The sequence below is a fragment of the Niallia circulans genome, assembly GCF_007273535.1.
GTDB classification, from domain to species: Bacteria; Bacillota; Bacilli; order Bacillales; family Cytobacillaceae; genus Niallia; species Niallia circulans_B.
In genome coordinates, this window is sequence record NZ_RIBP01000004.1 from 2,296,703 (window position 1) to 2,411,632 (window position 114,930).

Annotated in this window: 122 protein-coding genes, 1 tRNA gene, 1 other RNA gene, 2 pseudogenes and 1 riboswitch; of the genes and pseudogenes, 98 read left to right on the forward strand and 28 right to left on the reverse strand. The window is 39.2% G+C overall.

Annotated elements, in window-relative coordinates:
- Positions 1–79: 79 nt before the first annotated feature.
- Positions 80–2,173 (forward strand): peptidoglycan D,D-transpeptidase FtsI family protein, encoded by a 2,094-nt coding sequence (locus CEQ21_RS19210; protein ID WP_185765894.1) that lies wholly within the window; start codon positions 80–82, stop codon positions 2,171–2,173.
- A gap of 180 nt (positions 2,174–2,353) precedes the next feature.
- Complete coding sequence (locus CEQ21_RS19215) at positions 2,354–4,435, forward strand: peptidoglycan D,D-transpeptidase FtsI family protein (RefSeq protein ID WP_185765895.1); 2,082 nt, start codon at positions 2,354–2,356, stop codon at positions 4,433–4,435.
- Between the two features lie 56 nt (positions 4,436–4,491).
- Here the strand turns inward: CEQ21_RS19215 and CEQ21_RS19220 are convergent, their stop codons facing one another.
- Positions 4,492–4,995, reverse strand: a complete 504-nt coding sequence (locus CEQ21_RS19220) for an endolytic transglycosylase MltG (protein WP_185765896.1) — start codon at positions 4,993–4,995, stop codon at positions 4,492–4,494.
- A complete protein-coding gene (locus tag CEQ21_RS19225) occupies positions 4,992–5,387 on the reverse strand; it encodes a hypothetical protein (protein WP_235907285.1) in 396 nt (131 codons plus the stop codon). The genes CEQ21_RS19220 and CEQ21_RS19225 overlap by 4 nt, the downstream gene beginning before the upstream one ends.
- A gap of 407 nt (positions 5,388–5,794) precedes the next feature.
- On the opposite strand from CEQ21_RS19225, the gene CEQ21_RS19230 reads away from it, so the two are divergent.
- The 7 genes from CEQ21_RS19230 to CEQ21_RS19260 all read left to right on the forward strand — a co-directional run bounded on the left by CEQ21_RS19230 (position 5,795) and on the right by CEQ21_RS19260 (position 11,458).
- Positions 5,795–6,490 (forward strand): DUF4912 domain-containing protein, encoded by a 696-nt coding sequence (locus CEQ21_RS19230; RefSeq protein WP_185765897.1) that lies wholly within the window; start codon positions 5,795–5,797, stop codon positions 6,488–6,490.
- Complete coding sequence (locus tag CEQ21_RS19235; RefSeq protein WP_185765898.1) at positions 6,487–8,898, forward strand: glycosyltransferase; 2,412 nt, start codon at positions 6,487–6,489, stop codon at positions 8,896–8,898. Before CEQ21_RS19230 ends, CEQ21_RS19235 begins: the two co-directional genes overlap by 4 nt.
- Before the next feature lie 27 nt (positions 8,899–8,925).
- Positions 8,926–9,552 carry a hypothetical protein gene (locus tag CEQ21_RS19240; protein ID WP_185765899.1) on the forward strand — a complete coding sequence of 209 codons (627 nt, stop codon included), beginning with the start codon at positions 8,926–8,928 and terminating at the stop codon, positions 9,550–9,552.
- A gap of 68 nt (positions 9,553–9,620) precedes the next feature.
- Positions 9,621–9,770: a 50S ribosomal protein L33 gene (gene rpmG / locus CEQ21_RS19245; RefSeq protein WP_101175018.1), complete on the forward strand. Its 150-nt coding sequence runs from the start codon at positions 9,621–9,623 to the stop codon at positions 9,768–9,770.
- Between the two features lie 89 nt (positions 9,771–9,859).
- On the forward strand, positions 9,860–10,438 hold the full coding sequence (locus tag CEQ21_RS19250; protein ID WP_185765900.1) for a 5-formyltetrahydrofolate cyclo-ligase: 579 nt from the start codon (positions 9,860–9,862) through the stop codon (positions 10,436–10,438).
- On the forward strand, positions 10,431–11,198 hold the full coding sequence (locus CEQ21_RS19255; RefSeq protein ID WP_185765901.1) for a DUF92 domain-containing protein: 768 nt from the start codon (positions 10,431–10,433) through the stop codon (positions 11,196–11,198). The genes CEQ21_RS19250 and CEQ21_RS19255 overlap by 8 nt, the downstream gene beginning before the upstream one ends.
- 65 nt (positions 11,199–11,263) lie before the next feature.
- Entirely contained in the window at positions 11,264–11,458 is a 195-nt protein-coding gene (locus tag CEQ21_RS19260) for a hypothetical protein (RefSeq protein WP_185765902.1), read from the forward strand.
- A gap of 81 nt (positions 11,459–11,539) precedes the next feature.
- On the opposite strand, the gene CEQ21_RS19265 is transcribed toward CEQ21_RS19260, so the two are convergent.
- The gene (locus CEQ21_RS19265) at positions 11,540–12,412 is read right to left on the reverse strand and encodes a hypothetical protein (RefSeq protein ID WP_185765903.1); all 873 of its coding nucleotides are present in this window, start codon (positions 12,410–12,412) and stop codon (positions 11,540–11,542) included.
- Positions 12,413–12,650: 238 nt separating this feature from the next.
- Here CEQ21_RS19265 and CEQ21_RS19270 point away from each other — a divergent pair, with 238 nt between their 5' ends.
- The 6 genes from CEQ21_RS19270 (at position 12,651) to CEQ21_RS19295 (ending at position 17,608) form a co-directional block, all read left to right on the forward strand.
- Entirely contained in the window at positions 12,651–12,854 is a 204-nt protein-coding gene (locus CEQ21_RS19270; protein ID WP_185765904.1) for a YqgQ family protein, read from the forward strand.
- A gap of 24 nt (positions 12,855–12,878) precedes the next feature.
- Complete coding sequence (locus CEQ21_RS19275) at positions 12,879–13,838, forward strand: ROK family glucokinase (RefSeq protein WP_185765905.1); 960 nt, start codon at positions 12,879–12,881, stop codon at positions 13,836–13,838.
- A 298-nt stretch (positions 13,839–14,136) separates the two neighbouring features.
- The gene (locus CEQ21_RS19280) at positions 14,137–15,324 is read left to right on the forward strand and encodes a M14 family metallopeptidase (RefSeq protein WP_185765906.1); all 1,188 of its coding nucleotides are present in this window, start codon (positions 14,137–14,139) and stop codon (positions 15,322–15,324) included.
- 115 nt (positions 15,325–15,439) lie between these two features.
- A complete protein-coding gene (locus CEQ21_RS19285) occupies positions 15,440–16,549 on the forward strand; it encodes a YqgU-like beta propeller domain-containing protein (protein ID WP_185765907.1) in 1,110 nt (369 codons plus the stop codon).
- 83 nt (positions 16,550–16,632) lie between these two features.
- The gene (locus CEQ21_RS19290) at positions 16,633–16,950 is read left to right on the forward strand and encodes an MTH1187 family thiamine-binding protein (RefSeq protein ID WP_185765908.1); all 318 of its coding nucleotides are present in this window, start codon (positions 16,633–16,635) and stop codon (positions 16,948–16,950) included.
- A 22-nt stretch (positions 16,951–16,972) separates the two neighbouring features.
- Complete coding sequence (locus CEQ21_RS19295) at positions 16,973–17,608, forward strand: MBL fold metallo-hydrolase (RefSeq protein WP_185767335.1); 636 nt, start codon at positions 16,973–16,975, stop codon at positions 17,606–17,608.
- A gap of 38 nt (positions 17,609–17,646) precedes the next feature.
- On the opposite strand, the gene CEQ21_RS19300 is transcribed toward CEQ21_RS19295, so the two are convergent.
- The 4 genes from CEQ21_RS19300 to CEQ21_RS27290 form a co-directional block, all read right to left on the reverse strand.
- Positions 17,647–18,366 (reverse strand): helix-turn-helix transcriptional regulator, encoded by a 720-nt coding sequence (locus tag CEQ21_RS19300; RefSeq protein WP_185765909.1) that lies wholly within the window; start codon positions 18,364–18,366, stop codon positions 17,647–17,649.
- Between the two features lie 217 nt (positions 18,367–18,583).
- Positions 18,584–18,655: transfer RNA gene (locus CEQ21_RS19305), tRNA-Gln, on the reverse strand.
- A 60-nt stretch (positions 18,656–18,715) separates the two neighbouring features.
- Positions 18,716–18,811, reverse strand: coding sequence for a YjcZ family sporulation protein (locus CEQ21_RS19310; protein ID WP_185765910.1), 96 nt, complete (start codon positions 18,809–18,811; stop codon positions 18,716–18,718).
- A gap of 145 nt (positions 18,812–18,956) precedes the next feature.
- Complete coding sequence (locus CEQ21_RS27290; RefSeq protein ID WP_268878997.1) at positions 18,957–19,088, reverse strand: hypothetical protein; 132 nt, start codon at positions 19,086–19,088, stop codon at positions 18,957–18,959.
- Between the two features lie 150 nt (positions 19,089–19,238).
- Here CEQ21_RS27290 and comGA point away from each other — a divergent pair, with 150 nt between their 5' ends.
- From comGA to CEQ21_RS19350, 8 genes are read left to right on the forward strand one after another with little or no spacing between them, the layout of a single operon-like run.
- Complete coding sequence (comGA, locus tag CEQ21_RS19315) at positions 19,239–20,300, forward strand: competence type IV pilus ATPase ComGA (protein WP_185767336.1); 1,062 nt, start codon at positions 19,239–19,241, stop codon at positions 20,298–20,300.
- Complete coding sequence (comGB, locus tag CEQ21_RS19320) at positions 20,275–21,327, forward strand: competence type IV pilus assembly protein ComGB (protein ID WP_185765911.1); 1,053 nt, start codon at positions 20,275–20,277, stop codon at positions 21,325–21,327. Before comGA ends, comGB begins: the two co-directional genes overlap by 26 nt.
- Positions 21,328–21,338: 11 nt before the next feature.
- Positions 21,339–21,641, forward strand: a complete 303-nt coding sequence (gene comGC, locus CEQ21_RS19325; protein ID WP_185765912.1) for a competence type IV pilus major pilin ComGC — start codon at positions 21,339–21,341, stop codon at positions 21,639–21,641.
- Positions 21,638–22,084 (forward strand): competence type IV pilus minor pilin ComGD, encoded by a 447-nt coding sequence (gene comGD, locus CEQ21_RS19330; protein WP_185765913.1) that lies wholly within the window; start codon positions 21,638–21,640, stop codon positions 22,082–22,084. Before comGC ends, comGD begins: the two co-directional genes overlap by 4 nt.
- A complete protein-coding gene (locus tag CEQ21_RS19335) occupies positions 22,068–22,385 on the forward strand; it encodes a hypothetical protein (protein WP_185765914.1) in 318 nt (105 codons plus the stop codon). Before comGD ends, CEQ21_RS19335 begins: the two co-directional genes overlap by 17 nt.
- Positions 22,339–22,821 (forward strand): competence type IV pilus minor pilin ComGF, encoded by a 483-nt coding sequence (gene comGF, locus CEQ21_RS19340; RefSeq protein WP_185765915.1) that lies wholly within the window; start codon positions 22,339–22,341, stop codon positions 22,819–22,821. Before CEQ21_RS19335 ends, comGF begins: the two co-directional genes overlap by 47 nt.
- The gene (comGG, locus tag CEQ21_RS19345; RefSeq protein WP_185765916.1) at positions 22,818–23,195 is read left to right on the forward strand and encodes a competence type IV pilus minor pilin ComGG; all 378 of its coding nucleotides are present in this window, start codon (positions 22,818–22,820) and stop codon (positions 23,193–23,195) included. The genes comGF and comGG overlap by 4 nt, the downstream gene beginning before the upstream one ends.
- Before the next feature lie 59 nt (positions 23,196–23,254).
- Entirely contained in the window at positions 23,255–23,434 is a 180-nt protein-coding gene (locus CEQ21_RS19350; RefSeq protein ID WP_185765917.1) for a YqzE family protein, read from the forward strand.
- Positions 23,435–23,473: 39 nt separating this feature from the next.
- On the opposite strand, the gene CEQ21_RS19355 is transcribed toward CEQ21_RS19350, so the two are convergent.
- Complete coding sequence (locus CEQ21_RS19355; RefSeq protein WP_185765918.1) at positions 23,474–24,271, reverse strand: YqhG family protein; 798 nt, start codon at positions 24,269–24,271, stop codon at positions 23,474–23,476.
- Complete coding sequence (locus tag CEQ21_RS19360; protein WP_185765919.1) at positions 24,240–25,952, reverse strand: DEAD/DEAH box helicase; 1,713 nt, start codon at positions 25,950–25,952, stop codon at positions 24,240–24,242. Before CEQ21_RS19360 ends, CEQ21_RS19355 begins: the two co-directional genes overlap by 32 nt.
- Before the next feature lie 376 nt (positions 25,953–26,328).
- Positions 26,329–26,419: riboswitch (glycine riboswitch) on the forward strand.
- Between the two features lie 280 nt (positions 26,420–26,699).
- On the opposite strand from CEQ21_RS19360, the gene gcvT reads away from it, so the two are divergent.
- The 4 genes from gcvT to CEQ21_RS19380 all read left to right on the forward strand — a co-directional run bounded on the left by gcvT (position 26,700) and on the right by CEQ21_RS19380 (position 31,404).
- On the forward strand, positions 26,700–27,800 hold the full coding sequence (gcvT, locus tag CEQ21_RS19365) for a glycine cleavage system aminomethyltransferase GcvT (RefSeq protein ID WP_185765920.1): 1,101 nt from the start codon (positions 26,700–26,702) through the stop codon (positions 27,798–27,800).
- Between the two features lie 20 nt (positions 27,801–27,820).
- Positions 27,821–29,167, forward strand: coding sequence for an aminomethyl-transferring glycine dehydrogenase subunit GcvPA (gcvPA, locus tag CEQ21_RS19370; protein ID WP_185767338.1), 1,347 nt, complete (start codon positions 27,821–27,823; stop codon positions 29,165–29,167).
- A complete protein-coding gene (gcvPB, locus tag CEQ21_RS19375; protein WP_419181601.1) occupies positions 29,160–30,620 on the forward strand; it encodes an aminomethyl-transferring glycine dehydrogenase subunit GcvPB in 1,461 nt (486 codons plus the stop codon). The genes gcvPA and gcvPB overlap by 8 nt, the downstream gene beginning before the upstream one ends.
- Before the next feature lie 103 nt (positions 30,621–30,723).
- The gene (locus CEQ21_RS19380) at positions 30,724–31,404 is read left to right on the forward strand and encodes a DUF2711 family protein (protein ID WP_185765921.1); all 681 of its coding nucleotides are present in this window, start codon (positions 30,724–30,726) and stop codon (positions 31,402–31,404) included.
- 95 nt (positions 31,405–31,499) lie between these two features.
- Here CEQ21_RS19380 and CEQ21_RS19385 read toward each other — a convergent pair whose 3' ends face one another.
- Complete coding sequence (locus CEQ21_RS19385; protein ID WP_185765922.1) at positions 31,500–31,883, reverse strand: rhodanese-like domain-containing protein; 384 nt, start codon at positions 31,881–31,883, stop codon at positions 31,500–31,502.
- Positions 31,884–32,073: 190 nt separating this feature from the next.
- On the opposite strand from CEQ21_RS19385, the gene CEQ21_RS19390 reads away from it, so the two are divergent.
- A complete protein-coding gene (locus CEQ21_RS19390) occupies positions 32,074–32,910 on the forward strand; it encodes a lipoate--protein ligase family protein (protein WP_185767339.1) in 837 nt (278 codons plus the stop codon).
- A 102-nt stretch (positions 32,911–33,012) separates the two neighbouring features.
- Positions 33,013–34,038: a spore photoproduct lyase gene (gene splB / locus CEQ21_RS19395; protein WP_185765923.1), complete on the forward strand. Its 1,026-nt coding sequence runs from the start codon at positions 33,013–33,015 to the stop codon at positions 34,036–34,038.
- Positions 34,039–34,087: 49 nt separating this feature from the next.
- Here the strand turns inward: splB and CEQ21_RS19400 are convergent, their stop codons facing one another.
- Positions 34,088–34,291, reverse strand: a complete 204-nt coding sequence (locus tag CEQ21_RS19400) for a spore coat protein (protein ID WP_225314673.1) — start codon at positions 34,289–34,291, stop codon at positions 34,088–34,090.
- A gap of 200 nt (positions 34,292–34,491) precedes the next feature.
- Between CEQ21_RS19400 and CEQ21_RS19405 the strand changes: the two genes are divergently transcribed.
- Positions 34,492–35,376: a patatin-like phospholipase family protein gene (locus tag CEQ21_RS19405; protein ID WP_185765924.1), complete on the forward strand. Its 885-nt coding sequence runs from the start codon at positions 34,492–34,494 to the stop codon at positions 35,374–35,376.
- A gap of 125 nt (positions 35,377–35,501) precedes the next feature.
- Here CEQ21_RS19405 and CEQ21_RS19410 read toward each other — a convergent pair whose 3' ends face one another.
- Positions 35,502–35,879 carry an SA1362 family protein gene (locus tag CEQ21_RS19410; protein WP_185765925.1) on the reverse strand — a complete coding sequence of 126 codons (378 nt, stop codon included), beginning with the start codon at positions 35,877–35,879 and terminating at the stop codon, positions 35,502–35,504.
- 165 nt (positions 35,880–36,044) lie between these two features.
- Positions 36,045–36,983 (reverse strand): DUF1385 domain-containing protein, encoded by a 939-nt coding sequence (locus tag CEQ21_RS19415; protein ID WP_185765926.1) that lies wholly within the window; start codon positions 36,981–36,983, stop codon positions 36,045–36,047.
- 216 nt (positions 36,984–37,199) lie between these two features.
- Between CEQ21_RS19415 and CEQ21_RS19420 the strand changes: the two genes are divergently transcribed.
- The 4 genes from CEQ21_RS19420 to ssrS all read left to right on the forward strand — a co-directional run bounded on the left by CEQ21_RS19420 (position 37,200) and on the right by ssrS (position 39,767).
- Positions 37,200–37,742: a YqhR family membrane protein gene (locus CEQ21_RS19420; RefSeq protein ID WP_185765927.1), complete on the forward strand. Its 543-nt coding sequence runs from the start codon at positions 37,200–37,202 to the stop codon at positions 37,740–37,742.
- A 135-nt stretch (positions 37,743–37,877) separates the two neighbouring features.
- Positions 37,878–38,939 (forward strand): M24 family metallopeptidase, encoded by a 1,062-nt coding sequence (locus tag CEQ21_RS19425; protein ID WP_185765928.1) that lies wholly within the window; start codon positions 37,878–37,880, stop codon positions 38,937–38,939.
- Positions 38,940–38,959: 20 nt separating this feature from the next.
- Positions 38,960–39,517: an elongation factor P gene (gene efp, locus CEQ21_RS19430; RefSeq protein WP_144452670.1), complete on the forward strand. Its 558-nt coding sequence runs from the start codon at positions 38,960–38,962 to the stop codon at positions 39,515–39,517.
- A 59-nt stretch (positions 39,518–39,576) separates the two neighbouring features.
- Positions 39,577–39,767, forward strand: a non-coding RNA gene (ssrS, locus tag CEQ21_RS19435) — 6S RNA.
- Positions 39,768–39,820: 53 nt separating this feature from the next.
- Here ssrS and CEQ21_RS27195 read toward each other — a convergent pair.
- From CEQ21_RS27195 to CEQ21_RS19445, 3 genes and pseudogenes are all read right to left on the reverse strand, one after another.
- Entirely contained in the window at positions 39,821–39,955 is a 135-nt protein-coding gene (locus CEQ21_RS27195; protein ID WP_235907404.1) for a LysM peptidoglycan-binding domain-containing protein, read from the reverse strand.
- A 30-nt stretch (positions 39,956–39,985) separates the two neighbouring features.
- A pseudogene (locus CEQ21_RS19440) lies at positions 39,986–40,411 on the reverse strand (M23 family metallopeptidase); the annotation flags it as partial.
- 108 nt (positions 40,412–40,519) lie between these two features.
- The gene (locus tag CEQ21_RS19445) at positions 40,520–41,887 is read right to left on the reverse strand and encodes an alkaline phosphatase (protein WP_185765930.1); all 1,368 of its coding nucleotides are present in this window, start codon (positions 41,885–41,887) and stop codon (positions 40,520–40,522) included.
- Positions 41,888–42,083: 196 nt separating this feature from the next.
- Here CEQ21_RS19445 and spoIIIAA point away from each other — a divergent pair, with 196 nt between their 5' ends.
- From spoIIIAA to spoIVB, 20 genes are all read left to right on the forward strand, one after another.
- Positions 42,084–43,007 (forward strand): stage III sporulation protein AA, encoded by a 924-nt coding sequence (spoIIIAA, locus tag CEQ21_RS19450; protein ID WP_185765931.1) that lies wholly within the window; start codon positions 42,084–42,086, stop codon positions 43,005–43,007.
- On the forward strand, positions 43,008–43,523 hold the full coding sequence (gene spoIIIAB, locus CEQ21_RS19455) for a stage III sporulation protein SpoIIIAB (RefSeq protein WP_185765932.1): 516 nt from the start codon (positions 43,008–43,010) through the stop codon (positions 43,521–43,523).
- Between the two features lie 17 nt (positions 43,524–43,540).
- Positions 43,541–43,747: a stage III sporulation protein AC gene (spoIIIAC, locus tag CEQ21_RS19460; protein WP_127737492.1), complete on the forward strand. Its 207-nt coding sequence runs from the start codon at positions 43,541–43,543 to the stop codon at positions 43,745–43,747.
- 11 nt (positions 43,748–43,758) lie between these two features.
- Positions 43,759–44,151 (forward strand): stage III sporulation protein AD, encoded by a 393-nt coding sequence (gene spoIIIAD / locus CEQ21_RS19465; protein WP_185767340.1) that lies wholly within the window; start codon positions 43,759–43,761, stop codon positions 44,149–44,151.
- 30 nt (positions 44,152–44,181) lie between these two features.
- A complete protein-coding gene (gene spoIIIAE, locus CEQ21_RS19470; protein ID WP_185765933.1) occupies positions 44,182–45,399 on the forward strand; it encodes a stage III sporulation protein AE in 1,218 nt (405 codons plus the stop codon).
- A 14-nt stretch (positions 45,400–45,413) separates the two neighbouring features.
- Positions 45,414–46,034, forward strand: a complete 621-nt coding sequence (gene spoIIIAF / locus CEQ21_RS19475; RefSeq protein WP_185765934.1) for a stage III sporulation protein AF — start codon at positions 45,414–45,416, stop codon at positions 46,032–46,034.
- A gap of 7 nt (positions 46,035–46,041) precedes the next feature.
- Positions 46,042–46,728, forward strand: coding sequence for a stage III sporulation protein AG (gene spoIIIAG, locus CEQ21_RS19480; protein WP_185765935.1), 687 nt, complete (start codon positions 46,042–46,044; stop codon positions 46,726–46,728).
- Between the two features lie 13 nt (positions 46,729–46,741).
- Positions 46,742–47,305: a SpoIIIAH-like family protein gene (locus CEQ21_RS19485; RefSeq protein ID WP_185765936.1), complete on the forward strand. Its 564-nt coding sequence runs from the start codon at positions 46,742–46,744 to the stop codon at positions 47,303–47,305.
- Between the two features lie 236 nt (positions 47,306–47,541).
- Positions 47,542–48,024 (forward strand): acetyl-CoA carboxylase biotin carboxyl carrier protein, encoded by a 483-nt coding sequence (gene accB, locus CEQ21_RS19490; protein ID WP_185765937.1) that lies wholly within the window; start codon positions 47,542–47,544, stop codon positions 48,022–48,024.
- A gap of 16 nt (positions 48,025–48,040) precedes the next feature.
- Positions 48,041–49,399: an acetyl-CoA carboxylase biotin carboxylase subunit gene (gene accC / locus CEQ21_RS19495; RefSeq protein ID WP_185765938.1), complete on the forward strand. Its 1,359-nt coding sequence runs from the start codon at positions 48,041–48,043 to the stop codon at positions 49,397–49,399.
- A 14-nt stretch (positions 49,400–49,413) separates the two neighbouring features.
- The gene (locus CEQ21_RS19500; RefSeq protein ID WP_127737500.1) at positions 49,414–49,821 is read left to right on the forward strand and encodes an Asp23/Gls24 family envelope stress response protein; all 408 of its coding nucleotides are present in this window, start codon (positions 49,414–49,416) and stop codon (positions 49,819–49,821) included.
- A 293-nt stretch (positions 49,822–50,114) separates the two neighbouring features.
- Entirely contained in the window at positions 50,115–50,504 is a 390-nt protein-coding gene (nusB, locus tag CEQ21_RS19505) for a transcription antitermination factor NusB (protein WP_185765939.1), read from the forward strand.
- 111 nt (positions 50,505–50,615) lie between these two features.
- Positions 50,616–51,959, forward strand: a complete 1,344-nt coding sequence (gene xseA / locus CEQ21_RS19510; RefSeq protein WP_185765940.1) for an exodeoxyribonuclease VII large subunit — start codon at positions 50,616–50,618, stop codon at positions 51,957–51,959.
- A gap of 7 nt (positions 51,960–51,966) precedes the next feature.
- Complete coding sequence (xseB, locus tag CEQ21_RS19515) at positions 51,967–52,197, forward strand: exodeoxyribonuclease VII small subunit (RefSeq protein WP_185765941.1); 231 nt, start codon at positions 51,967–51,969, stop codon at positions 52,195–52,197.
- A gap of 4 nt (positions 52,198–52,201) precedes the next feature.
- Positions 52,202–53,086, forward strand: a complete 885-nt coding sequence (locus tag CEQ21_RS19520; RefSeq protein WP_235907286.1) for a polyprenyl synthetase family protein — start codon at positions 52,202–52,204, stop codon at positions 53,084–53,086.
- A 411-nt stretch (positions 53,087–53,497) separates the two neighbouring features.
- Entirely contained in the window at positions 53,498–55,390 is a 1,893-nt protein-coding gene (gene dxs, locus CEQ21_RS19525) for a 1-deoxy-D-xylulose-5-phosphate synthase (RefSeq protein WP_185765942.1), read from the forward strand.
- A 7-nt stretch (positions 55,391–55,397) separates the two neighbouring features.
- Positions 55,398–56,216: a TlyA family RNA methyltransferase gene (locus CEQ21_RS19530; protein WP_185765943.1), complete on the forward strand. Its 819-nt coding sequence runs from the start codon at positions 55,398–55,400 to the stop codon at positions 56,214–56,216.
- Between the two features lie 238 nt (positions 56,217–56,454).
- Positions 56,455–56,904 (forward strand): transcriptional regulator AhrC/ArgR, encoded by a 450-nt coding sequence (gene ahrC / locus CEQ21_RS19535; protein ID WP_185765944.1) that lies wholly within the window; start codon positions 56,455–56,457, stop codon positions 56,902–56,904.
- Positions 56,905–56,919: 15 nt separating this feature from the next.
- Complete coding sequence (gene recN, locus CEQ21_RS19540; RefSeq protein ID WP_185765945.1) at positions 56,920–58,608, forward strand: DNA repair protein RecN; 1,689 nt, start codon at positions 56,920–56,922, stop codon at positions 58,606–58,608.
- Between the two features lie 242 nt (positions 58,609–58,850).
- Entirely contained in the window at positions 58,851–60,143 is a 1,293-nt protein-coding gene (spoIVB, locus tag CEQ21_RS19545) for a SpoIVB peptidase (protein WP_185765946.1), read from the forward strand.
- A 37-nt stretch (positions 60,144–60,180) separates the two neighbouring features.
- Here the strand turns inward: spoIVB and CEQ21_RS19550 are convergent, their stop codons facing one another.
- Entirely contained in the window at positions 60,181–61,098 is a 918-nt protein-coding gene (locus tag CEQ21_RS19550; protein WP_185765947.1) for a 1,4-dihydroxy-2-naphthoate polyprenyltransferase, read from the reverse strand.
- Between the two features lie 421 nt (positions 61,099–61,519).
- Between CEQ21_RS19550 and spo0A the strand changes: the two genes are divergently transcribed.
- Positions 61,520–62,314: a sporulation transcription factor Spo0A gene (spo0A, locus tag CEQ21_RS19555; RefSeq protein ID WP_185765948.1), complete on the forward strand. Its 795-nt coding sequence runs from the start codon at positions 61,520–61,522 to the stop codon at positions 62,312–62,314.
- A gap of 346 nt (positions 62,315–62,660) precedes the next feature.
- On the opposite strand, the gene CEQ21_RS19560 is transcribed toward spo0A, so the two are convergent.
- Complete coding sequence (locus CEQ21_RS19560; protein WP_185765949.1) at positions 62,661–62,948, reverse strand: hypothetical protein; 288 nt, start codon at positions 62,946–62,948, stop codon at positions 62,661–62,663.
- Positions 62,949–63,343: 395 nt separating this feature from the next.
- Complete coding sequence (locus tag CEQ21_RS19565) at positions 63,344–63,664, reverse strand: winged helix-turn-helix transcriptional regulator (RefSeq protein WP_127737526.1); 321 nt, start codon at positions 63,662–63,664, stop codon at positions 63,344–63,346.
- Positions 63,665–63,904: 240 nt separating this feature from the next.
- On the opposite strand from CEQ21_RS19565, the gene CEQ21_RS19570 reads away from it, so the two are divergent.
- From CEQ21_RS19570 to CEQ21_RS19640, 15 genes are all read left to right on the forward strand, one after another.
- Complete coding sequence (locus tag CEQ21_RS19570) at positions 63,905–65,602, forward strand: NAD-dependent malic enzyme (protein ID WP_185765950.1); 1,698 nt, start codon at positions 63,905–63,907, stop codon at positions 65,600–65,602.
- A 194-nt stretch (positions 65,603–65,796) separates the two neighbouring features.
- Positions 65,797–66,753 (forward strand): AEC family transporter, encoded by a 957-nt coding sequence (locus CEQ21_RS19575; RefSeq protein WP_185765951.1) that lies wholly within the window; start codon positions 65,797–65,799, stop codon positions 66,751–66,753.
- A 512-nt stretch (positions 66,754–67,265) separates the two neighbouring features.
- Positions 67,266–67,466 carry a cold-shock protein gene (locus tag CEQ21_RS19580; protein WP_127737529.1) on the forward strand — a complete coding sequence of 67 codons (201 nt, stop codon included), beginning with the start codon at positions 67,266–67,268 and terminating at the stop codon, positions 67,464–67,466.
- Positions 67,467–67,556: 90 nt separating this feature from the next.
- Positions 67,557–68,279, forward strand: a complete 723-nt coding sequence (locus tag CEQ21_RS19585) for a glycerophosphodiester phosphodiesterase (RefSeq protein ID WP_185765952.1) — start codon at positions 67,557–67,559, stop codon at positions 68,277–68,279.
- Positions 68,280–68,473: 194 nt separating this feature from the next.
- Positions 68,474–70,111, forward strand: coding sequence for a sigma 54-interacting transcriptional regulator (locus CEQ21_RS19590; protein WP_185765953.1), 1,638 nt, complete (start codon positions 68,474–68,476; stop codon positions 70,109–70,111).
- Between the two features lie 30 nt (positions 70,112–70,141).
- Positions 70,142–71,236, forward strand: coding sequence for a butyrate kinase (gene buk, locus CEQ21_RS19595; RefSeq protein ID WP_185765954.1), 1,095 nt, complete (start codon positions 70,142–70,144; stop codon positions 71,234–71,236).
- A gap of 5 nt (positions 71,237–71,241) precedes the next feature.
- Complete coding sequence (lpdA, locus tag CEQ21_RS19600) at positions 71,242–72,663, forward strand: dihydrolipoyl dehydrogenase (protein WP_185765955.1); 1,422 nt, start codon at positions 71,242–71,244, stop codon at positions 72,661–72,663.
- Positions 72,664–72,716: 53 nt separating this feature from the next.
- Entirely contained in the window at positions 72,717–73,709 is a 993-nt protein-coding gene (locus CEQ21_RS19605; protein ID WP_127737914.1) for a thiamine pyrophosphate-dependent dehydrogenase E1 component subunit alpha, read from the forward strand.
- 14 nt (positions 73,710–73,723) lie between these two features.
- The gene (locus CEQ21_RS19610; protein ID WP_185765956.1) at positions 73,724–74,707 is read left to right on the forward strand and encodes an alpha-ketoacid dehydrogenase subunit beta; all 984 of its coding nucleotides are present in this window, start codon (positions 73,724–73,726) and stop codon (positions 74,705–74,707) included.
- A gap of 26 nt (positions 74,708–74,733) precedes the next feature.
- A complete protein-coding gene (locus CEQ21_RS19615) occupies positions 74,734–76,011 on the forward strand; it encodes a dihydrolipoamide acetyltransferase family protein (protein WP_185765957.1) in 1,278 nt (425 codons plus the stop codon).
- Positions 76,012–76,121: 110 nt separating this feature from the next.
- Positions 76,122–76,559 (forward strand): BrxA/BrxB family bacilliredoxin, encoded by a 438-nt coding sequence (locus CEQ21_RS19620; RefSeq protein ID WP_185765958.1) that lies wholly within the window; start codon positions 76,122–76,124, stop codon positions 76,557–76,559.
- Between the two features lie 240 nt (positions 76,560–76,799).
- Positions 76,800–77,570: a transporter substrate-binding domain-containing protein gene (locus tag CEQ21_RS19625; protein WP_185765959.1), complete on the forward strand. Its 771-nt coding sequence runs from the start codon at positions 76,800–76,802 to the stop codon at positions 77,568–77,570.
- 85 nt (positions 77,571–77,655) lie between these two features.
- Positions 77,656–78,315 (forward strand): amino acid ABC transporter permease, encoded by a 660-nt coding sequence (locus CEQ21_RS19630; RefSeq protein ID WP_127737538.1) that lies wholly within the window; start codon positions 77,656–77,658, stop codon positions 78,313–78,315.
- Positions 78,308–79,030 (forward strand): amino acid ABC transporter ATP-binding protein, encoded by a 723-nt coding sequence (locus tag CEQ21_RS19635; protein WP_185765960.1) that lies wholly within the window; start codon positions 78,308–78,310, stop codon positions 79,028–79,030. The genes CEQ21_RS19630 and CEQ21_RS19635 overlap by 8 nt, the downstream gene beginning before the upstream one ends.
- Positions 79,031–79,134: 104 nt before the next feature.
- On the forward strand, positions 79,135–79,647 hold the full coding sequence (locus tag CEQ21_RS19640) for a L,D-transpeptidase (protein WP_185765961.1): 513 nt from the start codon (positions 79,135–79,137) through the stop codon (positions 79,645–79,647).
- Positions 79,648–79,702: 55 nt separating this feature from the next.
- Here the strand turns inward: CEQ21_RS19640 and prli42 are convergent, their stop codons facing one another.
- Positions 79,703–79,798: a stressosome-associated protein Prli42 gene (gene prli42, locus CEQ21_RS19645; protein WP_185765962.1), complete on the reverse strand. Its 96-nt coding sequence runs from the start codon at positions 79,796–79,798 to the stop codon at positions 79,703–79,705.
- A 161-nt stretch (positions 79,799–79,959) separates the two neighbouring features.
- Between prli42 and CEQ21_RS19650 the strand changes: the two genes are divergently transcribed.
- From CEQ21_RS19650 to gndA, 4 genes are all read left to right on the forward strand, one after another.
- Positions 79,960–81,084, forward strand: a complete 1,125-nt coding sequence (locus tag CEQ21_RS19650; protein ID WP_185765963.1) for a tripeptidase T — start codon at positions 79,960–79,962, stop codon at positions 81,082–81,084.
- A 225-nt stretch (positions 81,085–81,309) separates the two neighbouring features.
- A complete protein-coding gene (locus CEQ21_RS19655; RefSeq protein WP_235907287.1) occupies positions 81,310–81,786 on the forward strand; it encodes a chemotaxis protein CheW in 477 nt (158 codons plus the stop codon).
- 22 nt (positions 81,787–81,808) lie between these two features.
- Positions 81,809–83,068 (forward strand): DNA polymerase IV, encoded by a 1,260-nt coding sequence (locus CEQ21_RS19660; RefSeq protein WP_185765964.1) that lies wholly within the window; start codon positions 81,809–81,811, stop codon positions 83,066–83,068.
- Between the two features lie 161 nt (positions 83,069–83,229).
- Positions 83,230–84,639, forward strand: coding sequence for an NADP-dependent phosphogluconate dehydrogenase (gene gndA, locus CEQ21_RS19665; RefSeq protein ID WP_144452715.1), 1,410 nt, complete (start codon positions 83,230–83,232; stop codon positions 84,637–84,639).
- A gap of 49 nt (positions 84,640–84,688) precedes the next feature.
- On the opposite strand, the gene CEQ21_RS19670 is transcribed toward gndA, so the two are convergent.
- Positions 84,689–85,798, reverse strand: a complete 1,110-nt coding sequence (locus tag CEQ21_RS19670; protein WP_185767343.1) for a metallophosphoesterase — start codon at positions 85,796–85,798, stop codon at positions 84,689–84,691.
- Positions 85,799–85,885: 87 nt separating this feature from the next.
- The gene (gene zwf / locus CEQ21_RS19675; protein WP_185765965.1) at positions 85,886–87,391 is read right to left on the reverse strand and encodes a glucose-6-phosphate dehydrogenase; all 1,506 of its coding nucleotides are present in this window, start codon (positions 87,389–87,391) and stop codon (positions 85,886–85,888) included.
- Positions 87,392–87,780: 389 nt separating this feature from the next.
- On the opposite strand from zwf, the gene rnz reads away from it, so the two are divergent.
- The 3 genes from rnz (at position 87,781) to msrA (ending at position 90,225) form a co-directional block, all read left to right on the forward strand.
- Positions 87,781–88,731: a ribonuclease Z gene (gene rnz, locus CEQ21_RS19680; protein ID WP_185765966.1), complete on the forward strand. Its 951-nt coding sequence runs from the start codon at positions 87,781–87,783 to the stop codon at positions 88,729–88,731.
- Positions 88,728–89,519, forward strand: coding sequence for an SDR family NAD(P)-dependent oxidoreductase (locus CEQ21_RS19685; protein WP_185765967.1), 792 nt, complete (start codon positions 88,728–88,730; stop codon positions 89,517–89,519). Before rnz ends, CEQ21_RS19685 begins: the two co-directional genes overlap by 4 nt.
- A 190-nt stretch (positions 89,520–89,709) precedes the next feature.
- Positions 89,710–90,225 (forward strand): peptide-methionine (S)-S-oxide reductase MsrA, encoded by a 516-nt coding sequence (msrA, locus tag CEQ21_RS19690; RefSeq protein WP_185765968.1) that lies wholly within the window; start codon positions 89,710–89,712, stop codon positions 90,223–90,225.
- 404 nt (positions 90,226–90,629) lie between these two features.
- On the opposite strand, the gene CEQ21_RS19695 is transcribed toward msrA, so the two are convergent.
- On the reverse strand, positions 90,630–91,538 hold the full coding sequence (locus tag CEQ21_RS19695) for an alpha/beta hydrolase (RefSeq protein ID WP_185765969.1): 909 nt from the start codon (positions 91,536–91,538) through the stop codon (positions 90,630–90,632).
- Between the two features lie 352 nt (positions 91,539–91,890).
- On the opposite strand from CEQ21_RS19695, the gene CEQ21_RS19700 reads away from it, so the two are divergent.
- Complete coding sequence (locus CEQ21_RS19700) at positions 91,891–92,340, forward strand: OsmC family protein (protein ID WP_185765970.1); 450 nt, start codon at positions 91,891–91,893, stop codon at positions 92,338–92,340.
- Between the two features lie 18 nt (positions 92,341–92,358).
- Entirely contained in the window at positions 92,359–92,607 is a 249-nt protein-coding gene (locus CEQ21_RS19705; protein WP_185765971.1) for a YqkE family protein, read from the forward strand.
- Between the two features lie 49 nt (positions 92,608–92,656).
- On the opposite strand, the pseudogene CEQ21_RS19710 reads toward CEQ21_RS19705, so the two are convergent.
- The 3 genes and pseudogenes from CEQ21_RS19710 to mciZ form a co-directional block, all read right to left on the reverse strand.
- Positions 92,657–93,968, reverse strand: a pseudogene (locus tag CEQ21_RS19710) (IS3 family transposase).
- A gap of 122 nt (positions 93,969–94,090) precedes the next feature.
- A complete protein-coding gene (locus CEQ21_RS19715) occupies positions 94,091–95,002 on the reverse strand; it encodes an aldo/keto reductase (RefSeq protein ID WP_185767344.1) in 912 nt (303 codons plus the stop codon).
- A 75-nt stretch (positions 95,003–95,077) separates the two neighbouring features.
- The gene (gene mciZ / locus CEQ21_RS19720) at positions 95,078–95,230 is read right to left on the reverse strand and encodes a Z-ring formation inhibitor MciZ (protein WP_185765972.1); all 153 of its coding nucleotides are present in this window, start codon (positions 95,228–95,230) and stop codon (positions 95,078–95,080) included.
- A 95-nt stretch (positions 95,231–95,325) separates the two neighbouring features.
- Here mciZ and CEQ21_RS19725 point away from each other — a divergent pair, with 95 nt between their 5' ends.
- The 10 genes from CEQ21_RS19725 to CEQ21_RS19770 all read left to right on the forward strand — a co-directional run bounded on the left by CEQ21_RS19725 (position 95,326) and on the right by CEQ21_RS19770 (position 105,114).
- The gene (locus CEQ21_RS19725) at positions 95,326–95,868 is read left to right on the forward strand and encodes an NUDIX domain-containing protein (RefSeq protein WP_185765973.1); all 543 of its coding nucleotides are present in this window, start codon (positions 95,326–95,328) and stop codon (positions 95,866–95,868) included.
- Positions 95,869–95,878: 10 nt separating this feature from the next.
- A complete protein-coding gene (locus tag CEQ21_RS19730; protein WP_185765974.1) occupies positions 95,879–97,051 on the forward strand; it encodes an endonuclease Q family protein in 1,173 nt (390 codons plus the stop codon).
- A 441-nt stretch (positions 97,052–97,492) separates the two neighbouring features.
- The gene (spoIIM, locus tag CEQ21_RS19735; RefSeq protein ID WP_185765975.1) at positions 97,493–98,161 is read left to right on the forward strand and encodes a stage II sporulation protein M; all 669 of its coding nucleotides are present in this window, start codon (positions 97,493–97,495) and stop codon (positions 98,159–98,161) included.
- 123 nt (positions 98,162–98,284) lie between these two features.
- The gene (locus CEQ21_RS19740) at positions 98,285–98,734 is read left to right on the forward strand and encodes a ferric iron uptake transcriptional regulator (protein WP_127737555.1); all 450 of its coding nucleotides are present in this window, start codon (positions 98,285–98,287) and stop codon (positions 98,732–98,734) included.
- 132 nt (positions 98,735–98,866) lie between these two features.
- Positions 98,867–99,094 (forward strand): YqzK family protein, encoded by a 228-nt coding sequence (locus CEQ21_RS19745; RefSeq protein ID WP_185765976.1) that lies wholly within the window; start codon positions 98,867–98,869, stop codon positions 99,092–99,094.
- A gap of 6 nt (positions 99,095–99,100) precedes the next feature.
- Positions 99,101–99,991, forward strand: coding sequence for a site-specific tyrosine recombinase XerD (gene xerD / locus CEQ21_RS19750; RefSeq protein ID WP_185765977.1), 891 nt, complete (start codon positions 99,101–99,103; stop codon positions 99,989–99,991).
- Positions 99,992–100,156: 165 nt separating this feature from the next.
- Complete coding sequence (deoB, locus tag CEQ21_RS19755) at positions 100,157–101,341, forward strand: phosphopentomutase (protein WP_185765978.1); 1,185 nt, start codon at positions 100,157–100,159, stop codon at positions 101,339–101,341.
- A 12-nt stretch (positions 101,342–101,353) separates the two neighbouring features.
- Positions 101,354–102,175: a purine-nucleoside phosphorylase gene (locus CEQ21_RS19760; RefSeq protein ID WP_185765979.1), complete on the forward strand. Its 822-nt coding sequence runs from the start codon at positions 101,354–101,356 to the stop codon at positions 102,173–102,175.
- A gap of 25 nt (positions 102,176–102,200) precedes the next feature.
- Positions 102,201–103,505: a pyrimidine-nucleoside phosphorylase gene (locus tag CEQ21_RS19765; RefSeq protein WP_185767345.1), complete on the forward strand. Its 1,305-nt coding sequence runs from the start codon at positions 102,201–102,203 to the stop codon at positions 103,503–103,505.
- Between the two features lie 193 nt (positions 103,506–103,698).
- Positions 103,699–105,114 (forward strand): amidohydrolase, encoded by a 1,416-nt coding sequence (locus tag CEQ21_RS19770; protein WP_185765980.1) that lies wholly within the window; start codon positions 103,699–103,701, stop codon positions 105,112–105,114.
- Positions 105,115–105,162: 48 nt separating this feature from the next.
- On the opposite strand, the gene map is transcribed toward CEQ21_RS19770, so the two are convergent.
- Entirely contained in the window at positions 105,163–105,909 is a 747-nt protein-coding gene (map, locus tag CEQ21_RS19775; protein ID WP_185765981.1) for a type I methionyl aminopeptidase, read from the reverse strand.
- Positions 105,910–106,136: 227 nt separating this feature from the next.
- Between map and CEQ21_RS19780 the strand changes: the two genes are divergently transcribed.
- The 9 genes from CEQ21_RS19780 (at position 106,137) to lysA (ending at position 113,725) form a co-directional block, all read left to right on the forward strand.
- Positions 106,137–107,300 (forward strand): D-alanyl-D-alanine carboxypeptidase family protein, encoded by a 1,164-nt coding sequence (locus tag CEQ21_RS19780; RefSeq protein ID WP_185765982.1) that lies wholly within the window; start codon positions 106,137–106,139, stop codon positions 107,298–107,300.
- Positions 107,301–107,417: 117 nt separating this feature from the next.
- A complete protein-coding gene (spoIIAA, locus tag CEQ21_RS19785) occupies positions 107,418–107,768 on the forward strand; it encodes an anti-sigma F factor antagonist (RefSeq protein WP_127737562.1) in 351 nt (116 codons plus the stop codon).
- Entirely contained in the window at positions 107,769–108,209 is a 441-nt protein-coding gene (gene spoIIAB / locus CEQ21_RS19790; protein WP_144452753.1) for an anti-sigma F factor, read from the forward strand.
- A gap of 12 nt (positions 108,210–108,221) precedes the next feature.
- Positions 108,222–108,977 carry an RNA polymerase sporulation sigma factor SigF gene (gene sigF, locus CEQ21_RS19795; protein ID WP_185765983.1) on the forward strand — a complete coding sequence of 252 codons (756 nt, stop codon included), beginning with the start codon at positions 108,222–108,224 and terminating at the stop codon, positions 108,975–108,977.
- Between the two features lie 117 nt (positions 108,978–109,094).
- Positions 109,095–109,715 (forward strand): stage V sporulation protein AA, encoded by a 621-nt coding sequence (locus CEQ21_RS19800; protein ID WP_144452755.1) that lies wholly within the window; start codon positions 109,095–109,097, stop codon positions 109,713–109,715.
- Positions 109,705–110,124, forward strand: a complete 420-nt coding sequence (locus CEQ21_RS19805) for a stage V sporulation protein AB (RefSeq protein WP_185765984.1) — start codon at positions 109,705–109,707, stop codon at positions 110,122–110,124. The genes CEQ21_RS19800 and CEQ21_RS19805 overlap by 11 nt, the downstream gene beginning before the upstream one ends.
- 35 nt (positions 110,125–110,159) lie before the next feature.
- Positions 110,160–110,732 (forward strand): stage V sporulation protein SpoVABEA, encoded by a 573-nt coding sequence (locus CEQ21_RS19810; RefSeq protein WP_185765985.1) that lies wholly within the window; start codon positions 110,160–110,162, stop codon positions 110,730–110,732.
- A gap of 40 nt (positions 110,733–110,772) precedes the next feature.
- Positions 110,773–112,224, forward strand: coding sequence for a spore germination protein (locus tag CEQ21_RS19815; RefSeq protein WP_235907407.1), 1,452 nt, complete (start codon positions 110,773–110,775; stop codon positions 112,222–112,224).
- Positions 112,225–112,399: 175 nt separating this feature from the next.
- Positions 112,400–113,725 (forward strand): diaminopimelate decarboxylase, encoded by a 1,326-nt coding sequence (gene lysA, locus CEQ21_RS19820; protein WP_185765986.1) that lies wholly within the window; start codon positions 112,400–112,402, stop codon positions 113,723–113,725.
- Between the two features lie 33 nt (positions 113,726–113,758).
- Here the strand turns inward: lysA and CEQ21_RS19825 are convergent, their stop codons facing one another.
- Complete coding sequence (locus tag CEQ21_RS19825; RefSeq protein ID WP_185765987.1) at positions 113,759–114,625, reverse strand: DUF1002 domain-containing protein; 867 nt, start codon at positions 114,623–114,625, stop codon at positions 113,759–113,761.
- Positions 114,626–114,930: the final 305 nt, after the last annotated feature.

The following is a 114,930-nucleotide window of genomic DNA, read 5'->3' on the forward strand; positions in this document are numbered from 1 at the left end:
TATGTTAAATATTGATAGAAAGAACCATAATTTTACTTTAAAATAAAGGAGAGTGACATATAAAAAGAGAGGTATATATATGGGGGAAAAAAAGAGAAAGAGGAAGTTTCAGCTTTCCTTACGGTTAAATCTATTGTTTTTGGTGATTTTCTTGCTTTTTTCGGCGTTGATTTTTCGGTTAGGCTTTGTGCAGATTGTATATGGCGACGAATATAAACGTGTAGTAGATAAAACTGAGGATATTGTGATCAGCACGACTGTTCCTAGAGGTGAAATATATGATCGGAACGGAAACAGCATCGTAAGCAACACAGGCAAAAATGCTATCCTGTTTACGAATTGGAAGTACAAACCTAATCAATTGAAGGAAACAGCTGGAAAGCTTGCAGACATAATTGACATGGATTCAGACAAGGAGTTAAAAAAAATTACAGACATAGACAAACAGGATTTTTGGCTACTTCTGCATCCGAAACAAGCAGCAAAGAAAGTAACTGCAAAGGAAGATGTGGCATTAAAGGAGAAGTACGGCAGCAAGAATTATCAGAAGAAATTTAATGAACTTCTCCGCGACAGGGTTACAAATGAAGAACTCGAAAGTTTAACAGCACATGATTTAGAAACATTGGCCATATACAGACTTATGAGCAGCGGCTATTATTATTCTCCACTTGTAATTAAAAATGACGGAGTAACAAATGAAGAACTTGCAAAAGTCAGTGAAAATCTTTCCTCCATGCCTGGTGTAGATACTGCTAAAGACTGGGACAGAACATATCAATATGGAGATACACTTAAAACGGTGCTTGGTAAAGTCAGCTCCACACAAAAAGGGATACCAGCAGAGCAAAAAGAGGAATATCTTGCAAAAGGCTATAACATGAATGACCGTGTCGGCTTGAGCTATATTGAAAAACAATATGAGGATGTTTTGCGCGGGAAAAAACAAATAGTCGAGTATGTTAGGGATAAAAAAGACCAAATTGTCTCTTCCAATACAGTTTCAGCTGGGAAGGCTGGCAGTGATTTATTCCTTTCCATTGACATGAACCTCCAGCTCCAAGTCGAAAAAATAATTGAGGAAGAATTAAAAAAGACAAAAGCAGGCTATGCAGGTACGCAGTTTCTAGACAGAGCATTTGTCGTGTTAATGGACCCACATACAGGGGAAGTATTGACGATGGCAGGGAAGCAGCTTGTCAGGGATGATAAAACAGGTAAGCAGGAGGTTCAGGACTTCGCATTAGGCAATATTACTACCTCTTATAATGTCGGCTCTGCAGTCAAAGGAGCAATGGTGCTTACAGGGTATAAAGAGGGTGTTATTCGCCCGTATACGACAATGCTTGATGAGGTAATGAGGATAAAGAAATCACCTGATTTCAAATCATGGACTGTGATGAACACCATAAATGATTTACAGGCACTCCAACGTTCTTCCAATGTGTATATGGCTAAAACAGCTATCGCAATAGGAAAAGGTCATTACGTAGCAGGGCAGCCTCTTGATGTCGATCCAAAAGCGTATACAACTATCCGTAATACTTTCGGAGAAATGGGCCTTGGTGTGCGGACGAATATAGATTTACCAAATGAAATGACCGGATTTAAAGGAGAAGTGAATCCTAATCAGCCAGGTAATTTGATGTTTTTATCGATTGGCCAATATGATACGTATACAAATATGCAGCTTGCACAATATGTTTCCACGATCGCCAATGGAGGTTACCGAATTCAACCACATATTGTTAAGGAAATTAGGAGCTCCTCGAATAACACAGAAGAGAAATATGGTGTTCTGGAGCAGGAAATTAAACCAGTTGTGTTAAACAAGCTTGACATGAAAGAAAGTTGGATGAATCAAGTGCAAAAAGGCTTTCGAATGGTGATGCAGCAGGGTGGAACAGGCAGTGTCTTCGCTGGAGCTTCCTATACACCTGCTGGCAAAACAGGAACAGCACAGGCCTTTTACGATGGTCCTGAGCGTGATAACTATAAGGAGCCGCCACAAGTCATGAATGTCAGCCTTGTTTCGTATGCACCATACGAAAACCCAGAAGTCGCAATGGCGGTTATGGTTCCATGGGTGTATACAACAGCAAATGGTCCATCACCTAACTTAACAATTGGAAAAAGGGTCATGGATAAATACTTTGAAATGAAAAAGGATTAACAGGAATTGCTTAGCAATTTCCTGTTTTTTTGTGTAATTATCGCCAAAATTCCACAATATAGAAAGGCGAAGAAAGCATTTTTCGACTTTTGCAGTATATCCCAGCAGGTTATTAATAGAAATATTAACGAAATTCCATTACAATAGATTTAGAATGATTGAAGGAAGTGTGGTATTACATTGGGAAACAAGAAGAAGAAAAGGACGTTGCCGATTCGCCTTAACCTTATCTTTTTTGCAGTCTTTTTGCTCTTTTCCGCCCTGATTTTAAGGCTTGGATTTGTGCAGATTGTTTACGGGGATGAGTATAAAAGGAAATTGGAAAGAACAGAGGATGTTACGGTTGATACATCTGTGCCCCGCGGAAAAATCTATGATTCGACAGGAAAAGTAATTGTCGATAATAGTGCAAAAAATGCGATAACGTATACAAATACTGGCGTCAAATCAGAGGAAATGCTGAAGACTGCCGAAACGCTGGCAAAATATATTAAGAAGGATACAAAAAAAGTTACTGAGCGTGATAAACAGGATTATTGGATTATGAAACATCCTGATGAAGCAGAAGCCTTAGTAACAGATAAAGAAAAAACCGCGCTTGCGGAAAAATATACAGATTCGGATGAGTATAATTCAGAAGTGTATAAATTGCAGCTGGATCGAATTACAGAGGATGAATTGAAATCTATATCAAACGATGACCTTGAAGTCTTGGCTATTTACCGTGAGTTTGCAAGCGGCTATAAAATGACACCGCATATTGTGAAAAATAATGATGTAACAGACAAGGAAATGGCGGTTGTCAGTGAAAATCTAACTTCTTTAAAAGGTGTTGACACCACAACAGATTGGGACAGATCTTATGCATTTGGGAACACACTGCGTTCTGTTCTTGGAAGTGTCAGCTCATCAGAGGAAGGTCTTCCAGCCGAATCGTTATCCTATTACCTGTCAAAAGGCTACAGTCGAAATGACCGGGTCGGAAAAAGTTATCTGGAGCTTGAATATGAGGACGTTCTAAAAGGACAAAAGGAAAAAATCCGCACGCAAACAGATAGTGACGGGAAAGAAACGACGGAAGTGATAACAGAAGGTAAGCGTGGCAATGACCTTGTGCTTGCAATCGATATGGAGCTGCAGCAAAAGGTCGAAGACATTATTGAAAAACAGCTTAAAGCTGCGAAGCAAATGTCTGGAACTAAATTCCTTGACCGTGCTTATGTTGTTCTGATGAATCCGAATACAGGCGACGTACTGTCAATGGCAGGAAAAAGGCTTGTTGCAGAAAATGGAAAAACAGAAGTGCAGGACGATGCGCTTGGAAATATGACGACATCCTACAACGTTGGTTCTGTTGTTAAAGGTGCAACCGTATTAACAGGCTATAAATACGGAGCTATTAGCCCTGGAACCGTTATTAATGATACACCGGTAGTGATTGGTGAAACGAAAAAGGCATCTTGGACAAATATGGGGATGATTAATGACTTAACAGCATTAATGCGTTCCTCAAACGTATATATGTTCCAAACTGTTATGAAAATAGCTGGTGCTCATTATGTATACGGTCAGCCACTGTCTGTTGACGCAGAGGACTTTACAAAAATGAGAAATGCCTATGCTCAATACGGCTTAGGTATTCGGACAGGCATTGATCTTCCAAATGAGCAGACAGGCTTCAAAGGTACAGATACATCTGTTCCTGGTAAGCTTCTCGATATTGCAATCGGTCAGTATGATACGTACACGAATATGCAGCTTGCACAGTACATCTCGACGATCGCCAATGGCGGAAACAGGATGGAGCCACATATCGTGAAGGAAATTCGCAGCCCTGTCTCAGAGGACGGGGAGCTTGGTGCGATTGTTGATTCCATTGAACCGAAGGTGTTAAACACGGTTGATGCGAAGTCAGAATGGATTGATCGTGTCCAAACAGGCTTTAAGATGGTTGCACAAAGTCCGAAGGGAACAGCCTATACGTATTTAAGCGGCAAGTCATACTCTCCTTCTGCTAAAACAGGTACAGCAGAGGCCTTCTATGATGGTCCGCAAAAAAGCAATTACAAAACATTGCAGGAAGTTATGAACTTGAGCTTGGTTAGCTATGCACCTTCAGATAATCCGGAAGTGGCTATGGCAGTCCTTGTCCCATGGGCATATAACGGCTCTATCGATAATAAAGCAAACTTAAAAATAGGTGAACAAGTATTAGATGCTTATTTTGACTTGAAAAAAGAGCGTCAAAAGGATGAGGACTAAACAGTCTCCTTTCATCCAAACGAAAGGGCTGTCCGAATGGACAGCCCTTTTTTTCGTTATTTTGTAATTTTTTCGGCAATTTCTCTGAAGCTCATGTCGCTATAAACGCGAAATGTACCGACTTGTACCTTCGTATGATAGTCGTTATCAATTAAAAATGCTTCAAACTCATCTTTGTCTTTAATGATTTTTTGCTTTGCTAATGTCTCCGCAATTTCAGCAGGATTCATGCCACTTTTGATTTTCAGCTTATAGGATACAGGCTGTGTATCAGCCTTGTCCGTTTCCTTTTGCTCCGCTGCTTTTTTGTCTGCATCTGCTTTTGCCTGTTGTGCAGCCTTATCAGCCTTGTCCTTGGCAGCGATGAGCTCTTTATACTCGTCACTTTTGATAGCAGTATAGCCTGCGGTTGAAAGGACTTTTTCTGCTTGCTCTGTTGTAATCTGTTTGTCTGTTTTCTCTGCAGTGCCAACCCCGCCGCTGTAAACAGTATATGCACCAATGATGCTAGAAGCTGCAAACAGCCCGAATGCAAAGGAACGTAAACTACGTTTATTCATTCCGCAAATCCTTTCTTAACAGCATCAGTAATAATTTGCTGCACTTGAGCTGTCGATAAGGATGATTGGGAAGCGATTTTTTCAATTGAGACACCTTGTGAGGCAAGGGACCAAACTTGATTTTTAATGATGGCATGAATTGGATTGGCAGAATCGTCTGCACGAGGCTGACTGTCGACAACAGGAATGGCAGGACTCATATCCACCTCATCAATAAGGAGCTCTTCTTCAAGTACCTTCAGTTTCTTTTTTATTTTATATATTTCTTGCACTTGTTGGATAGAAAGCTGGTCAATATCCTCTTGCAGCTTTTTATAGGGATCCTTCATAAACAACGACACGATGAAAAGAAGTACAGCTATCCCTAATAGACTATACATTAATATGAACAAAATAAGACACCTCTGCTAAATAGTTTGTAAAATACAAGACTTTTTCATTCTACCACTACCTTTGCACATTTCCTAACAGTAAATATAGAAACAATGCTAGTCTGGACATAGGAGAAGTGTAAATATGGCCAGCAAAAAATGTCGGATACAAACTAATTTTATTAATAGTCATTGTCGAATTGCTGTTTTTTATTCAACATGCAAAAAATTTTATCACCCTTCATCTTAACAGGGAGAATCATTAGCATGATACGACAAATTCCGTTTATTGTAGGTTCTATCATTCGATGATACCATATAGGAAGAAGCAAGAATCAGTAAATTGACTAGTAGCCTCTAAATTCGACCGGTACAATACGTTCAAACATAAACTTTAAAATAGTATGAAATGAAAGGTGCTGATTCCATTGTTAGAACAAATTATTCATTTAAGGAAGGAAGGCATGTCTTTCCGCAAAATTGCGAAAGAACTGGATATGAGTCTTGGGAAGGTTCAATACCAGTGGACAAAATATACGAAAGAAGTGGAGAAGACGGAGGATAAGGAGAGCGCACTTCCTAAAGAGTATGCAGAAGCAAGTCCTGCTATACCACCTTTTTTATGGACAAGCATTCAAACATTAAAAAAGAGTAACGGCATGGAGGCGTGGGTAGCAGGAGAAAATAAAGCATTTATTTTCTGGAGTATCCCTACAGCTAAATGGAAGCTTATTTCCTCATACTGCGGATTCCTTAATGATGATTTGTCATTAAAAATGCGCATCTACGATATTACTAGCATTTATTTCGATGGAAGTAATGCTCATACAACATTGGAAATTCAGTTAGATCATGACAAGAATCAGCTTGTTTTTGAAGGATTACAGCCAAACAGAAGCTATTGCTTTGAAGTTGGCATACAGGATGGAAGTAGAGCTTTCATGCCGTTATTAAAGTCTAATCCCCTTCATACACCAAGGACAAGTATATCCCAGTCAGGCGAAAATACACAGGATGTTAAAGACTGGAGCGAAGGGAAAACACCGCTCCCAAATTGGATTGAACACGTCAGCACTTACAGTTATTATGAGACAGAGGCAAAGGAGAGTGTGAAAAAGCAATGAACGTATCGTATTTTCAATTAATCGTTCATGCAGACCTTCCTGTCATGAATTATTATTCCAACAAAAAAGAAGACAAACAAGCATTTTACAAAGCATCCATCGCCTTGCTTACTTTCATGAAGAGCATGGAAAAGAAGGTATTGCCATACAGCGTTTCCTTTGTCCTACCTCCTGTCTTTATAGAACTAACTGAAACAGAAGGCTACCAAGAAGAGATAACTGAATATTTAGAAAAGAATAAGTGGCAATGGGAAGAGGAGTATTCCTATTGGCTTAGAATAGACCGTAAAATGACAACAGGCTTAAAAAGACTGATTTCTGCCCACAAGTTAGAGATACTTGCAACTACAGCATCCTCTACCTCGATGACAGCACTTTCGACGAAAAACGGTGTGAAGCTTCAAATTGAAACAGGCCTTTCAATCATAGAGGATCATTTAAATATCCGTAATGGCGGATTTTGGCTTCCAAACGGCGCTTATGCACCAGGAATTGATTTGCATCTTAAGAAGTCAGGTATTCTATTTAGCTTCTTACACCATAGTACATTGACGCTGACTGACCCTCTCCCTGTACCTGCAGGCATGCCGGTGAAGTCACCACATGATTTATGTCTGATTCCATTAAGACAATGGGCAGAGCTTGGAGAAACCGTTGCAGATAAGGTTAACTGCCTGAAAGACATAACAAAAACACAAGATACGATGAATGCTATTGCCTTAAGCTTAGCAGAGGTAAATGAGCACAGTGCTGAAATAGGAGAGGTTTTTGGTGAAAGCGAATCTCTGATGCCATTATCACCTGAAACTTATATTCGACAATTTAGCGATAACCTTGAGAAGGTTCACATTAGCTCCACTGGTTTTGACCAAGAAAAGCTTTCAAGTTTACAAAAAGACGGTAAGAACTATGCAAAGCTGTCTTTCCTTGAAAAAGAAATAGAAGCATGGCGAGAGCGGAAGCTTCCAAATGAGGCGGAAAGAGTATGGAAGCAGCTTAAAAAGGAATGGCTGATGGCCCACGCTGTAATATCCCAAAGAGATTATCACGAAATGTTCTTGCAGGGATTTTTCGATGCAGCAGACAAGCTTAGTACTTTCTTGCAAGGCGATATCGATGAAAACTGGTTACAAGAAAGGGAAAGACAACAATCTGTATTTAGCGTATTTCCTTCTGTGTTCCCAGAAACGAGCATACCGGTAATGAAGAAAGGAAATAAGAAAAAGATTCTCCTTCTCTCTTGGGAATATCCGCCTAATATTATTGGAGGACTGGGAACACATGTCGCTGGGTTAGCAGAAACATTAGCAAAACAGTATGAAGTCCATGTTATTACAGCACAGGATATGAATAAAAATCCAGCAGATGAAGCTGTGCATGATTCGCTGTTTGTGTATAGAGTTAAGCCTTTGCATCATAGGGAAAAAAACTTCCTCACTTGGATTGGTGGCTTAAATTTAAGTATTTGGGAAAAGGCAATGGATTTGGCTGCTTCTCATTCCTTTGAATTAATTCAAGGCCATGATTGGTTAGTAGGTGCAGCTGCCGTTTCCTTAAAAGAAGAACTAGGCATACCGTTAGTTACGACAATGCATGCAACAGAGCATGGCAGAAACGGCGGGATCTTTACTGAAATGCAGAGGTTTATTCATGAGAAGGAACGACAGCTATTAACAGAATCTGATACAGTGATTGTATGCAGCGAATATATGAAAACAGAAGTATCCTCGCTATTTGCTATAAGTGGCAGCAAGCTCCATGTCATTCCAAATGGAGTAAAGCTGGATAAAAAGCCACTGCAAAATCCAGCAGAAGAACTAGGGCTGAATCCAAGCAAGAAAACAGTCTTTGCAATCGGGAGAATGGTGAAGGAGAAAGGATTTGAAACATTGCTTGAAGCAGTGACAATGCTTAAAAGAGATGATCTTCAATTTGTCCTTGCCGGCGCTGGTCCGATGTTCAACGAATATAAACAATATGTGTCAACACATGGCTTAGAACATAAGGTTCACTTAATTGGTTATTTACCAGCAGACAAAAAGAACGGCTTCTTTCAAGCAGCAGATATAGTTATTATCCCAAGTTATTATGAGCCTTTCGGAATTGTTGCATTAGAGTCACTACTATTTGAAAAACCAACAATTGTTTCTAATACTGGTGGATTGAAGGGAATTGTAGAGCACGGAAAAACAGGCCTGCTGATGGAGCCAGGAAATACAGGAAGCATGCTAGAGCAATTGCATTGCTTATTGGAAGATTCGCTGTTGGCTGAAGAAATTGGCAGAAATGGCAGGATCCTTGTCGAGAAGCTATTTGGCTGGAGTAGAGTCGGTGATGAAACCTCAAGGGTCTTTGAAGAAACGATGTTAAATATGAGAATGGCAGAAAAGGCCTCTTTAAAGGAATAAAAAATTTATGAAAAAAAGGTGAGTAGGATGAAAACGGAGATTTCTTTACAGTCTGATTTTCAGAATGTCGACAAAGAAATGACAAGAGGCAAGTTGGTCAACACTCCTGGATTATGGATTAACGGCAAAATTTGCTGGCTCCAAAACGGTTATGAAAAAATACTGCCAGAATACTCAGTTTCGGTACATGTTAAAAGTGTTCAAAAGCATTCGAAGGTCCAATATAATGAAATTTATGTGAGAAATCATTCAAAAGAGAATATTGAGGTAAAGGTATTGCTTCTCAGTCATTTCTCCAAGTCAGATCAGAATCATCTCGCCTTTGTATCACCGACAGATAACGTCATTTTCCATTCTGTTGAGGATCAGCTTATACTTGTTAATGGAGAGTTTAATGGGTCAAGCTTAGAACAGAGAACGGTTCAGCCAATATGGAATGTGCATACAGATTTAATATGGAAGAATCAAGATAATGGCAGCCTGAAATATTTGCCGATGGGCAAGGGAGGATATGTCAGTATTTGTTCTCTCCATATGAATCTAGCTCCCCAAACCTCCAATATGGGTAGGACATGGACAATATATGGTAACAATAAAGAAGTGATTATGGACTTAAATCAGATTCTATTGAAAAACAGTACTAGCATTTCATAAAAAATAATGTTATCATATAAAAGTCGTATGCACGAACTAGTATAGCAATAGTTTGGAGGGAAATAACCATGCGTGTCAACATTACGTTAGCTTGCACAGAGTGTGGAGATCGTAACTACATTTCTAAAAAAAATAAACGAAATAATCCAGACCGTCTTGAGCTTAAGAAATATTGCTCAAGAGAAAAACGCACTACAACACACCGCGAAACAAAATAAGACAGAGGGGGTAACCCTTCTGTTTTTTTTGTATATAAAAAAACAATACATATAATAATACAATATTGTAAAAGGAGAGGGAAATTGCTATGAAAGAAAGTAAACATGAAATTAGAAGCAGGGTCCTTGCAGATCTTCGGTCCATCTCTAAGCCAGCATATGAGCAGCTTTCTTATGAAATAGCCCAAAATCTGTACAACCATCCTCTTTTTCAAAAGGCTAGTCATGTTGGGGTGACCATTTCAAGATTTCCAGAAGTGGACACTTATCAAATTATTAGAGCCGCTTGGGCACAAGGCAAAAAGGTAAGTGTTCCGAAATGCCTGCCCAAAACACGCACGATGGAATTTCGTATACTTGAACGCTTTGATCAGCTAGAGTCTGTTTATAGTGGACTCTTTGAACCAGTGGAAGCAGAGACTGAATTAACAGATGTAAATGAAATAGAGTTGCTGCTTGTCCCCGGGGTTGCTTATTCTAATGATGGCTATCGCATTGGGTTCGGAGGCGGATACTATGACCGTTTTCTAAAGAATTTCCCTGGCACGACCATCTCACTTGCATTTGAGCGCCAATTGGAGAAGTCATTACCGATTGAAAACCATGACATTCCTGTTGAGCATATCATAACAAATAATGGCGCAATGGTTGTGGGAGCAAATGATTAGTATCATCATTATCTTGCTTGCTGTCTTTTTTGCCTGGAAAGAGGGATATTTAAGCAAGAGCGGCAGTATTGCAGCCTTTTTTGTCGGGATAGGCATTCAATTCGGCTTCCATTATCAAGGCTTTATTTTACTTGGTGTCTTTTTTCTTACGTCTAGTTTGCTGTCAAAGTTTAAAAAAGACAAAAAAGCCAAGATGGAGGATATGCATGAAAAGGGGTCTACGAGAGACTATATGCAGGTGATAGCAAATGGCGGGGCAGCAGCGCTTGTTAGTTTGCTTTATGGCTGGACTGGTGAACACAGTCTAATCGTTCTGTTTGCCGTGTTGCTTGCTGCAGCCAACTCTGATACTTGGGCGTCAGAAATTGGCCCATTAAGTAGAAATAAACCATTCTCTATTAGAACCTTTAAAAAAGCAGAGGCAGGAACTTCTGGTGCGATGAGTATTACGGGGACATTTGCCGGGATTTTAGGATCGTTGCTGATTGGACTATGTGCATATATGCTTTTTTCCATAAGTATCGGTGAATTTTTATTGATATTTGTCTTTGGCTTTATCGGTAATTTGATTGATACCCTTTTAGGTGCGTTTGTACAAGCTGAATATCAATGTACAGTTTGCGGTGCCAAAGTGGAAAAGCGAATACATCATGGAAGGAAAGCTAAGAAGATAAAAGGATTTACTGTTTTAAACAATGATGCTGTCAATATCCTTTCAGGTGTTATTGCAGCCCTTTTTGCAGCCTTGTTTGTCTTGTAATTATCGGAAAAAAGTTGGATAAAAAAAAGCTGCTTATCCCAAACTAATCAATAGGAGGGATGAAAATGTCTAGAATTTTATCCATTGTATTGATTGGCATCGGTGGTTACATGCTATTAACTAGAAGATACCGCATTTTAAACACTGTATTGAAAAGCCCGATTGTCAGACAATATTTAATAAAAATAGTCATGAATTTTCCAGGCTTGCGCAATAAAATGATGAGCAATGTATTTTCTAAGCCGACTGTGTACCAATAAGTAATAGGATACCCCCATTTTTAAGATTGGGGGTATTTCCTATTAAAACATTATTTTACAATATAAAAATTATATGCTGTATCATCCTGCAGAAATTTGCTGTCTTAAAATAACAGGCTCATTATCGGCTGTTGTAAAGAGGACAAGCAGATGGTCCTTAGCTAATAGAATGACAGGAACCGTGCTGCCAATCGGTTTTGTGACTGTTCCATCCTCTTTTGTAATTCCCAGGAAATAATTTTTGTATAATCCTTCTGTCAATTGTCCGATAATTGTCGCCGTCTGTGCCTGTGTAAATCCTGGAAATGGTTTGTCATTATAGGCTGCAAGGTCTGTTAGTAAAATTTTATAAGGATAATCCTCTGAATGAACAGAAAAATGCTTTAATGCGTTCTTTACATGATAATTAATAACATCCTCTGTTTCTTTATCTAGTAATCCTTTCCATTCCTTTTGCACCTCTGTTTCAGGTGTAGAAAAACTGAATGCACCTTTATCAAACTTAGAGTTAACTACATACATATGGTTAGAGGAGAGCTTCTGAGAGCTAAAGATCCGATCATTTTCATCATGGATTTCGGCATAGTGAAAGGCGATAGCTTGAAACAGTCTACTTTCTCTTTCTACGACTGTTTTATCCTCTGTCAATTCCATCGTGTTTTGCTTCCAAGCCCCCATTGTGTTTAGCAGACGTCCGTTTGCATAGAGCAATCCCATGTTTTGCCTTAAGTAAGCTTTTTTATTAACATTGCTCTTCGTTTCCCACAGAACACTGTATTCGTCATATCTTTGTTTTCCAAGCTCCAAATTAGTTGCTGCTGTTGGAAAGGAAACACTTGCATCAATTGGAAAGTAAGTAATACTTTCTTTAGCAATTTGATTTTGCTGAAAAAAATAAACAGAACTAATGATAATAACTAATGATATGGTTAAAACAATATAATCCTTCTTCACAATAAACACCACTTTTCCCTTTGGATAAACGTAAAGGACAACCTTTTTCATTTGTTACAATATATGAAGAGAAAGGGGCAGAAATTCATTGTTTTTTTTACGTTTATCTATTGGAGAAGTGCTGACTTGAGCAATATCTCGTTCTTGAGTAAAAGCAACTTTTCAATTATACTAAAAAATGAAAACGATTTAATGAGGAAGGAAATTCCCGTAACTAGGGAAGTTTTAAGGGCATACAATGAAGACGATTTACGATGTGCAACAATTTTTGAAAAGGTTCGGAACAATCATATACGTAGGAGACAGATTAGGGGATTTGGAGCTGATGAAGGCTGAATTAAATGATCTCTCTCATACAGAAATAATTGAAAAACAAGAATTTGAGATGGCTGTGCTACTATTGAATCAAGAAATTCAGAAATTAAGAGAGACGCAGAAATAGAAATTAGTTTGGGGGAGAATGCATATGCAGGAAAAATGGGTGGTTGGAATCGACTTAGGCGGTACAACAGTAAAAATCGCCTTCTTAGCAACAGATGGCAGTATGATTGATAATTGGGAAATTCCAACCGATAATTCAAACGAAGGTGCAAATATCACTAGTGATATCGCCAAATCTATTAATGAGAAACTAACGGAATGGAAGCACAACAAGGAAGACGTGCTAGGCGTCGGAATGGGTGCCCCTGGTCCGTTTGATTATGAAACAGGTGTCATTTATAATACCGTTAATTTGGGCTGGCCAGATAATTTCCCTCTTAAGGATAGCCTTGAAAGGGACCTTGGCTTGCCTGTTATCCTTGATAATGATGCCAACTGTGCTGCTCTCGGTGAAATGTGGAAGGGTGCTGGTGAAGGCTATAAGAATCTTGTCTGCGTTACTTTAGGAACAGGAGTTGGCGGCGGTATTATTATTGATGGGAAGATTATACAGGGAGCAAAAGGTGCTGCTGGGGAAATCGGTCATATAACATCAATAGTGGAAAATGGCGCACCTTGCAACTGTGGAAAAACAGGCTGTTTGGAAACTATTTCGTCAGCAACAGGAATTGTTCGAATTGCTAAAGAGAAGCTTGCGGAAAATCCGAACGGCAGTTTGCAGCAAATTCTACTAAACAATGGCACAATTTCTGCCAAGGATGTATTTGATCAAGCAAGTGCTGGAGATGAGCTGGCAAATGATGTTGTTTCCTTCGTTGCACTTCATTTAGGTCTGGTTCTTGCTAATATTGCAAACACATTAAACCCAGAGAAAATAGTGCTTGGCGGCGGTGTTTCAAAAGCAGGAGACGTTTTATTAAAGCCTGTTAACGAGTACTTCCAAAAATACTCCTTCAGTGCTGTCGCACAGTCAACGATAATTGATGTTGCTACATTGGGGAATGCTGCAGGTGTTATTGGAGCAGCATGGCTTGCAAAAAAGTAAAATGATTTAGGGCTTGAATTCTAAAAACTTCAAACTATTAGGCGGTTTAACAAATGATTCGCTTAATGGTTTGGGGTTTTTTGCTGTGTTTGCGATCAAATTGCTTTTTAGTGAATGGAAATAATGATTGTTATTGCCTTATTTTTTGTTGTGTCCTAACCTCTTTTCTTATGCTAAGGAGTTACTGTATGTTATAATTGGAATAAATTAGGTTTTTTAGTGATTAATTAAATTTAAGAAAAAGAATCGTTTTCATTCTCCCATCATAAGTATATACAGATGAAAGGAGTGTATATTTATGGAGGTTGTGGCAAGGAATGGTGACACTCTATCGTATTACAGCAGGCTGTTTATGATACCAATCCAGCTGCTTATTGACAGTAATCCTGCTTGTAATTCAGAAAGCCTAAAAAAAGGAGATTGCATAAAAATCCCAGGGTTCCAAGCAGAACAACTCCAACTACATGATGGAGATGCATTGTGGAAAATAGCAGGAAATAGAAATATTTCAGTAGATAGCTTGCTTTTACTTAATCAAGCTTTATGCATGAAAGATATGGATGCTGAAACAACAGTAATTGCGCCAAAAAGAGTAATACAAAAATCAGTTGATGCAAGAAAGAAGTATGATTCACAAGCATTAAGAACCGATTTAGAAAAGCTTAAGGAGCATTATCCTTTTATTCAAATAAATATCTTAGGTAAAAGTGTACTTGAAAACGATATATATGAAATTAGAATTGGCCGTGGAAGCAGAAAGGTACATATGAATGGAAGCTTCCATGCAAATGAATGGATTACTTCGGCAATTTTGATGTCGTATGTTAATGAGTATCTGTTAGCTGTTACAAATGGTGGCAAAATCAATAAATTAGAAACATTTCCTATCTATCAAAACGTCGACATCTCGATTGTACCAATGGTTAACCCAGATGGAGTCGATTTGGTTCTTAACGGTCCCGATGATCGTGTTCGGGAAAGGGTAGTTAGTATAAATGAAGGCAGCATGGACTTTACGGGATGGAAGGCAAATATAAACGGAGTGGATTTGAATAATCAATTCCCGGCGTTTTGGGAAATAGAGAAGGAAAGAAAAGAACCGAAAAGCCCTGCTCCACGTGATTATCCTGGGGAAGCTCCTCTTTCAGAGCCTGAAGCAAAAATCATGGCAAAGCTTGCAGAAGAACGAAATTTTAGCAGAATGATTGCTTTTCATACACAGGGGAAGGAATTCTATTGGGGTTATGAGAATTTCGAACCGTCTGAATCAGCCCTGCTTGCAACTGAATTTGCCAGACTAAGTGGCTATAAAGCAGTCCAGAATGTTGATAGCCATGCTGGGTATAAGGACTGGTTCATTCAAGAATTTCGGAAACCAGGCTTTACCCTTGAATTGGGGAAGGGGATTAACCCGCTCCCATTATCACAATTTGATGATATTTATAAAGACGTGCTTGGAATATTTTTGGCATCCTTGTATTTGTAAAATCTACTTCATAATTAGCGAAAATTATTAGAAATGGTCGAATATGTTCACAACTTTTATGTTAATATTCAAGATAGTGAACTGCTACAAAACATAATAAAAGGGTGTGAAAAGGATGGTATGCCTTTCAAAGAGAAATGTGCATGGATTATTTCTTCTCTTGCTCATTTTCACACTTGTTTTATCTGGATGCTCCCATAAACAGAAGGAAACAACGAGTAAAGAGGATGAGAAAGACAATCAAAAAAAAGAAAAGATACAAACGTTGGCACTGCCAATGCAAGCAGAAAATGGGGAACTTTTGGAAGTGTCTGGATGGCTTGATGACCATACAATTTGCTATATAAGCAAGGGCGATAGCTATTATGTTTTTAAATATGATATTTATTCAGGCAAGCATACACTTTTGTATACGAGTGAGAATGAGATATCTGCCTTGAAAATTAGTCCTGATTATTCGAAGCTGCTTGTTTTTACAAATGAAGAAAATTATAAAGGAACGATAGCCATTTTAAACAACGAGGGAAAACAGCTTTTTTCTGAACAACTGAAAAGCTATGAAGCAGAATTTGTTTGGAATCCTTTTGACGAAGATAAGCTGTTAGTATCTTCCTTTACAAAGGAATGGGCCAGCAGCTCTTATCTGCTATCGCTTAAGTCAGGAACATTGGAGGAAGTTAGTCTTGATAACCCATTTATTGTTTGGGCAGACAAGGAAACTTTCGCTTACTTAGGCTGGCAGGAGGATACAACGAGTAAATCTTCACCAGTAACAAGTAAAAATATTTATACTGGTGAACAGTCGGAACTAGAAAGCGACGCCTACTCTATCGGTAGTAAAGGCTCTTTTGTCTTCACCATTGCAGATGATCCAGAAAATATGCTTTCAGCTCATTACACCTTTTATAATAAGCTGAAAGCAAAATCAGCGGTTTCTCTGCCGCGGTTGTCTAATTTTTCGGATTGGCTTATTCCGTACTATGATATTGCTGACGATAAGATGTACACCTTTTATCCCGAAGAGTCAGGGGATGCAACGACATATGCGGGAGCGTACACTTTTGTTTCCATTGATATGTCAAGCGGAGAAACAGAGAACGTGTTAAAAAAAGACTTGGAGAACGAGCCAATCAGCATTTCACCTGATGGGAAATGGTCTTTATACGGATTTTATATGGAAAATATCATTAATCTTGAAACAGGGGAAATTATTCCCCTGTTTTAATGTTTACATGTAGATGCTTGAGATTCGCTATAAATTATGACATTATTAAGAATACAAACTAAGTACAAAAGGAGTTTTTTTTTATGGCAATTGTAGATGTAACAGTAATACCTATCGGAACAGAATCGCCAAGTGTCAGTGCGTATGTAGCAGATATACAGAAGGTGTTAAAAGCATACGAGGAAAAAGGGGCGATTAGGTTTCAGCTGACACCAATGAATACTATTATAGAAGGAGAATTGCCTGTCTTGTTTGAAGTAATCCAGGCCATGCACGAAGTACCATTCTCTAAAGGATTGGTTCGTGTTGCAACAAATATCCGCATTGATGACAGACGTGATGTAAAAAGAAAGATGGAAGAAAAAGTCGATAGAGTTTTAAGCCATCTGCAAGATAAATAAAAGGGATACGGTGACAAATATGATTCAATATAAACAGATGCCATTAGGACCAATCCAAACAAATTGCTATGTAATTTGGAATGAACAAAAGGAATGCTTGATTGTCGACCCAGGCGAAAATGGAGCGAAAATCGTAAAAACAATCGGAGAATTGGGTGTGCAGCCAATTGCCATTTTGCTTACACATGCTCATTTCGATCATATTGGTGCTGTTGAAACAGTTCGTAAAGAATTTGGAATACCTGTATTTATACATAGTAAAGAAGATAATTGGCTAACAGATCCGAAGTTCAATGGTAGCTCTGCCTTTAGGCTGCCAAAACCTGTTGTTTGTGAGCCTGCAGATTATTATTTGGATGAAAATCCTGCAATGACAATTGGCAGCTTTACTTTTGCGGTTTTGGAAACGCCTGGTCATTCACCAGGCAGTGTGACGTTTTATTTCGCAGAAGAAGGTGTAGCTTTTTCAGGTGATGCCTTGTTTTTTGAAAGCATTGGCAGAACAGATCTCGCAGGAGGGAATCAGCGTACATTGCTTAACAGTATTCATGACAAGCTGATGACATTGCCAGAAGAAACAGTTATTTTGTCAGGGCATGGTAAAAGCACAACAATTAGTCACGAAATGGATCACAATCCTTATATTAATGGATTTTAAAAAGACAAGCGGTAAGGGCAACCTCTCCGCTTGTCTTTTTATTTACTTATGTGAGCAGGTTCACATACATATGCTTTATACGCACATTGTTGACAGCCTGAAAGCATATTATGCCGTTCTGATAGGCGTACATCTGGGAACACAGCTTCAAACATGCCAATAAAAAACTGTTGATGCATCATGCAGACTTTATCTTTATTCTGCTTTGCTGCTTCCTTGAAGGGGCAGTTAAATACTTCGAAGTAGATGCTAGATTCTTCTTCATCCCATTCAAACTCAGGCTTCAATCCTGCAATGATGGCGGCATGCTTTAATAATTGAATTTTATCGTTGTTGGATAATTCTTCTATTCTGCTTGATATGCGGTGAAGCTCCTGCTCCATCATTTCCTTGCCGAAGGAGTATCCGGTTTCATAAAGTGCTTTGCTGCCCTCTGGACCAAGCTTCTCTAATGATTGCAGCAACATGGTGCTTAAAAGCTGATAGTTGCGAAAAGGAAAGCTTAATTGGATAACCTCTGAGGATAGGCGGTATAATTTGCTTGGCCGGCCACCTCTTCCAGTTTTTTTTGTTTCAGAATACAGCATGCGTACATCTTCGAGCTTGGATAGATGGAGTCTTGCTACATTAGGGTGAATAGAGAATTTGTCGGCTATTTCCTGAACAGTCACATCACGGTGGCAGTTAGTAATATACTGATAAATATAAAATCGAGTTGGATCTGATAATACATTTGTAATTTTTAATGTATGTTCCATAAGTATTTACCTCCTGGAATTTCAGTATTTTTGTTCATTATAATATAGTAAATCACCATATCCACCGTACTAACTATTTGTTTTTAAAAAGTTCACATCTTAGAAAATAATTTTTCACAAAATAGTCACTTTTACAGCATTTGTACAATTTTCATATTGTTAACCTTTTTGCCATGCGCAAAAAAAAGGTACAAAAAGCTACGCTTTTTGTACCAGACTGGGCTAGCTGGATTTGAACCAACGAGTGACGGAGTCAAAGTCCGTTGCCTTACCGCTTGGCTATAGCCCAAAATATTTACTTTGTATTTATATTATGGATATATTGTTATTTCTTTATACCCGTCATTTATTAATAAACATAAGAAGTACCGATGATGATCAAAAGAATGAACAACACAACAAGCAATGCAAAACCTCCGCCAAATCCAAAACCTGTTTCTCCCATTTCTGTGCACCTCCACTTTTTAAAACATAATGTATCGTATGCCCTTAGTGGATGTCCTGTTTTCTAAATAGGCTCTTTCTTGGCAAAATAGACGTATGCCTATATAAAAGAGCTGCTGATTCATTTCAGCAGCCTGTCGTATTATTTATCCTCTTTTTTGTATCTTTACATGCTTTGGTCGTTCAGGGTAGGAAGCTTCATTAGCTTTTGGTGCGGTAAGTGTATTTCTTTTATCCAAGACTTTTCCTGAAAACTCAACTGGATCGCGTCTATCCATTCGAAAACCACCTCCTCTTTATATCATGGTCAATGTGTGCAACCTAATGCATCGGAAAAAGGAAAAAAAGATTGGAAAAATTAAAAGGGAATATAGCAAGTATTGTCGAAATTTACATATAACCCAAAAGGAAAGGATGTGCTATGTTTATTGATTTCCATTGAAGCATTAGCAAACAGACTCATAAGAGAGGCTGTTGAAGCGAATGCCACTGATATTCATATCGTCCCCAAAAAGAAAGAATCCCACTTGCAATTTCGCATCTCTCACTCCTTGCACCACAGAATGACATTGCCTCAAGCTCAATGTGACAGACTTATCTCTCACTTTAAATTTACTGCATCCATGGATATAGGAGAAAGACGACGGCCACAAAGCGGTGCTATCAGCACCAATCTTAATGGTCAGGACATTAGCCTCAGGCTCTCCACATTACCTGCAACCCCGCATGAAAGTCTTGTTATACGCTTGCTGGCTGACAACAGCACCATTCCAATCGACAAAATTTCTTTATTTCCAAACACTTCAAAAAAGCTGCTTTCACTGCTGAAATATGCACATGGTCTTGTGCTATTTACAGGACCGACTGGTTCAGGCAAAACCTCCACTTTATACTCCCTTCTTAAAGGCAATTCCCATCTTTACAAACGAAAGGTCATAAGCCTCGAGGACCCCATAGAAAAACCACAGGATAACGTTCTGCAAGTACAAGTAAATGAAAAAGCTGGAATTACGTATGCTTCTGGCCTGAGGGCGATTTTACGCCATGATCCAGACATAATTATGGTCGGAGAAATAAGGGATGCAGATACTGCACGGATAGCTGTAAGGGCGGCGCTGACAGGGCATCTCGTGCTTGCGACAATGCATACAAGGGATGCAAAGGGAGCTATTTACAGATTGCTGGAATTTGGTGTCAGTAAAGTAGATATCCAGCAAACGCTTATAGCTGTAACAGCACAAAGATTAGTGGAGCTTGTTTGTCCATATTGCAGCACCGATTGTCCGCCTTTTTGCTTCAGCGACCAACATCGCAGCAAAAGGGCAAGTGTATTTGAAATCATGACAGGAAATGTTATACAAACGCTGCTTGCTGAAACATACGTTCAAAATTTGCAGCCCAAACCTGCACTAAAGGAGGCAATCGGCAAGGGGATTGCACTTGGCTATGTAAAGGAGGCTGAGTATGCCCGTTGGATTTATGAAGATTAAGAAGGACAAGTGGAGTTTACGCGAACAATCGCTGTTTTTAAAATGTATTGGCGAGCTGCTGACACAAGGATATTCCCTATCGGAAGGTGTCCGCTCAAGTGTTCATTATCTGCCTGCTAATAAACAGGAGGATATAATGTCTGTTCTTGGATCATTGAAAGGCGGAAACTCCTTTTGTGATAATCTGGCAAGACTAAAATTCAATCAGCAGACAATCAGTTATGTTTACTTCGCTGAAAAACACGGCGGATTTGCGAAGGCTTTTCTTGATGCCAGCACCATTATGCAAAACCGGCTGCGAACGCTGCAACAACTTAAGAAAATTCTTTATTACCCCCTATTTCTAGTCCTTTTCACCATCATTTTGTTCTATTTTGTCCATCAAGTTTTGCTTCCTCAGTTTTCCTCCTTATTTTTATCAATGAGTGTAGAAACAAATCTATTTATGTCCTTCATAATAGGTGCAGGCAAAGCAATGCCTTTTGTTTTGCTGTTAATTGCTGCCTTTCTCCTGTCATTAAGCTTCTATTACCTTCGATTTTTCCGCAAAAAAAATGCTTTGGAAAGGCTGCGGCTTTTGGCGGCTATTCCAATCATTGGCAAGTGTTTTTCCCTTTATTACACCTATATTTTTTCCTTGCAGCTAAGCCATTTGCTGCAAGGTGGATTTTCCATTTTTGAATCTCTTAAGTTCTTTCAGGAAGTCACAGATAATGCTCCCTTGGCACTTGCCGGTGAGAGGGTCATAGAGCATTTGAAAAAAGGAGAGAGGATGGAGCAGGCGTTTTTATGCCTTACTTTTTTAGAAAAGGAATTTTGCAGGATTTTGCAGCATGGACAAGAAAACGGCAAGCTGGAGCAGGAATTGTATTTCCTCAGCCGATTTTGTATGGAAAGCTTGCAGGACATGGTAAATCTCCTCATGAAGAAAATACAGCCGGTTATTTATGCCATTATCGGAATCTTGGTTATATCTATTTATTTGGCCGTTTTGCTCCCAATGTTTCAACTATTGAATGGCTTATGAAAGGAGAAAAAATGAGAAATGAAAGAGGCTTTACTTTAATAGAAATGATGATTGTTTTATTAATAATTTCGATTTTATTAATTATTACATTACCAAATATTACGAAGCATAATTCAAAGATAAATTCGACAGGCTGTGAGGCATTTATCAAGATGGTAGAAGCAGAGGTACAAGCCTATTATATGGACAACAGCAGCTATCCCGACTCTACGGAGGATTTAGTTGCAGACGGCTACTTAAAAGAAGGTCAGACGACATGCCCAAACGGGAAGGAGCTATCGATTAATAATGGCTCGGTGGATGTGCGGCAATGAAACGTAAATTAACACAGTCTGGTTTCACCTTGCTTGAGATGCTAACAGCTTTATCCATTCTCCTTGTTATCCTTGCAGTCATTCCGATGCTGTTAAAACCGCAATACGAGTTGCTGCAGGAAAGAACCTTTTTTACTCAATTGCAGACAGACTTGTTATATGCTCAAAATTATGCTTTATCCCATCAAAAAAGTATCTATGCTCAATTTAATCCGACGGAAAAACGATATTATTTTCGTGCTGATTTAAAAACAGGCATGATTGTGGACAGACATTATCATAAGAGCATAACAATAAATGAAGATTCGGTTCCAATTAATTTTACAATAACGCCAAGCGGGAATGTATCTAAGTTCGCTTCATACCGAATAAGCATTGGAGAAAATAAATACATCTTCACAATCCAAATTGGAAGAGGGAGGTCGTATGTTAAAGAACAGTAAGGGAATTATTTTGCCTGAGTTTTTTCTTGCCTTTAGCATATGGCTGGTTATTGCCCTCTTTTTTATTCCGGCTTATATCCAGCTGCACATGCAAATGAAGGCAAACGAACATGATTTGCTGGCACATCAGCTTTTATATGAAAGCTTATTGAAATGGAAGGCAGAGGATGGATTTATGGAGAGCCATAATATAAAGGAAGGGAATATCATGTTCAGATTCAGGTGGGAGGAAGGGAAGGAGGCTTGTGTAGAGTATGAGGGGGTATCGGAAAAAACAGCCAAGATTTGTGAAAGCATATAAGGGAGAGACAGGCTTTATTTTGGCAGAAATGCTTGTTGCCTTGTCGTTATTTTTAACAATATGCGCCTTTTGTCCTCTAACAATTAAGCTTATTACAGAAGGCAGTACGGTTTCCTACAGTCTCCGCAGTCTTGAATGGGACGTTTTTATTCATCAACTCAAAAAAGAGGTTCGTTTGGCTACATCTGTGCGCGTATCAGAACAAAAGCTGAATTTAACGGTAGAAGGAGAAAATGTTCAGTATGAGAAATATGAAAATAAAATAAGAAGAAGAGTGAACGGAGCGGGACATGAGGTATGTCTTCAGGAGGTAGAGCAGGTAGAGTTTGCACAAATAGAGAGTGGTGTGAGAATACTAGTGACAGATACGTCATTGTATAAAAGAAATGCAGCAGCCCGCTCCTTTATAAGCCTGAATGAGGCTGAACTGAAATGACGAAGTGTCAAAATGGCTTTATCTATCCCATAACCTTAGCTATTTTTCTGCTTGTCCTCAGCTTTTTTTTGGTGATAACCAGTCTGTTTTTAACGGAAAAAAGAATACATCACAATTCGAAGGAGCTTCTTGTTCAGGAATATTATTTTATGAGTTCTGTAAAGGCTGTTGAGAAGGAGCTGCAGCTGGATGAATATGGGCAACAGGGTGCACTTCCATTCGAAAAAGGTTCTGTTGAGTATTCGATTGAACAAACGACAGATACTATATTAAAGGTAGAGTACCGCCTCCGCACAAAAACTGTTGAAACGGTAGGGTACAGTTATTTTGACAGGCACGAAAACAAAATGACAAAGTGGGTCGAGGCGAAGTAATGTATAAAAGAAGTGTTGACCGGATACACTAACATCTAAAAGGACGATGCAGGTGAATTATGAAAACAAATGATTATGTAAAATATTTAACGCAAACATTTGTGCAATACATGGACCAGCCCAAGGAAGAGCGAAAAAAAATAAAGCAAGAAAGAAGGATAAATAAAGAGCCCTTTATGCTGAGATGGTTCGGCATTCTTCCATATGTATTTGCCTACTTCTTTAAGAAGAAATACTGACAAGATAAAGGATGAATCCTAAACTGGATTCATCCTTTTTTACATTGCCTCAGAAGCGAGATAGAATAGCCCGCCATTGATGATGGAAACATTGACTTTCGGCTCATATTGCTCTTTTAAGGCAAGTCTTTCCATTTCAAGGCTTTCTATACGTTCCTCCTCTGCATCCTCATAAAAATGCTCCAGCAGAGTTAAGTCCTTCTGCCATCTTTCCCTTGCATCTGCAGCCCATTGATGATCTTCCTGCAACACTGCTTGTCTAATGGTGTTTTCGATTCGAATCATTCCACTTTTTGGCATGATCAGTGGCGAAAGTGTAAAGCAATAGTCAGGTATTTTGGCAGAAAGATTAAACTTTTGAACTGTTTCATGAAAATTATCAACAAGCTGACCGTTGATAAGCTGTAATCCAATGGACCGGAAAATATCTCGTTTCCGATCACATTGATAAGAAATCTTCACATTCATGGAAAGCCAAGGCTTTAGTGGTACATGTTTACTCATTTGTCCTGGAATATTTTCATATAAACGAATATAACCAGACAGCTTTTTGGCGCAGGCAAATAGTTGATGCAATCTTGGTGAACCAAAATGAATTAACTCGCCCTTTAAATCCTTTGGTGCACTATTAGGATCTGTAATCAATGTTAGCCTGGCAGGATTGGGAACTCCGCCGGTTTTTTCTAAATAATGCCAATAGAAGGGGCGATTCATTAGCTCTTTATCTAAATCAATGGTTAATTGCACAATCATATAGCCATGTTGGATTTCAACAAGCTCACAGTCATTAGCGAGAAAAAAACGTTTAAGAAATTGATGAATTTCCTGCTGCTTCATAACTATCACCATCCTTGAGATTTTGGGCAAATTCAATCATGCTAGTCAGGTTATCCATTTTGATTCTCATTTCACCTTCAGATTGGGAGTTAACAAAGATATCATTCATATAATCATCCATATTGCCGAATTCAAGCTTTGTGAGAATATCGTCTAAGTCTCCAATAACTTTTTCAAACAAGTGGATTTTTTCATAGAGCAATTTAAGAATATGGTCTTCTACCGTGTCTTTAATGGCGAAATTATAAATCATCACATCCTTTTTTTGTCCAAGTCTGTGAATCCGGCCGATTCGCTGTTCAAGCCGCATTGGATTCCACGGAAGATCAAAGTTAATTATATGGTTGCAAAATTGCAGGTTTATTCCTTCACCGCCAGCCTCTGTAGCAATCAGCACTTGAGCATGGTTTTGGAATAAATCGCGCATCCAGTCCTTTTTGCCACGTTTGAACCCGCCTCTGAACGGAACAGAAGTAATACCATGCTGTTTTAAATACCATTGGAGATATAATTGTGTCGCTCTGTACTCTGTAAAGATAATTACTTTATCATCAGCCCTTTTTATGATTTCAAGGGCTTTTTCAGCTTTGGAGTTTTTTGTAATAGCATTAATTTTGCTTGTTAACAAATTTATTCTATCTTGAAATTCCTGAGAAGGATTTTCGGTTTTTTTCATCATGTTTTGTAAAGTATAATAAACGGATTCTCTGCTGCTGCAAGCTTCCCTTTGTAAGGTAATCATAGAAAAAGGACTCCTTGCTCCAGCAACATTGTTGTCATCGGCCTCATATCCTTTAAGCGATTCTATCGTGTCATAAAGAGCTCTTTCCTCCTCTGTAAACTCGATTGTAACCGCCTCAACCACCCGTTTCGTCCACTCGATGCCAGTATCACTTCTTCTGTTTCGAATCATGACTTTATTAACAAGCTCTTTTAAATGCTCATCATCATTAACAGAGCGTGAATCCTTTTTATATTTTTCATAGAAGGCAGTCTCACTCCCTAAGTGGCCTGGCTTTAATAAGGAAACGAGGTTGAAGATTTCACTGACTCTGTTTTGAATAGGTGTTGCTGTTAGTAATAGACAGAATTTCTTTTTGAGATTTTGTACAAATTCATAGTTTTTTGTCTTATTATTTTTTAGTTTATGTGCCTCATCTATGATGACAAGATCGTAGTCGAGGTTATTAATAATTTCCCGGTGTGGAGCTCTTTTAGCTGTATCAATAGAGGATACGACAATATCGCATTGCTCCCAAACATAGCTTTTCCGTTGTGAGACTGCAGGGATAAAAAACTTACTATTCAGCTCTATTGCCCATTGTGTAACAAGGGAAGCTGGAACAAGAATCAATACTTTTTTCACTAAACCACGAATCATATATTCCTTTAAAATAAGCCCTGCTTCAATTGTTTTTCCAAGTCCTACTTCATCAGCCAAGATAGCCTTTCCGTTCATATCCTCAATAACTTTTTTCGCTACTTCAAGCTGATGTGGCAATGGCGTTAAATCAGACAGATGATTAGGTGCCTGCAAGCCTTCGAATTCAGGAATGATTGTATGCTGCTCTACTTCTAATGCTAATTGGTACAGCTCCCAATTTGCCCATGGTCCATCATCATTCATACGTTTTGGCAATTCTTCATTCCATATTTGGTCAAAGTTGATTTGGATTGTCATCTGCTTGCATCCTTTCTTGTTTGTTAAGGAAAAAGATAAAGTCAAGTGAGTTGGCTGAATTATTAAAAAATATTAAAAAATCATAAAAAAGTTATTGCCTTGATATGATTGCAAATGTTAGGATGAAGGTGTAAAAAGTTTTCTGTTTTGTCGTAATTTTTCATTTTTTGCAGGCAAAACATGAACGAAATTTGTAAGAATATATATAATTAATCGTCTTTATTTGACATACAGCCTATAAAGATTTTTTCATAGTTACATATTAGTATGGCCATAATGCAGCAATCTATCCATTTTTCATGAAGAAATGCTTCGAAAAGCCAACGGAAACTGGCGCAATTACCGTATAATTTATAAATACATATAAATATAGCGGATGATAAATAGGGGAGAGACTACGTATGTAGCGCCGAAGGAGCAAGCAAAAATTTTGTGAATCTCTCAGGCAAAAGAACTCTATTTTGACGCAGCTCTGGAGAGTGCTGGGATTTCGATCATAAACTGAAATCAGCTGAAGTAATTTTACGCATACTTCTGCCAGCCACCAAAGGGGACACCCGATTTATTCGGCAAACTTTCAGGTGCAAGGACAGAGACCTTTCTTTATCCAAGGATAAAGGGGAGGTTCTGTCCTTTTTTGCGTACTCTTTTTTTAAGTACGTATCCCTTCCTTGGATAATAAATTAGCGTAGTCATAAATGGTCCATATGCTTTTAACAATATTCATTTGGAAATGGGGATGAAAGAATGAATGAATTAAAACAAACCCCTTTGTATGATTTATACAAGGAGTATGGTGGCAAAACAATAGATTTCGGGGGATGGGCTCTGCCTGTTCAGTTTTCGAGCATAAAGGAAGAGCATGAAGCAGTTCGTACGAAAGCTGGATTATTCGATGTTTCCCATATGGGCGAAATCGAGGTCAAAGGCAAACATAGTTTGGACTTCCTCCAAAAGATGCTGACAAACGACGTTTCTAAAGTACAGGTTGGTAAAGCACAATATTCAGCCATGTGCTATGAAAACGGCGGAACGGTTGATGACCTTCTTACATATAAGCTTGGTGACGATCATTATTTATTGGTTGTAAATGCATCCAATATTGAAAAGGACTTTGCATGGCTTGCAAGCCATGTAGAAGGGGAAGTGGAGCTTGCGAATCTTTCTGGTGACTATGCTCAATTGGCATTGCAAGGGCCGCTCGCTGAAGAGACGCTAACAAAACTAACTGCTGAAAATACAGCGGAAATTGGGTATTTCCAATTTCGACATACAGTAATAGCAGGTAAGGATATCCTGTTATCAAGAACAGGATATACAGGCGAGGATGGCTTTGAGATTTATTGCAGCAGTGATGATGCTGTACATTTATGGAAGGAAATATTACAAGCAGGCAAGGATTCCGGTGTGCTTCCATGCGGTCTTGGCTCAAGAGATACTTTAAGATTTGAAGCAACTCTAGCATTATATGGTCAAGAGCTTACAAAGGATATTTCCCCATTGGAGGCTGGCATTGGGTTTGCTGTTAAATTGACCAAAGAAGCAGACTTTATCGGGAAGTCGGCACTATTAAGCCAAAAGGAAGCTGGTTTGCAAAGGAAGCTCGTTGGAATTGAAATGATCGACAGAGGAATTCCACGCCATGGCTATAAGGTTTATAGCACTGGCCAAGTGATAGGGGAAGTGACAACAGGCACGCAGTCACCAACATTAAACAAAGCAATCGGGTTAGCATTGATTACGAGTTCTTTTGCTGAAGCTGGCAAAGAAATAGAGGTAGAAATTAGAGGGAAGCTTGTAAAAGCGAAAGTAACAGCTACTCCATTTTATAAAAGGAATAAAGCTTGAACATGACAGGAGGAAAAATGATGAAACACCGCTATTTGCCAATGACCGAGGATGACAGAGAAGCCATGCTTAAAGCGATTGGGGCAGCTTCTGTAGAGGAGCTGTTTTCTGATATCCCAGAAAGTGTCCGTTTTAAAGGGGAATACAATATTAAGAACGCAAAAAGCGAATCTGCACTCTTGAAGGAATTAAGCAAGCTTGCTTCAAAAAATGCAGATAGTAAATCCCATGTTTCCTTTTTAGGTGCTGGAGTCTATGATCATTACGCACCAGTCATTGTCGATCATGTCATTTCAAGATCAGAGTTTTACACAGCTTACACTCCATATCAGCCAGAGATCTCTCAAGGAGAACTACAGGCAATTTTTGAATTTCAGACAATGATTTGTGAATTAACAGGCATGGATGTTGCCAATTCCTCCATGTATGATGGCGCAACATCTTTAGCTGAGGCAGGCAGCTTAAGTGCAGGTGTAACGAAAAGAAAAAAAATCCTGATTTCAAGCTGTGTTCACCCTGAGGCAAAGGAAGTTGTGAAAACATACGCAAAGGGTCAGTACATCGAAGTGATCGAGGTGCCGCATAAGGATGGGGTTACTGATACAGAAGCGTTGAAGCAGTATATGGGTGATGACGTGGCTGCTGTTATGGTGCAATATCCTAATTTCTTTGGCAGAATCGAACCGCTTAAGGAGCTAGAGGAAATTATTCATGGCAATAAAGCGATGTTCGTTGTTTCAAGCAATCCTCTTGCTCTAGGTGCCTTAACACCTCCAGGCGTGTTTAAAGCAGATATTGTTGTTGGTGATGCACAGCCTTTTGGTATACCAGCCGCATTTGGCGGACCGCATTGCGGCTATTTTGCTGTTACCTCTAAGTTAATGAGAAAGGTACCAGGCAGACTAGTTGGGCAGACGGTTGATGAAAACGGGGCAGTTGGATTTGTTTTGACCCTTCAGGCACGGGAGCAGCATATCAGACGTGATAAAGCGACTTCTAATATTTGCTCCAACCAAGCATTAAATGCTTTAGCTGCCTCTGTAGCTATGACTGCATTAGGCAAAAATGGTGTGAAGGAAATGGCTTTGGCAAATATTCAAAAGGCATATTATGCTAAAGAGAAATTTAAAGCAGCTGGTTTTGACATTCGCTTTGAAGGTCCATCCTTTAACGAATTTATCGTAGACTGCAAGTCTTCGGTTTCTGCCATTAATAAGACATTGTTGAAAAAAGGGATTGTTGGTGGCTATGATCTCGGCAGGGATTATAAAGGATTTGATCAATTTATGCTCGTTGCAGTGACAGAGCTGCGCACAAAAGAAGAGATAGACGAACTTGTCAAAGAATTGGAGGATTATCATGCATAAACATCAACCGCTCATTTTTGAAAACAGCACACCTGGACGAATCGGCTACAGTCTGCCTGAAATGGATATTCCAGAGCTTGATGTTAGTGAGCTTATTCCTGCTGATTATATCCGCTCAGAACCTGCTAAGCTACCGGAAGTATCAGAATTGGACATTATGCGTCATTACACAGCATTGTCCAAACGAAATCATGGTTTAGATTCAGGTTTCTATCCACTCGGTTCATGTACGATGAAATATAATCCAAAAATAAATGAAAATGTGGCAAGATTCAGCGGATTTGCCCATATTCATCCGTTGCAGGATGAAAGCTCTGTTCAGGGAGCTTTGGAGTTGATGTATGATCTTCAGCAGCATTTAATCGAAATTACAGGAATGGATGAAGTAACGCTGCAGCCTGCAGCAGGAGCGCATGGAGAATGGACTGGATTGATGATGATCCGTGCCTTCCATGAAGCGAATGGGGATGTTAAACGGTCAAAAGTCATAGTGCCAGACTCTGCCCATGGTACAAATCCAGCTTCAGCGACGGTAGCGGGATTTGAAACAATTACAGTCAAATCAGATGAAAAAGGTCTTGTGGATTTAGAAGATTTGCGCAGAGTGGTCGGTGCGGATACGGCAGCACTAATGCTGACAAACCCGAACACACTTGGTCTTTTTGAAGAAAATATTTTGGAAATGGCGAAAATTGTTCATGATGCTGGCGGAAAATTATATTATGATGGTGCAAACTTAAATGCCGTTCTTTCCAAAGCAAGACCTGGCGATATGGGCTTTGATGTTGTCCATTTAAACCTTCATAAAACATTTACTGGCCCGCATGGAGGGGGTGGACCTGGTTCAGGTCCAGTCGGAGTTAAAGCAGATTTAATTCCGTATCTTCCAAAGCCGATTATAACAAAGTCTGGAGAGGAATATGTATTCGATAATGACCGCCCATTATCGATTGGCAGGGTGAAGCCGTATTACGGAAACTTTGGAATTAATGTTCGTGCATATACGTACATTAGGTCAATGGGTCCAGATGGTTTGAAGGCAGTGACGGAAAATGCTGTTCTTAACGCCAATTATATGATGAGAAGTTTAGCTGAATATTATGATTTGCCTTTTGACAGACATTGTAAGCATGAATTTGTATTAAGCGGCAGACGTCAAAAGAAATTAGGTGTGCGCACATTGGATATAGCGAAAAGGCTGCTAGACTTCGGCTACCACCCGCCGACAATCTACTTCCCGCTTAATGTAGAAGAGTGTATCATGATAGAGCCGACAGAAACAGAGTCGAAGGAAACGCTTGACCAATTTATTGATGCAATGATACAAATAGCGAAAGAAGCAGAGGAAACGCCAGAAATCGTGCAAGAGGCTCCACATACTACAGTAATCGGCCGTCTTGACGAAACGCTCGCTGCAAGAAAACCAGTTCTTCGCTATATGAAAGCGGACTAAACAGATGAACCCATTGCCTTAGCATTGGGTTTTTTTAATAATGGCTCCATTATATTTTAATAAGTAATGTTATATTCAAGCTAATGAAAAGAGAGGTTATACTTTGTTAGATTATATTTGGATTGATGACAAGACACCTATACTAAAACAACTTCCGAGCAAATTCAAATCCGCAGCCATATTACTTCACCCTTTTATCCAAATGCCTTCAGGGTGGGAGGGAATGACGAAGCAAAACACTTGCCAACACGTCCATCCAAGTAATGAAGAGGTTTATACTATTGCGAAGCCTCTTTCTTGGGGGGAAATAATGTCTTATAGCGGGCTAGAGTCATACAAAGCTGTTGCCTTAGCCTTGTTAACTACTATCTGTGCGTTAAGAAAAGAATATAAAAGAGAGGACTTGTCTTTTAAGTTAAATTCCAACCTGAAATCAGACATTTTTTATCCAACAGATGATAGTACTTCTGTATTTTTATTAGCCAGTTTACAGAAAGTCCTAAGTTCAAAAGGTGCTAACAAGTTATATTATTTCGACCCAATTTTGGATAACAATGGGGAATTCAATTTAAATGAAACTACGTCTTTAGATATAAGTAATCTATTGTATAAAGAGATAATTGTGACTGATGAAAATAGGGATTTCGCTTTTATGAGTTTGTATGAATCCTTTGCAACCTTATTATTTGCGAAAGACAAAAATATAGAACATATTGTTCAATCAATGAATTGTGAAGCCATTGTATGTGACGAAACAACATTTATTAACTGGTATTCTAAATAAGGAACTTTTAACGTAGCTGTTTTCATTTCTATGAAAAACAACATGGTTTTAACAATAAAAAAGGACACTGTTTCAAGTGTCCTTTCGTTCATTCATTAATTTTTTGTTTTAACTTTTCCAGACCATTTTTTGAAACCGCCTTGAAGCTGTGACATTTGTCTGTAGCCTTTGCGGTGTAAAAATTGAGCTGCTCTTCCACTTCTCATACCATTTTGGCAATATAAGTAGACAGGCTTGTCTGAACGGATTTCCCCTTTTCGCATTTTCAATTGGGAAAGAGGAATGTTTCTAGCTCCGAGAACGTGACCTGCACTGAATTCATTTGGTTCCCTAACGTCAATCAGCTGGGCTTTTCTGTAGCCTTGACGGAACTCCTCTTCTGAAATCGTCTTAACTATCTTGCGTTGATAGAGATATACGATTATAGAATAGATAGCAAAAATTGCTACCGCGATTAATAGAGTATAAACTGCTTGCAATCTTCATTTCTCCTTTCGAATACACGATGCTCTACTTCTATTATATAAGTGAAACCTTATAGTAGTAAAGCAATAGTTTATCGGAATGCTGGCAAGTTTTTTTATATGCTTGTTCCTTTTCAAGCTTGTTCGTTTTTGATAGACTTATTCACGGATATATATACATATTTTAACGTAAAGAGGGTTCATGATGACAAAAGAAACATGGAGATTTATTGATACTGGTAACAGTTCCCCTTCTTTTAACATGGCATTGGATGAGGCGCTTTTAGATTGGCATTCGACAGGGGATTTTCCGCCAGTCATCCGTTTTTATGGCTGGAATCCGGCAACATTATCGATTGGATATTTCCAAAAAGTAGAAAAAGAAATTGACATGGACGCTGTGAAGGAATTGAACTTAGGCTTTGTGAGGAGACCAACAGGAGGAAGAGGAGTGCTGCATGAGCATGAATTGACATATAGTGTCATTGTCTCAGAGGAGCATCCTGATATGCCGAAAACAGTGACGGAAGCTTATCGAGTTATTTCAGAAGGCATTCTGCAAGGTTTTCATTTACTTGGACTTGACGCCTATTTCTCAGTGCCGAAAACGGAGGCGCAAAAAGCTTCACTCAAAAACCCGCGGTCTGCTGTATGCTTTGATGCACCAAGCTGGTATGAGCTAGTTGTTGAAGGCAGAAAAGTAGCTGGAAGCGCTCAAACAAGACAAAAAGGAGTTATATTGCAGCATGGTTCCATCCTGTTGGATTTAGATGAAGACAAGCTGTTTCGTCTTTTCAAATATTCAAATGACAGAATTAAGGAAAAAATGCAGGCTGCTTTCAAGGAAAAAGCAGTTGCAATCAATGCAATAACGGATAAGCAGATTACGATTGACATGGCGAAAAAAGCGTTTAAAGAGGGTTTTGAACGTGGTCTTAATATTGAGCTTCAGGAATATGAGCTAAGCCCGCAGCAGCTTGAATATGTAGAAAAGCTTGCAAAAGATAGATATGAAAGTGATGAATGGAATTTCAGAAGATAATAAAGCGGTTTGGATGGGGGAAATTCCCTGTCCTCTTTTTTATATTTTGGCAAACATTATATATTATAGCCAGAAAAATAAAAGAGAGGGCGATTTGCCGACATGAAGCCATTTGTACCACAACTAGTTTATATAGAGCCGAAAGCATTGGAATATCCGCTAGGACGGGAATTAAAAGAAAAGTTTGAGAAAATGGGTGTGGAAATAAGAGAAACGACCTCACACAATCAGGTCAGAGGAATCCCTGGTGATACAGAATTACAGCAATACAGAGTCGCAAAATCCACTCTTGTGGTCGGCATAAGAAAAACGTTGAAGTTTGAAACCTCTAAACCTTCTGCAGAATATGCAATTCCATTAGCAACTGGCTGTATGGGACATTGCCACTACTGTTATTTACAGACTACGCTTGGAAGCAAGCCGTATATAAGAACGTACGTCAATCTGGAAGAGATCTTCGACCAGGCACAAAAATATATGGATGAAAGAGGCGAACAAATAACAAGATTTGAAGCAGCCTGTACGTCCGATATTGTCGGTCTTGACCATTTGACTCATTCCTTAAAAAAGACAATCGAATATTTCGGAAAATCAGACAAAGGTCGTCTCCGGTTTGTAACAAAATACCATCATGTCGATCATTTGCTTGATGCAGAACATAATGGGCATACTCGATTCCGATTCAGTGTTAATTCCCGTTATGTAATAAAAAATTTCGAGCCAGGAACTTCCACCTTTGATGAACGGCTTGAAGCGGCAAGGAAGGTTGCTAATGCAGGCTATCCGCTCGGGTTTATTGTGGCACCAATCTACTTGCATGAAGATTGGAAGGAAGGATACTTCGAACTATTCCAAAGGCTGTCAGATAGCCTGCAAGGAGTTGATCTTTCCAATCTGACGTTTGAATTGATTCAGCACCGCTTTACAAAACCAGCTAAAAGAGTAATTGCCAAAAGGTACCCGAAGACAAAGCTTGAGATGAATGAGGAAAAACGAAAATATAAATGGGGCAGATACGGTATCGGAAAATACGTGTATCAAGACGACGAGGCAAAAGATTTGGAGAGTACAATCAGAGGATATGTAGCACAGTTCTTCCCAGAAGCAGAGGTTGCTTACTTCACATAAGGTATATATATTTGCGGGCGCATAAACTAAGTTTATGCGCCCCATTTCATTAATAATAATAGCCTCCGTACGGATAACCAAAGCCTCCATATGGAGGATAGCCATATCCACCGTATATTGCAGGACCAAGAAGTGCTCCTGTTGCAAGTCCGCCAAGTACACCAAGCCCAAATCCTGCTCCTCCGAATCCAGGTCTTCCATAACCAAAACCAGGTCTGCCAAATCCAATTGGTCTTCGCACATTATGATTCATGATGCTTACCTCCTGCATTTTCTCTTCTGTTCGTCATAATATATGTACAGCAGTCTACCTGCGATTGGATGAACGTCCCGACTGTAAAAAAATCAATGGTGTGTTGTGGATTTATTAAATAAATGGCTTGCCTGCTGTACTATTTTTCTGATTTGAGGATTAAAGTGTATCAATGCTGCAATAAAAGGGGAGAAGGCATTATGCACATAGATGGCGTGTTTTCAGGAGGAGGCATAAAAGGTCTTGCCTTAATAGGGGCATATGAAGTGTTGGAGGAAAAGGGGTTTAAATTTGAGAGAGTAGCAGGGACAAGTGCTGGTTCCATTGTGGCTGCATTTGTGGCGGCTAAGTATACTGGTAATGAAATAGCCGGGATGCTCGAGCAGCTTGACCTGTCCACTTTATTGGACGAAAGAAAGCTTCTCATCCCTTTTCCTTTTGCGAAGTGGCTGTTTTTGTATTGGCGACTTGGTTTATATAAAGGCATTGCCTTAGAGAAATGGCTGGAGGCAAAGCTGGCAGATAAGGGAATCAGGACATTTTCAGACTTACCGAAAGATTCCTTAAGAGTCATTGCCTCTGATATTACAAATGGAGTCATGTTAGTGCTTCCAGATGATCTGCCTAAATACGGGATAGACCCGGCCAGTTTCTCTGTCGCAAAAGCGATAAGAATGAGCTGCAGTTTGCCGTTCTTTTTTGAACCTGTAGCCCTTGGCACAAAGCAAAATAAAAGCATTATTGTGGATGGAGGAGTTCTCAGTAATTTTCCAATGTGGCTGTTTGACAAAGAAAATGTTAAGAAGATAAGGCCAGTAATTGGCATAAGGCTTAGCCATAAGCAGTCAGAACACCCGAAACATATGATCAAAAATGCCTTTCATTTGTTTGGAGCAATGTTTGAGACAATGAAGGATGCACATGATTCCAGATATATTTCCAGAAAGCACGAAAAAAATATTATCTTTATCCCTTCAGAAGGAGTCATGACGACAGAATTTACTTTAACGAAAGAAAAACAAGAAGAAATCATCCAGTTTGGAAGGGATTATGCGAAGAAATTCCTGCGAACATGGACGTACTAAAAAAAAAAACCGAGCCTGCTCATTGGAGAAGGTCGATTTTTTTTTACGGCACTTGGCTTATTTTGAAATTAGAAGCATTTATATTAGGCAAAAAGGATGCAGGGATTTGCCTTCTTTAAAACAGGTCAAAATGTTGCCCGGTTTTTCTTTTTGCTCTTTTTTCCTTCGATAACAGTCAAGTGTGCACTGCTTGCGCTTCTTTTTTTGCCCTTGAAGGTTGCTGTTTTTACTTGCGCACCTTGTTTAGGCAATATTTTTCCTTTTGTGTGCTGTTGTCTTTTCTTTGATCTTTTTGCCGCTTTAACAAAAGCTTTTTGCTCTTTTCTTTCAGGGCTAGCTTTGGAAAATCGTCTAACAATAAACCAGATGAGCAGTCCAATAACAACTAATGAAAGTATGTTTTGCATAAACCCAACAGGATTGGAAACGACAGATGATACTAATCCTATTAAAGCGAATAAGCAGACAATCCCAATAACAAGAAAAGGAATTCGATTCTTCAAGAAAAGCCACCTCCCTAAAAGCATGATGAGCATTTTTTACAACTTTTAAACTTCTATTAAAAAAAGTTTATTCACATCATTTAATTTTGTTGCTTTAATGAAGCGCTAAACAAAAGATTTTTTTAAAAGCCTTACATTAAGCTATATCCCCGAATTTTAAGGATGTTAATCTGCTGCAAGAATGGCTTTTTCCGATTCTTCTTCTCTGCGCTTTAATTCCTTAAAGGAATAGATGGCTACTTCCACCTGATCGTCAGTCGGCTCTTTTGTTGTTAAAAGCTGCAGCCAAAGACCTGGCAAGCCTAAATATTTCAATACAGGAATATTGCGCAGTTTATTAGTTAATTGAAGTACTTCAAACGAAATACCAAGGACAACAGGAATTAACGCAATCCTGCTTAATATCCGTTCTATAAAGGAGTCTGTTGGGAAAAGTAAATAAAGAAATAAACCAACAAACACTGTAAATAATATAAAGCTGCTTCCACAACGATAATGAAGTCTTGACTGTGCTTGCACATTTTCGACCGTAATTTCTTTGCCGTTTTCAAATGCATTTATGACTTTATGCTCTGCTCCATGGTATTGAAATACGCGTTTAATGAGAGGAGTCAGAGAGACAAAGTAAATATAACCAAGTAAAAGAAGAAGCTTGAAGAAGCTTTCAAGTAATATTTGAGCAACGTGTCCGCTGATAACAGGCTTGAAAAATTCCGCTAAAAAGGCTGGTACTAATGTGAAGATGAATTTACCAAACAGGAAGGAAAGGATTCCAATTGCTGCAACTCCTAAAATCATCGTCATTTTGGAGGGTTCTTTTTCTTCTAACTTTACGTCTTCACTTGGGTCGACATCATAGCGATCTGTTGAGAAGTTTAGATGCTTTGTCCCATTCCCGCTCGATTCAATAATAGCGACAATCCCTCTAATGAAGGGGATTTTTTTTAGTTTGGTCAGCTTCGGGTTATGTTTTCTCGGCAAATGAAAATAATCAATGGATTGATCCTTGCGCCTTATTGCAGTCACGTAATGATTTTTGCCGCCAAACATGACGCCCTCAACTACTGCCTGTCCTCCGAATACTGGTTTTTGCTCATTTGACATGAATATTTACACCAACCTCAGGTTAAATTAGGGTGGAAAAGCAAATGCTTAATTGTTTTCTCTGTTGGATGGATATGTTGTTCCATCACTATAAATTCCCCTATTTACATATTACTAAAAATTTAGAGAAACAACTAGCCTAACGAATTTTAAGTAATTTATAGGTCTTATTACAGAGAAGAAAGCTAAAATATTCATAGCAGGAGGCATATGGAAATGACAAAGGAAAACGAAGCGGAAAATCACAGTGGAATAGCAAAAGAGCCATCCATGCATTTCATTACACTTGTTATATGGACAGGGCTATTTGGGGGAATATTTTGGTCCTTCATGGGATTTCTCGCTTATTATTTTAATATGACGGAAATAAGACCGAATGTCATATTGGAGCCGTGGGCAATCGGAAGCTGGAAAACTGGTTGGCTTGGGACACTTATAAGTATTGGAGCAATCGGGTTCTTTTCTGTAATGGCTGCATTTGGGTATTATCTTTTACTTAGAAAATTCAAGTCCTTTTACATTGGCGTCGGTTTTGGAATAATGGTATTCGGTGTGGTTTTCATCATTTTAAATCCTATTTTTCCGAGCATCAAGCCATTTATGCAGCTTAGTTTAGACACGATAATCACTTCTATATGCCTTTATGTGCTGTGGGGAGTGTTTGTCGGCTATACGATTTCTTATGAAGAAAGTGAAATTAGAACGAAGAAACAAAAAGAAAACAAACGTGAGGCGAACATTTCGGGTAGTGAAGGATAATTAATATATGATAGAATGTTCTACATGAGCATTCTTTTTTTTAGCATTGCCAATGTTCAGAAGCTTTTACATAAATTCTATCATTTTAGTGGAATAAAATTTTAGTAAAAAATTAGTATCGGGGAGAGAACCATAATGGAGAAATTAACGAAATTACGGGAAGCTTTAGCAACTGCTGGTGTGGATGGTATTGTTATTGCCAGCAATTATAACCGCCGCTATATCAGTAACTTTACTGGTTCTGCTGGTGTTGTGTTAATCAGTGGAGAGGGAGCTAAATTCATTACAGACTTCCGCTATACAGAACAGGCTGCTAGTCAATGTGTTGGTTTTGACATTGTTAAGCACAGTGGTCCAATTCAAAAGGAAGTGGCAGAACAGGCGGAAAAATTAGGGATCAAAAAGCTTGGTTTTGAACAGGATTATTTGACTTTTACTGAATACAGACTGTATGAAGCTGTATTTAATGGCGAACTAGTTCCTGTTTCTGGTCTTGTGGAAAAGTTACGCTTGATTAAGACTAGGGAAGAGATTAAGATATTAAAGGAAGCAGCGGAGATCGCAGATGCCGCTTTTGCCCATATCCTTAAGTTTATTAAGGTTGGGAAGACAGAACTGGAAGTATCGAATGAATTAGAGTTTTTTATGAGAAAAGCAGGTGCGGTATCATCGTCCTTTGACACGATTGTCGCTTCTGGAACTAGATCTGCATTGCCACATGGTGTGGCGTCAGAAAAGCTAATCGAAGCAGGCGATTTTGTGACAATGGATTTCGGGGCATATTATAAAGGATATGTGTCTGATATGACGAGAACAGTTGCCGTTGGCAAACCAGACGAAAAGCTAAAGGAAATATATGATATTGTCCTCCAAGCTCAGTTAAAAGGAATGGAAGGTATTAAACCGGGACTTACTGGCATTCAAGCTGATGCATTGACACGTGATTACATAAGTGCGCATGGATATGGTGAGTATTTTGGCCACTCTACAGGTCATGGAATCGGTTTAGAGGTCCATGAAGGACCAGGGCTTTCTTCTAAATCAGAGACAGTTCTTGAGTCAGGCATGGTTGTAACGGTTGAACCAGGCATCTATATTCCAGGTCTGGGCGGGGTTCGCATTGAGGATGATACTATCATAACAGATGATCATAATGAAGCTTTAACCCATTCACCAAAAGAATTGATTATTTTATAGGATTAACAGGAGGATCATTTATGATTTCAGTAAACGATTTTAAAACAGGTTTAACAATTGAAGTGGATAACGGAATTTGGCGTGTATTGGATTTCCAACATGTTAAACCAGGAAAAGGCGCTGCATTCGTACGTTCTAAATTGAAAAACCTTCGTACAGGAGCAGTTCAAGAAAAAACGTTCAGAGCAGGCGAAAAGGTTGCAAAAGCACAAATTGATAACCGTAAAATGCAATACTTGTATGCAAGCGGTGATCAACATGTGTTCATGGACCAAGAATCTTATGACCAAATTGAGCTTTCTGCAGATGCAATCGAATACGAATTGAAGTTCTTGCAAGAGAATATGGAAGTATATATCATGATGTACCAAACAGAAACACTTGGTGTTGAGCTTCCGAATACAGTAGTGCTTGAAGTAACAGAAACAGAGCCTGGTATTAAAGGTGACACTGCTTCTGGTGGAACAAAGCCTGCCATTTTAGAAACTGGCCTTTCTGTGCAAGTTCCTTTCTTCATCAACCAAGGCGACAAATTGATCATCAATACAGCTGAAGCGAGCTATGTATCTCGCGCGTAATTTTAGTTTACGGTTTTTACCATTTGCGTTTCAAGAATGGATGCTGTATTATATAAATATAAACGCTGCGTTGTACGTTATCGTATGAAGTTTCAACCTTTATCGTTAATTAGGGAGTTCTATATTAAAGAAGGATCAGCATGCCTTATGACTAGCTCATTAGGACATATGAAGAAATCTTTTGCGAACACCCACCTGGTGGAGCAGGTTTTGAAACTCCATACACCTAAGCGGCAAAGGCGGCAAAAAAGAAGAGAACATTGTTCTCTTCTTTTTTTTGTGCAAATAAAAGTACTTATGCAGTCAGCCTTCAGGAATGACAAGCTTTTGACCTGCATAAATTTGGTTAACATTTTGAATATTATTCGCTTCAGCAATCGCAGAAACTGAGACACCGTATCGTTGGCTTATTGCTGATAGTGTGTCACCGGCTGCAATCGTATAAGATTTAGCAGGTGTGCTTGGAGCAGAGTTTTGCTGGTTTTGGCTTTCATCTAAATAAGGAAGCGGATTAACTGCATTTGATTTAGCGCTATTCCATCTTCCACGATGAAGTTCAAAATGCAGATGCTGTCCTGTCGATTGGCCAGTGTTGCCCATAACGCCAATAGTTTGTCCAGCTTTGACTCTTTCACCAACAGAAACCCTTCTTGAACCAGAACGCATGTGAGCATAAACAGTTTCCCAAACCTGTCCACCAAACTGATGGACAATCATGATGCACTCCCCGTAGCTTGAGGAAACATAGGAGCGAGAAACAGTCCCATCAGCTGCAGCTGCAATCGGGTTTGTGCCAGATTTCGCAAAGTCAACTCCAAAGTGCTTGTTAGCACCAGTAGTTCGGAAAGGGTTGCTGAGATTGGTAACGGATGTTGGTCGCCTAAACATGGAAATCACCTCCAAGATATGTTATGCACAAAAGAGGAGGGAAGCTTGGACACTTATTCTTTATAAAAAGAAAAAAAGGCACAGCTTAAAGTTGCTGTACCCTTTTGTATATGCTTAATTTCCAAAGTCATAGCCTTTCATATTAGCAATAATCTTTGAAATATCTGTATTATCAATGACTCCATGGAACTTTTCTGCACCTTTTCCATAAGCAAATAAAGCAATCATATTCCCTGTATGGCCTCCTGTTGTGTGGCTGAGCTGCTGTGTAGTGCTATCCAGTATGCCAGCATGATAATGGCTGGCAATAATTCTTCCTATTTCTCTGCCGACCTTTTGCTCTGGATAAATACTGCCATCTTTCTTTTTAATACTTTCCTTAAAATGCACCAATTCTTCGTTTGTTAGCTTCACATTTGCGTATTTTTGAAAAACCCTCATAATACTTTCTGTTGAATAATCTTTTGTGTTCGCATCCTTTGTTAATTTTTGCGCCATTAATTCTGGTGTTATTTGAATGTTCTTTAATGCCTTAATGTCCATCGGTTCTGTTACCGAAATCCCCATTGTTTCATGATCTGCTGCAACGATCACTAAAGTGTCCTGCCGTTTTTGTGCCCATTCCACACAGTATTTGACAGCTTCATCAAACTCAATCGTTTCTTTCCATATACTTGTTATATCAGTCGAGTGAGCAGCATGATCAATTCTTGCGCCTTCTATAACAGCGAAAAATCCCTTATTACCGTTTACAAGGGCTTCAATTGTTTTACCAGCCATCTCTGTCAATGTTGGCTCCGTGCTTTTTAACTCCTTTCGATCTTGTTTAAAGGAAAGGTGTTTGCTCGCAAAAAGACCAAGTAGTTTGTCTCCATTTGCTGAGGCAAGCTCGTTTTTTGATGTGACAAATGTGTAGCCTTGAGCTTTGTATTTTTTTATTAATTCCCTGTTTTTCCCGAAGTACATAGACCCGCCGCCCATAACGACGTCAATGTTGTTTTCTAATTGCTGCCTCGCAATTTCCTCCTGATCTGCCCATCTATCCTTAACGCTAGCTGTAAAGCTTGCCGGAGTGGCATCTGTCACACTGTTAGTCGAAACGATTCCAGTTTTGTTTCCATTTGCCTTAAAAACATCAAGGATGCTTGGAGAGTTTTTCCCATCCTTTGTCATTCCAATCATGCCATTGTTTGTTTTCTTTCCAATAGCGATGGCAGTTCCTCCTGCTGCTGAATCTGTCACATTATTATTTGCAGAGTACGTTTTGACAAGGGCGGTGTTGGGCAGTGTTTGCAAAAATAACCTGCCTTCTTTTCCATGCTCAAATAAACTCGCTATTTCCATTTGGCCAAGACCCATTCCATCCCCAATCAACAGAATGACATTTTTCGGACCGTTTGCTGCTAAAGCATAAGGCGAGCTTCCAAAAGCCATCCAAATAGTGAGAAGCAGACAGATGCAGCGGAATAATTTTGTTTTCATGCTAAAAGACTCCTTTTTAAGTAACTGTTTTTTATAGCTTTTGGAATCTGCCAGCTTTTTAGTCGTAATTATAAAACTGCTTAAGAAAGAGAACAGGCAGTCATATTATTGTTCTTCGTGCATACATTTTAATAAGTCGCATTGTAAGCCAGTGATTTTAGTGAGTTGGACAACCTTAAAAAAGGAGAAAAGCGCTGTGAACACATTCTATTCATTCTTGCCCAAAAAAATAGCTGATCAACTACTCACACTCTCTCCTGCTGAAAGAGAGCGAATAGAAGAAATCAGAATCCGGATTGGGAGGCCATTAGAAATATCTCTTCATGACGGTGTACGATTTATCGATATGGAAATGACGAAGGAGGATGCCTTTCAGTTTCTTAATAAACTCAGTCATTACTCTGTTTATACGATTGATGAAGAGCTGAAGAGGGGCTACATCACCGTCGAAGGCGGCCATCGCATTGGTCTTGCAGGTAAAGTTATCTTAGAGGAAAGTTCAGTCAAGGCGATTAGGGATATAGCTTCCTTTAATGTGCGCATAGCAAAGGAGAAAATTGGCTCTGCAGAACCATTCGCCCCGTTTCTCTATAATGGAGCAAAATGGCTGCATACGATGATTATTGGGCCGCCACAAACAGGGAAGACCACAATTTTACGAGATTTAGCAAGAATTGTCTCAACAGGACATGCGTTGCACAACATCCCAGCCCTTAAGGTCGGTATTGTCGACGAAAGGTCTGAAATAGCAGGCTGTTTGGATGGCATTCCTCAGATGACGTTTGGAACAAGGGTAGATGTTCTTGATTCCTGTCCAAAGGCAGAAGGAATGATGATGATGATTCGTTCCATGAGTCCCAATGTCCTTATTGTCGATGAAGTTGGCCGCAAGGAGGATGGAGAGGCTATTTTAGAAGCTGTTAACGCAGGTATTCAGCTGATGATGACTACACACGGCACTTCCTTTGAGGAAATTAAAAACAGACCAACACTTAAACCGATTATGGAATCGGGAATTTTTGAAAGATATGTAGAGTTGAGCAGGGCAAATGGTCCGGGCACTGTTAGTGCTATCAGAAATGGACATGGACAGATCTTAAGGGAAATGAAGGTGATGTAAATGATGAAGATAATTGGTGCAATCATCATTATAGCCACCACAAGCCTTGGAGGAATGGAAATAGCAAGATCATTTAGTGAAAGACCTAAGCAGCTTAGGCAATTGAAATCGGCTTTGCAGTCTTTAGAAGCAGAAATTATGTACGGTCATACACCACTGCATGAAGCGGCTAGACGTTTAGCTGAGCAGCTCCACCAGCCCTTGAGCACTTTTTTTGATAATTTTTCGCAAAAGCTCATGACAGAAGAGACAACGGTAAGGGATGCTTGGACAACCTGTCTTGATGACATTTGGAAAAGGACGGCAATGAAAAAGCCTGAATTGGAAATCATGAAGCAGTTTGGTGAAACGCTCGGCAGACATGACAGGGCTTCCCAGCAGAAACAAATTATGCTGACACTAACTCATATCGAAAGAGAAGAGCAAGAAGCAAGAGACCATCAATTGAGATATGAAAAAATGTTTAAGAGCTTAGGCGTGCTTTCAGGGCTATTGATTGTCATTTTATTGATGTAGGTTTAGGAGGAGACATAATGGGTTTAGAGGTGGATATTATCTTCAAGATAGCTGGTGTCGGCATCGTTGTTGCTTTTTTGCACACGATACTAGACCAGGTTGGAAAAAAAGAATATGCACAGTGGGTAACATTATTTGGCTTTATCTATATTTTATTTATGGTTGCCAACATCGTAGATGACTTATTCCAAAAAATCAAATCGGTTTTCTTATTTCAGGGATAAAGGGGGATACGATCATTGAGATTCTTCAAATAGTCGGGATTGCCCTTATTTCGACCTTTTTAGCCTTAATCATAAAAGAGCAAAAACCCAATATCGCCTTTTTGCTTGTTGTTTTTGTCGGCTGTGTTATTTTTCTATTTCTCGTTGATCAAATTGCTTCCATCATTGAAATGGTGGAAAGCATCGCTCTTAATGCGAAAGTGAATACCGTTTATGTGGAAACAATCTTAAAGATTATCGGTATTGCTTATATTGCTGAATTTGCTGTCCAAATAACGAAGGATGCTGGACAAGGTGCAATAGCATCCAAAATTGAATTGGCAGGGAAAATTTTAATCTTGGCAATGGCTGTGCCTATCCTCACAGTCCTTGTAGAAACAATCATTAATATGATTCCAAATTAGGTGTAAGATGTTTAATCTTGGGGTGAACTAATGAAAACGAAACTAAAAATTGTACTAGTATTCTTATTCACATTCTTTTTATTCATTAATCCAGTTGTACAAGCAGAATCTCCTCAAGACGATACAGAAGAAGAAGCAACAACGAGTCAGGCATTTAGCCCGGAAGAGGTCGTTCAATCCCAAATTGACAGTCTTGATTTAACAGAGCTGAAAGGTTTTTGGGAAAGCATAACTAATGAGTATGGAGGCTATCTGCCAGAGATTCAGAAGGGAAGTCTCTATGACTTTATTAAGGGCGAGAAGGATTTTGACTTCAGTATGTTTTTCTCTGGCTTGACGAAGTTTATCTTTCATGAGGTTGTCGTCAATGGCAAGCTGCTTGGATCGCTTATTCTATTGACTGTTTTCAGCATGCTGCTTCAGATGCTGCAAAACTCCTTTGAAAACAGCTCCATTAGTAAGGTAGCTTATTCTATTGTGTTTATGGTCTTGATTATTTTAGCACTTAATAGCTTTCACGTCGCGATTACCTATGCCAATGAAGCGATCACCACCATGACAAGCTTTATTTTGGCACTCGTGCCGCTCTTGCTTGCATTAATGGCAGCATCAGGTGGTGCGATATCGGCAGCGTTTTTCCATCCTGTTATTCTGTTTTTAATGAATACAAGCGGCATGCTGATTTCCTACATCGTATTACCGTTATTGTTCTTGTCCACATTGCTGCATATTGTCAGCAGTTTATCAAGTCAGTATAAAGTGACACAGCTAGGTAATTTGCTGCGCAATATCAGTATAGGCATTCTTGGGATATTTTTGACGATCTTCTTAGGCGTCCTATCTGTCCAAGGAATATCAACTGCTGTTACAGATGGAATTACATTGCGGACAGCTAAATTTGTGGCAGGGAATTTTATTCCAGTAATAGGCAGGATGTTCACAGATACCGCTGATACTGTTATAAGTGCTTCTCTGTTGCTGAAAAATACAGTCGGTATTGCCGGTGTTGCCATCCTTTTAATCATTGTTGCTTTTCCGGCATTAAAAATTCTCGTCATCTCGATTATTTATAAATTTGCAGCAGCATTGCTGCAGCCGCTTGGAGGGGGTCCTGTCATCAACTGCCTGGACATTATCAGCAAAAGCGTTCTGTATGTTTTTGCAGCCTTGGCAATTGTTTCTCTCATGTTCTTTTTAAGTCTTACCGTTATCATCGCTGCAAGCAATGTGACGATGATGATGAAATAAGGTAGGTGAATAATATGAGTTTTATAACAGAATGGGTTACTAATATCATTCTATTTGTTTTGCTGGCGACAGTGATTGATATGCTGCTGCCGAATTCTACGTTTCAAAAATACGCAAAGCTCGTTTGTGGTCTTTTGCTGATCACCGTTATCCTGACACCAGTGTTTAAGCTTGTTTCAGGTGATTTTGAAAAAGTGCTTGAGGCAGCTACTATCAATCTTCCAGAAGAAAAAAATATAGAAAATTCGATAGAATCGCAAAAAAAAGAAATACAAGCATCACTTGATGAATATACATTAGAAAAAATGGCTGTCCAACTGAAGGAGGATGCCAACAAGGAGTTGATAGCAGACTACGGAGTCGAAATAGATTCCATTAAACTATCGTTAAATGATCAATCAAAAGAAAGCTTTCCAGACAATTTAGACAGACTTGTCCTAGTCCTGAAGGAGGCGGATGAGGAGTCACAAGGGGCAGTGGAAGCAGTCAGTCCTGTATCCATTGACACACAGCAACCCCTTCCAGAAAGCAGTGGCAAAGAACAAGTGGATACAGCTAATATTGTTTCATTTCTATCAGGTAAATGGGATGTGCCAGAAGGTAACATCGCCATTCTAGCTAAAGGAGGGGAGTAGTGCAGATATGGAAAAAGACAATGACAAGGATAAGGATAAGGCCACGGATAAAGATAAGGCACAAGGTCCGATTACTTTTCTAAAAAAAATGCTGTCTGGCAACAACAACAAAAAGCAAGGGAAGGCCCAGTATTTAATTATTGTTGTATTGTTCGGGGCTGCCATTATGCTGTTAAGCAACATGTTCTTTAAAGATGGGAACGCAGATGTTTCAGCTTTTAATCAAAACGAGGCAGCAAGCACAGACCAGGCAGAAGAGGTATTTGGTCAGAAATCCGGCAATTCAACAGACATTACTGATTACGAAAAACTCTACACAGATCAAATCAAAGACGCGATCAATGCAATGGCTGGTGTGAAGGATGCAGTTGTTTATGTCAATATTGATGGCTCTGAGACGAAGGTGTATGAAAAGAATAAGACCAATTCAAGCCAGACAACACAAGAAGAGGATCCTCAGGGCGGAAAGCGAACTGTCGAAGAAAACTCCTCAGAAGAGAGTTTGGTAACAGTGCCAAATGGAGATAAGCAAGTTCCAATTGTTGTGGAAACGAAGAAGCCGACAATTAGAGGTGTTCTTGTCATTGCAAAAGGAGCTGAAAATATAAAAGTGAAAAGCATGATAGTTGAGGCGGTTACAAGGGCATTGGATGTCCCAAGCCACCGGGTATCTGTTCAAGCAAAACAAAATTAAGGGGGATTCATAAATGTTATTGAAAAAGCAAACGGTATGGTTATTGACAATGTTAAGCTTAGTGGTTGTATTGACAGTGTATTACACAACATCACCAGAACAGACAAATGAATTTGCGACAACAGAAGACGCAGCGAAGGAAAACACAGCAAAAGAAGAAGCAGCTACTGAAAATGCGAAAGGAGATGCTGCGGCAGAGGATGGCAGCTCTGTATCAACGATTGCCTCTGACGAAGTATTTGAAGAAATGAGATTGCAATTGGATGAACAGCGCAGCAAACAAGAAGAGCAGCTGACTGAAACAATGTCAGAAGCAAAAACAGCTGAGGAAAAAAGCGCGGCTCAAGACAAAATTGAGGAGCTGCAAAAGCTGTCTGATAATGAAAAAATGATGGAAACACTGATTAAAGCGGAAAATTATGATGATGTGCTTGTCCGTGCTGTTGACGGAAAAGTAAATGTAACTGTAAAAGCTGGCGAGCTATCTGCTGAAGCAGCCAATGATATCGTCCAATTAGTTAGAGAAAACTTAAACCAGCCAAACGCCTTTGTTGCAGTGAAAATCGATCCTAAATAAGAAAAAAGGCAAAAAGGGAAGACAGCTTTCCTTTTTGCTTTTTTTTATTTTTGTCAGAAGAAAAAATGATGTGAATAGTTATTTTCTGCAGAAAATGGTATGATAATTTAGCAGAAGGAATAAATAACTGCAAGAAAAATGATACTGAATGATAGAAGTGGTTGAACTATTAGAAGGTCTTATCGTATGATATTAGTATCTAGTCATAAAGAATTGTAATGAAGGAGTGCAAAAGCATGTTAAAAATAGAAGAAATCAAGGATCTGATTAACCTTATCAACGATTCAAACATTAGCGACTTCGTATATGAAAATGAAGGAGCGAAAGTAGAAATCAAAAAAAATCGTCCTGAGGTTCAAGCAATCGCAGCTGTAAGTGCACCTGCACCTATACAGCAGATTCAAGCAGTTCAGCCGCAAGCAGCACAAGTAGTCCAAGAAGAAGCGGCTCAAGCTCCTGCGGTAAGCTCAAATGAGAACTTACATAAAGTAACTTCGCCGATGGTAGGAACTTTCTATCAATCTGCAACACCTGATGCACCTGCATATGTGTCTGTTGGAGATAAAGTGTCAAAAGATACAGTAGTATGTATTGTGGAGGCAATGAAGCTATTCAACGAAATCACTGCAGAGGTTGAAGGGGAGATTGTCGAAATTCTTGTTAAAGACGGCGAGCTAGTAGAATACGGTGAACCTTTATTTTTAGTGAAGGCTCTGTAAAGAGAGGGTTTAACATATGATTAAGAAGCTATTAATCGCAAACAGAGGAGAAATAGCGGTACGGATTATCAGAGCGTGCCGTGAAATGAATATTGAAACGGTAGCAGTATTTTCAGAGGCGGACAGAGAAGCCCTTCATGTTCAGCTCGCAGATGAAGCTATTTGCATCGGGCCGACTTCCTCTAAGGAAAGCTACTTGAACTTTACAAATATTATCAGTGCAGCAATGCTGACTGGCAGTGATGCAATCCATCCTGGTTACGGATTCTTGGCAGAAAATGCCGACTTCGCAGAGCTTTGCCGTGATTGCAACATAACTTTTGTGGGACCAAGTCCAGAAGCCATTAATAAAATGGGAACAAAAGACGTTGCGAGAGAAACAATGCGCGAAGCTGGTGTTCCGATTGTGCCAGGATCTCAAGGCATCATAAAGGATGTGGAGGAAGGCATCAGTCTTGCAGAGAAAATTGGCTATCCTGTTATCATTAAAGCAACTGCAGGCGGAGGCGGTAAGGGTATCCGTGTTGCAAGAACAGAAGAAGAGCTTATCAACGGAATTAACATCACTCAACAAGAAGCTTTAACAGCTTTCGGTAATGCTGGTGTTTACTTAGAGAAGTTCATTGAAGACTTCCGTCATGTTGAACTGCAAGTACTTGCTGATAACTACGGCCAAGTAATTCATTTAGGTGAAAGAGACTGTTCTATTCAAAGAAGACTGCAAAAGCTTTTGGAAGAGACTCCTTCACCAGTATTGACAGAGGAAATTCGTGAAAGAATGGGTGCAGCTGCAGTTAAGGCAGCAGAAGCTGTGAAATACAGCGGTGCAGGCACGGTTGAATTTATTTACGATTACCAAAATCAACAGTTCTACTTCATGGAAATGAACACTCGTATTCAAGTAGAGCATCCTGTTACAGAAATGGTAACGGGTATTGATTTGATAAAAGAGCAAATACTAGTAGCATCTGGAAAACCATTGGCTGTAACGCAAAAGGATGTTGAATTTAATGGATGGGCGATAGAATGCCGTATCAATGCTGAAAATCCTGCAAAGAATTTCATGCCGTCAGCTGGAAAAATCAATATGTATCTTCCGCCAGGTGGTTTAGGTGTTCGTGTTGATTCTGCAGCATATCCAGGCTACACAATCCCGCCATACTATGACAGTATGATCGCGAAGGTGATTACATATGGCGCGACAAGAAATGAAGCAATCGCACGTATGAAGCGCGCACTTAGTGAATTTGTTATTGAAGGCGTTCATACAACAATCCCGTTTCACTTGAAACTCCTTAATCATGAAAAATTTGTAGAAGGAAACTTCAACACAAAGTTTTTAGAGATGTATGATTTGATGAAATCCGAAGATTAAAGGGAGGAACCAAAATGAGCGAATCAACTATTTTAGATATGAACCAGGAATACACTGGCTTGGGAAAAGTGGAAATTGCTCCTGAAGTCATCGAAGTAATCGCTGGGATTGCAGCATCTGAAGTGGAGGGTGTAGCCCAGATGAGAGGAAACTTTGCTTCTGGAGTTGTGGAAAAGCTGGGTAAAAAGCTGCACAACAAAGGAGTTAAAGTGGAGCTCGCTGAAGATGGCATAAAGGTGGATGTCTATTGTGTGATGAACTTTGGCATTTCCATCCCGCAAGTCGCACAGCAAATACAAGATAATATTCGCCAAACACTGCTTAATATGACAGCGTTAGTAGCGGAAGAAATTAATATACATGTGGTTGGCGTTCAGTTTGAGAATGCGAAACAAGACACAGAAACACAGCAAGAGATGTAAATAAATAAGCTGCTTTGAGGATATGCTTAACTTTTTCTACATATAGCGTTCCAAGCTATGTGTAGAAAAAGCTGCAATGGCTCTTGGCAGCTTTTTTAGTGCGGAAAGTTTCCAAAAGTTTAATGGTGAATAGAAGTTTCTGTCTATATATGCTATTATCTTTTTAGCATGTTAAGATGGTAATAGGAAAATGGCCGAATGACATAATGATAAAGAGTCCAAGACATGGATTCTTTAAAAGAATAATGGACAAGCATGTTTTACATGCAAGTGTTTAAAGGAGCATAAAAGAAATGAAAAGAAGAACGGCAAGAGAAAAGGCGCTTCAAGCGTTATTTCAAATTGACCTAAGTGAAATAGACAAGAATGAAGCAATCATCCATGCACTTGATGGCGAAAAGCCGGATGTATATCTGTCTGCACTTGTTAATGGAGTACTAGACCACCAAGTGTCAATTGATGAGCAAATAAGCAAGCATTTGGAAAATTGGACAATCGACAGAATTGCCAATGTAGACAGAAATCTTTTAAGAATTTCTGTTTATGAACTTTTATATGGTTCCGAGGAAGTGCCGGCAAATGTTGTCATTGACGAAGCGGTAGAAATTGCAAAAGCATATGGTGACGACAAGTCCAGCAAGTTTGTTAATGGACTGCTTTCCAAAATCAAAAACAGTTTGTAAAGTTTATGAATAGGGAATAGAAAGAATCGTTCACAATAGAGATACGCGAACACATTAAAGGGAAAGCAGATATACTGCCATTCCCTTTTATCCTGTAAGGGAGCGTTTAAAATGGAAAATAGGTATTTGACAATACAAGCTTTAACGAAATACATAAAAAGAAAATTCGACGCCGATCCCCATTTGCAGCATGTCCATGTTAAGGGCGAAATATCAAATTTCAAACAGCATAGCAGTGGACATATGTACTTCACCTTAAAGGACGATAAGGCAAGAATCCTTGCTGTCATGTTTGCGAGAAGTGCCCAAGGGATGAAATTTAAGCCGGAAAACGGGATGAAGGTCCTTGTGAAGGCTTCCGTTACTGTGTATGAGCAAAGCGGCCAATATCAAATGTATGTTCAAGAAATGAGTCCAGACGGTATCGGCGACCTGTATTTGGCTTATGAACAGCTTAAGAAGAAGTTGGAGGCAGATGGACTGTTTTCTGCCGCTCATAAAAAACCTATCCCTAAATATCCTGATACGATTGGGATTATCACTTCTCCAACAGGTGCAGCTATCAGGGACGTACTTATTACCATCAAAAGGCGATATCCAATTGCCAAAATCATCATTTTTCCCGCCCTTGTGCAAGGAGAAGCAGCAGCACCATCTATCGTGAAAGCTATCGGCAAGGCTAACAGCATGGAAGCCCCGCAAATCGACGTATTGATTGTCGGTAGAGGTGGAGGGTCCATTGAAGAGCTTTGGGCATTCAATGAGGAAACGGTAGCAAACGCGATTTTTGCCTCTTCCATCCCTATTATTTCTGCTGTTGGTCATGAAACAGACTTTACAATCGCTGACTTTGTAGCAGACCTAAGAGCACCGACGCCAACAGGAGCAGCCGAAATGGCAGCACCACATATGGAGGAGCTTATGGAAAGGCTGCTAACAAGAAAAGCCAGATTAATTCGGGCAACAAAGGAAAGAGTCGATAAGGAAAAGAACAGGCTTGGAAAAATGGAAAAATCCTATGCTTTTCGTTATCCAAAATTGCTGCTTGACCAAAAAATGGAGCAATTGGACAGGCAAAATGAATTATTACAGCGCAATATAAATAAACTGTTTTTGCTTAAAGAGGAAAAGCACGAGGTAATCACAAGACGTCTTAACAGAAGTCATCCGCAAGAGCTGCTGCATAATGCAGACAAAAACAGAGTTAATTTGGAAAAGAACCTCGTCCGAAACATGAATCTAATACACCAGAAAAAATTACATATGTTCCAATCGGTTATTGGGAAAATGGATGCGTTAAGCCCGTTGAAAATAATGGAAAGAGGCTATAATCTGGCTTATTCTCCTGAGGGGAAATTGATTTCCAGCATCAAGCAGGTAAAAGAGGATGAACAAATTGAACTGCGTCTTTCTGATGGAACAGTGGAGGCACGTGTAACATCTATTAAGGAGTGAAAGAACGATGTCTAAAAATGGATTGTCTTTTGAAGAAGCAATGGAAGAGCTAGAGAAAATTGTAGAAAAGCTTGAAGAGGGAGATGTTCCTCTTGAAGAAGCAATCAATACATACAAAAGAGGCATGGAACTGTCTAAGTTTTGTCATGATAAATTAAAAAATGTGGAAGAGCAGCTTGCAGAAATTGTGTTAGACAATGGGCAAAAAGAAGCTTTCTCCATAAACGAGGAGGAATAAGCGATTGTCTGATCTCTCTTTAACAGCTTTTACAAACAAATATAAGAAACTTGTAGAACAGGAACTGAAACACAGTGTATCACAGCTGGCAGCACCAGAAATTATCTTGGACTCGATGCATTATTCACTTTCTGCTGGAGGAAAAAGAATTCGTCCATTGCTAACCTTTGCGACAATGTCTGCATTCGGAAAAGATCCGGAAACGGGTATGCTTCCTGCAGCAGCAATTGAAATGATACATACGTATTCATTAATTCACGATGATTTACCAAGCATGGATGATGATGATTTGCGAAGAGGCATACCAACAAATCATAAGGTTTACGGAGAAGCAATTGCTATATTAGCTGGTGATGCGCTTTTAACATATGCTTTTCAGCTAGTGACCGCAATGAAATTTGATGCTGAAACAAAAATAAAAGTGCTTGAAATTATCGCTAAAGCTGCAGGTGCAGAAGGCATGGTTGGCGGACAGGTTGGAGATATAGAAGGTGAAGGGAAAAAACTTTCTAAAGAAGACCTTGAATATATTCACGTTCACAAAACCGGGAAAATGCTTGAAGCAAGCATCCTGGTAGGCGCAGTCCTTGCAGGTGCGGATAAGGAGCAGATGGAGCTTTTGACAAGCTTTGCCTACCACTTAGGTCTTGCTTTCCAAATAAGAGATGACATTTTGGATGTGGAAGGTGATGAAGAGCTGATTGGCAAACCGCTTGGTAGTGATGTGCATAATCATAAGAGTACATACCCTGCTCTTTTAACAATGGATGGTGCTAAAAAAGAGCTGACATACCATATAGATGCTGCTAAGGAAAAACTTAAAGAGCTTTCACTTAAAACGGGGCTTTTGGAGGAAATGACTGAACTAGTCGGGAATCGCAACAGCTAAATCGTGTTTAATGCAGGAAGAATAAGGGTATATAGTGAGGAAGAAACCGCTTTATACAAGACGATTTAACCTTATACATGAAGAATATGCTGATATGTGGCCGCTATCACTTTGTGTTAGCGGTTATTTTTAGGAGCTTTATGTTAAAATAATCTTATATGCACTTTTGACCGAGAAACGGTTCAAATGGAGAAATCGCACCAACAGATCCTTTAACCACATAATAAGGCCTATATAGAATTACTTCCTATTAAGGATGGTTGAATGGTATAATACATATTTAACATGTATAGCTAGTAATAACACGAAAGATTATACTTAGCATACATAACAATAAATTAACGTAAAAAGTAAAAATAAGCGCAAATTCATAATATAAGGTTTAAATTGAATGAAAGAGAGTTGTTAACGATGGATTTATTGTCAATAAAGAATCCAGCCTTTCTAAAAGACTTATCAATGGAAGAACTCGAGAAGTTGAGTGAAGATGTTCGTACGTTTTTAATAAATACCTTGTCGACGAAAGGCGGACATATCGGCCCGAATCTTGGAGTTGTCGAATTGACAATTGCTTTGCATAAGTGCTTTGACAGTCCGAAGGATAAATTTATATGGGATGTTGGCCACCAAGCTTATGTCCACAAAATTTTAACTGGTAGAGCGAAGGATTTCGATACATTAAGACAGTATAAAGGAATGTCTGGCTTCCCGAAAATGAATGAGAGTGAGCATGATGTATGGGAAACAGGCCATAGCTCTACTTCATTGTCAGCCGCAATGGGAATGGCTGTCGCAAGAGATTTAAAGAAGGAAGACTCCTTTGTGGTGCCAATCATCGGTGATGGTGCCTTGACTGGCGGAATGGCTTTAGAAGCATTGAACCATATTGGTGACGAAAAAACGAATATGATTGTCATTCTTAATGACAATGAAATGAGTATTGCACCAAATGTAGGTGCATTACATCATGTACTTGGTAGATTAAGAACTGCCGGCAAATACCAATGGGTAAAAGACGAGCTTGAAATGCTGTTGAAGAAAATTCCAGCAGTCGGTGGAAAGATGGCCGCAACAGCAGAAAGAATCAAGGATAGCTTAAAATATCTGCTTGTTTCCGGTGTGTTTTTTGAAGAGCTTGGATTTACTTACTTAGGTCCAGTGGACGGCCATAATTATGAAGATTTAATCGAGCATTTAAATTATGCTAAAAAAACAGAAGGACCAGTTCTTTTGCACGTAATAACGAAAAAAGGCAAAGGATATTCTCCTGCTGAAGAGGATAAGATCGGAACATGGCATGGAACAGGCCCTTATAAAATTGAAACAGGTGCTATTGTGAAGCCTGTCAATACTGCACCTGCTTGGAGTAAGCTTGTTAGCGATACAGTGCTTAAGCTTGCAAGGAAGGATGAAAGAATTGTTGCGATAACACCAGCAATGCCTGTTGGCTCTAAACTGGAAAGCTTTGCAGCAGAGTTTCCAAATAGAATGCTTGATGTGGGGATTGCTGAACAGCATGCTGTTACTTTGGCAGCAGGGCTTGCCACGCAAAATATGAAACCATTTTTAGCGATTTATTCCACATTCCTGCAAAGAGCGTATGATCAAATGCTTCACGATGTGTGCAGGCAAAACCTAAACGTCTTTATCGGGATTGACCGTGCTGGTCTTGTTGGAGCAGATGGTGAAACACATCAAGGTGTTTACGATATTTCTTTCTTGCGTCATATGCCGAACTTAGTACTAATGATGCCAAAGGATGAAAACGAAGGGCAGCATATGGTAAATACGGCCATTTCATATGATGCTGGTCCGATTGCAATGCGTTTCCCTCGTGGTAATGGACTTGGTGTCCCAATGGATGAGGAATTAAATTGTATCCCAATTGGATCATGGGAGGTTCTGAGAGAGGGAAGCGACGTAGCAATCTTGACTTTTGGAACAACAATTGGAATGGCAATGAACGCAGCGGAAATTCTAGAAAAGCAAGGAACATCTGTGAAGGTAATAAACGCAAGATTTATTAAACCATTAGATGAAGCGATGCTTACGGAATTGTTCAAGCAGCAAATGCCAATATTAACGATAGAAGAGGCAGTTCTTCAAGGTGGATTTGGAAGCTATGTGCTTGAATATGCACAAGAAACTGGCTTTGGTTCCACTGTGATTGACAGAATGGGAATTCCTGATCAGTTTGTTGAGCATGGGGATGTAGATTCCTTATTAGCAGAAATTCACTTAACAACAGACGAAGCAGTTAAAAGAATTAACTCGATTGCGAGAAAAAAACAAAAAAGGGCTTAGATAATAAATGAAGAAAGAACGCATTGATGTTTTATTAGTGGAGCAAGGATTATTTGAAACAAGAGAAAAAGCAAAAAGAGCGATTATGGCTGGAATCGTCTATTGCGACGAAGAGAGATTGGATAAACCAGGAGAAAAAATCGCCGTGGAATCCAAGCTCACAGTGAAAGGAAAAACACTTAAATATGTAAGTCGCGGTGGCTTGAAGCTCGAAAAAGCACTTGAGGTGTTTGATTTAACTGCAAAAGATAAAGTATTGCTGGACATTGGCGCGTCAACAGGCGGCTTTACAGATTGTGCTTTGCAAAACGGTGCAAAAATGTCCTATGCATTAGATGTCGGTTATAATCAGCTGGCTTGGAAGTTAAGACAGGATGAAAGAGTTATTGTAATGGAGCGCACGAATTTCCGGTATGTAACTCCTGCAGACTTGCAAGGGGAAATGCCAAACTTTGCATCGATCGATGTGTCGTTTATTTCATTAAAGCTGATTCTTCCTGTTTTAAAAACCTTACTTGCTTCAGGCAGCGATATTATTGCATTAGTAAAGCCGCAATTCGAAGCAGGCAGAGAGCAAGTCGGCAAAAAAGGAATTGTCAGGGATAAGAAGGTGCATGCAGATGTGCTGGAAAGAATCATTGCATTTTCCAAAGAAGAAGGCTATCAAATCAAAAACCTTTCCTTCTCACCGATAACAGGCGGTGATGGCAACATTGAATTTCTGCTTCATCTTCACTGGTCAGAACTTGGTGCAGAAGACAATTTAGTTGATGTAAATGCAGTGGTTGAAAGTGCACATGAGGAATTGAAGAAAGCAAAGCAATAAGTTAATAAGGACTCTTCCAAAGGAATAAGTTCAACTTATTCCTTTTTGGATTGCAAAAGAATACATACAAATTATAGAATAAAGATACAATGAAATTACAAGGATATAGCAGTTTTTTGTCGAAATATAGGAATAGAGCCTAAACGCCATAATTTCAGGCTTAAGGAGTGGACAGCGAGCTTGCTTCACAAATCCAAAAAAACAAGTGGACAAAATGTCCATTAAAGGAATGATAGTAATGAATAAAGGACAAAGGCATATAAAAATTAGGGATATTATCTCCAATAATGAAATAGAAACACAGGACGACCTTGTCGACGAGCTGAAAAATGCTGGATATAATGTAACACAAGCAACGGTTTCCAGAGATATTAAGGAGCTGCATCTTGTAAAGGTACCTCTGCAGGACGGACGATATAAATACAGCCTTCCAGCTGATCAGCGTTTTAACCCACTGCAGAAATTAAAAAGGACATTAATGGATGCATTTGTAAAAATCGATTCTGCCGGCAATTTACTTGTATTAAAATCATTGCCAGGAAATGCCCAAGCGATAGGCGCATTAATTGATAATTTAGATTGGGAGGAAATTCTCGGAACTATTTGCGGTGATGACACATGTCTGATTATCTGTCGCACGGCAGAGGATGGCCAAACAATTACAGATCGTTTTCTTGAAATGCTGTAAAAGAGGTGACAAATTTTGCTTAATGAATTATCTATCAAAAACTTTGCCATTATTGAATCACTTGCCGTCTCCTTCCGTAAGGGATTAACGGTTCTGACAGGGGAAACAGGTGCTGGGAAATCGATGATTATTGATGCGATTAATCTGCTTGTTGGCGGAAGAGGCTCCGCAGAATTTGTTCGTCATGGAGAGGAAAAGGCAGAAATTGAAGGGCTGTTTTACATTGAAAATGGACATCCTTGTTTTCAGAAGATGCAGGAATTTGGTATAGATATTGAAGAAGGTACGATTATCCTTAGAAGGGATATTTCTGTTTCCGGCAAAAGTGTTTGCCGTATTAACGGGAAGCTTATAACAATCTCCACATTAAGAGAGATAGGCTCAAGTCTTATTGATATACATGGCCAGCATGAGCATCAGGAATTGATGGATGAAACAAAGCATCTCATGCTTCTTGATACGTATGCAGCTTCCGAACTTGCACCTGTATTTAAGGAATATGAAGGATTATTCCGTACGTATGCGCAAACACAAAAAAAATTGATGAACTTGACTGAAAACGAACAGCAGATGGCACATCGTCTCGACTTACTAACATTTCAGCACCAAGAAATCATCAATGCAAACTTACAGAAAAATGAAGATGAAGAACTGCTGGAGGAAAAAAAGCGGCTCGGCAACTTTGAAAGAATTTTCGAAAGCATCCAAACAGGCTACACAGCCTTAAAGGGTGAGCAAAAAGGGCTTGATTGGCTTGGCGAAGTGATGGGCCATATGGAGGAAGCTGCAAGTCTTGACCCGGAATATGCAGATATTTCAGAGTCTGTTTCTAACAGCTTTTATATTCTTGAGGATGTTGCAAGCAGGCTGAGAAACAGCCTTGATTATCTCGAATATGATCCTGAACGGCTGAACAGTATTGAAGCAAGGCTGAATGAAATAAATTCACTTAAGCGGAAATATGGGAAATCTGTTGATGAAATACTAGAATATGCAGCTAAAATTGAGGAAGAGCTTGAAACACTCCAAAATAAAGAAACACATATTGATATGCTCGAAAAGGAATTATTGAGCATTAAAAAGGATTTACTTGTCGAAGCAAATGAACTTAGCTCACTTCGCAAAAAAGCAGCTATTCGATTAACAGACGATATTCATCAAGAGCTGAAAGAGCTGTATATGGAGAAAACCGTCTTTGAGGTTAGATTTAACTCAGACGAGGATAATATCTCCAGAGCGGGGATGGATCAAGTGGAATTTTATATTTCTACAAATCCAGGCGAACCGCTTAAGCCTTTGTCTAAAATCGTCTCAGGTGGAGAGCTGTCGAGAATGATGCTCGCGTTAAAGAGTATTTTCTCAAAGCATCAAGGTGTCACATCGATCATTTTTGATGAGGTGGATACAGGCGTAAGCGGCAGAGTCGCACAGGCGATCGCAGAAAAAATCTCAAGCGTCTCCGCTGGCTCTCAAGTGCTTTGTATTTCCCATATGCCTCAAGTAGCGGCAATGTCTGATACGCATCTGTATATTGCGAAAGCTATTCATGATGGAAGGACATCAGCAACGGTTACACCATTGGAAACACAGGATAAAATAAAGGAAATTGCGAGAATGATTTCCGGTACTGAAATAACGGATTTAACAAAAAAACATGCAAAAGAGCTGTTAAAATTGGCCCAAAAGGTCAAGAATAAAAGATAGAACAAGGAAACCCCTGTTTAACAGGGGTTTTTATTTTTAATATGAAAAGAATCTTGTAGGAGATTTTAACTATTAGGTAAAGGGCATTTTGCTTAATCCGTTATTCACGTTTTACAAAATTGCTATTACTAACCAAAGTGTGCAGGTTTTTTATAGTTTTTACAGTAATAAATGACCACCATGCAGGCAAACTTATATATAAGCCAAGAATTTGGTGATTAGAAGCGAGGAGAGTGAATGATATGAAAATGGATTTCCTAAGAAAAATAATTGGTGGAATTCTCCTTGTTTCATTAATTTCTATAAGCTTTAACAAACCCTTTCAAGAATATCTTCATATCCCAAAAAGCGTCACTATCTTTGAAGGCCAGAATACAGTGATAAGCAGTTCATCCATACCCGCATCAAGCATGGTTACGGAGGATAACTCAGTCGTTGCCCTAAGTCAAGATGAAGGGGAGTATTCGCTGCATGGTGAAGAGAATGGTAAAAACGAGATGGTTTTAGAGCTGGCAGGCTTTCCGGTTAAAAAGGTTGATGTGAATGTTTTAAAAGACTTTAAAGTAATCCCCGGCGGACAATCTATCGGGGTGAAGTTAAATTCAGTTGGCGTACTGATTGTTGGACATCATCAGGTGAATACGGTTGAAGGCAAAGCATCACCAGGTGAAAAAGCAGGCATTAAAGTAGGAGATATGATTACAGAAATCAATGGCAAAAAAATTGAAAAGATGGCAGATGTGGCACCATTTGTCCAAAGTGCAGGAGAAACAGGAGATCCGCTTAACTTAACAATATTACGTGACAAAGACACAATCAAAACTAAATTAGAACCTTTAAAGGAAAAAGGTTCCGACACATTTAAATTAGGCTTGTATATTAGAGATTCAGCAGCTGGCATTGGAACGATGACGTTCTATCATCCTGAATCAAAAAAATATGGAGCTTTAGGTCATGTTATTTCTGATATGGATACGAAAAAACCAATTGTCGTGGATGACGGTGAAATTTTACGATCAACGGTCACTAGCATTGAAAAAGGTGAAAATGGCAACCCAGGTGAAAAGCTGGCACGCTTCTCCTCTGACAAGGAAGTAATCGGCAATATAACAACAAACAGCCCATTTGGAATTTTTGGAGAACTAAATAGGGGAATGACAAATGGAATTATGGATAAAGCTATGCCAATCACCTTATCAGATCAGGTGAAAGAAGGACCAGCCCAAATTCTAACTGTTGTTGATAATGATGAAGTGAAGCTATTTGATATTGAAGTGGTCAGCTCTGTACCGCAAAAGTTCCCAGCAACAAAAGGAATGGTCATCAAGGTAACAGACAAAGAGCTTCTCAAGAAAACGGGAGGCATTGTACAAGGAATGAGCGGAAGCCCAATCATTCAAGACGGCAAGCTGATTGGTGCCGTTACCCATGTGTTCGTTAATGACCCGACAAGCGGTTATGGTGTCCATATCGAATGGATGCTGAATGAAGCAGGAATTGACATATATGAAAAAGGAAAGCAAAAAGCTTCCTAAAGAGAGAAAAAGCGCACCCTTTACGGTGCGCTTTTCCTTATAGTTTTGAGAAGATAAAATCAAGCAGGATGCCGATTCCTAAAAACAATCCAAAAAATGTATTCGTTTGTGCCGTTGATTTCATCGCAATTGGAGTTTCACTGCGGCTTCCTTTGAAGCCTTTAATTGCTTGAATCGGTTTTTTAATGCTAAGAAACACAATTAATAACCACGGACTGCTGATACCAAATATTACAAGGCCAAGAATCCAAACATAAGAGATGATAAACAATGCAGCAAGAAGCTGAACAGCTTTTTCAAATCCCATTAAAATGGCAATTGTTTTTCGGCCGCCAAGTGTATCTTCTTCAATATCTCTTATATTGTTAGATAAGTTGATGCATCCGATTAAAATCGCAATTGGTACTGATATTAAAATGCTTTGTTCATTAACAAAACCTGTTTGAATATAGAAGGAAATCAAAATGAAGATTGTTCCCATGCAAATCCCTGAAAATAACTCACCAAATGGCGTATATGCGATAGGAAGCGGCCCGCCTGTATAAAGATAGCCAATAGCCATTCCTAACACCCCAACAAGGGCAATCCACCAGCTCGTGCTCATGCAGATATATACACCAAGCAATAGGGAAGCAGTATATAAGGCAATCGCCAAATTCATTACTGTTTTTGGTTTCATACCATGCCTTACAATAGCTCCACCAATTCCAACTGAATCAGCTGTATCCAATCCCCTTATGAAATCATAGTATTCATTGAACAAATTTGTGGCTATTTGAATGAACAAACAAGCAAATAACATGGCTAAAAACAAGCCAGTATGAATCTGTTCATATTGTAATGCTAAAACTGTCCCAATAAAAACGGGAACAAAAGAAGCAGTTAACGTGTGTGGTCTCGTCAGCTGCCACAATACTTTATGTGTGGGCTGATCGTGCTTTGCAACATTTTCCATGAAAAAAATCCTTTCTTTAAAACCATTTCTAAAAGTACAATATGTGAAAGTCCACCTTATATAATAACTTAAATTTCCTATCAGCAACAAGAGCGTATTCATAAAATCGCCATATTTTTTTAGTTATAAAAATCTAAAATGGTTTGTTTTCTTTGATGATACTTAAAAATATATGGTGTTTATGATTTATTTCTTTATTATTACCATATAAAGGGTGTATAATGAATCTATAAAGATTATTCGACAAATGTTCATCGAGGGAAGTAAAATGGCGAATGAGGTCGAAAATGAGAGAATACATGAGAAAAAACGAGTTTTTCTATATTTTTTTATAAAATCAAAGGAATTTTAGTTACTTTGTCGAAATTGTCATTTAGAATAAATAAATAGAGAGATATGGATATTGAGGAGGAAACTATCATTGAAGAAAATACAAGTATGTGTCGTCGATGACAATAGAGAGCTTGTTGGATTGCTTGAGGAGTACATAAGTTCTCAAGAGGATATGGAAGTTGTCGGTATTGCTCATAACGGACAAGAATGTTTGGAATTATTGGAAGACATTCAGCCTGATGTAATGCTTTTGGATATCATTATGCCTCATTTGGACGGTCTGGCAGTTTTAGAAAGAATGAAGCAGCTGAATATTCCTTCGATACCAAACGTTATTATGCTTACAGCCTTCGGACAAGAGGATGTTACGAAAAAAGCCGTTGATCTTGGCGCATCCTATTTTATTCTTAAACCATTCGATATGGACTATCTAGCAAGCCATATCCGCCAAGTAAGCGGCAAGTCAAACAGTTTTGTTCGCAAAAGCTCAACATCCACTTCCTACAGATCACAGCAAGAGCAAAAACCAAGAAATCTTGATGCAAGCATCACAAGCATTATCCATGAAATTGGCGTACCAGCACATATTAAAGGATACCTTTATTTAAGGGAAGCAATCTCCATGGTTTACAACGATATCGAATTGTTAGGATCCATCACAAAAGTACTTTACCCTGACATCGCTAAAAAATACAATACGACAGCAAGCCGTGTAGAGCGGGCAATTCGCCATGCTATTGAAGTTGCTTGGAGCAGAGGTAACATCGACTCCATCTCCACATTGTTCGGCTACACTGTCAGCATGTCCAAAGCAAAACCAACGAACTCAGAATTTATCGCGATTGTGGCAGATAAGCTGAGATTGGAGCATAAGGCTTCTTAATAGAAGTGGACGTGTTTAAAACAAAGTTTTGATTAGTAAGATGTTGATTATCCACAATGGTGCCTGGAGTGACCAAATAAATAAATATCCATACTAATCAGTTATTATTATTTGTAAAAGCACTTCCTGGTTATTGAGTTTGTAATGAACTTAATAAACAGGAAGTGCTTTTTTCTTTTTAAAATTTATTTTCTTTTTCGAATTACAACTGTTAGCGAACAAACAATCCATTCGCAAAGGATAATTTTCTAGGTGGTGTTTGTATATATGCACATCTTTTCATTCTTTTTTAATCAATAAAAAAAACGGCTTTAATAAGCCGCTAATTGTACTAACCGTATTAATATTAATTACTAGGTAAATATTTTTTATCCATTTTAACGGCAATAATAGCTAAAAACTTCTGTACGGTCATACTTTCCTCTGCTTTTGTGTACCAAGATAACTTAGAGCCATAATCTTGCCCATCATAATTTACGCTGCGGGGCGTATAGCTTTTTAATTTAGATGTTTCGGTGTAATCAAAATCAATAATTAAAAACTTGCCGTCTTGTGTTTCCATTTTAACAACATATCTAGGACGTGTGTAGTCAGGTTTGTACTTTGTCCCTATAATTTTAGCTTTAGTTCTCATAATGATCTCCTTTATCGGGATTAACACCTACCACAAGTAATAGTAGAGAAACAAGAAATTTACTAAAATTATTTAAAGTGCTTATGGACAAGCATACCATAGAAAATTTAATTAGTACATTTAAGGCGAAATATGGCTTCTTTAGGTTAGTAAAATCTTTTTCCCGTTCATAAGTAGAATGTGATAAACAGAGCAGCTGTAAAAGTTAGAGATTATTTTGCTCGATTCGAGCATAAAGGTCGTAATATAAGATAGAAAAAACTCCTTGCTTTCATAAGCACGGAGTTTTTATTTTGACGAAATAGAGTCCTGAAAATAGCTGGAAAATCCTTATGTAAGTAAAAAAAGTAAAAAAAGAGACCGTGTGTTAAAGCGGTCTCCAAGTTGGGCTGGAATTACATCCATTTTTTTGCCCATAATTCTACTACATCCAATGCTTTGCCTAGTTCATGGCCTTTTTTTGTTAAGGAATATTCGGTGCGTATCGGTCTTTCTGTAATAACATTGCGAATGACGATGCCGTGATGCTCAAGATCCTTAATTCGTTCATTAAGCATACGTTTGCTGAGATCTGGAATAAAGCTGTGGATTTCGCTGAATCGCTTCGGTTCATCCATCAGTGCATGAATAATAAGGCCAGTCCACTTCTTACTGATGAATTGGTACAGCTTCTCCACCTTTTCGCTTAAGTTACGCGGAGTCTTTTCTTCGCTCATTTCATTCATCCTCATTTTTTTAGTTATTAATGATAACCAATATATTATAAATAACATAGTTAAATAATTAAAAAAATCACCCTCACTTACATAATATCATATAAAACGGTTTCATTAAATTGGTTTGTGACAATTCTGTGGCAGTGACCGTTGACGAAGAAAAAATAGGGGAGTAATATCTGTAACGTAAATTAACCAGTTAACTTTAAGTAACCAAGTTGAAGGAAGAAGGAATAGAAGATGAGCAAAGTTATTTTCTTAGAAAAAGACGGTTCCATTCATACAGCATTGAAAGGTAAAGATGTTCTAGCAAATCCATTGCTGAACAAAGGAGTTGCCTTTACAGAAAAAGAAAGAGAGGAGCTTGGCCTAAACGGTATCTTGCCTCCGGCTGTGTTGACTCTTGAAGAGCAAGTGCAAAGAGCATATGAGCAATTCACATCAAAGTCGACTAATTTAGAGAAAAACAATTCATTAAATGATTTGTTTAATCGTAATGTCGTTTTATATTACAGACTTTTGACAGATCATTTAAGTGAAATGCTGCCAATCGTTTACACACCAACTGTTGGTCAATCCATCCAAGAATACAGCCATGAATACCATCGTCCAGGTGGAGTTTACTTATCTATTAATGATTTAGACGGTATTGAGCAAGCTCTTGCTAATACAGGCGCTTCTTCAGACGATATAGATTTGATCGTAGCAACAGACTCTGAGAGCATTTTAGGTATTGGTGACTGGGGCGTTGGCGGTATTAATATCGCAATCGGAAAATTAGCTGTTTATACTGCTGCAGCTGGTATCCATCCTAAACGTGTATTACCAGTAGTGCTTGATGCAGGTACAAATAATGAAAAACTAATTAACGACCCATTATATATCGGTAACCGTCATGAAAGAATTCGCGGTGAAAAATATAATCAGTTCATTGATGCTTATATCGAAAAATCCCTTGAAATGTTCCCGAATGCATTGCTGCACTGGGAAGATTTCGGTAATGTAAATGCTCGTCATATCATTGAAAAATATAAAGATAAAGTATTAACATTCAATGATGACATTCAAGGAACTGGTGCTGTTACATTGGCAGGTATTCTTTCAGGCCTGAAAATCAAAAATGAATCATTGAAGGACCAACGCATTCTAGTATTTGGACCAGGCGCTGCAGGTATTGGAAACGCAGACCAAATGAAAGATACTATGGTTCTTGCAGGTTTGACAGAGGAAGAAGCATGTGCAAGATTCTGGGCTGTCGATCATAGAGGTCTCTTAACAGATGGAATGGACGGAATTTTAAGCTTCCAAAAACCATATGTACGTCCTGAAGCTGAAGTTGCTGATTGGGAAAGAGAAAATGGCATCATTACATTAATGGAAACAGTTAAACATGTGAAGCCAACTATCTTAATTGGTACTTCAGGTGTTGCTGGTGCATTCACAGAAGCAATCGTTAAAGAAATGGCTAAACATGTGGAGCGTCCAATTATTATGCCAATGTCCAATCCAACTCACCTTGCAGAAGCAGTTCCTGCAGATTTGATTGAATGGACAGACGGTAAAGCATTAATCGCAACTGGAAGCCCATTTGATGCTGTCGAATATAAAGGTGTAAGCTACGAAATTGGACAATCCAATAATGCTTTCGTATTCCCAGGCCTTGGTCTTGGTTCGATTGTAGTTAAATCAAAATTAATCACAGACAGCATGTTTATTGCGTCTGCAGATGCAGTTGCGAAGCTTTGCGATACAAATAAAGAAGGAGCTTCCTTGCTTCCAAGCATTACGCAGCTTCGTGAAGTTTCCTATGAAGTAGCAGTTGCTGTTGCAAAAGCAGCGATTGCAGATGGTGTTGCACAAAGCGTTCCTGCAAATGTTGAGCAAGCAGTGAAGGATGCTATGTGGTATCCAGTATATAAAGATATCGAAGTACTATAAGAATAAAGTGTTCAAGAAGTAAGGCTTTAAAGGAGCGGCTTTTAATCGTAGATAATCGATTAAAAGCCGAGCTTATTGCCTTTAAGAGCAGTCTCACTTATTTTTTGAATGAATAAAAACCTACTTTTCTAATAGGTGAAGTAATAGTTTAATGAGCTTAGTTATAACACGCTATATTTTGGGGGATTTGAATTATGGGTATAGGTCAAATATTTATTATATTAATACCAATTTTCTTTGTCATTATTTTAGGATACTTGGCAGGATATTTTAAGAAGTTTGATGCAGCATCATCTAAAGGTCTGAACACACTTGTTACAAAGTTTGCATTGCCTGCGCATTTATTTGTCGGGATTACAACAACGTCTAAACAAACTTTAATTGATAAATGGCCGTTCTTTGTAACGATGTTCATTGGAATTATCGGCTTCTATATTGTTCTTTTACTGATTTCACGTTTCGTATTTAAAACAGCTACAACTCCAGCATCTATGTTTTCTTTAAATTCTACGCAACCATCCTTTGCATTTATGGGTATCCCTGTACTGGGGAGTATCTTTGGTGCAGATGCAGTAGCAATTCCTATTGCAATAACTGGTGTAGTAGTTAATGCTCTTCTTGATCCTTTGGCTAGTATTATTGGTACAATTGGCCAGTCAAGTGCCAATGCTAAGGAAAAGGGACAAAGCTTGTGGAAAGTAACGATTTCTTCTATTCTGCATGGATTGTCTGAACCACTTGCATGTGTACCGTTACTTGGTGTCGTTTTAATTCTTTGCGGTTTCCATTCACCAGACATATTGGCAGACAGCTTAGACGAAATTGGTTCAATCACTTCAGGTGCTGCTTTGTTTGCGATTGGTGTAACTATCGGTATCCGTAATATTAAGTTTAGTAAAATTGCCATCGGGATTGCCTTCATTAAAGCGATTATTCATCCATTAGCGATGGTTCTGATTGCTCTTATGATGGGATTATCGAAAACAGATATGACAAATGCCATTCTATTGGTTGCTTTCCCAGGATCAGCAGTTGCTGCCATGATTGCAACAAGATTTGAGACATTGGAAGCTGAAACAGCATCTTCCTTTGTCCTTAGTGCAATCCTTTCCTTAATTACATTACCAATCTTCTTATCTTGGTTAATGTGACGAACACAAAACGAGGTCGGGGCATAAATATATAAGCCTTAAGTCGAAACCGAACTATTTTATCGATAATAGTTCGGTTTTTTTATTTAGTGTTTTGTTAAAATCAATAATAGAAAATCTTAGTGCATTCGAGCGGAGGACACTCAAAGCTAGGGGCATCGGTAAATTACGAGTACGAGGATGCGCTCGCAATGAACCGTAAAACCATTCACCAATAATAAACAAAAGTGCTATGTTAGTTAGTTGCATTTTTTTTGTGTCTTTTGGGATGGTTAGTGATGTATGGTTCCAGCACCTTTTGGTTTTTTTATCATTGATTTTAATAAAAAGTGTAAAAATTATTAAGCTTTTTGTAAACTTTGATGGAAAAGTTTGCTTTCGGATGGTTTACCTGTTAATATAAAGGAGACTTATTTTTGTTCGAAGTATATAGTTAGGGAAAACATTCTTTATTATTATGGTAGAGCAAGGATAGTAATACATAGTGTGTGAAACACTTAGGAGGAAACAAAATGGCTACAGGTAAAGTAAAATGGTTCAACGCTGAAAAAGGATTTGGTTTCATCGAAACTTCAGAAGGACAAGATGTATTCGTACATTTCAGCGCTATTCAATCTGAAGGTTTCAAAACTTTGGATGAAGGACAAGAAGTTTCTTTTGACATAGAAGAAGGACAACGCGGACCTCAAGCTGCTAACGTTACTAAAGCTTAATTAACTTCAACAAAAAAAGACTCTAACTTTTGTTAGAGTCTTTTTTACTACAATTGAGTCTATATTATTCTAGTTTAGGAGTGTGTACCCATGACATTGATATTCGCCCATAGAGGTTACTCTGCACGTTTTCCTGAAAATACAATGAGAGCATTTACAGAGGCAGAAGGGTCTTTGGCAAACGGGATAGAATTGGATGTTCAACTGACAAAGGATGGCGAGATAGTCGTTATTCATGATGAAACAGTGGATCGTACGACAAATGGAACTGGATATGTAGTAGACTATAATTTTTCTGATTTAAGGAAATTACAAGCTTCCTATAAATTTACAGGCAGTAAAGTACAAATACCTTCATTAAGAGAAGTATTTGAATGGATGCAAGGCAACAAACTTTTATGCAATATAGAATTTAAAAATAATAATATCCCTTATGAAGGGCTGGAAGAGAAAACAATCGCACTTATAAGAGAATTTGGATTAAGTGACAGAATTATTTTTTCATCCTTTAATCATTACAGCATGGTTCACAGCTACCGGATTGCGCCTGACATAGAGACAGCGGTACTTATGTCTGACAGGATATATCAGCCGTGGATTTACGCAGGAGCAATGAAAGCAAAAGGAATCCATCCTAATTACAAAAGGATTACTACTGCTATGGTAGAGCAAGCTGAAAAAAATGGCATTCAGGTTAGACCATATACAGTGAACGATCCTAAAAAGATGAATGAATTCATTCAAGCAGGCATTTCAGCCATCATAACAGATGAACCGGTAGAAGCTAGAAGTATACTCGAAGCTTCCCGTTAATAGGATTGTGCGAACCTGTAAAAAGTTGCAGGTTCTTTTTATTTTTTATAATGTAAGCGTTCTAAAATAAGTAATTGTCTGAATAAATAAATATTAAGAAAAAATTTGCATGGATTTGCAAAAGTGTTTATAGTATAGATATGAAATAAATTGCACGGTAGAAAATATGATGATGCAAAAAGTGAGGTTTTGCAATGGATCTGTCTTATCAATCAATAGAGCAATCCATCTTTCAGGAATTAAAAGAAGCTGTCATCCTGATTGATAAACACGGTAAAATCGTTTGCTATAACCAACAGGCTAAAGTTGTTGCTCAAAGCCAGCACAACCGGGAATTATCGATGCATGCACATATTCTTGACGTATTTCCAAAAAGTGAACTGATGAGAGTTCTGCAGACAAAAAAGGCGGAAATAAGAAAAATATTTCGTTTAAGTGACAAGCTGTCTGTTCACGTATCCCGTTTTCCCCTTTTAGATAAAGGTGGAGAACTGCTCGGCGCAGCAGCTATCATACAACAGGACGGAGCTTCTGCAGAAAACAACTGGCAGATTGATGAATACATACAAGAAGGAATGCAGACAGTTCTGCAACATACATCACAGGCTTTTGTAATTTTGAATGAACAAGGATTTACTATCTTGCAAAATCCTGCACACGAGAATTTTTTGCTCACGCTGCAAAAAGACAGCGGAGCAGAAGCTGTTTGGAAACAGAAGCTAGAAGAGGTTTGTAAGAAGACATTGCAAACAAGACGGATGGTCGAAGAGAAGATAAGGGGCAAATCAATTGAAGGCAGTATTAAATGTCTTCCTAACTTGATAGATGGCGTGCTAAGGGGCTGTATTCTGTTCATTGACCATAATGTGGAGCAAGCAGAGCTCAGGAAAAAACTAGAGCAATCAAGAAGAATAATTCGCGCTTTGGAAACGCAGAGCAGATTCAAGGATTTTACAATAAATTCTCCGAGAATGAAAATGGCGGTCCAGCAAGCGAAAATTGCTGCAGACATGGATTATCCCGTTTTTTTGAGAGGGGCTGCAGGAACAGGCAAGAAGATGCTTGCTAATGCTATCCATAATGACGGAAAAAGAAAATATCAAGCATTTACTGCTGTTGATTGTTTGAAGGATGAGCAAAAGCTTGCAGACTATTTGGGCAGGATGAGTAGCAAGGATATTTCCAGTCATCCGCAAGGAACCGTCTATTTTAAAAATATTACAGCTTTATCTTTGACCAAGCAAATGCAGCTGCATCAAATTGTTCTTAACAGTCAGGAAAATGCGGCTGTCTACCGTTTGATTGTTTCTTCTGATGTAAATGTAGAAACAGCTATGCTAGATGGAGCCTTTCAAAAAGAGCTTTATTATGACCTGCTGCAAACAAGCATCCATATGCCAGCATTAAAAGAAAGAAAAGAAGACATCGCTCCACTTGTTAAAGAGTGGATTCAGATTGGCAATGAGGAATACGGAAGCTGTATAACATCGATTGACCCAGCAGCAATGGAAGTGCTGCAAAATTTTCCATACAATAATAATTTTAAGGAATTGCGGGCAAGTTTAGAGCATTCACTAGCAAAATTAGATAGAGGGATTACTACTTTAAGTGAAAGTCATCTTGCTTTTTTCGCAAATGCCAAGAACAGCCATGCAGAAAGCAATCCTGAGATTGGGGATAAGCCTCTTTCTGAACTGGTCGAAGAATATGAAAAGGTCATTATACAAAAAACAATGGCTGAGCTTGATGGAAACAAGACGCTTACCGCAAAAAAATTAGGTTTATCCGTTCGGAATTTATATTATAAATTGGAAAAATATCAATTAAACTAGCTGCTTATAAACAAAGGAGGATTGTCAAAGATGAAGAAAAAGCATCGCATATTAATCATAAATCCGAAAGCAGACCTAACGGCTATTGCATTATATGAGAATGAAGTACCCATCTTTGAACAATCTATCATACAGGAGGATACAAAAAGTTATCCTGCTGTCTCCCTTCAAGCACCAGCTCGGACCAAGAAAATTCTTGATTTTCTTTTGTCAGAAGGCATTAACCTTTCGAAAATTAATGCTGTTGCCGGCAGAGGCGGGCTGTTAAAGCCAATCAAAGGCGGTACATACATGGTTAACGACGAGATGCTAGAAGATTTGAAAGCTGGTGAAAGAGGAGAGCATGCCTCCAATTTGGGAGGAATTATTGCTGCAGAGATTGCTGGTGGATTGAATATCCCGGCATTCATTGTAGATCCTGTTGTCGTTGATGAGCTAGATGATGTTGCAAGGATATCAGGTTATCCGCTCATCTCAAGAAAAAGTGTATTTCATGCACTGAATCATAAAGCGTGCGGAAGAAGAGCTGCCATGGAGCTCGGCAAGCGCTATGAGGACTGTCATTTTATTGTGGCGCATCTTGGCGATGGTATAACGATAGGAGCACATAAGCAAGGCAAGGTTATTGACGTGAATAATGGATTAAATGGAGAAGGGCCTTTCAGTCCTGAAAGAGCAGGCAGTCTCCCACACGGAGATTTGATTGACCTTTGTTATTCAGGTAAATACAGCTACAAGGAAATGAAAGAGCAATTGCTGTACCATGCAGGGATTTCAGGCTATTTAAATAAGAAGGATCTCAGCCAATTAGAGGAAGGCATGAAGGGTGGGAGCGAGCAGGATGAACTCGTTTTCCGTGCATTAGCGTATCAAGTAGCGAAGGAGATCGGGAGTGCGAGCACAGTCCTGTCAGGTCGAATTGACGCGATAATTTTAACTGGGGTGATGGCATACAGCCATTTACTCGTTGAGGAAGTTGTCAAAAGAATAAATTGGATTGCAGATGTGTTTACATATCCAGGTGAAAATGACATGCAATCACTTGCGAACGGCTGTTTACGTGTGCTTCGCGGTGAAGAGCAAGCAAAAGAATATACACATAAAGTTGGAGTAACAGGAGAGTGAATGATATGGCTAATGAATATGATTTAGTTATTTTAGGAGGAGGTACTGGCGGCTATGTTGCCGCAATTCGCGCCTCTCAATTAGGTCTTAAAACAGCCATCGTCGAAAAAGGCAAGCTTGGCGGAACATGCCTGCATAATGGCTGTATCCCAAGCAAAGCATTATTGAGAAGTGCAGAAGTTTATGCCACTACAAAAAAAGCAGAGGACTTTGGTGTACTTACTAGCGATGTGAGTCTTGACTTTGGAAAAGTCCAAGCGAGAAAGGCTGGGATTGTCCAAAAGCTTCATAGTGGTGTGCAATATTTAATGAAAAAAGGCAAAATAGACGTTTATGAAGGAAATGGAAGAATCCTTGGTCCTTCCATCTTCTCACCAATACCAGGAACCATCTCGGTGGAAATGAATAATGGAGAAGAAAATGAAATGCTGCTTCCGAAAAACGTCATTGTTTCTACTGGTTCAAGACCAAATACATTGCCAGGACTAGATATTGATGGTAAGTATGTTCTCAGCTCTGAGGAAGCATTGAAAATGGAGGAGCTACCTAAATCAATTCTTATCGTCGGCGGCGGTGTTATTGGAGTGGAATGGGCTTCTATGCTTGCTGATTTTGATGTCGATGTTACGGTGATTGAATACAGTAACACAATTATTCCGACAGAAGATAAAGAAATTAGCTTAGAGCTGAAAAAACAGCTTGAAAAGAAGGGTGTTAAGGTCGTCACAGGTGCTAAAGTACTGCCTGAGACAGTGGAGAAAAAAGAGCAAGTTTCCATCCAAGCCGAATTAAAGGGCGAAAAGGTATTTTTTGCTGCTGAAAAGCTGCTTGTGTCGGTTGGAAGAATTGGCAATGTAGAAGGCATTGGGTTAGAGAATACAGATATTATTGTGAACAATAATAAAATAGAAGTAAATGACCATTTCCAAACAAAGGAATCACATATTTACGCGATTGGAGATGTAATCGGTGGTCTGCAGCTTGCCCATGTTGCTTCTCACGAAGGGATGAAGGCTGTTGAGCATATTGCAGGAATGACGCCTGAGCGTCTCGATTACCAAAAAATCGCCAAATGTATTTATACACATCCTGAAGTAGCAAGCATTGGCTATTCGGAAGAAGAGGCTATTGCAAAGGGCTTTGAGGTGAAAAAAGGGAAGTTCTCCTTCCAAGCAATCGGAAAGGCGTTAGTATATGGCGAACAAGAAGGCTTTGTCAAAATAATCGCAGACCGTCAAACAGATGACATATTAGGTGTTCATATTATTGGTCCACATGCGACAGATATGATTTCAGAAGCGGCACTAGCGACGGTGCTTGACGCGGCTCCGTGGGAAATTGGAGCAACCATACATCCTCACCCGACATTGTCGGAAGCAATCGGAGAGGCTGCGCTTGCAGTCGATGGAAAGGAGATACACGGATGATGCAAATAGTAGGGGATAATAAAGTAAGACAAGGAAATGTAGGAGGTAATAAAATGGTAGAAAAACGCCATTTACAGGCAGGATTAACAGATGAGCAAGTACTTGAAATGTATAGATATATGCTTTTGGCACGCCGTATTGATGAAAGAATGTGGCTGTTAAATCGTTCAGGTAAAATTCCATTCGTTGTTTCATGCCAAGGGCAAGAAGCAGCTCAGGTAGGTACAGCATTTGCTTTTGACAGGGCGAAGGATTATTCACTGCCGTATTATCGTGATTTAGGGGTTGTGCTTGCATTCGGACAAACACCAAAGGAAATTATGCTTCAAGGGTTTGCTAAGGCAGAGGATCCGAACTCAGGCGGCAGACAAATGCCAGGACATTTCGGGCAAAAGAAAAACCGGATCGTAACTGGTTCTTCACCTGTAACGACACAGGTTCCGCATGCTGTCGGAATTGCATTGGCAGGAAAAATCGAGAAAAAAGACTTTGTTACATATGTAAGCTTTGGAGAAGGATCTTCCAATCAGGGTGATTTCCATGAAGGAGCCAATTTTGCTGGAGTGCATAAACTTCCTGTCATTTTCGTTTGCGAAAATAATAAATATGCTATTTCTGTTCCAATTGAAAAGCAATTGGCTTGTGAAAATGTTTCTGATAGAGCAATCGGCTACGGCATGCCTGGTTATACAGTCGATGGTAATGATCCAATCGAAGTATACCGTGTCACAAAAGAAGCAGTTGACAGAGCAAGAAGAGGCGAAGGACCAACTTTAATTGAGACAGTTTCATACCGCTTAACGCCTCACTCTTCTGACGATGATGATAGAGCATATAGAGGCCGTGAAGAAGTGGCAGAAGCAAAAGCGAAGGACCCAGTGATTACATTCAAGCAATACTTATTAGACACAGGTGTTCTGACAGAAGATATGGATAAAGAGCTTAATGCTGACATGATGCAAATCATTGATGATGCAACAGAATACGCAGAAAAAGCTCCATATGCAAAACCTGAAGATGCGATGAATTATGTGTACGGGAATTAAGGGGGAAAGAAATAATGGCAGTTATTTCATATATTGATGCAGTTACAATGGCCATCAGAGAAGAGATGGAAAGAGATGATAAGGTATTTATTTTAGGTGAGGATGTTGGCGTTAAAGGCGGCGTATTTAAGGCAACAACCGGATTATATGAACAGTTCGGTGAAGCAAGAGTTATTGATGCACCACTTGCAGAATCTGCGATTGCAGGTGTCGGCATCGGTGCAGCAATGTACGGAATGAAGCCTATTGCTGAGATGCAATTTGCTGATTTCATTATGCCGGCAGTTAACCAAATAGTCTCAGAGGCGGCGAAAATCCGTTATCGTTCTAACAATGACTGGACTTGTCCAATTGTTATTCGTGCACCATACGGCGGAGGCATCCATGGCGCTCTTTATCATTCCCAATCAGTAGAAGCAATGTTTGCGAACACACCAGGATTGAAAATTGTTATGCCTTCTACACCTTATGATGTGAAGGGGTTATTAAAAGCAGCTGTCCGCGATCCTGATCCTGTATTGTTCTTTGAACATAAACGTGCCTATCGTTTAATTAAAGGTGAAGTACCGGATGATGATTATGTGCTGCCAATCGGCAAGGCAGATGTAAAGCGTGAAGGCGAGGATATCACCGTCATTACATACGGATTGTGCGTCCATTTCGCTCTACAGGCAGCAGAAAAGCTTGCTGAAGACGGGATTTCTGCACATGTATTGGATTTACGCACTGTTTATCCGCTTGATCAAGAAGCAATTATTGAGGCTGCTTCAAAAACAGGTAAAGTACTCCTGATTACAGAGGACAACAAAGAAGGAAGTATCATCAGTGAAGTTGCAGCGATTATTGCTGAAAATTGCCTATTTGACTTAGATGCGCCGATTATGAGACTTGCAGGTCCAGATGTTCCAGCAATGCCTTATGCACCGACAATGGAAAAACACTTCATTATCAGCCCAGAAAAAGTCGAAGCTGCAATGCGCAAGCTGGCAGAATTTTAATTGGCTAAAGGATAAGGAGGGATACTATGTCCAGTGAAAAAATAACAATGCCAAAGCTTGGCGAAAGTGTAACAGAAGGAACAATCAGCAAATGGCTGGTTTCTGTCGGTGACACTGTCAAGAAGTATGAACCATTGGCTGAGGTTATGACCGATAAAGTAAATGCAGAAATACCATCATCCTTTACAGGGAGTGTAAAGGAGCTGATTGCAGGTGAAGGAGATACACTACAGGTTGGTGAAGTCATCTGTATCCTTGATGTCGAAGGAGAAGAGGAAGTAACAGTAGTGACCCCAAGCCAGCAAAAGGATGAGAGCAGCAAGGAAGAGAAATCTGTTTCTAATAAAGCTAGATATTCTCCAGCTGTGCTCCGTCTGTCACAAGAAGCGGGTCTTGATCTGAGCCAGATAAAAGGCACAGGAATGGGCGGGAGAATTACAAGGAAGGACGTCCAAGCTGCTATTAGCGGCGGACAGAAGCCAAAGCAAGATTTGCAGGTACCTACAAAAGCACCAGTCGTGCAAATGGAAGTACAATCAGAGCCTGTCGTAACACAAGCACCTACCCAGCAACAGGAGCCAGTCGTGCAAATACAAACAGCTCCTGGTGATGTGGAGATTCCTGTGACTGGAATCCGCAAGGCTATTGCTGCCAATATGAAAAAGAGCAAGCATGATATACCGCATGCATGGACGATGATTGAAGTGGATGCAACGAAACTGGTGAATTACCGCAATGAAGTGAAGGATTCCTTCAAAAAGGACGAAGGCTATAATCTTACATATTTTGCGTTCTTTGTTAAGGCGGTTGCCCAAACACTGAAGGAATTTCCGGAAATCAACTCAACATGGGCTGGTGATAAAATTATCCGCAAAAAGGATATTAATATCTCCATCGCTGTTGCGACAGAAGATGCTTTATACGTACCAGTGATTAAAAACGCAGATGAAAAGTCACTAAAAGGAATTGCCAGAGAAATTACAGAGCTTGCTGCTAAAGCAAGAAAAGGTACATTGCAGCTTCACGAAATGGAAGGCGGTACCTTTACGGTCAATAATACTGGTTCATTCGGTTCTATTCAGTCAATGGGGATTATCAATCATCCGCAAGCAGCCATTTTACAAGTAGAATCAATTGTGAAAAGACCTGTTATTAAGGACGGCATGATTGCGATTAGTGATATGGTGAATTTATGCATGTCACTTGATCACCGTGTGCTTGACGGGTTAGTGTGCGGAAGATTTATGCAGCGTTTGAAGGAAAGACTCGAAAACACTACAAAAGAATCAACGCCAATCTATTAATCGGATGCAAACATATTAATTGAAAGTTAATCGTCAATTGATAATAATAAGATATGATGAGTGATTTGGACAATTATGTTCTAAACAAATATATCGGAGGGGGCAAAATAATGAATATCGATTTCAATTTATTCATGAACGATGTTGTTCGCCAAGCACGCCAAGACATGGAAGAAGCAGGTTATACAGAGCTTACTACACCTGAATCAGTGGATGAGGCATTCGCTAAAAAAGGAACAACATTAGTGTTGGTTAATTCTGTTTGCGGATGTGCAGGAGGGATTGCACGTCCAGCTGCTGGATATTCGTTGCATTATAAAAAGAAACCAGATCATTTAGTGACTGTTTTCGCAGGCCAGGATAAGGAAGCAACAGAAACAGCGAGAGCCTACTTCACAGGATATCCGCCATCCTCGCCGTCCTTCGCATTATTAAAAGATGGGCAAATTGTAAAAATGGTAGAGCGCCACGAAATCGAAGGGCATGACCCAATGGAAGTAGTCGGCAAACTGCAGCATGCGTTTGAAGAATATTGTGACGAAGTATAACTCTGAATACTAAGACAAAAAGCAGTGGAGAAAATCCTCTGCTTTTTTCTTTGAAAACTTTTTCAGAAAAATAGTTCTATTCTATCTATCAGAAATTTATTTTTTTAATGAATTTGTATAAAGTGTATTGAATAATTATAAGTTTGTGTTAAAATTCATATAGTTGTATGAATATAAATCTCATGAGAAAAGAAAATCAACGCGAAAATACATCATTATGATTATAGGGGGAAAACTTTAATGAAGAAACTAATGGCACTTATGCTGTTGATGATAGCGATTTTAGCAGGTTGTGGTACAAGCGCAGATGATAAAAACAGTGATGGATCTGAAAAGAAAGAGCTTATTATGGGTACATCTGCTGACTATCCTCCTTTTGAATACATCGATTCAGCGAAAAGTGAAGAAATCATCGGATTTGATATTGACTTAGCAAATGCACTTGGTGAAAAACTAGGCTATACAATTAAAGTAAAAGATTTTGATTTCAGCGGCTTGATTCCAGCAATCCAAGCAGGTCAAGTAGACTTGGTAATGTCAGGAATGTCTCCAACACCTGAAAGAAAAGAAAATGTTGATTTCAGTGACATCTACTATACGGCTCAAGACTTAGTAATCACGAAAAAAGACAGCAACATCAACAGTGTAGAAGATTTAAAAGGTAAAACAATCGGCGTACAGCTTGCATCGATCCAAGAAGATGCTGCGAAAGAAATTGCAAAAAACGTGGATGTGAAAGTGGAAAACCGTGACCGTATTCCGCAATTGGTAGAAGAAATTAAAGCTGGCAGATTCGATGCTGCAATCATTGAAGATGTAGTAGCACAGGGATACTTGAAGAAGGATGATTCTTTAAGCTCATTTACTGCAACAGAGGCAAATGATGATGCAGGTTCTGCAATTGCCTTCCCGAAAGACAGTTCAATGACAGAAGAGTTCAACACTGAATTGAATAAAATGAAAGAAAACGGCGAATTAGATAAGTTAATTGTTAAATGGTTTGGTAACTAATATAAATAAATAGCTTAAATAAGAAAAACGTTTAAAGAGGCACTCTTTAACGTTTTCTTATTTTTTGAAAGGATTGAGTTATAGAATGGAATTGGATTTTCAACAGTTTATTCCATCCCTTCCTTTTCTATTAAAAGGAATTACTGTTACATTAAAAATTGTATTTGTTGCCGGGATTTTGGGCTTTGTATTAGGTATTGTTCTATCAATTTTAAAAATAAGCAAATTTCCAGTATTAAGCTGGATTGCTGATGCGTATACGTCTATTTTTAGAGGAACACCGCTTGTCCTTCAATTAATGATTATTTATTACGGTACACCGCAGATTACTGGTGTACAAATTGAACCGGCAGCAGCTGCAATTCTGTCATTTGGATTAAACTCTGCAGCATATATTTCTGAAATTATCCGTGCAGGGATTCTTGCTGTTGATAAAGGTCAGAAAGAAGCAGCACTTGCTCTTGGAGTTAACAACAGACAGGCAATGTTTGATTTAATCCTTCCCCAAGCACTGAAAAATATTTTTCCAGCACTTATAAATGAGGCAGTATCTCTGACAAAAGAATCAGCGATTGTTACTGTTATTGGTGTTACGGATATTATGAGACGAGCTTATATAATGGGTGGAGACAAATTTTCTTATTTCGAACCATTATTGTTGGCAGGGGTAATTTATTATGTAATGGTAATGGTGCTGACATTGCTTGCGAAGGTTCTTGAAAGGAGAATGAGAAGAAGTGATTAATGTTCAACAATTGCATAAATCATTCGGTTCCTTACATGTCTTGAAAGGAATCTCAACAGAAATAAAAAAAGGCGAGGTTGTGACAATTATTGGACCATCTGGTTCTGGTAAATCCACTTTCCTGCGCTGCTTGAATTTATTAGAGGTGCCTACTGAGGGTAAAATTTTCATTGATAATGTGGAAGTTACTGCTAAGAAGGCTAACATAAAAAAAATGAGAGAAAATGTCGGCATGGTGTTTCAGCATTTTCATCTTTTCCCGCATAAGACTGTTTTGCAAAACGTTACGTATGCACCGATTAAAGTAAAAGGCATCAGCAAATCAGAGGCTGAAAAGCTTGGAATGGAATTGCTCACAAAAGTCGGCTTGGCTGAAAAAGCAAATGAATACCCAAGTCGTCTGTCAGGCGGACAAAAACAAAGGGTAGCCATTGCCAGAGCGCTTGCAATGAATCCTGAGGTTATTTTGTTCGATGAACCAACTTCAGCTCTTGACCCTGAAATGGTTAAAGAAGTTTTGGAAGTTATGAAGTCACTTGCGAATACAGGTATTACCATGCTGATTGTGACACATGAAATGGGATTTGCCAGAGAAGCTGCAAGCCGAGTTCTGTTTCTTGATGAAGGATCAGTTGTTGAGGATGCACCACCTGCTGAGTTTTTCTCCAATCCAAAAAGTGCCAGAGCAAAAGAATTTTTGGAAAAAATGCTATAATATCAAAAGCTGTCTTGATACAAGACAGCTTTTTTTTCGTCTTACAAAAACTCGTATAAAAACGAAATGCAAGCACACACTAGTAACTAAAAAGGGTGGGTGCAATGCTGAAATTATTGGCAGGTCTGCTGCTGGGATTATCCCCGCTTTGGCCTCTTGGAGATAATCCCCTGCCAGGAGATCCATTCCTTATCATCAACAAAAGTACAAATGAATTGACTGTAATTGATGATAACCGAGTGCAGACCGTTATTAGTGTCGCGACAGGGAAAAGGGATGAGCTGACACCAGAAGGCTTATTCACCGTCACAGTAAAAGCAGAGAATCCTTATTACCGAAAGAAGAATATTTTGGGCGGAGATATAAAAAACCCACTTGGCACGAGATGGATTGGATTTGATGCTGAAGGAACAGACGGAAGAACATATGGAATTCACGGGACAAATAATCCCGCTTCCATTGGGTCTTATGTGTCAGAAGGTTGCGTAAGAATGCAAAATGAGGTTATTGAATCCATTTTTCAAACAGTACCACTTGGAACGAAAGTATTAATTACTGATTCCAAACAAGGCTCAGAGGCTTTAGCGATTGATTACGGTGCAATTAATCAAAAATGAGTTAGATAATAAAAAAAGCTGATTTTAGCCTAATAGCGCTAAAATCAGCTTTTTTTTAGAAAAGCATACCTATACCAATCAGCAAGGTTGATATCAACATGATGAAAATCATTAAGTAGACAACGAATTTCTGAAATTTTTTATTTCTCATAAATTCCTCCAATTACTCTCTCTATGTCCTTTTATTTTACTAGGAAAAGCATAAAGTAACAACTATAAAGAAATTTCCAACAAACTTAGAGATTATATTTCAAACATTTGCTACTTTAGGTGTATACTAATAAAGTGAGTAATTATTTGGAGGAACGAAATATGATTAATAATGAACGTTTATTAAACCAATTTTTGGAGCTTGTACAGGTTGATTCTGAAACAAAATATGAAAAAGAGATTTGTGCATTGCTTAAAGGTAAATTCGAGGCACTTGGCTTAGAGGTGTTTGAAGATGATACAACAGCAGTAACTGGCCATGGCGCAGGAAACTTGATTTGTACCCTTCCAGGTACTGTCGAGGGAGCAGATCCGATTTATTTCACTTCGCATATGGATACTGTAGTACCAGGTGTTGGCATTAAGCCTTCTATTAAGGATGGTTATGTCGTAACAGACGGCACGACTATTTTAGGTGCTGACGATAAAGCAGGTCTTGCAGTTATGCTGGAGGTTATCACTGTTTTAAAAGAGCAGTCTATTTTGCATGGTACGATTCAGTTTGTTATAACAGTTGGGGAAGAGTCAGGTTTGGTTGGTGCAAAAGCTCTTGACCCATCATTGGTTAAGGCTAAATACGGCTATGCATTAGACAGTGATGGAAAAGTTGGGAATATTGTCGTTGCTGCACCAACACAAGCAAAAGTGAAAGCAACAATCCTTGGAAAAACAGCGCATGCTGGTGTAGCACCAGAAAAAGGTATTTCCGCTATTACCATAGCGTCAAAGGCGATTTCTAAGATGCCGCTTGGCAGAATAGACAGTGAAACAACAGCGAATATTGGGCGTTTCGAAGGCGGACAGCAAACAAATATCGTTTGTGATCATGTGGATATATTAGCAGAAGCTCGTTCCTTGATTGCTGAGAAAATGGAAGCTCAAGTGGAAAAGATGAAGAATGCATTTGAGTCTGCTGCAAAAGAAATGGGCGGCCAGGCGATTGTCGATGTGGAAGTGATGTATCCAGGCTTTAAGTTCGGTGAAGGAGACCATGTTGTTGAGGTTGCTCGTAAAGCTGCAGCAAAAATCGGCAGAAGCTGTGAATTACAGCAAAGCGGTGGCGGCAGTGATGCTAATGTCATTTGTGGTTTTGGCATACCTACAGTGAACCTTGCTGTTGGCTATGAGGAAATACATACAACAAATGAAAGAATGCCGATCGAAGAATTAAATAAATTGGCAGAAATGGTTGTAGCAATCATCGAAGAAGTTGCAGCAAATAAATAATTGATAGAAGCACTTCCCCTTTTATGGGGAAGGCTTTTTTTCTTTGATTTACTATCCAGAAATAATAGTCGGAATATTGAAGAATAATATGTTGCCCGTTTTGCTTATGTAGGAATTAGGCTTTTTTATAGAGGAATTCAATGAAAATTAGTATAATAATACTAGGTAGATTCCGAAATTATTGATTATACATAAAAGTTTATAGAGAAAGCGGGAGAAAAACGAATGATAGAAGCTATAGATAAAGCCGTTATATTTCAAGTAGGAAGTGGCGAATACGCTATTTCCATCCAGAATGTTATATCCATTGAAAAAGAGGAGAATATAACTAGTGTTGCCCAGCTGCCATCCTATGTAATTGGTATAACGAAGGTGCGAGATGAGCTGATTCCAGTGATTGATCTTGAAAATATCTTATATAACAAAACATCTTCGTCATCAGAGCATAACAGACTGATTGTCATCAGACAGGAGGAACTGTCATTTGCTGTCCTGGTTCATGCGGCGAAAGAAATAATTGACGTAAAAGCCGAGATGGTTAAGCAAGCAGGCCTGTCCGTTTACCAAAAGACAAGTTATTTTACTGGTGTTTTAAACATAGAGGATGATCGCTTAATTATGATGATTGATCCGAAAAATTTACTTGATTCACTTGCAGGCCTCAACGATATCAAGGATTATATGAATAAACAGCCTGTGTAAAAGATGAGGATTGGTGGGTGCTATGAAGGAGTTCTATCCGAAAAAAGGCAGAGTAATTTTGCATGTTGATATGAACAGTTTTTATGCATCTGTAGAAATGGCATATGACCCTGAGTTAAAGGGAAAGCCACTTGCTATTGCTGGCAATGTTGAGGAACGTAAAGGGATTATCATTACTTGCAGCTATGAGGCCAGAAAATTTGGCGTGAAAACAACGATGCCTTTATGGGAAGCGAAAAAACTGTGTCCTAATATGATTATTAAGAAGCCCCAGTTTGACAGATATCGAACTGCCTCTGTTGCCATGTTTGATATTTTGCGTGAGTTCACCGACTTAGTTGAGCCTGTTTCCATTGATGAGGGTTATCTTGATATTACAGAAAGTTATCAATTGGGAACACCGCTTGAAATAGCGGAAACTATCCAAAAAAGAATATACGAGAGACTTGATTTGCCATGCAGTATTGGGATTGCTCCTAATAAATTTCTTGCCAAAATGGCGTCGGATTTTAAGAAACCGATGGGGATCACGGTATTGCGGAAAAGAGATGTTCCTTCTGTGCTTTGGCCACTTGCTGTGGAGGAAATGCACGGAATTGGCAAGAAGACAGGCGAAAAGCTTAGGAGTCAAGGAATTGAGACAATTAAGGCGCTTGCTGAGGCTGATTCTATCCAGCTGAAGGGTTTGCTCGGTATAAATGGGCCACGGCTTAAGGAACGGGCAAATGGAATTGATAGCAGACATGTCGATCCGCAAAGTGCCAATGAATTTAAAAGTATCGGTAACTCAACGACCCTTGCTAAGGATACATCAAACCAGCAGGAGCTATTTCAAACAATAGCTGAGCTGGCACACAAAGTCGCAACGCGCATGAAGCGCAAGAAAGTCCACACAAAGGGGATAAGCATAACAATCCGCTATAGTAACAGAAAGAGCTTCTCAAAAAGTAAAAAGCTGAATAATCCGCTTAAGTCAGAAAGTGATTTAATAGAGGTCAGTAAAGAACTATTTCTGCAGGCCTGGGATGGAAATCCGATTAGACTGCTTGGCATCACTGCGACAGACTTAGTAGAAAACAACCATGTTGCAAAACAGCTAGACTTGTTTTCCTTTGAGAAGGAAGCGGAAAAAGAACCGCTATGGAAAACAATTGAACAGCTGAAGGAGAAGTACGGCACGAAGATTATTGAACCTGCCTCTGAGCGAAATGGAATATCAAAATCGGATGAGGATGTTGGAACTCAAACCAGTTTTAACAAAGATTTCCTCCAAGGAAAGTAGTTTTTAAGATAATTTGCTTTTTGAGAAAATTTTTTTCAGAATTTCGATGAAAGTTTGTTTGGAATGAGCTAGAATAGTTGTATAAATAGTAGAATCTTGCTAAAGTAAAGTGAATTCAACTATAAAGCTAAGGATACATAGTTTAGAAGGGACGTTAAAAGATGACAAAACAGCAATTTGGGGTTATTGGTTTAGCAGTAATGGGTAAAAACCTTGCTATGAACATCGAAAGCAGGGGCTACACTGTTTCAGTATTCAACCGTTCTAAAGAAAAAACGGAAGAAATGCTGCAAGAAACAGAAGGCAAAAACATTTTCGGAACATACACAATGGAAGAGTTTGTGCAATCATTGGAAGTGCCTCGTAAAATCATGCTTATGGTTAAAGCAGGCCCAGCAACTGATGCTACAATCGAACAATTAAAGCCATTGCTTGATAAAGGCGACATTGTTATTGATGGAGGAAACACTTTCTTCGTAGATACGCAACGACGCAACAAGGAACTAAGTGAGCTTGGAATCCACTTTATCGGAACAGGTGTATCCGGTGGGGAAGAGGGAGCTCTTAAAGGGCCTTCTATCATGCCTGGTGGACAAAAAGAAGCTTATGAGCTTGTAGCTCCTATCTTCCAAGATATTTCCGCTAAAGTGAACGATGAGCCTTGTACAACATACATTGGTCCAGACGGTGCTGGCCACTATGTAAAAATGGTTCATAACGGAATTGAGTATGGAGATATGCAATTAATCTGTGAAGCATACTTCATCATGAAGCATGTTCTTGGCCTTGAAGCTCAAGAATTGCATGAAGTGTTTGCTGACTGGAACAAAGGCGAGCTTGACAGCTACTTGATCGAAATCACTGCAGATATCTTCACTAAAGTGGACGAAGAAACTGGTAAACCGCTAGTTGACTTGATTCTTGACACTGCAGGCCAAAAAGGTACTGGTAAATGGACAAGCCAAAGTGCATTAGACTTAGGTGTTCCGCTTCCAATGATTACTGAATCAGTATTTGCACGCTTCATTTCTGCAATGAAAGACGAGCGTACAAAAGCTAGCAAAGTATTGACTGGACCAGAAATCAAAGCATTCACTGGCGATAAAGCAGCATACATTGAGTCTGTTCGCAAAGCGCTATACTTGAGCAAGATTGTTTCTTATGCGCAAGGTTTCGCGCAAATGAGAGCTGCATCTGAAGAATATAACTGGGATCTTAACTACGGTGAGATTGCGATGATTTTCCGTGGGGGCTGCATTATTCGTGCGCAATTCCTACAAAAAATCAAGGATGCTTATGACCGTGACCCAGAATTGAAAAACCTATTGCTTGATCCTTACTTCAGCGATATCACTGAGCAATACCAATCTGCACTTCGTGAAGTAATTTCAGGTGCTGTATTAAACGGTATTCCTGTACCAAGCTTTGCTGCTGCACTAGCTTACTTTGACAGCTACCGTACAGAAACACTTCCAGCAAACCTTCTCCAAGCACAACGTGACTATTTCGGTGCGCACACATACCAACGCACTGATAAAGAAGGCGTATTCCACACGAACTGGATGAAATAATAAGCTAAACAAAAAAACACCTATATGGTGTTTTTTTGTTTGCTTGCTTTTATACGAATTCAACATCAATACATACAATTTCCGAACGGCTTCCTAAACGAACCGGAGGCCCCCAAAAGCCATATCCAGACGATACGATTGCATGAAGCTGCTCCTTTTGTTTATAGCCCCAATCAAGTTCAAATACCCTTCTTGTAATGAAATGATTTGGTGCCATTTGACCTCTATGTGTATGGCCAGATAAGGATAAATCGATGCCCTCCTCCATTGCTTGCACTAACTCTGCAGGCTGGTGGTCCATCATAATAATAGGAAGATCAGCTGACTTTTGTTTAACCAGTTCCTTGATAGGTAAGCGCTTTGTATCTGTTTTATCTTTTCTGCCTATCAGGATAAACCGGTCATCAATGACTTCTGTCTCATCCATTAAAATTTTTACACCGACTCGATTCATTTCCTCCAAAAACTCCGGAATTTTTTTGCCATAATATTCATGGTTTCCTAGCACGCCGTATACTCCTAACGGAGCCTCTAATTCCATCATTTTATCGCCCATTTTTTTACGGAGAAAGGGAATAGGGTCATCATCAATAATATCGCCAGGAAAAAGAATAATATCCGGTGTTAATCCATTGATTTGCTCAACAAGACGGTTTAAATGAGCATTGCCTGAAAGTGTGCCGAAATGCATATCTGATGCCATCGCTATTCTCAGCTTACTTGGTTTTGCAGCTGTTTTCGGTATCATAAGTTCATATTGTCTGATAACAGGAGAGTACGCATTATAGCTCCCGGCAATCAGTAAATAGGCAAATGCTATAAAGGTGACAATCCCAATAATGGCAATTGTTTTATCAGCATCTGTATATCTTGAAATAATGAATGCAGACAGATCTGCTAATGGCAGGATAAGGACAGCATATTGAAGAAAACCGAGCCAGTAGGAACCGACAATTCGGAATACAGGAATGGACCGAATGAGATGGCCGACAAAATACGAATAAGCGACGATAAGCAGTAAAGCTGTCAAAACAGGGACATAAACATTTGGAAGTAATACTTTAAGCCATGTGAAAATATTCCAGCCAATATAGAAAATAATTAAATTATACAGAAGAAACACGAGTAAGAACTGTAAGACTATTTTTGTTTTTCCCATCAAACTTCGAAAACTCCCATCATTTTGATAAGTACATAAAAACGTGAAATCGAGGATTTCACGTTTTTAATATTATTATAAGTATAATCAGCAGACATCTACTTCAAACTGGCTAAGCGGCCACCAGAAGAAGCCATCCTTTTCAAGCAGTTCATCTGCTTCCTTCGGTCCCATGCTGCCAGCAGCATAGTTAGGGAAGTTTTCAGCAGCTGTGCTTGACCAGCTTTGTGAGATTTTATCAACATAGCTCCAAGAAAGGGCTACCTCGTCCCAGTGGGTAAAGTTAGTTGCATCGCCATGAATGCTGTCATCAATCAACTTTTCATATGCTTCAGGTGTATTGATGCTTGCAATGCCTGTGTTAGCATAGCTTAATTTTATTGGTGTTGCTTCCATATTTTGACCAGCTTTTTTAGCATTTAAATGCAACGTAATACCTTCTTCTGGCTGAATATGAATCACAAGCAAGTTTGGAGTCAGTGCTTGATCTTTTTTATCGTAAAGGTTCATCGGGATGTCCTTGAACTGAACAACTATTTTAGTTGATTTTGATTCAAGGCGTTTTCCTGTACGGATGTAAAAAGGAACTCCAGCCCAACGGAAGTTATCAATCATGACTTTTCCGGCTACAAATGTTTCTGTTTGTGATGCTGGATTAACCATTTGTTCTTCTCTGTAGCCTGGTACCTCTTGGTCTTCAACAAGTCCTTTTCCATACTGGCCTCTGACAAAGTAGTTCTTTACGTCTTCCCCTTCGACTGGGCGCATCGCACGGAATACCTTAACCTTCTCAGAACGGATTTCGTCAGGTGTCAGACGAATTGGCGGCTCCATTGCAAGCAGTGCAACCATTTGCAGGATATGATTTTGCACCATATCACGAAGTGCTCCACTAGTTTCATAGTATCTGCCTCGTTCTTCAACACCCAATACTTCACTGGAAGTAACTTGAATATTGCTGATATAGCGGTTATTCCAAAGGTTTTCGAAAATGGCATTAGAGAAACGGATCGTTTCAATATTTTGTACCATTGCTTTTCCTAAATAATGGTCAATTCGGTATACTTCATTTTCAGCAAAAGCTGTCCGGATTTGTTCATTCAGCTCTTTTGCAGATTCTAAGTCATGGCCAAATGGCTTTTCGATGATAAGGCGCTTAAAGCCTGAAACGTCTGTAAGACCATCCTCTTTAAGATGGATAGCAATCGGGCCAAAGAATTCAGGTGCCATTGCCAGATAGAACACACGGTTTCCACCTAAACTGTATTTATTATCCAAGTCGTCTGCGATGTTTTTCAAAGCAGCATAAGAGCTGGAATCAGTAACATCATGTGAATGGTAGCAGAAGTGAGAAGCAAATGCTTCTAAATCCTTGCTTCCATCAATTGCATCAGCGACAGAGTTCACTACATTTTGTTTGAACTGCTCATCCGTTAACGTTCTTCTTCCAACACCAACGACAGCAAAGCGGGAAAGCTTGCCTTTTTGATACAGTCGGTAAAGGGAAGGAAACAGTTTTCTGTTTGCCAAATCTCCAGTTGCCCCAAAAATCATGATTAACGCAGTAGAATGTTGATTTTGATTCACGTACATGGACCTCTTTTCTATATATATGTATGGATCTCAATGCTTTTATCTCCAATGGTGTTGATCTTGCCATGTTTTCTCTATGGTAAGCATCTTACAGGTATAGAATTTTAGCTGACTAAAATCATTTTAGCAAATATTATGTTTGAATATTTGAAAATTTTAGTTAAGTAGGCAGCCTCTACGTCCATACCTAAAAAATATGTTGTCTTTTTAGATATTACATGATAATAGGGAAACTTACTAGGAAAAAGTTTTAATATATTTGGATTAGGTCATTTTTTGCATTATACTGCTAGTATCAACGGTTATTTTGTGCAAATTTTACAATGTTAGCATACATAACCACTAATATAGGTAAACAAGAGAAAATGAGAAAGAAGTGAATGGTTTTTATGCAATTAACATTTTTAGGAACTGGTGCTGGAATACCAGCAAAAGCGAGGAATGTGACAAGCATCGCGTTAAAGCTGCTCGAGGAAACAGGGAGCATTTGGCTATTTGATTGTGGTGAAGCGACACAGCATCAAATTTTACATACGAATATTAAGCCGCGAAGAGTGGAAAAGGTGTTTATTACTCACCTCCATGGTGATCATATATACGGTTTACCCGGCTTTTTGGCAAGCAGGTCCTTTCAAGGCGGAGAATCTCCACTGACTGTTTACGGTCCAAAAGGCATTGCAGACTATATTGCTGTCAGCTTGAAGGTCAGTCAAACTTATTTGAAATATGAACTGAATATAGTTGAAGTTAATGAGGGCATAGTTTTAGACGAAGATAAGTTTTTTGTCGAAGCGAAAATGCTAGAGCATGGTGTGCAAAGCTTTGGTTATCGGGTTGTTGAGAAGGATCGGCCAGGCGGACTATTGACAGAAAAATTGGCGGAAATGGGAGTTAAGCCTGGACCACTATTCAGAGAAATTAAAGCAGGCAAGCAAGTAACCCTCGAAAATGGCATCATCATTGACGGAAAGGACTTTGTTGGTCCTAGTATACAAGGTAGAATAGTGACGATTCTCGGTGATACAAGAAGCTGTAATGCTGCTATTGAATTGGCAAAAGCAGCAGATGTCCTAGTGCATGAAGCTACATTTTCAGAAAAAGAAGCGGCAATAGCTGGCGAGTATTATCATTCAACAGCAGGACAAGCCGCAACGAATGCGAAGGAAGCAGGCGTGAAATGCTTGATTCTCACACATATCAGTGCGAGATACGATACTGTTGAAACTTTGCTTGAGGAGGCACAAGCAATCTTTCCTGCTTCATCTGTAGCGGAGGACTTTAAAGAGTATGAAATTCCAGCTTATAAAGAAGAGCAAGCAAATGGAGAGGTGAAGAAATGAGAGACTTACAAGGCAAGAATATTATCATAACAGGTGCATCCTCCGGAATTGGAGAAAGGCTGGCTGAGAATGCTGCAAAGCTTGGTGCTAGGCCAGTCCTTATCGCAAGATCTGAAGACAAGCTGAAGGAAATTGCGGCGAGAATTCAGAAAGATACAGGTGTAGAGCCCCTGTATTATGTGTTGGATGTAAGTGATTTGGATAAAGTCCGCGAGGTTTTTGCGGAAATATATAAACAGGTAGGCTTTGTCGATATTCTCGTCAACAATGCTGGATTCGGTGTTTTTGAGTATTTGCATGAAACGGATATGCAGGATATGGAAAGTATGTTTGCGGTTAATGTGCTCGGTCTTATTTCGTGTACAAAAGAGGTTCTGCCAACTATGCTGCAGGAGAACAAGGGGCATATAATTAATATTGCTTCACAAGCCGGCAAGCTTGCCACTGCAAAATCATCTGGTTATTCTGCAACAAAGCATGCTGTTTTAGGCTTCACTAATAGTCTCCGGATGGAGGTTGCCAAAACTGCTATTCATGTGTCTGCGGTTAATCCTGGTCCAATTGATACGAACTTCTTTGAAATAGCAGATAAGTCAGGAAACTATGTAAAGAATGTGCAGAAATTTATGCTAACAACCGAATACGTAGCGGACCGTATTACGGCACTGCTTTTAAAGCCAAAAAGAGAGCTGAACCTGCCAGGGTGGATGAATGCAGGCAGTATCCTGTACAGTTTATTTCCGCGCATAGCAGATAGGGTGATGGGCGGCATGCTTGATAAAAAATGAGCTGTAAATAGGGGAGTCGGAAATAAACAGCTATATGCAGTCTGTGTGCAGTAACATCCATTTGCACAGCAGTTCTTTTTTTAGTGTTAAATGGTAGTATCCTACTAGATTTTATTATATACTAGTTTCAATCTGTAAGGGAAAAGCTTCTATATTGGAAGCATTATTGGGATAGAAAGAGGGAGACAACATGGAAAAAGCGACATTTGCAGGCGGATGCTTTTGGTGTATGGTAACACCTTTTGATGAGCTTCCTGGAATTGGCGGTATAGTGTCAGGCTATACGGGCGGACATATCGAAAATCCTACATATGAGCAAGTGAAAACAGGAACTACTGGACATGCAGAAGTGGTAGAGATCACCTTTGATCCAGCGTTATTTCCATACGAAAGACTGTTGGAACTGTATTGGCAGCAAATTGATCCAACAGACAGCGGCGGACAATTTCATGACAGAGGCTCTCAATATCGCACGGCGATTTATTATCATAATGAAAAGCAAAAACAGCTGGCAGAGGAGTCGAAAAAGGCAATTGAAGACAGTGGTCGCTTCAAAAAGCCAATTGTTACGGAAATTGAGCCTGCTGTCACTTTTTATCCTGCTGAGGAGTATCACCAAGACTATCATAAGAAAAACAAGCAGCATTATAAAGAGGACAGAGAAAAGTCCGGCAGAGATGACTATATAAACGACCATTGGAAGTAAGAAAAAAGAGGCTGGGACATAAGTAAGTGAATCTGCATAAAAACCGAACTACTTAATCAACCAATTATTAAATAGTTCGGCTTTTTTGTGTTTTTTAGTTTTAATACACTGATTAGAAAACTTAGTGGAATGGAGCGGAGGTCACTCGACTCCTGCGGGAAATAGAGGAAAGGCTTAGACCCCGCAGGCGATGCAGTGCAATGAAACGAACTAATTTTAAACCCATATACTATTTAGTCACGTGCTTCTTTTTTCAAATTTAGATGTAATTTTATTATTCGTGTTTAGAAAGGTTATCTTTTGTTTTGTCCCAGCCTCTTTTTCGTTCCAATATTAAAATTCTGTTTGCAAAAGTTTCAGAGCTTCAAACAATCTTAAGCACTCTCTAATAAAGCATCTGCCTATTATTTCATAACGTACTCCTGCAAAAAGTCATCAATTACTTGTTCGTATTCTTGCTTATTTTCATTATAGCTTTGAGCATGGAACCCGTTTAATGCAAGAAAAAGCTTCTTCGGTCCCTTTTTCTTTTCGAACAGCTTTTGTGTCATTTCAGGCAAAATAAAGGTGTCCTTTTCACTATGAATAAATAGCATTGGCTTCTCAATTTTATCAATTACAGCAATTGGGGAGACTTGGCGGATAGAATATCGCTGTCTGGCCCGCAGGACCAAATCAGCAATTGGCAGGAACAGATTTCCCGGCACCTTCATTTCAGCCTTGACTAAATGGTTCAATTGTTCACCAAAGTCGGAGAAAGGACAATCAGCAATATAAAAATCAGCTCCGTCCTCAACCATGCCAGCATATAAAATCATCGTGGCCGCACCCATTGACTCCCCGTGAATTCCTAAAAGAATGTCTTCGCCTTTATCCGCCTTTAACCAATCAACAACCGCCTTTAAGTCGAATTTCTCAAAATGACCGAAGCTTGTTGTTTTACCGCCAGACTCGCCGTGCCTGCGATGATCATAAATAATGACATTAAATCCTCTTTCTATAAACATATTCATATATTTGACGGAATTTAATTTGTTTTCTGTTACTCCATGAGCAATAATAATGTAGCACTTATTTGGATATGGCTCTGTAGCAATTGCTTTTAACATATAGCCGTAAGGAGACGGAATACTTATTTCCCTTTTTTTTAATGTCTCCAATGTCACAGGATCAAGCCTTCCGGCGGCTTTTTCTCTGTTAAATATAAATTCGTCCTCTTTTTTCTTCATATACATCAACCTATTTGTACAGTAAACACCGATGGATGTAAAAAATATCAAGAATGAAAAGAAATAGCGAAAAAATTTTTTCACATTCATTCCCCCGAATAAAATAATTTCATTTAAAAAACTACTATGAGTTTACCATTATTTTCTAAAGAAACAAAGCAGACAATAATAGAAAAATATCACCTTTTACGGTTACCGACACATATACAAAACTAAGGATACCCGTAATTTGGCAGATTTAATCAGAGACCGTGCGTTAAAAAGGTATACCCACTAAAAATAGCAGGAATAGTAACAGTATACGGCTTGTTCGATTACGTGACACACCGTTTTTCCCGAAAATAGAGCCTGTTAGTGGAGGGGAAGCGTGGAAATGAACGGGATCTAAAAAATATGTTATGATACAAGCAAGTGCAAACAGAAAGGTTGATCATTAATGGCAGAGCATCATTTTCATTTAAAGGCGAACTGGCCTGGGCTTCGCAATGATATCGGTACAATTGAAAGCGGGAACTTAAAAACGCAAATTTCTATCCCGCAAGAAATGGATGGGCCAGGTGTCGGGACAAACCCTGATGAAATGCTTTTAGGTGCGGCAGCAACTTGTTTCATTATAACGTTGGCTGCTATGATGGAAAGAAGCAATTTAAACAAAAAAAGCTTAAACCTAGAATCGGAAGCGATTGTTGACGTGACAAACGGTATCTTTACATATAAAGAGATTATCCATCGTCCGACAATAATATTAAACGATGAAGCGACGCAAAAAGACGTGGCGCTTGCAGCAAGGCTTGCTGAGAAAGCAGAGGCATCCTGCATGATTACAAGAGCAATTAAAGGCAATGTTAAAGTTAGTTTGGAAGAGACGATACGAATCGGTGACTAAATACTAGGGGAGATCAAAATGAAGAAGAAACAAAACAGACAGACAAAAAAAGAAACTAGCGACAAGCCAGTCACACTTGGAGATATGCTAAATGAACAGCTTGCCAAGCAATTAAAGGATAAGAAGCAAGAACTTAAGGTGGAAGAGGAAGAAAGACTTAAAGCAGAAGAAGCAAGAAAAAAAGAAGAACGCCGCCAAAAAGAAAAAAACAAAAGCTTTGAAGAGCTTCTGAATGATACTTCGATGAACTGGAAAGAATTCAAATAAAAACAGCAGGAAGTGAAGTGACCCCATAAAGTTAGACATGGTTAGCTCATTAGGCAGCTTCTGGGGCATGAGTTCGGTATTGAACCGGACTCATGCCTTTTAATTTTGCCTTAATTCGTATGTGATTATAGTAATAAATGTAGCTCTCCAGTTCTTGTTTAAAGTGCTCCATGTTTTCAAAATCGTGAAGGTAGAATAATTCCGACTTTAATAAACCAAAGAAATTCTCCATGACTGCATTATCCAAACAATTTCCTTTTCGCGACATACTCTGTGTAATTCCATGCTGTTTTAACACGTGACGATAATTACTCATCTGATAGTGCCAGCCTTGATCCGAGTGCAGAATAGGTTTCTCTCCTTCTGGCAAATCCTCCAATGCCTGATTCAACATCTTGGATAGGGAATAGACAGGTCTTTTTTCTACGTTATAGGCATTGATTTCCCCATTGTATAAATCAAGAATAGGAGATAGGTAAAGCTTTTGTCCAAATAAGTGGAACTCTGTCACATCAGTTACCCACTTCTCATTCGGTTTGGTTGTCACGAAGTTATGCTTTAGCACATTGGGGGCTATTTGACCTACTTTCCCTTTATAGGAACGGTATTTTTTTATCCGAACCAAGGATTTTAGCCCAAGTTGTTTCATAAGGCGTATTACCGTCTTATGATCAATATATACACCACGATTTCTTAACTCTAGGTGAATCCGACGGTAGCGATAACGCCCCTTATTCGTGTGGTATATAAACTCAATGTGTTGCTTTATTTCTATATACTTATCCGGACGTTGTATTGCTTTTAATTGATAATAAAATAATAGGTGCTTTTTGCGATACCAGCTATTTTCATTAACTCTGTTATCGGGAATGATTTCCTTAGTTCGTATATCGCCTTTATTTTTTCTTGTTTTGTAGCTTTTCCCTTTCCTGAACTAAGGCATTCAACTTTTTTAAGTAGGCATTCTCCATCTTTAAACGATAGATTTCTTCTTGAAGTTCCTTTACAGAACCTTTATCTAGTGTTTTCTTTGTTTTTTTCTGCGATTTTTCACTCATAAACGGACGCCCCTGTTTCTTCGGTTTTAGAGCGTCTATTCCGCCTTCTTCAAATGCCTTCCTCCACTTTAAAGTGGTTGGTGGAGATGGGTTATTAAAGATAGCTGCTGTTTCCTTGTTAGACGTCCCAGTTTCATTCATAAATTTCAATACGTCTAGTTTAAAGTCAACGGAGTAGTTTGTATAGCGTTTTTCAAAGGCTTTTTCTCCATGTAGCTTATATTGTTTAATCCAATCTTGAAAAAGAGCATAGTTAACCCCAATTTTTCTCGCTATCGTATTTACGCCATCATCACCATCTATCTATTCCAAAACGGCACTAATTTTTTCTTCTATCGAAAATTTGGCCATAAAAAAGACACCTCCAATTGTTAGACCTTTGTCTAACAATTGGGGTGCACTTCAATGCCATTGCTGTTTTATTATTATCTATGGTCTTGATAAATGGATGCCTTGGAAGCCTCCTGAATGATTTTCAATTCATCTGGAGTAAGTGGAGCACTGTTAACAGCATGAGCATTTTCTTGCAACTGCTGGACACTGCTTGCTCCAGCAATAACTGAGGCAACTGCAGGATTAGCAAGATTATATTGTACTGCTGCTTCCAGCAAGGAATGTTTGCCTGCGAATTTTTCCTTTAATAACTCTAATGTGGAGCGAAGTTCTTCTTCCGTATATTCCATATAGCCTTTTGAAGAAAGCTTTCTCGCAAAATTGTCACTAAGCAACCCTTTTGCAACAGGTCCACGTGCAACAACACTTATGCCATTTTCATGAAGTAGCGGCAATGCTTCTTCCTCTGGACGCCTGTCCAATACACTGTATTGCATCATAACAGATACAATATTCGAACGTTTAACATATTCCTTGATGACATTTGGACGAATGGAAGAAATGCCGTAATAACGAATATAGCCTTCTTCCTTCAATTCCTCAAACGCTTCAATCGTTTCATCAATTGGGTCATCCAATGTTCCGCCATGAAGCTGATATAAATCAATGTAATCAGTGCCAAGACGCTTGAGGCTGTTTTTGGCAGCTTCCTTTATGTGGGATTTGCTGGCATCCCATGTCCAGCCTTCTGCACCTTCCTGCCATTTATTTCCTGCTTTACTGGCAATGATGATATCCTCGCGATTTTGCTTGAAGAATTTGCCGAGTAATTGCTCATTATGTCCGAAGTCATACAAATCCGCTGTGTCAAAATAATTAATACCAGCTTCCATTGCTGCCTCCAGCACAGGGAAAGCCGTTTTTTCGTCTGTTCCTAAGCTCATGCATCCAAGACCAAGTGCAGAAATATATAAATCAGATTGTCCTAAACGGTTCTTTTTCATCATAAACACCTCTCTCATGTTAAGCTTGCCTCTTTATTTTATCGAAAAGCAGGAGCAGAAGACAAAGGATGTGCCCTATTTTTTGTCTTCTTTTTTTCGTTGCAGTGTATCTGCTTCTATCCAGTCTTTAACAAACTTATAGTCTTTTTGATAATTTTTGAGCATATGACGCACTTGCCAAGCCTTGCCTGTCAGGATAATTGCGTTTTTTTGTTTGTAAATCTTCAAGGATTGCCTCCGTTTCCTTCCCTTTTGGAAGGGGAAATAAGTATAATGAAATATATGAAAACTGGTTAAGTGAATAGAACAGGAGTGAAACACAGATGGAAAATTTAGAAGAAAAAACAATCAGCACAAAGGAAATCTTCAAAGGAAGAATTATTTCTCTGCAAGTCGATGAGGTGCTGTTGCCGAATGGGAATACTTCGACACGGGAAATCATTAAGCATCCTGGTGCGGTAGCTGTTATTGCCATCACAGAAGACAATAAGCTTGTTGTAGTGGAACAGTACAGAAAAGCCTTTGAAAAAGCGATTATTGAAATTCCGGCAGGTAAGCTGGAAAAGAACGAGGATCCTGCTGTTTGTGCAGGCAGGGAGCTTGAGGAAGAAACAGGCTACGGCTGTCAGGACTTGGAGCATATTACTTCCTTTTATACATCACCAGGATTTGCAGATGAACTAGTTCATGTCTACTTAGCAAAAGGACTGTATAAAAAGGAAGATGCAGCAGGACTTGACGAGGATGAGTTTGTAAACCTTATGGAAATCTCATTAGAAGAAGCGCTTCAGTTAATGAAAGAGCAAAAAATTCTTGATGCTAAAACAATGTATGCTGTTCAATACTGGCAGCTCCTTGGAAAATAAGGTGACAGGGATGAAACACATATTTACAGACTTGCATATTCATATTGGCAGAACAGCAAGCGGTAAAGCTGTAAAAATAACCGGATCTCGAACCTTAACCCTATTGAATATCATTGAATATGCGAGCTTTCAAAAGGGTCTTGATATGATTGGAATTATTGATTGTCATTCGCCTGAAGTATTAATGGAAATGGATACATACATAGAAGAAGGCAGAATGACGCAAAAGGCCGGCGGCGGTCTGGAAATGGATGGTATCACAATTATTCCTGGCTCTGAGTTAGAAATATATGACGATGCTTGTAGTGGACCTATCCATGTGCTCTGCTATTTGCCGACATTGAATGCAATGAAGGAATTTTCCTTATGGCTGTCTGGCAAAATGAAAAATATTCAATTAAGTTCACAACGTATATATGTGACTGGAATTGAGCTGCAGCGAAAGGTGAAAAACCTTGGCGGCCTGTTTATTCCTGCACACATCTTTACACCGTTTAAGAGCTTGTATGGAAGCGGTGTGAAGCGATCGCTTTCAGAGGTTTTCGATCCGTCACTTATTGATGCAGTCGAGCTTGGCTTAAGTTCGAATACAGAAATGGCAGACAATATAAAAGAACTTCATGATTATCCTTATGTAACTAATTCAGATGCCCATTCACTGGCGAAACTCGGCCGTGAATATCAAATTTTGGAGCTGAAGGAAGCATCCTTTCAAGAGCTGGAAAAAGCACTAAAGAGGATGGATGGCAGGAGAATCGTAGCGAATTATGGGATGGACCCATTGTTAGGCAAATACCATGAAACAGTGTGCTTGAAATGTCATAAGCCCTTAGGTGAAGATGAGGCTGCTTGTAGCAGCTGTGGCCATAAAATCGTGAAAAAAGGAGTTGCTGCAAGAATTCAGGAGCTTTCATCGTGCACTACGAAGCCTGAGCGGCCACCCTATATACACCAAGTCCCACTTGAATTCATCCCAGGTTTAGGAAACAAAACACTAGAGAAGCTACTTTCCTATTTCTCAACAGAAATGCAAATCATTCATGCTGCACCATATGAAAAGCTAGCAGAAATAGTTCCAGTTAAAATAGCAGACTATATCCAAGCAGCAAGAGAAGGCAACCTGTCCCTCACAGTAGGAGGCGGAGGCCGTTATGGAAGTGTTTATATTAAGGAAGACAATTAATAAGCAAAACAGGCAGGAAGTAAGTATGTAACCTAATCCAAAACCGACCCATTTTTTGATTAATGGGTCGGTTTTTTTGCGTTGTAGGTTCTCTTAATTACAATTATTAAGGATTTTAGTGGAATGGAGCGAAGGCCACTCAACTACTAAGGGAAATAGAGCCGATTTAGCTCACATAGGCGAGGGCGAGCGCACAATGATACGAACAGAACTAATTTTTAAAGCCATACTCTATTTGATAATTTCATGCTCTATTGTCTCAAATTAGAAATTATTTTTCGTGTTTAGAAAAGTTATATTTTATCTCCTCTCTTTTTAGCATAAAAACTGGACTCTATAAGCTAAATATAATTTGGTAGAAAAATACTAGAGTTACTAGTCATATGCTGCGCTCTTGTTTCATAGAATGAAATAACAGATTGGCACAGAGGAGAGATAGCAATGAAAAAAAATAAGTACCAGAACATTCTAGCAAATCATTTTCGAGAACATTCCTCCATTTATTTATTTATTGCAGTGTTGTTTTTAATGGGTGTCATATTTGGTGCAATTGTGGTTAATAGCCTGACATTAAGCCAAAAAGAAGATCTTTTCTATTATTTATCACAATTTTTCAGCCAAATTTCTAACGGCAAGGTTGCAGACAGCAAAGACTTGTTTATTCAGAGCTTTTCTCATAACAGTAAATTCATCGGCTTAATGTGGCTTCTAGGCATTTCAATTATTGGGTTGCCTGTTATTCTCATTTTATTATTTATAAAAGGAATGGTAGTTGGCTTTACAGTCGGATTTTTAGTGAACCAAATGGGATGGAATGGCTTTTTACTTTCCTTCGTTTCTGTATTACCGCAAAATATCATTATCATTCCTGTGTTCATTATATCTGCAACATTAGCTGTGTCATTCTCCTTCAAGATGATCAGACAGCAATTTATGAAAAAAATGGGAGAACCGATGCTTCCGCTATTCGGGCGATACATGGTATTGTTGGTTGGGGCGATTGTTTCTTTAGTGATAGCTGCAGGTGTTGAAGCGTATATTTCTCCAGGGTTAATGAAATCCATTGTGAATATGGTTAACTCATTTATAGGCGGCTTTAGTTTATATTGAATAAATTATAATGATTTTAAATAACGAATAATTATTGATTCTTATTTATAATAATTTTTATTAGGATTCTAATCCTTCTTCTGTTATAATGATATGGACAGTGGCTAGGGAGGGACTTTCGGAATGGAAAGTAGAATAGATAGAATAAAAAAGCTGTTGCATTCTTCGAGCTATAAATTGACTCCTCAGAGAGAAGCAACAGTGAGGGTTTTGCTAGAGAATGAAGAAGACCACTTAAGTGCAGAAGATGTTTACCTCCTTGTAAAAGAAAAATCGCCCGAAATTGGATTAGCAACAGTTTACCGGACTTTAGAACTTCTGACTGAGCTGAAAATCGTTGATAAAATAAATTTCGGTGATGGTGTTTCTAGATATGACTTACGACAAGAAGGTGCAGCTCACTTTCATCATCATTTAGTATGCATAGAATGTGGTGCTGTTGACGAGATTCAAGAGGATTTATTAGGAGATGTTGAAAAAGTAGTTGAACGTGACTGGAATTTTAAAATAAAAGATCACCGTTTAACCTTTCATGGAATATGTCATCGCTGCAATGAAAAAAGTGCAGATTAAAAAAAGAATGAGAAACCTTTTTCATATGGAGAAGGTTTTTTGATTTGTTTCATAGAATAGGCTCTATTATAGGTATATTTTCTCCGTAAACTGGCATAGCTTTTAATAAGAAACTAGTTTGGAGGAAAATCTATGCTGCAATGGTCTAAAGTTGTCTTTCGGACAGCAAAGGTATTTTTGCTTTTTGTTGGATGTACGATTCTTTTTTATTATGCACTTATATGGTTTAATGAAGAATATCAGGATTTTCATCGCTATGATGAACCGTCTGGAGCTGCTGTGAAAGTGAGCGGTGATGGGGAGGCTGAAGAGTTTTCCTGGAGAGAACGAATATTTCTTTTTTTCTTAAATGGGGAGTAATGATAAATGGAACAACAGCTTAAGGACTTTATGCATTATTTATTAGTGGAAAAGGGTTTGGCAAAAAACACACTAGTTTCTTATGAAAGGGATTTAAAATCCTATTGCAAGTATATAAGAGACATAGAACAAATTGGCCTTACTGATATTCAACGCGCACATATCGTTCGATTTTTGGGGTTTTTGAAGGATAATGGGAAGTCCTCCAAAACAATTGCCAGACATATAGCTTCCATCCGGGCATTTCATCAGTTCCTTTTCCGTGACAGGGTGATAGAAGAGGACCCGACAGTACATATTGAAACCCCGCAGGGAGAGCGGTCATTGCCTAAAGTGCTATCCATGCAAGAGGTGGAGGCATTGCTTGAATTTCCTAAAAAGCTCGACCACTTCGGAAAAAGGGACAAGGCAATGCTTGAGCTCTTGTATGCGACAGGAATCCGTGTGAGTGAATTGATTCAATTGAACTTGGATGATGTCCATTTAATGATGGGGTTTGTTCGCTGTATCGGCAAAGGGAACAAAGAGAGAATTATTCCAATCGGCGGTGCTGCAACAAGGGCTTTAACCGTTTATCTGGAAGAGGGCAGATCAGTTTTTTTGAACAAAAAAGAAAAAACAGATGCGCTCTTTCTTAACCATCATGGCAGAAGACTTTCCCGGCAGGGATTCTGGAAAATCCTTAAACGTCTTGGAAAAGAAGCAGATATCAACAAGGAAATTACGCCACATACGTTAAGGCATTCATTTGCTACCCATCTATTGGAGAATGGGGCCGATTTGCGGGCGGTTCAAGAGATGCTCGGACATGCTGACATCTCAACAACGCAAATTTATACACATGTTACAAAAACTAGATTAAAAGATGTTTATAGTCAATATCATCCAAGAGCATAGGGTCAGCCCTTTCACCGCCTATACATTCGTATGGTGAAAGGCTGGCCCTAAAATAATTGTAGGAAATAGATGTCAGACTTCTGACAATGTGCTATAATTTTTTTGGTTAAAGATACATACTAAAGGGTAAAATAGGATGATTAATTTTATATAGGAGGTAAAAAAATGTCCAAATATCCATTTAAAAGGGTATTTTTGATTGTGATGGATTCAGTCGGAATTGGTGAAGCACCAGATGCTGAAAAATTTGGCGATTTAGGTGCACATACCCTTGGTCATATAGCAGAAAAAATGAATGGCCTACATATGCCGAATATGGGGCGATTAGGTTTAAGTAATATCGAGGCAATTAAAGGAATTGAAAAGGCAGACAAGCCGTTAGCACATTATACAAAAATGCAGGAAGCTTCAAACGGGAAAGATACTATGACTGGACACTGGGAAATTATGGGTCTAAGAATTGATACTCCGTTCCGTGTTTTTCCAGAAGGATTTCCGGATGAGCTGCTGCAAGAACTAGAATCAAAAACAGGCCGCAAAATTATTGGCAACAAGCCTGCAAGTGGTACTGAAATCCTTGATGAGCTCGGAGAAGAGCATATGAAAACAGGCGATTTGATTGTTTATACATCAGCTGATTCTGTCCTGCAGATTGCTGTACATGAAGAAGTCGTACCATTAAAAGAGCTTTATGAAATTTGTGAGCTTGCAAGAGAATTGACACTTGATGAGAAATACATGGTCGGCAGAATCATTGCAAGACCGTTTTTAGGTGAGCCAGGTAATTTCAAAAGAACGGCAAACCGTCATGACTATGCACTTAAGCCGTTCGATAGAACCGTAATGAATGAGTTAAAGGACAATGGGTTAGACAGTATTGCTATCGGAAAAATCTCGGATATATATGATGGGGAAGGTGTTACCCAATCATTGCGTACAGTCTCCAATATGGATGGTATGGATAAGCTTCTAGAAACATTACATATGGACTTTACAGGCGTTAGCTTCTTAAATCTAGTTGATTTTGATGCCCTTTATGGACATAGACGTGACCCAATCGGTTATGGAAAAGCACTAGAGGAATATGATGCAAGGCTGACAGAAGTATTGCCACTATTAAATGAAGATGATTTGCTCATTATAACGGCAGACCATGGCAATGACCCTGTTGCTCCCGGCACAGACCACACAAGAGAATATGTGCCTTTATTAGTATATAATAAAGCAATCAGCGCTGGCCGTGAGCTATCATTAAGAGAGACATTTGCTGATATCGGCGCAACGATTGCAGATAACTTCCAAGTGGCTCTACCTAAGCACGGCAAAAGTTTCTTGAAGGATTTAATATAAGGAGCAGTGAACATGGACTATACAAAAATTAAACAATCAGCAGACTTTTTAAAAGAAAAATATTCAGCAGTACCAAAGCTTGGGCTAATTTTAGGGTCAGGACTTGGTGTTTTGGCAGAAGAAATTGAAAATGCTGTCAAAATCCCGTATGAGCAAATTCCTGAATTCCCTGTATCAACAGTGGAAGGCCATGCTGGCCAGCTTGTATTTGGAACAATTGGCGGTGTTGAAGTTGTCGCAATGCAAGGAAGATTCCACTATTATGAAGGCTATACGTTTGAGAAGGTAACATTCCCTATTCGTGTGATGAAAGAATTAGGTGTGGAAAATCTTATCGTCACAAATGCGGCAGGTGGTGTGAATGAAGCATTTGCTCCTGGGGACTTAATGTTGATTTCTGATCATATAAACAATATGGGAACAAACCCGTTAATCGGACCAAATGATTCTGCATTAGGTGTTAGATTCCCAGATATGAGTGTAGCATACTGCAAGAATTTACGAGCAGCTGCAAAAGATATCGCTGCCAATATTGGCTTAAAAGTGCAAGAGGGTGTTTATGTCGGCAATACAGGCCCTTCTTACGAAACGCCTGCAGAAGTTAAAATGTTAAGAGTTCTTGGTGGAGATGCTGTTGGTATGTCAACTGTTCCTGAAGTAATTGTAGCAAGACATGCTGGACTTAAAGTCCTTGGAATTTCTTGCATCTCTAACATGGCAGCAGGTATTCTTGATCAGCCGCTTAACCATGAAGAAGTTATTGAAACAACGGAAAAGGTAAAAGCAGACTTCCTGAAATATGTTAAAGAATTGGTCAAAGAAATCGGCAAATAGTAGATAAGGGGATTCCACTATGAAAATGCGAATGGTTGATTTAATTGAGAAAAAACGTGATGGACGCGAATTGACGGAAGAGGAAATTTCTTTCATTATTAATGGCTATACGGATGGTACAATACCTGATTACCAAATCAGTGCATTCACAATGGCAGTGTTTTTCCAAGGCATGACAGAAAAGGAACGAGCCGATTTAACAATGGCAATGGTTCATTCTGGCGATGTCATCGACCTGTCAGCAATTGACGGTATTAAAGTTGACAAGCATTCTACAGGCGGTGTTGGCGATACGACTACACTTGTTCTTGGTCCTTTAGTGGCAGCTGTCGGCGTTCCAGTCGCGAAAATGAGTGGACGCGGACTTGGTCATACTGGCGGAACGATCGATAAACTAGAAGCTGTTCAAGGCTTCCATGTTGAAATCGATAAAGAGGAATTTATTAAACTAGTAAATAAAAATAAGGTGGCTGTTATTGGGCAAAGCGGTAACTTAACTCCTGCTGACAAGAAATTGTACGCGTTAAGGGATGTTACTGCCACTGTTAATAGTATCCCACTTATCGCAAGCAGTATTATGAGTAAAAAAATCGCTGCAGGTGCTGATGCGATTTGCCTTGATGTAAAAACGGGTGCGGGAGCATTCATGAAATCATTGGATGATTCAAGGGAGCTTGCAGAAGCGATGGTACGAATCGGTAATAATGTCGGCCGTAAAACGATGGCGATTATATCAGACATGAGCCAGCCGCTTGGATATGCAATTGGCAATGCACTTGAAGTAAAGGAAGCAATTGATACATTAAAAGGCCAAGGGCCAAAAGATTTAGCGGAGCTATGCCTTACGCTTGGGTCTCAAATGGTATATTTGGCAGAAAAGGCAGAAAGTATCGAAGCAGCAAGAGAATTGTTGGAAGAAGCAATCAAGAGTGGAAAAGCTTTGGAAACATTCAAGCTCTTCTTGGAATCACAAGGCGGCGATGCTAGTGTTGTCGATAATCCTGAGCGTCTCCCGCAAGCTCCATTCAAGCTGGAACTTCCAGCGAAAGCGTCAGGCTATGTAGCAGAAATTACAGCTGACAGTATCGGTACAGCAGCAATGATTCTTGGTGCTGGCAGAGCGACAAAGGAATCAGAAATTGACCTCTCTGTTGGATTGGTTCTTAACAAAAAAATCGGTGACAAGGTGGAAGCAGGCGAATCGCTTGTGACCATTTACAGCAATACAGAAAATATTGACGATGTGAAGCAAAGATTATATGAGCATATTAAAGTCATCGACAAAAAAGTCGACGCTCCAGAATTGATATATGAAGTAATTACTGGCTGATTTTGTGGGAAAAGAAGGTCGAGGTAACTCGAGCTTCTTTTTTTAGTGCTGGCAGCTCTACAATAAAAAAATTGTTTCTCGTCAGATTTCCTAACTAATTAGTAGCACGAAAGACTAGAATAAGGTATGCTTTTAAAATACAGAATATTCATACTCTTCGTGATGACTACTATTTTTTTTAAGGAGGCTAATTATGGGCAAAACAGATGTGACGGACTGGCTGAATGAGCACGAACAATTCTTTACAGACATGGCAAAGGATATTTGGGAACACCCGCAGGTAGCTTATGAGGAGACGTATGCTGCAGAAAAGCAAATAACAGCCCTTCAAAATGCCGGCTTTTCGATTAAAGAAAATGCTGGCGGATCGAGTACCGCTTTTGTGGCAGAGTATGGGACTGGTAAGCCTGTTATTGGTATATTGGGAGAATATGATGCATTGCCAGGCCTTTCTCAAAAGGTTTCACCAATTCGTGCTGAAATCGTCGCAAACGGGCCAGGTCATGGCTGTGGTCACAATCTTTTAGGAACAGCAGGTGTCGCAGCAGTGATGGCATTAAAGGACAAAATGGCAGCTGAAAATCTTGCAGGCACAATCCGCTACTATGGCTGTCCTGCCGAAGAAGTACTGTCAGGAAAGACCTTCATGGCAAGAAGCGGTTTGTTTAACGACCTGGATTGCGCCTTAACCTGGCATCCTGGAACAGCTAATATGACATCAAACTTCAGCATGCAGGCAATGGTTTCTATTAAATTTCATTTCACAGGCATTGCTGCACACGCTGCTGGTGCACCTCATGCGGGAAGAAGCGCCTTGGATGCGGTCGAAATAATGAATATTGGTTCTAATTATTTGCGTGAACATATATTAGATGGTTCAAGAATTCATTATGTCATCACAAATGGAGGGCTTGCTCCGAATATTGTCCCAGATACAAGCACAGTTTGGTATTATATCCGTGCTGCTACAAAGGAGCAGGTCGATGAACTGCTTGTTAGGGTTAAGAAATGTGCGGATGGAGCTGCTTTAATGACAGAAACAGCTGTAAGCTCAGAAATACTAGCATTTGCCTATGAAACATTGCCAAATGACAGATTAAATGATGTGATGCTAAAGAATATGGAGGAAAACCCGTTAAACTTTACAGAGGAAGAGAAGGAGTTTGCTAATGAGATTATTGCTTCAATCGATCCGAAGATTGTAGAAGTATCCAAAAAGCGAATCACTGCCTTTACAGATGAACTTCTTCCAACAGTTAGTATTAACGATCCGAAATTGAAGGGAGTATCTGTCGGCGGATCAACAGACGTTGGCGATGTTAGCTGGATTACACCTGTTGGCCAAGTGACAACAACTTGTGCACCAGTCGGCGTGCAAGCACACTCCTGGCAAGCAACTGCTTCTTATGGAAGTTCGATCGGTTTTAAAGGCATGCACTTGGCTGCCAAAACAATGGCGTTAACGCTGTATGATTTATTGCAGGATCAATCGATAATAAAGGAAGCGAAAGAAGAGTTTACAATATTAGCAGCAGCCAAACCTTATGTCCCTGGAATCCCAGCTAATGTTATGCCTCCGAATCAAGTGAAAGAGCTTGTACATGAATGACATTAACAGAAGGGAAGCACTGTAATAAGTGCTTCCCTCCTGTTATATTTATTGCTTTGTTAATATTACTGGTCCATCAGCAGTAATGGCTAAAGTATGCTCATACTGTGCAGATAGACTGCCGTCTACAGTTCGTGCTGTCCATCCGTCTAAATCGACTTTAGCATGATACATCCCTGTATTAAGCATTGGCTCAATCGTAATAACCATACCCTCTTTTAATCTTCTCCCTAAGTTTGGAGGACCATAATGAGGAATTTGTGGTTCTTCATGCATATTTCTGCCGATTGCATGACCGACAAAATCACGTACGACCGAATAGCCCTTTGATTCAGCATAGCTTTGAACAGCATGGGAAATATCTCCGACTCTGTTGCCGACAACCGCTTGCTCAATCCCTTTATATAAAGCCTCTTCTGTTGTCTTTAGCAAATTTTGCGCTTCATCAGAAATGGTTCCAACTGCATAGGACCACGCAGAATCAGCCAGCCAGCCATCTAAATTGACGACCATATCAATTGTGACAATATCACCGTTTTTTAAAGAGGTTTTATTTGGAAAGCCATGGCAAATCACATCATTGACCGAAGCACATGTTGCAAAAGGATAGCCATGATAGCCCTTTTGCTCAGGAGTTGCACCTCTTTTCGTAATATATTCTTCTGCAAATCTATCAATCTCAAGAGTAGTAATGCCAGGTTTTATCAATTTGCTGATTTCCTTATGGCAATCAGCAAGGATTTCCCCAGCTTTTTTCATCTTTTCGATTTGCTCCTTCGTTTTTATATGAATCAACGTTTCTCCTCCTTTATTCTTAAAAAAAACAGCCAGTAATGTATTGCTTATTTCAAAAGCCGAACTATTTATTCAACAGTTTAAAAATAGCTTAAATGCCTTGTTGTGTCAAGGAAGCCTCATCCATGTTTAATTGTGCCTTTTTTTAGAAAAAATATAGTAAATCTCTGTATAAAAAAACAACGATTGGAAAAAATGGGACAGTATATAGAATGGAGGGTCATGAGATGAAACGCATCGCAACAATCTTTTTAAGCATGTTACTATTTGCTTCTGTGCTTGCACCAAGCACACTTGCTGCAGAAAAAAGCAGTGAACTGGTGGACAATGTTAAATCAGCTATCTTGATTGACAGAGATACAGGTACAGTGCTTTACGAGAAAAACAGCAATGAAGAGCTTCCGCCTGCAAGCATGACAAAAATAATGACGATGTTATTAATTATGGAAGCACTTGATCAAGGCAAGCTCAAGATTGACGAGAAGATTAGAACAAGTGAGCATGCTGCATCAATGGGCGGGTCACAAATCTTCCTTGAGCCCGGTGAAGAAATGACAACAGAGGAAATGCTTAAAGGTATAGCAATTGGTTCTGGCAATGATGCAGCAGTTGCAGTAGCAGAGCGACTTGCTGGATCTGAGGAAGCTTTTGTAGAAATGATGAACAAAAAAGCAGCTAGTCTAGGATTGAAAAATACTGCATTCAAGAATGTTACTGGCCTTCCTGTTGATGAGCATTTCAGTACAGCACATGATATGGCTATTATGGCAAAGGAATTATTGAAATATGAAGATATCACAAAATTCACAGGTACATATGAAGCTTACCTTAGGGAGAATTCAGATAAGAAATTCTGGCTTGTGAATACAAACCGTCTTGTTAAATTTTATCCAGGAGTGGACGGCCTGAAAACGGGCTTTACTAAGGAAGCGAAATACTGTTTAACAGCAACAGCCGAAAAGAATGGAATGCGTGTAATTGCTGTTGTTTTTGGTGCGCCAACATCAAAAGAGCGTAATGCACAAGTAACAAAAATGCTTGATTATGCATTTAGTCAATATGAGACACACCCTGTTTATAAGCGCAATGAAATGATCGGCAAGGTAAATGTTAGCAAAGGGGAACAAAAACAAGCAGCGGCAGTTACAAGTGAACCGATCTCCCTGTTAACGAAAAAGGGCGAAAAGGTGGATGACGTCGAGAAAAAAATTACAATGTCCAAAAATCTTAAGGCTCCAATACTAAAGGGTCAGGAAATTGGTAAGGTTCAGTTCATCAAGGATGGGAAGGTAATTGTTGAAAGTCCGCTTGTTTCCCAAACAGAAATTAAGGAAGCTGGCTGGTGGACCCTCTTTAAACGAACTGCAGGAATGTTCACAAAAACAGAATAAAAAATGTCACGATTCCTGTTTTTTTAGCGAATCAACACTAGTTTTGTCTTGCTTGAAGGAAATGAAGGATTAAAGGTAGAATTGACTCACTAAACCAAATAGAGGAGGCTATGGATAGTGAGTCTTAATATTGAGCTGGAAACAAAAAACAATGTTCTTTGTATTCGTTTAGCAGGGGAATTAGATCATCACTACGCGGAAGAGCTACGCACAAAAGCTACAGAAGCGATAGAGAGCAAAAATATTCGCCATATTGTTTTAAACTTAGAGCATTTATCATTTATGGATAGTTCAGGCTTAGGAGTTATCTTAGGCAGATATAAACAAATAAAGCAGTTAGGCGGAGAAATGGTGATTTGTGCAATCTCCCCGAGTGTCCAAAGGTTGTTTGATATGTCTGGCATGTTTAAAATAATGAAGCTGGAAACAAATGAACAATTTGCACTTGAAAGATTGGGGGTTGCATAAATGAGAAATGAAATGCATTTGCAATTCAGCGCACAAAGCCAAAATGAATCCTTTGCCAGAGTAACTGTCGCTGCTTTTATTACACAGCTTGATCCGACAATGGATGAACTGACGGAAATTAAAACAGTTGTTTCTGAAGCAGTCACAAACTGTATTATACATGGATATGAAAATGATCCTGATGGAATAGTTTATATTTCTGTCATTATGGAGGATTCCTTCATTGATTTGACTATCCGTGATGATGGTAAAGGAATTATGGATGTGGAAGAAGCAAGACAGCCGTTATTTACGACAAAGCCTGAATTAGAAAGATCCGGAATGGGATTCACCATCATGGAAAATTTTATGGACGAAATTGACGTGCACTCTAGCCCCGAAAATGGAACTGAGATCCGCCTGCGAAAGCATTTAATAAAGAGCAAAATGCTAAGCAATTAAGGAGAATCGCTTATGGATGTGGAGGTAAAAAAGGAGAAAGAAACGTATTTAAAAGACCATGAAGTGAAGGAGCTTATTAAAAGAAGCCAAGATGGCAATCAGTCAGCTAGAGATACAATAGTCCAGAAAAATATGCGCCTTGTATGGTCCGTCGTGCAAAGATTTTTGAACAGAGGTTATGATCCAGATGACCTGTTTCAAATCGGTTGTATCGGGTTGCTTAAATCGGTCGATAAATTCGATTTAAGCTATGATGTGAAATTCTCGACGTATGCAGTACCAATGATTATCGGCGAAATTCAACGCTTTATTCGTGATGACGGCACAGTAAAGGTGAGCCGCTCCTTAAAGGAATTGAGCAATAAAATCAGGAAAGCAAAAGATGAGCTCTCCAAACAGTATGGACGGACACCGACTGTCGGAGAGATTTCAGAGCATCTTGATATTCCGCCAGAAGATATAGTGTTAGCGCAAGAGGCTGCAAGAACACCTTCTTCTATTCATGAAACAGTATATGAAAACGATGGCGATCCTATTACCCTTCTTGATCAGATAGATGATGGCAATGAAGGGAAATGGTTTGATAAAATCGCCTTGCAAGAAGCGATTAGGGAGCTTGATGAACGAGAAAGGCTAATCGTGTACCTCCGATATTATAAAGACCAGACACAATCGGAGGTTGCGACAAGGCTGGGAATTTCACAAGTACAAGTATCGCGGCTTGAGAAAAAGATATTACTACAAATGAAAGAGCAGATGGATCTTTAATCCATCTGCTTTTTTTTTATGGAATTATTACCAATTATCTTCTCACTAATAAATTACCACTTTCATGCAAATACTACCAACATCACAAAAACATTAGATGTTAGGATGTGAACACGAATGGCTGAGACGGTTTATATTCGGATGAGAAATCGTATCGAAAAAAGATTGAATGAGGATGTGCTGCTGCAAGATTTAGCACAAGTGATTGCTGCTGATGCTCTCATGGAACAATTGGAAGCAATGGTCATATACCGTATTTCAGAGGGTGACCGAAATATCATTGTCATTGACAGCACAAGAATTATCAAAGCAATCCGCAGCATCAACCAAGACTTGGAGATACAGATTATCGGCCCTGCACAAACCATCATTGAAGTCATCCTTAAAAAAAAGGAAGCATCAATACCGCTTTTTTTGCTAGTTTGGCTGCTTCTTTTTATTGGATCTGCTCTAACAATTATGAACTTTCATGAAGATGTTAGTATGCAAGCAGTTCATCAAAAGCTGTATAAAATCATTACAGGAAAAGAGGTAGAAAAGCCTCTTATCTTTCAAATTCCCTATAGCTTAGGGTTAGGCTTGGGGATGATTATCTTCTTTAATCATGTATTTAAAAAGCGTTTTAACGAAGAGCCAAGCCCTTTGGAAGTAGAGGTTTTCTCCTATCAGCAAGCTTTGGACCAATATGTAATCATGCATGAGAATAAAGAAAGTATGAAAAAATTAGATGATCATTAAGATACTTGTAGTGCTTTTTATCGGGGCGGCTTGGGGGATTACAGTCGGAGCTGGTTATGTTGCCTTTTTGACCGTATTTGGCATCATACCGAGACTCACCCAGCTAACAAAAACAGGCAGTAAGATTCACTCCTATGAGTGGTCAGTTGTTTGTGGTGCGGTTTGTGGCACATTTTTATTTTTAAGAGAACCTTCTTTTTCCATTTCGTCTTTAATCCTAATTGTGATGGGTCTTGCAGGAGGCATTTATATTGGCATGATAGCTGCTGCGCTAACAGAAGTATTGAATGTTTTTCCGCTTTTAGCAAAAAGGGTGGGCATGGATGATCGGCTTCTCGTTTTGATGATGGCGCTCGTTTTTGGCAAAATCTTCGGCTCTCTGTTTCATTGGATGTATTTTGCACCGTAGGATAGGCAAGATGCTAAAAAGAAAGGAAAATGCAGATGGGTACAAAAAGAAAAGTCATTTTGATAACAGATGGAGACGAATATGCCAGAAGAGCTGTGGAAATGGTGGCAAAGGAAGTTGGCGGCCGCTGTATATCTATGTCATTTGGCAATCCATCAAATCATAGCGGTCCTGAAATTTTGAGCTTAATAAAAAAAGCAAAAAAAGATCCTGTATTAGTAATGTTTGATGACAGCGGTTATGTCGGAGAAGGGGCCGGTGAGACAGCGTTAAAATACATAGCAGCACATAAGGATGTTGAGGTGCTTGGGGTAATCGCTGTTGCAAGCAGGACAAGAAGAGAAGAATGGACAAGAATTGATGTGGCAATTGACCAAGATGGCAACCTGACTCCATACGGGGTTGATAAGCTAGGGATTCCAGAATATGAGATAGGAAGAATGAGCGGCGATACCGTTTACAGCCTTGATAGTCTTCATTTGCCATTGGTTGTGGGCATCGGAGATATCGGCAAGATGGGAAAACGTGATTCCTATGAAAAAGGTGCACCTATTACTCGAAAAGCAGTGGAATATATTTTAGAAAGAAGTGGTTTTTATGAGCAATGAAGCAAAGAGCAAGGAAACAAAGAGCGATGAAACAAAGGAAATGACGACCATTTATAAAAAGCTAACAGATGTTGAAAAGTACATGCAGGACAGGGTTGGTTTAGGTGTTAGCTTTGACCTTGGAGTTAGAAAAATCTTCGTACTCCACCATGAAGTAAATGTATATTATGTTAACGGATTAATTGATAGTGCGATCATTTCCAATCTTTTAGAACAGCTGTTGTTTTTAAATGATGAGGAGCGGGTTCATCAATCAGAGGATTTTTTCAAAATTATTGAAAACCAGCTTGTGCATCATCAAGTACAGCCGCTTGATAAAATGGACGAACTTGTGGATCAGGTGTTATCAGGGCTTATTGTCGCAGTGATGGAAGGCTATAATCAAGGCCTTGCCATTGATGTGCGGAGCTATCCAGGCAGAACCCCGCAGGAACCAGATACAGAAAAGGTAATAAGAGGCTCAAGGGATGGCTTTGTTGAAAATATTATTATCAATACAGCTATCACAAGAAGAAGAATACGTGATGAGCGGCTGAGATTTGAAATCTTAAAGGTCGGCGAACGCTCAAAAACCGATGTGGCAATAGGCTATATTAAGGACATTGCTGACCCTGACCTTGTAGACATTATTAAAAAGGAATTAGAGAACATTGATGTTGATGGCATATCAATGGCAGATAAGACAATTGAGGAATTTTTGCTAAAGCAAGGCTATAACCCATATCCGCTCGTTCGATACACAGAAAGAGCGGACGTTACTGCCAATCATTTGCTTGAGGGGCATGTGGTTATTTATGTCGATACTTCACCGAGTGTTATTATAACACCAGCTACCTATTTTCATCATTTGCAGCATGCGGAGGAATACAGACAAGCTCCGATGGTTGGGACATTTGTCCGCTGGGTCCGCTTTATTGGTGTCTTAGCATCCTTGTTTTTTTTACCAATGTGGTTTCTTGTCACACTTGAGCCATCTCTGTTACCTGAGAACCTGGCCTTTATTGGACCGACGGAACGCACTCATTTACCACTAATTGTTCAGCTGTTCATTGCTGACTTTGGTTTGGAATTCTTACGGATAGCAGCCATTCATACGCCAACACCACTCTCGACCGCAATGGGCTTAGTTGCGGCAGTAATGATTGGACAAATCGCCATCGATGTCGGCTTGTTTGTACCAGAAGTCATTTTGTACGTATCTGTTGCAGCAATTGGCAATTTCGCAACCCCGAGTTATGAGTTGGGGATTGCGAATAAGCTGGTGCGATTTATATTGTTGATTTTAGTTGCGATATTCCATACGCCAGGTTTCGTTGTTGGCTGTACATTGTATGTTTTGTTCTTAGCAAGCTTGCGTACATTGAATGTTCCGTATTTATGGCCATTCATCCCGTTTTATCCGAAGGCACTTGCTAATATCCTAATTCGCAGAACGGTTCCAGGAAGTAAATTGAGACCGAGCCATGCTCATGTACAAGATCGGAACAAATAAATCCAATAAAAAGAGGATTGAGAATTGGGTATATTTATGATACATTTGTTTAATCAAGTAGGCTGTTAAATAAATTGGACGGTAAAGCAGACAGTTCGAAAGTAGAACTGTCTGCTTGTTTCTTATTTTCATCTTAGCCTTTAGTATCTATCTTAGGGAGAATCGAGGGGGATATATGCATTATTATGGAACTTCTAGTGTGAACGAAGCTGGGCATTTAGAGATTGGCGGCGTTGATACAGTGAGAATAGTCGAAGAATTCGGAACACCAGTATATGTATACGATGTAGCGCTTATTAGAGAAAGAGCGAGAGGGTTTAAGGATACATTTGCAAAACGAGGAATCCCTGCACAGGTTGCTTATGCAAGCAAAGCATTCTCGACAATTGCAATGGTCCAGCTTGCTAACGAGGAGGGGCTGTCACTTGACGTAGTTTCCGGCGGAGAGCTTTATACGGCAATTGCCGCAGGATTCCCTATGGAGAGAATCCACTTCCACGGCAATAATAAAAGCAAAGATGAGCTATTGATGGCAATAGAGCATAATATTGGCTGTATTGTAGTTGATAATTTTTATGAACTGGAGCTATTGCAAGAGCTTTGCGAACAACAAAACAGCAAGATGGCGATTCTGCTTCGTGTAACACCTGGTATTGAAGCACATACGCATGACTACATTTTGACAGGACAAGAGGATTCTAAATTTGGATTTGGTTTGCAAAATGGACAAGCAGAAGAAGCATTGCTTAAAGCAATGGATTCCCAAAATATAGAGCTATTAGGGCTGCATTGTCATATCGGCTCGCAAATCTTTGAAACGACAGGGTTTGTTCTTGCTGCCAAAAAAATAATTGATACGCTACATCAATGGAAACAGGCCCATGGCTATGAAACGAAGGTTCTCAACCTTGGTGGAGGATTCGGTATCAGATACACAAATGAAGATCAGCCTATTCAGCCTTCTGAATATGTCGAAGAGATTATTACAGAGGTTGAGAAGAATATGAAGCAGTTCGGCATGAATATGCCTGAAATTTGGATTGAACCTGGTCGTTCTCTTGTTGGAGATGCTGGTACAACTCTTTATAAAATCGGATCTAGAAAAGAAGTTCCGGACGTTCGTCAGTACTTAGCAATTGATGGCGGCATGACAGATAATATTAGACCAGCACTTTATGATGCTAAATATGAAGCTGTGTTGGCGAATAAACCTTTGATGGAAGCGGAAGAAACCGTGTCAATTGCAGGTAAATGCTGTGAGTCTGGAGATATGCTTATTTGGAACCTGCCATTGCCAAAAGCGAATGATCAAGATATTTTAGCAGTGTTTTGTACAGGAGCATACGGCTATTCAATGGCGAATAATTATAATCGCATCCCAAAACCTCCAGTAGTGTTTGTTGAAAACAAAGAAGCAGTCCTTGTTGTGAAAAGAGAGACATATGAGGACATCGTCCGTCTCGATTTGCCACTTAAGGAAAAAGCATCGTTGAAAAAATAAAAGGAAGTGCTTTTTAGCACTTCCTTTATTGTATTAAGAGAAAAACGATTTAATCGCATCTACAATACTTGCGAAAAATTCTTTTACTTTTGCAAGAAATCCTTGCCCTTCCTCGCTTTCAATAAAAGCATTAAATTTATCCTTTGCGTCCTGCAGCTGATCGCCAACTTGATTCCAGTTGATATCCAAGTCTTTTAGTTTATTGAAGAAATCCATCAATGTTTGCTTTTGGGCATCTGTTAAGGTTATGTTCAAGTCGCTTGCAGCATCATCGATAATTTTTTGAAGCTCTGCATCTGTTGACGGTTTGTTTTCAGCTATTTTTTCTTTAATCTTTGCCATTAGGGCAGAAGCTTTATCTGTTCCAATTTCTTCCCCGAGATTAGCAGTTTCCACCATTTCCTCGTTGGCAGCCTGTTTTACTTCTTCAGGTATTTTAGTGTCTGTGGACACCTCGTATGCTTTAATAATTCCAGTAAGTGCTGCTGTTCCTGAAACCTGAATCGGTGCTGTCACATAAATTTCCGCATCTTTAACTCCAGCTGTTATAAGAGCATTAATGTACATCTCATCAGTAACCCAATTAATGTTTTTTGATTTTACATTTATTCCGCTTCCAGAATCTGCAATTGTTATCGCAGAGGAAGAAATGGCTTTTGTACCAATTAATCGTTTTGATATGTAGCTTCCTAAGTATTTATGTTCTTCTTCATTTGTCACAGTAATGATTTCTGCGTCATCAGGGGCATTCATTTCGGTTAACAGCAGTTTTTTCTGTTCCTCTGTCAAGTTTGCTCCTAACGTAATAATCATATCGCCTGTAGCTGCATCTGCAAATGCGCGGATAGGGAGCAGAAGCAAAAGTGATAAGACTAGCACAGCCCATTTTTTTCTGTTCATCTGTGTTCCTCCTAATGTAGTTCTATGCATATAGACGTGTCGACCAATAAAAAAGTTTCCTTATCCCCTTAAAAACGCCTTATTGGTGAGTTTTTCCTTAGCTATTATAATCGAAAAGAAGTGAAATAAAAATAGTAGCTGAATGTATTGTTTTAGCATACTATTATAGTGAGAGATGCTATATGGAATACTTCCAATCAATAGGGAAAAGGACACAGAATATGTAATGTTACTTTATCCTTATAATATTTTCATTGAAGATTATCCATAATTTATGTATGATAGTATCTATAACAGGTTTCGCC

Excerpts from the sequence above, each read along its gene's own strand:
- CEQ21_RS19815 (WP_235907407.1), top strand. The coding sequence starts at position 110,773 with ATGACGACCATTTATAAAAAGCTAACAGATGTTGAAAAGTACATGCAG.
- CEQ21_RS19655 (WP_235907287.1), top strand. The coding sequence starts at position 81,310 with ATGATAGAAGCTATAGATAAAGCCGTTATATTTCAAGTAGGAAGTGGC.
- spoIIAB (WP_144452753.1), top strand. The coding sequence starts at position 107,769 with ATGAGAAATGAAATGCATTTGCAATTCAGCGCACAAAGCCAAAATGAA.
- CEQ21_RS19810 (WP_185765985.1), top strand. The coding sequence starts at position 110,160 with ATGGGTACAAAAAGAAAAGTCATTTTGATAACAGATGGAGACGAATAT.
- CEQ21_RS19220 (WP_185765896.1), bottom strand. The coding sequence starts at position 4,995 with ATGAATAAACGTAGTTTACGTTCCTTTGCATTCGGGCTGTTTGCAGCT.
- nusB (WP_185765939.1), top strand. The coding sequence starts at position 50,115 with ATGAAAAGAAGAACGGCAAGAGAAAAGGCGCTTCAAGCGTTATTTCAA.
- CEQ21_RS19310 (WP_185765910.1), bottom strand. The coding sequence starts at position 18,811 with ATGGGAGAAACAGGTTTTGGATTTGGCGGAGGTTTTGCATTGCTTGTT.
- CEQ21_RS19255 (WP_185765901.1), top strand. The coding sequence starts at position 10,431 with ATGATTAGTATCATCATTATCTTGCTTGCTGTCTTTTTTGCCTGGAAA.
- ahrC (WP_185765944.1), top strand. The coding sequence starts at position 56,455 with ATGAATAAAGGACAAAGGCATATAAAAATTAGGGATATTATCTCCAAT.
- CEQ21_RS19425 (WP_185765928.1), top strand. The coding sequence starts at position 37,878 with ATGGAGAAATTAACGAAATTACGGGAAGCTTTAGCAACTGCTGGTGTG.
- CEQ21_RS19445 (WP_185765930.1), bottom strand. The coding sequence starts at position 41,887 with ATGAAAACAAAATTATTCCGCTGCATCTGTCTGCTTCTCACTATTTGG.
- comGG (WP_185765916.1), top strand. The coding sequence starts at position 22,818 with ATGACGAAGTGTCAAAATGGCTTTATCTATCCCATAACCTTAGCTATT.
- CEQ21_RS19705 (WP_185765971.1), top strand. The coding sequence starts at position 92,359 with ATGAAGAAGAAACAAAACAGACAGACAAAAAAAGAAACTAGCGACAAG.
- accB (WP_185765937.1), top strand. The coding sequence starts at position 47,542 with ATGTTAAAAATAGAAGAAATCAAGGATCTGATTAACCTTATCAACGAT.
- CEQ21_RS19620 (WP_185765958.1), top strand. The coding sequence starts at position 76,122 with ATGAATATCGATTTCAATTTATTCATGAACGATGTTGTTCGCCAAGCA.
- CEQ21_RS19565 (WP_127737526.1), bottom strand. The coding sequence starts at position 63,664 with ATGAGCGAAGAAAAGACTCCGCGTAACTTAAGCGAAAAGGTGGAGAAG.
- CEQ21_RS19570 (WP_185765950.1), top strand. The coding sequence starts at position 63,905 with ATGAGCAAAGTTATTTTCTTAGAAAAAGACGGTTCCATTCATACAGCA.
- comGC (WP_185765912.1), top strand. The coding sequence starts at position 21,339 with ATGAGAAATGAAAGAGGCTTTACTTTAATAGAAATGATGATTGTTTTA.
- CEQ21_RS19770 (WP_185765980.1), top strand. The coding sequence starts at position 103,699 with ATGGGCAAAACAGATGTGACGGACTGGCTGAATGAGCACGAACAATTC.
- comGF (WP_185765915.1), top strand. The coding sequence starts at position 22,339 with ATGAGGGGGTATCGGAAAAAACAGCCAAGATTTGTGAAAGCATATAAG.
- CEQ21_RS19715 (WP_185767344.1), bottom strand. The coding sequence starts at position 95,002 with ATGAAAAAGAACCGTTTAGGACAATCTGATTTATATATTTCTGCACTT.
- CEQ21_RS19400 (WP_225314673.1), bottom strand. The coding sequence starts at position 34,291 with ATGAATCATAATGTGCGAAGACCAATTGGATTTGGCAGACCTGGTTTT.
- CEQ21_RS19250 (WP_185765900.1), top strand. The coding sequence starts at position 9,860 with ATGAAAGAAAGTAAACATGAAATTAGAAGCAGGGTCCTTGCAGATCTT.
- CEQ21_RS19725 (WP_185765973.1), top strand. The coding sequence starts at position 95,326 with ATGGAAAATTTAGAAGAAAAAACAATCAGCACAAAGGAAATCTTCAAA.
- CEQ21_RS19700 (WP_185765970.1), top strand. The coding sequence starts at position 91,891 with ATGGCAGAGCATCATTTTCATTTAAAGGCGAACTGGCCTGGGCTTCGC.
- CEQ21_RS19575 (WP_185765951.1), top strand. The coding sequence starts at position 65,797 with ATGGGTATAGGTCAAATATTTATTATATTAATACCAATTTTCTTTGTC.
- CEQ21_RS19210 (WP_185765894.1), top strand. The coding sequence starts at position 80 with ATGGGGGAAAAAAAGAGAAAGAGGAAGTTTCAGCTTTCCTTACGGTTA.
- CEQ21_RS19805 (WP_185765984.1), top strand. The coding sequence starts at position 109,705 with ATGATCATTAAGATACTTGTAGTGCTTTTTATCGGGGCGGCTTGGGGG.
- deoB (WP_185765978.1), top strand. The coding sequence starts at position 100,157 with ATGTCCAAATATCCATTTAAAAGGGTATTTTTGATTGTGATGGATTCA.
- xseB (WP_185765941.1), top strand. The coding sequence starts at position 51,967 with ATGTCTAAAAATGGATTGTCTTTTGAAGAAGCAATGGAAGAGCTAGAG.
- spoIIIAG (WP_185765935.1), top strand. The coding sequence starts at position 46,042 with ATGGAAAAAGACAATGACAAGGATAAGGATAAGGCCACGGATAAAGAT.
- spoIIIAE (WP_185765933.1), top strand. The coding sequence starts at position 44,182 with ATGAAAACGAAACTAAAAATTGTACTAGTATTCTTATTCACATTCTTT.
- rpmG (WP_101175018.1), top strand. The coding sequence starts at position 9,621 with ATGCGTGTCAACATTACGTTAGCTTGCACAGAGTGTGGAGATCGTAAC.
- CEQ21_RS19660 (WP_185765964.1), top strand. The coding sequence starts at position 81,809 with ATGAAGGAGTTCTATCCGAAAAAAGGCAGAGTAATTTTGCATGTTGAT.
- CEQ21_RS19405 (WP_185765924.1), top strand. The coding sequence starts at position 34,492 with ATGCACATAGATGGCGTGTTTTCAGGAGGAGGCATAAAAGGTCTTGCC.
- CEQ21_RS19335 (WP_185765914.1), top strand. The coding sequence starts at position 22,068 with ATGTTAAAGAACAGTAAGGGAATTATTTTGCCTGAGTTTTTTCTTGCC.
- efp (WP_144452670.1), top strand. The coding sequence starts at position 38,960 with ATGATTTCAGTAAACGATTTTAAAACAGGTTTAACAATTGAAGTGGAT.
- CEQ21_RS19390 (WP_185767339.1), top strand. The coding sequence starts at position 32,074 with ATGACAAAAGAAACATGGAGATTTATTGATACTGGTAACAGTTCCCCT.
- accC (WP_185765938.1), top strand. The coding sequence starts at position 48,041 with ATGATTAAGAAGCTATTAATCGCAAACAGAGGAGAAATAGCGGTACGG.
- CEQ21_RS19240 (WP_185765899.1), top strand. The coding sequence starts at position 8,926 with ATGAAAACGGAGATTTCTTTACAGTCTGATTTTCAGAATGTCGACAAA.
- CEQ21_RS19585 (WP_185765952.1), top strand. The coding sequence starts at position 67,557 with ATGACATTGATATTCGCCCATAGAGGTTACTCTGCACGTTTTCCTGAA.
- comGB (WP_185765911.1), top strand. The coding sequence starts at position 20,275 with ATGCCCGTTGGATTTATGAAGATTAAGAAGGACAAGTGGAGTTTACGC.
- CEQ21_RS19260 (WP_185765902.1), top strand. The coding sequence starts at position 11,264 with ATGTCTAGAATTTTATCCATTGTATTGATTGGCATCGGTGGTTACATG.
- CEQ21_RS19550 (WP_185765947.1), bottom strand. The coding sequence starts at position 61,098 with ATGGAAAATGTTGCAAAGCACGATCAGCCCACACATAAAGTATTGTGG.
- CEQ21_RS19530 (WP_185765943.1), top strand. The coding sequence starts at position 55,398 with ATGAAGAAAGAACGCATTGATGTTTTATTAGTGGAGCAAGGATTATTT.
- prli42 (WP_185765962.1), bottom strand. The coding sequence starts at position 79,798 with ATGAGAAATAAAAAATTTCAGAAATTCGTTGTCTACTTAATGATTTTC.
- gndA (WP_144452715.1), top strand. The coding sequence starts at position 83,230 with ATGACAAAACAGCAATTTGGGGTTATTGGTTTAGCAGTAATGGGTAAA.
- CEQ21_RS19670 (WP_185767343.1), bottom strand. The coding sequence starts at position 85,798 with ATGGGAAAAACAAAAATAGTCTTACAGTTCTTACTCGTGTTTCTTCTG.
- CEQ21_RS19615 (WP_185765957.1), top strand. The coding sequence starts at position 74,734 with ATGTCCAGTGAAAAAATAACAATGCCAAAGCTTGGCGAAAGTGTAACA.
- rnz (WP_185765966.1), top strand. The coding sequence starts at position 87,781 with ATGCAATTAACATTTTTAGGAACTGGTGCTGGAATACCAGCAAAAGCG.
- spoIIIAF (WP_185765934.1), top strand. The coding sequence starts at position 45,414 with ATGAGTTTTATAACAGAATGGGTTACTAATATCATTCTATTTGTTTTG.
- gcvPB (WP_419181601.1), top strand. The coding sequence starts at position 29,160 with ATGCATAAACATCAACCGCTCATTTTTGAAAACAGCACACCTGGACGA.
- CEQ21_RS19740 (WP_127737555.1), top strand. The coding sequence starts at position 98,285 with ATGGAAAGTAGAATAGATAGAATAAAAAAGCTGTTGCATTCTTCGAGC.
- buk (WP_185765954.1), top strand. The coding sequence starts at position 70,142 with ATGAAGAAAAAGCATCGCATATTAATCATAAATCCGAAAGCAGACCTA.
- msrA (WP_185765968.1), top strand. The coding sequence starts at position 89,710 with ATGGAAAAAGCGACATTTGCAGGCGGATGCTTTTGGTGTATGGTAACA.
- CEQ21_RS19290 (WP_185765908.1), top strand. The coding sequence starts at position 16,633 with ATGGCAATTGTAGATGTAACAGTAATACCTATCGGAACAGAATCGCCA.
- CEQ21_RS19650 (WP_185765963.1), top strand. The coding sequence starts at position 79,960 with ATGATTAATAATGAACGTTTATTAAACCAATTTTTGGAGCTTGTACAG.
- gcvPA (WP_185767338.1), top strand. The coding sequence starts at position 27,821 with ATGAAACACCGCTATTTGCCAATGACCGAGGATGACAGAGAAGCCATG.
- CEQ21_RS19355 (WP_185765918.1), bottom strand. The coding sequence starts at position 24,271 with ATGAAGCAGCAGGAAATTCATCAATTTCTTAAACGTTTTTTTCTCGCT.
- CEQ21_RS19580 (WP_127737529.1), top strand. The coding sequence starts at position 67,266 with ATGGCTACAGGTAAAGTAAAATGGTTCAACGCTGAAAAAGGATTTGGT.
- zwf (WP_185765965.1), bottom strand. The coding sequence starts at position 87,391 with ATGTACGTGAATCAAAATCAACATTCTACTGCGTTAATCATGATTTTT.
- CEQ21_RS19275 (WP_185765905.1), top strand. The coding sequence starts at position 12,879 with ATGCAGGAAAAATGGGTGGTTGGAATCGACTTAGGCGGTACAACAGTA.
- CEQ21_RS19280 (WP_185765906.1), top strand. The coding sequence starts at position 14,137 with ATGGAGGTTGTGGCAAGGAATGGTGACACTCTATCGTATTACAGCAGG.
- CEQ21_RS19760 (WP_185765979.1), top strand. The coding sequence starts at position 101,354 with ATGGACTATACAAAAATTAAACAATCAGCAGACTTTTTAAAAGAAAAA.
- gcvT (WP_185765920.1), top strand. The coding sequence starts at position 26,700 with ATGAATGAATTAAAACAAACCCCTTTGTATGATTTATACAAGGAGTAT.
- sigF (WP_185765983.1), top strand. The coding sequence starts at position 108,222 with ATGGATGTGGAGGTAAAAAAGGAGAAAGAAACGTATTTAAAAGACCAT.
- CEQ21_RS19685 (WP_185765967.1), top strand. The coding sequence starts at position 88,728 with ATGAGAGACTTACAAGGCAAGAATATTATCATAACAGGTGCATCCTCC.
- CEQ21_RS19605 (WP_127737914.1), top strand. The coding sequence starts at position 72,717 with ATGGTAGAAAAACGCCATTTACAGGCAGGATTAACAGATGAGCAAGTA.
- CEQ21_RS19560 (WP_185765949.1), bottom strand. The coding sequence starts at position 62,948 with ATGAGAACTAAAGCTAAAATTATAGGGACAAAGTACAAACCTGACTAC.
- CEQ21_RS19640 (WP_185765961.1), top strand. The coding sequence starts at position 79,135 with ATGCTGAAATTATTGGCAGGTCTGCTGCTGGGATTATCCCCGCTTTGG.
- CEQ21_RS19625 (WP_185765959.1), top strand. The coding sequence starts at position 76,800 with ATGAAGAAACTAATGGCACTTATGCTGTTGATGATAGCGATTTTAGCA.
- CEQ21_RS19300 (WP_185765909.1), bottom strand. The coding sequence starts at position 18,366 with ATGGAACATACATTAAAAATTACAAATGTATTATCAGATCCAACTCGA.
- xseA (WP_185765940.1), top strand. The coding sequence starts at position 50,616 with ATGGAAAATAGGTATTTGACAATACAAGCTTTAACGAAATACATAAAA.
- CEQ21_RS19415 (WP_185765926.1), bottom strand. The coding sequence starts at position 36,983 with ATGTCAAATGAGCAAAAACCAGTATTCGGAGGACAGGCAGTAGTTGAG.
- dxs (WP_185765942.1), top strand. The coding sequence starts at position 53,498 with ATGGATTTATTGTCAATAAAGAATCCAGCCTTTCTAAAAGACTTATCA.
- CEQ21_RS19745 (WP_185765976.1), top strand. The coding sequence starts at position 98,867 with ATGCTGCAATGGTCTAAAGTTGTCTTTCGGACAGCAAAGGTATTTTTG.
- CEQ21_RS19730 (WP_185765974.1), top strand. The coding sequence starts at position 95,879 with ATGAAACACATATTTACAGACTTGCATATTCATATTGGCAGAACAGCA.
- CEQ21_RS19285 (WP_185765907.1), top strand. The coding sequence starts at position 15,440 with ATGGTATGCCTTTCAAAGAGAAATGTGCATGGATTATTTCTTCTCTTG.
- spoIIIAB (WP_185765932.1), top strand. The coding sequence starts at position 43,008 with ATGATGAAGATAATTGGTGCAATCATCATTATAGCCACCACAAGCCTT.
- spoIIM (WP_185765975.1), top strand. The coding sequence starts at position 97,493 with ATGAAAAAAAATAAGTACCAGAACATTCTAGCAAATCATTTTCGAGAA.
- CEQ21_RS19360 (WP_185765919.1), bottom strand. The coding sequence starts at position 25,952 with ATGACAATCCAAATCAACTTTGACCAAATATGGAATGAAGAATTGCCA.
- spoIVB (WP_185765946.1), top strand. The coding sequence starts at position 58,851 with ATGAAAATGGATTTCCTAAGAAAAATAATTGGTGGAATTCTCCTTGTT.
- CEQ21_RS27290 (WP_268878997.1), bottom strand. The coding sequence starts at position 19,088 with ATGGATAGACGCGATCCAGTTGAGTTTTCAGGAAAAGTCTTGGATAAA.
- CEQ21_RS19800 (WP_144452755.1), top strand. The coding sequence starts at position 109,095 with ATGGCTGAGACGGTTTATATTCGGATGAGAAATCGTATCGAAAAAAGA.
- splB (WP_185765923.1), top strand. The coding sequence starts at position 33,013 with ATGAAGCCATTTGTACCACAACTAGTTTATATAGAGCCGAAAGCATTG.
- CEQ21_RS19350 (WP_185765917.1), top strand. The coding sequence starts at position 23,255 with ATGAAAACAAATGATTATGTAAAATATTTAACGCAAACATTTGTGCAA.
- CEQ21_RS19420 (WP_185765927.1), top strand. The coding sequence starts at position 37,200 with ATGACAAAGGAAAACGAAGCGGAAAATCACAGTGGAATAGCAAAAGAG.
- lysA (WP_185765986.1), top strand. The coding sequence starts at position 112,400 with ATGCATTATTATGGAACTTCTAGTGTGAACGAAGCTGGGCATTTAGAG.
- CEQ21_RS19825 (WP_185765987.1), bottom strand. The coding sequence starts at position 114,625 with ATGAACAGAAAAAAATGGGCTGTGCTAGTCTTATCACTTTTGCTTCTG.
- CEQ21_RS19780 (WP_185765982.1), top strand. The coding sequence starts at position 106,137 with ATGAAACGCATCGCAACAATCTTTTTAAGCATGTTACTATTTGCTTCT.
- CEQ21_RS19485 (WP_185765936.1), top strand. The coding sequence starts at position 46,742 with ATGTTATTGAAAAAGCAAACGGTATGGTTATTGACAATGTTAAGCTTA.
- comGD (WP_185765913.1), top strand. The coding sequence starts at position 21,638 with ATGAAACGTAAATTAACACAGTCTGGTTTCACCTTGCTTGAGATGCTA.
- spoIIIAC (WP_127737492.1), top strand. The coding sequence starts at position 43,541 with ATGGGTTTAGAGGTGGATATTATCTTCAAGATAGCTGGTGTCGGCATC.
- CEQ21_RS19765 (WP_185767345.1), top strand. The coding sequence starts at position 102,201 with ATGCGAATGGTTGATTTAATTGAGAAAAAACGTGATGGACGCGAATTG.
- CEQ21_RS19610 (WP_185765956.1), top strand. The coding sequence starts at position 73,724 with ATGGCAGTTATTTCATATATTGATGCAGTTACAATGGCCATCAGAGAA.
- lpdA (WP_185765955.1), top strand. The coding sequence starts at position 71,242 with ATGGCTAATGAATATGATTTAGTTATTTTAGGAGGAGGTACTGGCGGC.
- CEQ21_RS19590 (WP_185765953.1), top strand. The coding sequence starts at position 68,474 with ATGGATCTGTCTTATCAATCAATAGAGCAATCCATCTTTCAGGAATTA.
- CEQ21_RS19270 (WP_185765904.1), top strand. The coding sequence starts at position 12,651 with ATGAAGACGATTTACGATGTGCAACAATTTTTGAAAAGGTTCGGAACA.
- xerD (WP_185765977.1), top strand. The coding sequence starts at position 99,101 with ATGGAACAACAGCTTAAGGACTTTATGCATTATTTATTAGTGGAAAAG.
- CEQ21_RS19630 (WP_127737538.1), top strand. The coding sequence starts at position 77,656 with ATGGAATTGGATTTTCAACAGTTTATTCCATCCCTTCCTTTTCTATTA.
- CEQ21_RS19235 (WP_185765898.1), top strand. The coding sequence starts at position 6,487 with ATGAACGTATCGTATTTTCAATTAATCGTTCATGCAGACCTTCCTGTC.
- CEQ21_RS19500 (WP_127737500.1), top strand. The coding sequence starts at position 49,414 with ATGAGCGAATCAACTATTTTAGATATGAACCAGGAATACACTGGCTTG.